The sequence below is a fragment of the Kribbella sp. NPDC003557 genome (genome assembly GCF_040610805.1).
In the GTDB taxonomy this organism is placed as follows: Bacteria; Actinomycetota; Actinomycetes; order Propionibacteriales; family Kribbellaceae; genus Kribbella.
In genome coordinates, this window is sequence record NZ_JBEXMY010000001.1 from 664,731 (window position 1) to 778,109 (window position 113,379).

Here is a 113,379-nt window from a genome sequence, read left to right on the forward strand (position 1 = left end):
CATGTGATCGGTCGCCGACCGGACCAGGATCGTCACCCAGTCCCGCACGTCCGGGTCGGCGCCGAGCTCCGCGATCAGCTCGCGGCGCCGGGCCTCGACCGGCTCGGCGTGCTTGCGCACGATCGCCCGCACCAGATCCGTCTTGGTCCCGAAGTGGTACCCGACCGCGGTGTTGTTGCCCTGCCCGGCCGCCTCGCTGATCTGTCGGTTCGACACCTCGTGCACCCCGCGCTCGGCGAACATCCGCTCCGCCGTCGCCAGGATCAGGTCCCGCGTCGCGTTCACCCGCGCCGCCCGGACCGTTTTCGCCATCATCATCATCACCAGACCACCTTGACCTCCCGCAGCCCGCCGACGAGCAGCCCCTCGACGAGCGGCAACTCGGCCGGCGGCACTGCCAGCGCCAACGTCGGCAGCCGGCGCAACAGCACGTCCAGTACGACCTGCAGCTCGGTCCGCGCCAGCGACTGCCCGATGCAGGAATGCGGCCCGGCCCCGAACGCCAGGTGGACGTTCGGGCTCCGGGTGAGATCCATCGCGGCGGCATCGTCGAAGATCCGCTCGTCCCGGTTCGCCGAGGCCATGCTGCAGACGGCGGTCGTCCCCGCGGGCAGGACGCCGTCGGACAGCGCGAGCTCCTCGGTGACGTACCGGAGCATGCCGAACCCGGCGTTCGCGTCGTACCGCAGGGCCTCCTCGACGGCGGTGCGGACCAGCCCCGGATCGGCGAGCAACTGCTCCCAGCGGGCGCGGTCGGCGAGCAGCATCGCCATCATCTTGCCGATCATGTTCGTGGTCGTCTCGTGCCCGGCGATCAGCAGTCCCATCCCGGTGGAGACGAGCGCGTCATCGCTCAGCCGCTCACCCGCCGAGTCGGTGCCGGTGATCAGGTCGCTGAGCAGATCGCTGCCCGGCTCCGCACGCTTGGCATCGATGTGCCCGGCCATGTACGCGGTGAACTCGGCCTGCGCCGCCTCCATGTCGGAGGCGCTGTAGCGGCTGAGGTTGAGGAACGTGTCCGACCAGTACGAGAACCGCTCCCGATCCGACGCCGGTACGCCGAGCAGCTCGCAGATCACCCACACCGGTAACGGGAATCCGAGACTCGCCTTCAGGTCGGCCGGCTTGCCGTCCGCGACCATCGCGTCCACGAGTTCCTCGGCCATCGCCTCGATCGAGGGACGCAGCGCCGCCATCCGCTTGGCCGTGAACCACTTGGTGATCATCCGCCGCCAGCGCTGGTGCCCGTCCCCGGACTGCGGTACGCCGGGGCGCCGCCGGTCGAACACGCCCGCGCCCTGCGCCGAGACCCGGGCCGCACCCTCCGCCGTCCGGGCGAACCGTGCGTCGGACAGCACCTGGCGGACGTCGTCGTACCGGGTCAGCAGCGCGGCCTGGTCGCCGCTGGGCAGCCGGACGTGCGCCACCGGGCACTCCTGCCGGAACTGCTGCCACTCCGGCGGCGGGTCGATCGCGTCGACGGGCGGGATCGGGTACTCGACGAGCTGGTCACTATCGGTCACAGATCATCACCTCCGCGTAGTTTGCCTTCCACCTTCTCCCAAGAGCTTGTTTAAGTCAACTGCCTGACTTAGCCTTTTGGTTGCAGAAACCAACTATCTATCTCAGCCGGGAGGCTGCTGATGTCCGCAACTCCATCCGTGCGTGCCGGTGCCGTCGTACCGGTGCTCGCCTCGGCCGGTATCACGGTCGCCCTGATGCAGACCCTGGTGATCCCGCTGGTCCCGGAGCTGCCGCGGCTGCTGCACGCCTCGGCCGCCGGGACCGCCTGGGCGATCACGGCCACGCTGCTCGCGGCCGCGGTCGCGACGCCGATCATGGGCCGCCTGGGCGACATGTACGGCAAGCGCCGGATGCTGCTGATCAGCATCGGCATGCTGGTCACCGGCTCGGTGGTCGCCGCGCTGAGCAGCTCACTGGTGCCGATGATCGCCGGTCGCGCACTGCAGGGCCTGGCCTCGGGCGTGATCCCGCTCGGCATCAGCATCATGCGCGACGAACTGCCGTCCGAGAAGGTCGGTACGGCGGTGGCTCAGATGAGCGCCTCACTCGGAGTCGGCGGCGCACTGGGCCTGCCCGCGGCGGCGTTGCTGGCCGAGAACTTCAACTGGCACACGCTGTTCTGGGTGTCGGCCACGCTCGGCGCGATCGTCTTCGTGCTGGTCGTGCGGTTCGTCCCGGAGTCCGCGGTGCGGTCCGGCGGGCGGTTCGACGTACCCGGCGGGGTCGGGCTGTCGGTCGGCCTGATCTCGTTGCTGCTGGCAATCTCCCAGGGCGCGAGCTGGGGCTGGGCCGGCGGCCGGACACTGGCGCTGTTCGCGCTCGCGGTGGTCGCGCTGCTCGCCTGGGGCTGGTGGGAGACGCGGACCGCGGAGCCGCTCGTCGACCTGCGCACCACCGCCCGCCCGCAGGTGCTGCTGACGAACCTGGCGTCGATGGTGTTCGGGTTCGCGATGTTCGCGATGTCGCTGGTGCTGCCGCAGCTGCTGCAGATGCCGAAGGCGACCGGTTTCGGCCTCGGCCAGTCGATGCTCGCGTCCGGTCTGGTGATGGGCCCGTCGGGTCTGATCATGCTGGTCGCCGCGCCGTTCTCGGCGAAGATCTCGAAGACCCGCGGCCCGAAGGTCACGCTGATGCTGGGCGCGCTCGTGGTCGCGGCCGGGTACGGCGTGGGCAGCGTGCTGATGAGTTCGGTCTGGGAGCTGGTGCTGGTCTCGCTGCTGATCGGCGCGGGCATCGGCGTGGCGTACGGTGCGATGCCCGCGCTGATCATGGGCGCCGTACCGGTCTCGGAGACCGCGGCCGCGAACAGCTTCAACACCCTGATGCGGTCGATCGGCACGTCGGTGTCCAGCGCGGTCGCCGGTGTGATCCTGGCGAACCTGACGATCAGCCTGGGCGGCTACACCCTGCCGTCGCAGAGTGGCTTCCGGGTCGTCCTGCTGATCGGCGCCGGCGCCGCCCTCACCGCCCTCGCCGTAGCCTCCTTCATCCCCACCCGCCGCACGACCGCCGAGGCCCCGGCTGTCGAGGCTGAGGCAGTCGCCGGCTAGCGCCTTGTGTGACCGCCGGCGGGTTGTAGCACGTCAGCCATGAAACAACCCGCCAGCGGACGGGTCTAGGCCAGGAAGGTGAGGGTGCGGTCCAGGAGGAGTTTGGCGGCGGTCTCGTTGTAGCCGGGGAGGGACGCGTCGGCGAAGAGGTGCTCCTTGCCGGGGTAGAGGAACAGTTCGACGGAGTTGGTGGCGGCGACCAGGGCGCGGGCGGCGTCGATGTCGCCGCCTTCCTCGGCGAAGAACGGGTCCTCGTCCATGGCGTGCACCTGCGCCCGCAGCCCCTCCGGCCACGACCCGAACTCCTCGGCCGGCAGGCACGAGTAGTAGAACAGGGCACCGGCAGCGCCCGGCCGGGTCTGAGCCAACTGCTGGGCGGGGACGACGCCGAGCGAGAAACCGGCGTACACGACGTTGGCCGGCAGGTCCTGCGCGGCCTCGACGCCGCGCTCCGCGATCTTTCCGAAACCGGTCGACCGCGCGTAGTCCATGCCTTCGTCGAGGGTCCCGTAGGTGTTGCCCTCGTAGAGATCCGGCGTGTGGACGGTGTGGCCCGCCTGCCGGAGCTCGTCGGCGAACGCCTTCACCCCGTCGGTCAGCCCCTGCGAGTGGTGGTACAGCACGACCTCGGCCATCATCAGCTCCAATGATCCAAATATCTCGAACAATCGGCGATGCTAGTCTATTCGAGCTATGTCGATCAACAAGCCGGTCCCCGACTACGAGCTCGCGGACACGCTCGAGCTGACCACCGCCGAGCAGGTGCGGGCGATCAGCGACCCGCTCCGGACGACGATCCTCGGACTGCTGCACGAGCGCGCGGCGACCGTGACGGAGCTGGCCACCGCGGTCGGGCGGCCGAAGAGCACGGTCGCGCACCACGTGAAGGTGCTGACCGACGCGGGCGTCCTGCGGGTGGTCCGGACCCGGCGGGTGCGGGCGATCGAGGAGCGCTTCTACGGGCGCGCGGCGCGGATGTTCTTCGTCGGGCTCGGCCGGCAGGGCAAGGACGGGCAGCTGCCGCACGACTTCAACGACTTCGAGGTCGCGGCCGAGGAGTCCAAGCCGGCCTACGACGCCGGTCAGATGCGCTCGTTCATCCGGCACGCCCGGATCCCCGAGGAGCGGGCCGCGGAGTTCTGGCAGCAGGTGGACGCATTGATCCACAGCTTCGACCAACTCCCCCGCGGCGGCGCCACGACGTACGGGTTCACGGTCGGCCTCTACCCGATCGTCGACTACCCGACGCTGCCGCCGGCCGAGGACGAGGCCTGAGTCCCGGCGGCCGCGTGCCGCTCCAGTACGTCGGTCAGCCGGGCCAGTACGTCGCGGACGACGGCGTACTCGTGCTCGCCGAACTCCTCCGCGAACAGGTCCTCGAGGTCGGCCAGATAGCTGAAGCCGTCACCCGCCACCTCCATCCCGTGCTCGGAGTAGGTGACGACCTTCGCCCGGCGGTCATTCGGATCGGGCAGCATCTCGAGTAGGTCGAGGGCGACCATGTCGCGGATCACCTCACCCATCGACTGCCGGGTGATCCCGGCCCGCGCGGCCATGTCCGCCGCCCGCCCGGGCCCGGTGTGCAACGTGGCGAACACCGAGTTGTGGGTCATCTTCACCTCGGTGTGCCCGCGGGCGTGCGCCTGCCGCACCAGATCGGTCTGGAGCGCGCGGTTGGCGCGCTCGACCAGCGCGATCAGCGGCTTGTGCGCGGGCCGCCGCACTTGAGGCCTTGACATGTCGTAAGGATACCTTCCAATATTTCGACAGGAATCCTTACGGTATCAGGGAGGGCCGATGGAGGCCAGGGAGCTTCACCCGGTGGTGGCGGGCCTGTTCGCGCGGGCGCGCCGGCGGTCGGTGCGGGTCGCGATCGAGCAGGAGTACGTGGTGGCCGCGGCGGACGGCGGCGTGGTGCCGATCGAGGAGGTACGACGGGCCGTGGCGGGTTCGCCCGCGACGCCGTACGTCGGTTTCGAACCCGGCGGGCAACTCGAGCTGAGCCTGCCGCCGTCGCGCGAACCGGTCCGCGACCTGCGTGTGCTGACCGCGGATCTCGAAACCAGGCTGGCCGGGATCACACTCCGGCCGATCCCCGTCGACCCGCGCCCGGACGTGCCGCTGCAACTGACGTCACCGCGGTACGTCGCGATGCAGCGGCACTTCGACCGCATCGGACCGGCCGGCCGGCGGATGATGCGCCGGACCGCGTCGACGCAGATCTGCCTGGACTGGTGGCCGGGACAGGCCGGGATCGAGCAGTGGCAGGTGCTCAACCTCGCCGGACCGTTTCTCGCCGCGCGCTTCAACCGCAGCGACCGGCTGGCCACCTGGCTGGAGGTCGACCCGGCGCGGACCGCCTTCGACGACAGGCTTCTGCACGGCGATCCGGTCGCGGCGTACACGGCTTTCGCGGCGGGCGCCACGGTCTTCGTCGACGGACCGGCCGGGCACCTGAGCACGTTGTTCCCACCGGTCCGGCCGCGCGGGACGTACCTCGAGGTGCGTTTCCTGGACGCGTTGCAGCCCGACGCCGTCGAGCGCGCGGTCGCGGCACTCGAGGAGCTCATGTACGACGACGTGCGCCGGCGTGACGTCCTGCGCCGGCTGCCGACGGGGCTGTGGCGCGCGGCGGCGGACGGCGTACTGGACGAGGAGTTGGCGGCATGACCGGCGTGCTGTTCGTGACCGACCCGCTCGCGGGCCTGCAGTGCGACATCGACGCCAGCATCGGGCTGATGAGCGCGACCCAGGACCTGGGGTTCGACGTCTGGTGCTGCGGGCCCGAGGAGCTCGCGGTCGTCGACGGCCGGGTGTGCGCCCGGGCGCGGCGGATCCGGCTGCGGCCGCGGCTGGCCGGTGGCGATCACCGGTGGATCGTGGACTCGGACTGGTTCGACGAGCTCGGCGCCGCGGTCGTGGACGTGGCGTCGTCCTTCGAGGTGATTCAGCTCCGCATCGATCCGCCGGTCGACGCGCGGTACCTGCACACGACGTACCTGCTGGACCTGGTCGAACGCGCCGGGACGCGGGTGATCAACCGGCCGGCGGGGATCCGGGCGATGCACGAGAAGCTCGTCGCGCTGCAGTTCCCCGAGTTGTGCCCGCCGACGTACGTCGGGGCGGATCCGCTCGCGCTGCGGTCGTTCGTCGGCAATGTCGGCACGGCCGTCGTGAAGCCTGTGGACGGGTTCGCGGGGATCGGCGTCTGGCTGGTGCGCGACGACCGGAGTGCGGTCGCGCTGCTGGAGTCCGCGACGCACGGCGGGCGGCGGCACGTGATCGCGCAGCAGTACCTGCCATCTGTTGCGGAGGGCAACAAGCGGCTGTTCCTGCTGGACGGCGAGATCGTCGGGGCGGTCCTGCGCCGACCGGCCGCCGGCGACTTCCGGATCGGCCCGCCGGTCGCGACGGCCGCCGTCGACGACCACGATCGCGCGATCGTGGCCGCCCTCGGGCCGGTACTGCGCGCGCACGGCCTGGTCATCGCCGGTCTCGACGTGATCGACGGCCGGCTCATCGAGGTCAACGTCACGTGTCCCGGCGGCATGCACAAGACCGATGCCCTGCTCGGGACCCGCCTCAGTCACACCATCGTCAGCAGTCTGTTCGAGGGAGCACTGGTATGAGCACCGTCACCGTTGTCTGCATGGCTTTGCTGGGCATCCTGTTGTTCCTGCTCGGCGCCAACGTCACCCGCAACCGTGCACTGCGTGGCGCCGGCAACCAGCAGCCGACCGATCCGGCCGACCCGTTGCTGATCGCGGTCCGCGCGCACGGCAACGCGGCCGAGTACATCCCGACGATGATCGTGCTGCTGCTGGTCTGCTCGGTGCTGTCCGACAGCCGGCTGATCGACGTCCTCGCGGTCGCGGCCGTCGTCGTCCGGTTCACGCACGCGGTCGGCATGTTGCGGTCCGCCTCGCTGGCCTCGCACGGCCCGCTCCGCGATATCGGTGCCCTGGGCACCTATCTGGTCGGGGTCGCGCTCGGAGTCACCGCGATCGTGACGATCTGACCGACGTCGGTGTCGCGCCGGTCAACTGCCGGAACACCCGCGCGAAGTGCTGGCTGGAGCTGAAACCCAGGCTCAGCGCGAGCGCGGTGATCGTGACGTCGCTGGATTCGAGCAACTGGCGGGCACGGTCGATGCGGCGTTCGTTGAGGTAGCGGTGCGGCGGCTGGCCGAGCTCGGCGGCGAACAGTTCGGCCAGGTACGCCGCGGCGAGCCCTGCACGATCCGCCAGCTCCTTGAGGGTCCAGCGCTCGTGGAACTCCTGGTCCAGCAGGCGTTTCACCGTCCGTACGGCCGGATGCATCGCGAGCTGCGGTGCGGCGATCGGCGCCAGCGAACGGGAGACCGCGAGGACCAGGTGGTCCACGGCGAGCGCGAGCCCGGTCTCGGCGTACTCGTAGCGGGTGGTGAGCTCCCGGACCAGCTGCGCGAACGCGTAGGCGACGTCGCCGGCTTCACGATGGACGACGGTCCGCGGCCTCGCGAGCGCCGGATGACGTGCTGCCACGACGTCGAGATCCACGGCCGCGAAGTAGAAATGGTGGTTCCCGGACCTGCCCGCGAGGTGATGGGTGACCCCGGGCGGTACGGCGAACAGGTGCCCTGGACGCAACGCGTAGCTCTCGCCGCCGGCGACCCAGTGTGTCGTGCCGTGCTGCTGCAGGTAGATCTCCCAGACCGGATGCTCGTGCGGCTCGATCAGGAACTGCTCCGGCACCCACTGCTCCCCTGCGTGCAGCAGGCCGCTGCCGGGTGCGAACCCGTCGGCGTGGAAGCCCGCGCGCAGCCCGCTGGGTCGGTGGAGGGACACCTGAAGATTGTGTCCAGTAGGCTGAACATCGGCAACGCCGAAGCAGTCGATCACTTCCTAGGTTGAACGTCATGAATGCTGATGACATCGCCTTCTACCGCGAGCACGGCTACTGGATCTCGCCGGTGATCGTGCCTTCCGACGTACTCGACGCGGCCGAGCGTGGCATGGAGCGGTTCTACGCCGGCGACCACGACCACGCGCTGCCCGACGTACCGGCCACGCGCGGCTGGCAGCCCGAGGACGGCGACGTCCTGCGGAAGAACGACTACTCGTCCTTGCGGGTGAACGAGCTGGCCGCGCTGGTCCATCACCCGGCGATCGCCGCGACGGCGGCCGCGTTGTCCGGCGCGGACGGGATCCGGTTGTGGCACGACCAGTTGCTGTTCAAGCCGCCGGGCGGATCGGCGGCGCGGGTCGGGTGGCACACGGACCGGCAGTACTGGCAGTCGTGCACGTCGGACGAGATGCTCACCGCCTGGGTCGGGTTCCACGACGTCGACGAGACGAACGGCGCCGTCGCGTTCATGCCGGGCAGCCACCGGTGGTCCGTGACCGGGCTGGACTTCTTCTCGCAGGACGCGGCGGGGCTCGAGGCGTCGATCGTCGCCCAGGGGTACGACCCGACGCCCGTCGTACCGCGGATGCGTCGCGGGCAGGTCAGCTTCCACCACTGCCGGACCGTGCACGGCAGCTCGGGCAACCTGAGCACGCAACCGCGCCGCTCGCTGGCCATCCACCTCCAGCCGGCCGACAACCGTTGGCGGGCGGGTGCGATCCACCCGAACGACACGCTCGTCCGGCACGATCCCGACCCGGACTACACGGATCCGGCCGTCCAGCCGAGGCTCTGGCCTCAGCATTGATAACCGGACCATGGTCCGTTAATGTCGTCGGTATGGAGACCACCGCAGGCCTGGCCCGCATCAACGAACTCGGCCGCCGGGATCACTTCCTGGCGGTCGCGATCACCCAACGGCGCTCCGGCGAGCCGGCCGCCTCGGTCGTGAACGCCGGCGTCCTCGACCATCCGCTCACCGGCGAACCCGTCGTCGCCTTCGTCGCGCGCGGGCGGACCGCGAAGCTCGCGCACCTGCGGCGGACGCCGAGCGCGACGCTGGTGTTCCGCGCCGGGTGGGAGTGGATCGGCGTCCGCGGAGCGGCCGAGCTGGCCGGTCCGGACGATCCGCTGGAGGGCATCGACGCGGAGCGGTTGCGGGTGTTGCTGCGCGACATCTACCACGCCGCGGGCGGCATCCATCCGGACCTGGACGCGTACGACCGGGAGATGGTGGCGGACCGGCGGACGGCGGTGCTGATCAGGCCCGAGCAGTTCACCAGCAACCCGACCGGTGCGGACCACGAGGAGGACGAGTGAACGTCGCCGCCGGGACGATCCAGGTGTGGTCGGATCTGCTCTGCCCGTTCGCGCACGTGGCGATCCACCGGCTCCGGACGACCCGGGCCGAGCTCGGGCTGGACGGTGTGGTCCGGCTGGATCACCACACGTTCGCGCTCGAACTGTTCAACGGTCCGCACTCCCGGCCGGGGACCGACAGCGAGGCCGTCGGGCTGGGGCAGCTCGCCCCGGAGGTCGGGTTCCGGTTGTGGACCCAGCCCGACTGGACGTACCCGTCGACGGTCCTGCTCGCCGCCGAGGCGGTCCATGCCGCCAAGGCCCAGGGCCTGCAGGCCTCCGAGGACCTCGACGCCGCCATCCGCCGGGCGTTCTGGTTCGACTCGCGGCCGATCGGCCACCGGCAGACGATCCTCGAGATCGCGGCCGGCCTCGAGTCCGTCGACACCACCGAGCTGACCACGGCCCTCGACAGCGGCCGGGCGCGGCCGGAGGTGATGGGCGACCACGCGATCGCCGTCACCGACGCCGTCCAGGGCAGCCCGCACCTCTTCCTCCCGGACGGCACCGGCATCCACAACCCCGGGATCGAGGTGCACTGGGAAGGCCCGTGGGCGTCGGGCTATCCGATTGCCAGGAGCATCGATCCCGCGTGGCCGGAGAAGCTGTTGCGGGCGGCCGCCGGGTAGTCAGGCCTGCGCGTTCGCGGCCGCCCAGCCGAGGTGTTCCCACATGTCGCAGGCCTCGTGCGCGAACCGGCCGGGCTCGTCGGCGGGCGAGCCCGGGGCGTGCGTGACGATGCGCTCGTCCACCGGGCCGCCGAGTGCGCGGAGCTGCTCCGCGAGCGCGTGCGCGTGGTACGTGCCCTGGCCGGGGATGATCGTGTCGGCGCCGGACCATACGAGCCGTACGGTGGTGCGCGCCAGTTCTGTTGCGTACGAGATCGGGCTTCGGCGCGCGTACTCGTCAGGCCGCTCGGACGGAGCGCCGCCGACCTCCTCCCGGATCGTGGCGTCAGCATCCAGCAGCGCCTCGCTCGCACGACAGTCGCGGATGTCGTCGTGCCACCGCGTCAGGTCGACGACCGGGTTCGCGGCCCACACCGTCCTGACCTCGTCAGCGTGCTGGGCGGCCAGCACGAGGGCCTCCTGCCCGCCCATGGACAGCCCACCGACAGCGACGGCGTCCGTGCCGTAGAACTCACACAGCTCCCGTACGACGGACCACGTGGCGTCGAGGTGGTCCTGCCAGGCCAAGGAGACTCCGGCGAGCACCCGCCCGTGGCTCCGCGGCGCGACGACGATCTGCCCCGTGGCCTCGGCCGGACCGAGCGCGCCGTCGAGCGGCCTGATCAGCAGCTCACCAGCGGGTTCACCGATGAGCACCGCCTCGGGCGTGAAGCCGAAGGGATGGAACAGCACGGTCACACCGAAGACAGGACGGTCCGGCACAGCCACCAGATACTCCCGCTCGACGCCGGAGCGATCGCGTCGAGCGAGGCGGTGCACACCGGCTCCCGCCACGAGCGAGCCGACTGCCTCCATCGTTTCCTCCCGGGCTTTCGGCATGCCTCGCCAGCTTGCCGTCGGCAGCGTAGACCAGCATCGGCCGACGCTTCCCGTCGTACCGGATCGTGAATTGCTGGTGTTCCGGCGTCTTGGTTCGCGCGGCCGAGCGTCTCAGGGCGTACGCGTTGCCCGCCCGCCAGGCGGGTGACCACGATCGGTAGTCAAACGGGGACCTGTCAACGATCTCGCGGCGACCGTCAACCGGTGAGCCGGGCGTAGAACGCGCGGGCATCCGGCGTACGGCCCGTGCCGAGGACTCGTAACGCCTCCGCCAGGTCCGGGTACTCGGACTCCAGCAGGCGGGCGGCGCCCTCGAGCTCGGCCGCCGAGGCGACGGCCCGGAGCACCTCCTGGATCGCGGTCACCGGGTCCCCCGTCGGCTGCGGCCGGGCCGGCTGCACCTCGAGGTTGAGGGTGGAGCGCTCGGCGGCCCGTACGTCGTCGAGGCGGCGCGACTGCTCGTCCGGCGGGAGCGTGTCCCACGCGGCGTCGCCGACCATGGCTTCGAGGGACAGCAGCCGGGAGAGCACCGCGGGGCTGCTGATCTTCGACCGGTGCCCGGACATGAGCTGCGACAGCATCGGCGCCGAGAGTCCCAGAACGCCGGCGAGCTGGGCCTGCGACAGACTCGTGCGCGCGAGCAGTCGTCCGAACCGGTCGCCGAGCGGCTCGCCGTACCACTCGATCTGCCGCTCGACGTTGCGGGTGTGGGCGTCGCTCACCGATCCTCCGAGGCTTTGCGGTTGCAAATCGCAAATGCAAACGATATGGTCATGACCGTTCCGATCTGCAAACACTGGAGTAGCTCATGATACGCCGTGCCGCCGCACTCCTGGTCGTGACCGGCCTTGCCATCGCATTTCCGTCTGCAAACGCCTCCGCTGCCGGGTCGGCGGACACGTTTTCGCCGGTGATGGTCGTCCTGGACTCGTCCGGGTCGATGAAGGCCAAGGACGCCGGCGGCTCGGGCACCCGGATGGACGCCGCCAAGCGCGCGGTCGCCAGCATGGTCGACGGGCTTCCGGCGGAGGCCCGGGTGGGGCTCACCATCTACGGCGCGGGCACCGGTTCGGCCGGATCGGAGAAGGCCGCGGGCTGCCGCGACGTCCAGGTGGTCCAGCCGGTCGGGACGGTGAACAAGCCGGCCCTGAAGGCCGCGGTGTCCCGCGCGCAGGCTCGCGGCTACACCCCGATCGGCCGATCGCTGCAGACCGCCGCGGCGCAGCTGCCGAAGGAAGGCCAGCGGTCGATCGTGCTGGTCTCCGACGGTGAGGACACCTGCGCGCCGCCGCAGCCCTGCGAGGTCGCCGAGGAGCTGCGCAAGCAGGGCATCGACCTGCACGTCCACACCATCGGCTTCCGGGTCGGTGCCGCAGCCCGCGCGCAGCTCGCCTGCATCGCCCAGACCACCGGCGGCACGTACCACGACGCCGACGACGCGGCCACGCTCACCGGCGTACTCGGCCGGGTCACCGAGCGGGCGCTGCGGCACTACGAGCCGGTCGGCAAGCCGATCACCGGCACCAACGACCCGACGACGGCGCCGCTCGCCGCGCCCGGGCAGTACGTCGACACGCTGGACTCTCAGGAGGAGCGTTTCTACGCCGTCGACCTGAAGGAGGGCGAGACGCTGTACTTCGCCGCCACCGCGATCTTCCCGCGCGGCAACGTCCGCGACGTCGAAGCCCTGGACATCCGCATCACCGGGCCGGGCGGCGCCGACTGCAACAAGCGCGAGCGGCAGCTCAACACCCGGGCGCAGACCGACGGCGGCAGCCTCAGCACGGTCCTGCGCTGGGACGAGCTGGCCGACGGCAACAACTCCCGCACCTGTGACGAGCCCGGTCGCTACGTCCTCCGGGTCACCCGCGACAACAAGGGCACCGACCGGGTGCCGGTCGAGCTGCTGGTCCGGGTCGAGCCGCCGACCGTCGGTGGCAAGGGTGAGCCGGCGGCCGCCACGCGGGTCGAGTTCGCCAACGAGCCCGCAGGCGCCGGTCAGGCGGTGCGAGGCGGCGGGTCCTTCAACGAAGCCACCACTCTGCCGGGGCCGGGCCGGTACGGCGAGACCGTGTACTACGGCGAGCAGCTGTTCTACCGGGTCAAGCTGGACTGGGGGCAGGGGTTGGCGTACCGGGTCACGTACGGCGGGGTTCCGGACGGGCAGACCGTCAACGTCGCGACGACCCTGTTCAACCCGGTGCGGGACGAGATCGACAGCGACACCACCGCGTACACGGGCAACACGATGACACTGCCCTCCAACGGGAAGCCGATCGCCACGACGCGGGTGATGTACCTGAACCGCGAGGGCGGCGCGGCCGACATCCGGAAGATGGCTGTCGACGGCTGGTACTACCTGGTGGTCAAGCTCGGCGCGTCCGACGCCGGGGCGAGCGGCGTACCGGTGAAGATCGACGTCGCCGTCGCCGGGACGAAGGTGAGCGGGCCGGAGTACGGCACGTCCAACACACCCGAGCCGACGGCCAGCGAGACACCGACGACCTCGCCGTCGTCGTCCTCGTCGCCGGAGAGCGGCTCGGGCACTGCGAGCGGCCCGATCGACGGACGCTCCGCCGAGAAGGACTCCTCGTCCGTCCTGCCGTGGGTGATCGGCGGCGCCGCCGGACTGCTCGCGGTGGCCGGCATCGCCATCGCCCTGATCCTGCGCAACCGCCGGCCGCAGGTTCCAGGCCCGCAGGGTCCGCGGTGGCCTAGCTGACCTTCGCCCAGCGGTACGACGACCCCTGCTGACGGCACTCCACCCGGATGCCGTCAGCAGCCGTTTCCACCGACCCCACAACCTGCCACCCGCACGGCTGCCCAACCCGAATCCCAGGATCCGCGGACCGCGTTGCCGGCGTCACCTCAACGGTCGTCGCAGTCTCGGACGCCTCACTCCCAGGCCCACCCGGACTGTTCTCCGACGGCACCGCATCTTTACCACCAAACGGATCGAACACGGCCAGCGCGGCACCCCCACCCCCGGCAACAGCCACCACGACAGCCACCACCGCGATCACGCCGGTACGCCGCCCACCGCGCCGGCGCACCCCGGCACCGTCCCCCGCACCGCCGTCCGCCGGACCACGGTCCGCCACCTCGCCGTCCACCGGACCACCGTCCGCCACCACCCCACCCGCCGGAGCACCGGTCTGCGCCTCGCCGACGGGCGTTGCGTCCTCGGCCAGGGGGTCGTGGAGGGTGGGGTGAGGGTTGTTGGTGAGTGGTGGTAGGTGATCGAAGACCTCGATGGTTTCACCATCGGCTGTCAGTGCCGGGAGTTCGAGGGGCTCCACAAGGAGTGGCGCGAGAGCCTCCAGGGCTTCCGCTGCGGACTGGGGGCGGTCGGCTGGGTCCAGTTGGGTGAGCTGGGTGACCAGATCCCAGATCGGGCCGGTTGCGTCGGACGGGAGCGCCGGGAGGGTGCCGTGTTCGGGTGGTTCGGAGCCGGTGAGGAGTTGCCAGGCGGTCACGCCGGCGGCGTACAGGTCCTGGCTCGGCGCGGGTGTCGCCCCGGCGAGTGCCTCGGGCGCCAGGTAGCCGGGGGTGCCGACGACCGTTCCGTGGACCGTCAGCCGGGGTTCGCCGAGCGCGATCGCGATGCCGAAGTCGGTCAGCCGCAGGACCGGCCGCGCGGTGCCGGTCGCCTCGAGCAGCAGGTTCGCGGGCTTGACGTCGCGATGCAGGACGCCCGCGCTGTGGATCGTGCCGAGCGCGCCGAGCAACTGCCCGAGCAGTTCCCCGGCGAACCGCACCGGCAGCGGCCCGAAGTCCGCCACCAGCGTGTCCACCGACCCGCCGCCGACCAGGTCCATCGCGAGCAGCGCCAGGTCGTCGTCGGCCGCCCACCCGTACGGCGACAGCACGTTCGGGTGGTCGAGCCGCCGTCCCTGCTCCCGGACGAAACGCAGCAACGCCCCGGCGTCACGCTGCCGCAGTACCTTCGCGGCACACGGCCGCTCCAGCCGCCGGTCCCAGGCCCGCCACACCGTCCCGGCCCCACCGACCCCGATCGGGTCGAGCAGCTCGAACCGTCCAGCGAACACATCCGCCACCCCGCAGACCTCCCAGCCGTCGCCGTTCGATGCACACCGTAGTAGGTGAACGGCTGAGCAGGCGCCTCAGGCGAAGTCGCGGGTGAAGTCCGCGGTGTTCCACTGCTGCGGCTTCATCACGTACAGGAGGTCGGTCTCCGGCCCACCGGCCTCGTCCCATTCCTTCGTGTACGTCGTGCCGAAGTCCTCGCCCAGGTACCGGATCGCCAACGGAAGCAGGTCCTTCGCGGTGTCGGGCGAGCGGATCTCGGTGACCGGCCCTTCGACGGTCACGTAGCGGTACGGCGTCGCCTCCGACTGGACGACGAGGACGAACCGCCGGGCGGCCTCGATCGCGACGCCCTTGCGGGATTTGGCGTTCATGATCACGGTCACGCCGGTCTCCGGCGAGAAGTCGTACCACACGGGCGCGCTGACCGGCGCGCGCTCCGGATCGTCCGACGTAACGGTGAGCACTCCGACACGGACGTCGGTGAGAAAGGCCTCCCGCTCGGCCCGGGTCATACGGTCTGGCATCCGAATACCTTCCTGTCTAGGTCGTTGACCTAATTGTAGGTCAACGACCTAGACAGCGGTAAGGTGCGGGGGTGACCACCTCGTTCAGCGACCGGGGCGCGGCGCGGCGGGACGCCGTACTGGCCGTGGCGCGGGAGTTACTGGTCGAGGAAGGGTTCGACGAGTTCGTCCTGCGCCGGGTCGCGGCCAAGGCCGAGATGAAGCTCGGAAACCTGCAGTACTACTTCGCGACCCGCGACGACCTGCTCGAGGCGGTGATCCGCGCCGAGTTCGAGCACGACCTGGCGGCCGTCCGACGGGCAACCACGATCGAGGGCCTGACCGGATCCGCCCGCGCCCTGGTCCGGAACTGGACCACCGGCGCGGGCGCCGTCTTCGGCACGATGTCACTGCTGGCGTACCACCACGCCCGCTTCCGCCGCCTCAACCACGAGATCTACGAGGCCTTCTACCGCGAGCTCGGCGTCCTCATCCGGCGCGTCACCCCGGGCCTGCCCGACCACGAGATCCGGATGCGCGCGCGGCTGATCACGTCCGTCCTGGACGGTGTCGCGATGCAGATCCACGCAGGCGCGACCAACCGCACCGAACTGACCAAGCGCGCGACGGTCCTCGTCACCACGATCGCGACCGAGCCCTCCTGACCTCCGTGCCTCGAGCGTCATCGGCACCGAAGACAGCTTGCCGACGGCCCGTACGACGGCCAGGATTGCTCGGTGGCTTCCTCCGAATCATCTGACCCGGCCGTCAAGGCGGAGCTCGACGAGTTGATGCGTAGGTTCCTCGGCGCCTTCACCAACACCGGCGGCAGCCGGCCCGATGTCGAGGCGGTCCGTGAGGTGTTCATCCCGCAGGGCATGATCATCGCGAACGTCGGCGCCGAGCCGGTGATCTACGACCTCACCTCGTTCGTCGAACCGCGGCAGAAGATGCTCACCGACGGGACGCTCACCGAGTTCTCGGAGTGGGAGGTCGCCGAGCGGACCGAGATCGCCGGGGCGATCGCGCACCGGTTCAGCGAGTACCGCAAGTCCGGTGTCCGCGACGGTGAGGCGTTCGAGGGCGTCGGCTACAAGACCACCCAGTTCGTTCGCACCGCCGACGGCTGGAAGATGAGTTCGATGGCCTGGTACGACGCCTGAACCGCCGGCTGGTCAGTGGCTGGTCAGTGGCTGGTCAGTGGTTGGTGTGGGCGTGGATCGCGAGCTGCACGCGGTTGGTCGTGCCGGTCTTGGTCATCAGGTTGGCCACATGGGTCTTGACGGTGGTCACGCCGAGGTGCAGACGGGTGGCGATCTCGGGATTCGAGAGTCCGGCGCCGACCAGCGCGAGGACGTCGCGTTCGCGGTCGGTCAGCCCGACGGGTGAAGCCGGCGGCGCCTGCGAGTTGCGGGTGCGGACCGCCTGATCGACGAGCCGGCGCAGGACATTCGGGCTGAAAGGGCTGTCTCCGGCCGCGGCTCGCCGGACGCCGTCCAGTAGCTCCTCCGGCGCGGTGTCCTTGACCAGGAACCCGCACGCGCCCGCGGCAAGCGCCGGGTACAGGTGGTCGTCGTCGTCGAACGTCGTCAGTACGACGATCCTCGCCGCGGGCCGCTGCGCCAGGATCCGCGCCGTGGCCGTCGTACCGTCGACGCCCGGCATCCGGAGGTCCATCAGTACGACGTCGGGCACCAGTCGCTCGGCCAGGCGGATCGCGGTCGCGCCTTCGGCCGCCTCGCCCACCACCTCGACATCCGCCGCGGACTCGCACAGCATCCGCAGACCCGCGCGCACGAGTTGCTGGTCGTCGACCAGGAGCACGCGGATCACGCCAGTTCTCCCATCGTCGGAACCAGCGCGGTCAGGCGCCAGCCGACGTCGGTCGGTCCCGCGTGCAAGCTGCCGCCGAGGACCTCGACCCGCTCGCGCAACCCGACAAGGCCGTGCCCGCCGGTGGACGACGTCGCAGCCCGGCCGCCGAAGTCCTGCAGGTCGAAGGTCAACTGCTCCGCATTCACTTGGATCGACAGGCACGCGCGCGCCGCCGTCCCCGCGTGGCCGGCCACGTTCGCGAGTCCTTCCTGCGCGAGCCGCAGGACCGCGAGCGCCGTCCGCGCATCCAGCCGGACAACGGCCGGATCGATCTCCGCGTCGACCGTCAGACCGAGCTGCTGACCGCGTTCCACCGCCGAACGCAGCGCGACCAGCAGACCTTCCGGATCCACGAACGCGGTGGACTGCGCCGAGCCGGGATCCCGCAGTACGGCGACCAGGCGCCGCAGGTCGGACAGCGCACCGGAGCCGGTCGCGTGGACGTCGTCGAGCACCTGCCGTACGCGGGGATCGCCGATCTCGAGGACGTCGCGCGCCACCCCGACCCGGAGCACGATCGAGGCGACGTGGTGCGCGACCAGGTCGTGCAGCTCCCGGGCGATCGCGGCCCGCTCCTCGGCCCGGACCCGGTCGGCTTCCTGGCCGGCACGCTCGGCCGCCTGCCGGTTCAGTTCCGCCAGCACCCGGACATGCATCCCGAACAGCAACGGCAGCACCACCGCCGCGCCGGCCCGGAAGACGACGGTCAGGACGACGTCCGCGACCTCGCCGTAGTCGGCGACCAGACTGCCTGTCAGCCCGATCGCCGCCGCGCACCACACCTGGCGCCCGGACCGCCGTACGCCCAGCTCGAGCATCGCCCAGCCGAGCGCCACCATCGGAACGATCGTGTCGGCGCCGAGCAGCGAACCGACCGCGAGCGCAGCCGCCAGACCGCTCACGGCCACGATCGGCGACCAGGCACCGACGTACGCGAACGCGATCACGCCGAGCGCGAGGTACAGGCTCAGCCCGTCGAGCGCGGCGCCTTGCGGAACCAGGGTCAGGTAACTGGCCGCGGCAAGGTTCATCACGGTCAGCCGGACCAAGGCGTAGCGATCGTCGAACAGCCGCCCCAGCCACAGCATGGCGCTCATCCTAGGTGGCCGGGGTGCGGCGCGACCATGACACAACGGCCAGCAGCACCGCCGTCGTCACCATCACCCCGAGCGCCGTCAGCGTGACTCCGTCCGGGTGGTGCAGCGGCTGACCTCGCAGGGCCTGCCATGTCACCAGCACGAGCAGACCGGCGTACGCGAAGGCGAAGACGAACACCAGCCGGGTACGCCGTACCACGTCGTCCACCAGGCGCGGCAGGAGCAGCGAGAACAGCAGAATCGCTTGCAGGCCGTGGATTCCGACGAAATGCCCGACGCGCAGATCGCCGCCCGTCGTGCTCCAGCCGGTCAACGGCATCCCCGGGCCGCCGTCCGGTACGCCGACCGAGTGCGCGCCCATCATCGTGGTGACGCCGCGCTCCTGCAGCGCGATCTGCTCGGCGGTCGGGATGACCATCGTGAAGGCCTGCATCATGCCGGCCAGGAGAAGCAGCAGCCCGAGCCGGACGGCCCAGGTACCGGCGCGATCAGGCATCCCGTCGCGCCAGAGCAGGACCGCGATGACCACGGTCCCCACCCACAGGACGGTGGCCAGCGCGCTGAGCCCCCGCCACAGAGCCTCGTCGAGGAAGGTCGCTTCGTTGAAGTGACTCGCGTGTCCCCGGGCGGCCTGACCGGCGATGACGACGTACTCGACGTACGCCGCGACCGCGATGGCAACCGCTGCGCGACCTGCGGCTCGCCGGCCTCGACGCAGCTGGGCGAGCATCCAGGCCAGCGTGAACCCGTACACCGCCAGCGACACCGCGAACTTCCCCGGCTTGAGCCAGACCGGCTGTCCACCAACGGTCCGATGGTCGAAGAGCAGACCGGCGACGCACACGACGAGCATCCCGGACATGACACCGGCGAGAACAGTAAGGGCACGGCTGCCCTGGAGGGCGGTACGCAGCAGCGAGGTCATTCCTCCACGCTCGCCGCCGCGCGCCATCCGCACTTCCTGCGACCAGCCCGACCACCTCCTCCGATCGGAGGAGGCGGCGATCGCTACCAGGTCAGCTGATGCCCTTCAGCAACTGGCGGGCCATGACGATGCGCTGGACCTGGTTGGTGCCTTCGTAGATCTGGGTGATCTTGGCGTCGCGCATCATGCGCTCGACCGGGTAGTCGTGGGTGTAGCCGTAGCCGCCGAGGAGCTGGACGGCGTCGGTGGTGACGGCCATCGCGACGTCCGAGGCGAAGCACTTGGCGGCGGCGCCGAAGTACGTGAGGTCGCTGTCACCGCGTTCGGAGCGGGCGGCCGCGGCGTAGGTGAGCTGCCGGGCCGCCTCGATCTTCATGCCCATGTCGGCGAGCATGAACTGCAGGCCCTGGAACTCGGCGATCGCCTTGCCGAACTGCTTGCGCTCCTGGACGTACCCGAGCGCGTAGTCGAGCGCGCCCTGGGCGATGCCGAGCGCCTGCGCGGCGATCGTCACGCGGGTGTGGTCCAGCGTCGCCATCGCGGTGCCGAAGCCGGTCCCCTCGGCGCCGATCAGACGCGACGCCGGGATCCGGACGTTGTCGAGGTACACCTCGCGCGTCGGCGAGCCCTTGATGCCGAGCTTCTTCTCCGGCGCGCCGAAGGACACGCCTTCGTCCGACTTCTCCACGACGAACGCCGAGATCCCGCGCGAGCGCGCGGACGGGTCGGTGACCGCGAACACGGTGTAGAAGTCGGACACCCCGGCGTTGGTGATCCACCGCTTCACGCCGTTCAGGACGTACCCGTCACCGTCGGCGACCGCGCGGGTCTTCATCGAGGCGGCGTCCGAACCGGCCTCGGGCTCGGACAGGCAGTACGAGAACATCGAGTCACCCGCCGCGACCGGCGGCAGGTAGCGCTGCTTCACCTCCTCCGAGGCGGACAGCAGCAGCGGCAGCGAGCCGAGCTTGTTGACGGCCGGGATCAGCGAGGTCGAGGCGCACGCCCGGGCGACCTCCTCGATCACGATCACCGTGGCGAGTGCGTCCGCGCCGGCCCCGCCGTACTGCTCCGGGATGTGCGGCGCGTGGAAGTCCGACGCCTTCAGCGCGTCGTACGACGCCTTCGGGAACTCGGCCAGCTCGTCCACGTCCCCGGCGTGCGGGGCGACCTTGGCGTCGCAGACGTCGCGCACGGCCTCGCGGATCGCCTGGTGCTCCTCGGACAGCGCGTACAGCTCGAATGAGTTACTCACGAGTCACACAGTACGACGAACAACCCGCGCAGACAGGACGTCGTACCCCGAAAGTGACCAAGTCCGCACGGGCCGGACATGAGCCGGTCACCGGCCGATAACCACGATGGGTAGAGTCCCCGACATGAGTGAAGCGACGCCCCGTCCGCTCCGGATCGCCGTGATCGGCACCGGCTACCTCGGCTGCAACACGTCCGCCGGGATGGCCGAGTTCGGTTTCGACGTGATCGGGGTCGAGATCGACGAGCACCGCCTGAAGCTGCTGAACGACGGCAAGGCGCCGCTCTACGAACCCGGGCTGGACCCGCTGCTGAAGAAGCACGTGGACTCCGGCCGGCTGCGGTTCACCAGCGACTACCGCGAGATCGCGGACTGGGCCGACGTCCACTTCATCTGCGCCGGCACCCCGCAGCTCGAGGGCAGCGAGGCGGCCGACCTGTCCCAGCTGCACTCGGTCGTCGACATGCTGGCCCCGCTGCTGACCAAGCCGACGCTGGTGGTCGGCCGCTCGACGGTCCCGGTCGGCACGTCGAAGGTCCTCGAGCAGCGCTTCCACGCCGAGTCCCCGGCCGGTACGGCGGTCGAGATCGCCTGGCAGCCGGAGTTCCTCCGCGAGGCGCACGGCGTCGACGACACCCTGCACCCGGACCGCCTGGTGTTCGGCGTCCAGTCCGCGGCGGCCGAGACCCGGCTGCGCGAGGTGTTCGGCACGCCGATCGCCGAGGGTTCGCCGGTGGTCGTGTGCAACCTGCCGACCGCGGAGCTGGTCAAGGGCGGCGCGAACGCGTTCCTGGCCACGAAGATCTCGTTCATCAACGCGCTCGCCGAGATGGCCGACGCGACCGGCGCCGACGTCACCCAACTGGCCGACGCGCTCGGGTACGACAAGCGGATCGGCCGCGGCATGCTGAACGCCGGCCCCGGGTACGGCGGCGGCTGCCTGCCGAAGGACCTGCGCGCGTTCATGCACCGCGCCGGCGAGCTCGGCGTCGAGGAGGTGATCACGTTCCTGCGCGAGGTGGACGACATCAACCAGCACCGCCGCGCGCGGATCGTCGACGTCACCCACGACGCGCTCGGCGGCGAATGGGTCGGCCGGAACGTCACCGTCCTGGGCGCCGCCTTCAAGGCCGGTACGGACGACGTCCGCGACTCGCCCGCGCTCGACGTGGCCGGCCGGATCCAGCTGCACGGCGCGAATGTCACGGTCTACGACCCGGAGGCGATGGAGAACGCCCGCAAGGTCCGCCCGACGCTGCGCTACGCCCCGACCGCGATCGAGGCCTGCCGCGACGCCCACGCCGTCCTGCACCTCACCGAGTGGCCCGAGTTCCGCGAACTCGACCCGGTCGCGCTGAGCCAGATCGTCACCACCCCGGTCGTGGTCGACGCCCGCCTGAACCTCAACGCCGAAGCCTGGCGCGCCGCCGGCTGGACGTACCGGGCCCCGGGCAGGCCGTAGCGGTCAGGACACCCGGGCGTTCCGGATCACCGGACGGCTGAGCGCGACCAAGCCGATCAACGTGATCGCGACGCCGATGGCCAGGCAGACACCGGTGATCTGGACCCCCTGGACGTCGGCGAGGGTGCCGAGGACCGGGTTCATCACGACCAGGGCCAGGCTCTGGCAGAGCACGACGACCGACTGCAACCGCGACTGGTACTCGCTCTCCACCGAGTTCATCAGCAGCGGCAGGATGTGCCCGGTGAAGGTGCCGACGCCGATGCCGCTGATCACGGCCGCGACGATGGCCAGCGGCAGTGCGTCGAACACGGACAGGCCGGCGAAGCCGAACGCGGCGAACAGCAGGCCGAGCATCGCGACGATCCCGGGACGCTGGAAGGCCCCGCGCACGAGGATGCGGATCGACACGATGCCGACGCCGATGCTCCGGGTCGCGATCAGGATGGCCGCCGTCTGCGCGTCCCAGTGGTGATCGCGGGCCAGCAACGGCAGCAGCAGCCCGTCCATCGGCATCAGCAGACCCGCGGCCAGGGTCATCGTGATCAGCAGCGCCCGCGTGAGCGGACGCCCGAACGCGGCCTGGACGCCGTCCACGATCGAGCGGAACATCCCGCTCCTGCGCGACCCGTGCGGGATGGTGGTGCCCCGCAACAGGTACAGCACCACGATCATGGCGCCGAAGGTGATCGCGTCGAAGGCGGCTGCGGCGGTGAGGCCGGCCCAGTTCACCAGGACGCCGCCGACCGCCGTGCCGGTGACCGCGAAGACGACTCCTGTGACCTGGAAGCTCGCCAGTGCGCGCGGGACCTGGGGGGCGGGCACGAGCAGGCGTGGCATCGCGCGGGACGACGGCAGGAAGAACGCGTCGATCACGCCGACCACCACGGCCAGGATCATCAGCAGCCACACCGGCTCGCCCACGGCGCGGGTCGCCGGGACCAGGGCCGCGGTGACCAGGAACATCGCGGTGCAGCTGACCAGCAGGACGCGGGGTGCGCCGTACCGGTCGCCGACGGCTCCGCCGACCAGCAGGAGGATCGCTCTCGGGGCGGCGGCGAGCAGCAGGATGAGGCCGGCGACGCTGCCGCCGTGGCGGGTGGCGGACCAGCCGATGGCGAACGACATGGTCAGATCGCCGAGGAGGGACACGGCAGCGCCGAACAACCAGATCCAGTAGCGGACCGGAATGCGCTGCGTGTCCGAGTCAGTGGGCGGAGTCACGATCGACGACCTTAGACGACAACCAATGGGATCTCACGACTACCCGCCCCCGCCCTGTGGAAACCAGCGCCAACCTCAGCCTTTACGCAACTCTGCCGCCCCGTCACGGACCGTACCGCCCTTCCCGCGGGCCATCTCCGCGAGCGACTCCTGGAACCCGATCATCCGGTCCCGCAGCCGCTCGTCGGAAGCCGCCAGGATCCGGACCGCCAGCAGCCCCGCATTCCGAGCGTTCCCGATCGAGACCGTCGCAACCGGGACACCGGCCGGCATCTGCACGATCGACAGCAGCGAGTCCATCCCGTCGAGGTATTTCAACGGCACCGGGACGCCGATCACCGGCAGCGGTGTCACCGACGCGAGCATCCCGGGCAGGTGCGCGGCCCCGCCGGCGCCGGCGATCAGGACCTTCAGGCCCCGCCCGTGCGCTGACCGTCCGTAGTCGATCATCTCGGTCGGCATCCGGTGCGCCGAGACCACATCTGCCTCAAAGGGCACGTCGAACTCGGCGCAGACCTCGGCCGCGGCCTTCATCGTCGGCCAGTCGGAGTCCGACCCCATCACGATTCCAACGGACATGTTCACCCTTACTCGTCGATGGTGCCGGTCAGGTACGCCGCCGCGTGCCGCGCGCGCTCACGGGTCTCCTCGAGGTCGTCGCCGTACGCCGTGACGTGGCCGACCTTGCGGCCGGGCTTCACCGACTTCCCGTAGAAGTGGACCTTCAGGCCCGGGTCGCGGGCCATGCAGTGCAGCAGGCCGCGGTGCATGTCCTCGACGTCGCCGCCGAGCACGTTCACCATCACGGTGTACGGCGCCCGCGCGGCCGGCGAGCCGAGCGGCAGGTCGAGGACCGCGCGCAGGTGGTTCTCGAACTGCGACGTGACCGCGCCGTCGATCGTCCAATGGCCGGTGTTGTGCGGGCGCATCGCGAGCTCGTTGACCAGCAGCCGCCCGTCCCGGGCCTCGAACATCTCGACCGCGAGGATGCCGACCACGCCGAGCTCGCCGGCGATCCGCAGCGCGGTCTGCTGCGCCCGGGCGGCGCGCTCCGGCGCCAGGCCGGGCGCGGGCGCGGTCACCTCGACGCAGATGCCGTCGCGCTGCACCGACTCGACGATCGGGTACGCGACCGCCTGGCCGTGCGGCGAGCGCGCCACGATCGCGGACAGCTCGCGGACGAAGTCCACCTTCTCCTCGGCCAGGATCGGGACGCCGCTGCCGAACGCGGTCGCGATCTGCGGGTCGTCCGGGCCGTCGACGAACCACACCCCCTTGCCGTCGTACCCGCCGCGGGTGGTCTTCAGGATCACCGGGAAGCCGCCGACCCGCTTGGCGAAGTCCTCGACGTCGGCGGGACCCGCGACCACCTGGTGGGCCGGCGACGGCGCGTCGAAGGTGTCGAGCCGGGCCCGCATCACGGCCTTGTCCTGGGCGTGCACGAGCGCGTCCGGGCCGGGCCGGACCGCGACCCCGTCCGCCTCGAGCGCGTGCAGCAGGTCGGTCGGGACGTGCTCGTGGTCGAACGTCACCACGTCCGCCCCGGCGGCGAACCGGCGGACCGTCTCCGGGTCGCGGTAGTCGCCGACGGGCGCGTCCGCGACCGCCTGGGCCGCCGACACCGTCGGGCCCTCCGCGAGCACACGGAGCTGGATGCCGAGCGCGACAGCCGTCTCCTGGGTCATCCGGGCCAGCTGCCCGCCGCCGACCATGCCGACCACCGGCGTACCGGCGGGGAGGTCCTTCCGATCGAACTTCACAGCGGTGAGCCTAATGTCCATACATCATCGGCCTGACGGCGGCCACCACGGCGCGCGGGCGATTTCGGGGTAGCCCCGGTCGCCGGGTACCGTGGGAAGCTGCCCTCCCCGTCGCGGTGTGATCACAGAAGGTTCCGAACCCCGTTGAAGCTCGTCACCAAGCTGTACCACCAGTTCCAGCACCTGGTGCACGAAGTGGCCAAGTTCGGTCTGGTCGGTGTCCTCGGGCTGGTCGTGGACCTGCCGATCTACAACTGGCTGGTGTTCAACAACCCGCTGGTCCTCGCGGACTCCGGCGAGGGCATGCTGCACCACAAGCCGCTGACCGCGAAGCTGATCTCGACCACGGTCGCCACGATCGTGACCTACTTCGGCAACCGGTACTGGACGTGGCGGCACCGTGAGCGCAGCGGCCTGCACCGGGAGTACGTGCTGTTCTTCGTGCTGAACGGGATCGGCCTGCTGATCGCAGCCGGCTGCCTGGCCTTCTCGCGCTACGTGCTCGACCTGCACACCTGGCTGTCGGACAACATCGCCGCGAACTTCATCGGCCTCGGCCTCGGCACGCTGTTCCGCTTCTGGTCGTACCGGAAGTTCGTCTTCAGGGAAGAGATCGCCCTCGACGAGGTCGAACACACCCCGGCGCCGGACTCCCCCGCCGAGCTCGACGGCGAGTCCACCGGCGACCTGCCGGCCGTCCGCTGACTCACTCCCCGTTCAACGGTCCGCCCGGGTCCTTCAGCCGGGCGTAGACGTTGTCCCCGAACGTCGCGGGAACCTTGCCGAGCGACTGGATCACCGTGCTGGTCCCGGCGAAGTGCCCGACGGCGTACAAGTAGGCCGAGTCGGTGTCCTTGTCGATGCCGAGCAGGATCGTGCCGTAGACGCCACACTTCATGGCGAGCAAGGCTTCGAATCCCTGCCAGGTGCGGGTGCGGACCGGTTTGACCACCGGCTTCATCGGTGAGCTGGTCGGAATGTGGATCGTGTAGAGCGCACCGCCGCGGGTGTTCGCGACGAAGGTGTCGTAGGTCGCCGACTTGCTGACCAGTGCCATCGACTTCACCGAACTGAAGCCGGGCGCGGACCCGGTCCTGCGCCAGACGCCCTTGCTGCTGACGCTCCACCGGAAGAGCACGCCGTCACTGCGCAGGCCGTACACGTTCCAGCGCGAGACGCCGCCCTCGGTCGGGCCTTGGTACTCGGCCTCCTCCACCGTCGTGAAGTTCCCCCAGCCACCACCGATCCGCCGCAAGACCGCCGGAGGGTTGTCGATGATCCCGTCGCCGTGCGCGTCGTACGCCGCCTGGTAGAGCGCGTCGCCGATGACGACGTAGCCGTACACGGCGTATTGAGAGCCGTCAGGGCCCTGGTCGGCGAGTACCGACATCGAGGCCATCACCTTCACCTGGCCCGGCGCGAACGCTGCACGCCCGAGCACCTGGCCGGTCGCCGTGGGCGGCCTGGTGGACAGGATGCCAAGGTTGTTGTGGTCACCTCGCGCGGTGACCGACGAAGCCGACAGGCCGCAGCTGTCCGTCGATGTGGCGGACGCCGTACCGGCCGGCGCCAGGGTTGCTGCGGCGAGCAGCGCCGCCGCGGTTGTTGCGAGTGGTTTGATCATTGGTCCACCCCCTTCTACCTACCTTGATGGTCCTAAATCGGCGGCGGTTGTCGATACGGCATGTGAAGATGCGGGGATGAGCGAGATCCAGGTGCGGGCGGCGCAGGCCGGCGAGTACGGCGCGGTGCAGGCAGTGTTCGGCGGGGCGATGATGTTCGACCCGAAACCGGACGAACTGTGGCAGCAGCTGTTCGAGCCGGATCGGGCTCTGGTGGCGACCGACGGCGGCCAGATCATCGGAACGACCAGGGCGTTGACGCGGGAGTTGTCCGTGCCCGGTGCGGTGCTGGACGCTGCCCACGTGACCGGCGTCGGCGTGCAGCCCACGCATCGCCGGCGCGGGGTGATGTCCCAGCTGATCGGGCGGCAGCTGCGCGAGGTGCCGGAGGCGATCGCCGTCCTGTGGGCGAGCGAGCCGGCGATCTACGGGCGATTCGGGTACGCCGCGGCCGCCTGGGGCGTGGAGTACACCGTCGACCTGCACCGTGTTGGTCCGTCCAACGACCGGATCCGTCCGGGCGAGCTCGGGGTGCTGAGCGTGGACGAGGCACTCAAGGAGCTGCCGGCGATCCTGCGCAGGCTGCAGACGCAACGATCCGGGGTGTCCGGGCGGTCCGACCTGCGCTGGCAGGCCCGCCTGCAGGACAAGCCGGACGACCGGGGCGGGCGCACCGAGCGCCGGATCCTGGTGCACCGCGACGAGACCGGAAGCATCGACGGATACGCGCTCTGGCGGGGCAAGATGGCCTGGGGACCGACCGGCCCGGCCTCCGAGGTCTCCGTCGAGGAATTGGTCGCGCCCGAGCTCCCGGCGTACAAGGCGCTCTGGCAGCACCTGCTGACGATGGACCTGAGCGCGAAGCTCACCTACGAGTACGCCGCCGTCGACGAGCCGCTCCAGCAACTCGTCACCTACCCGACAGCCCTGGAGCGCCGGCTCGGCGAATCGCTGTGGCTGCGGGTGACCGACGTGCAGCGGGCTTTGCAGCAGCGTCGGTACGCCACACCGCTCGACGTCGTGCTGGACGTGACGGACAACCTCATCGAGTCGAACACCGGACGGTTCCGGTTGACCGCCGACGGGTCGTCCGTCCGATGCGAGCGCACCGACGACCCGGCCGACCTCAGCCTGGCAGTCACCGAACTCGGCGCGACCTACCTCGGCGGCCGCTCCCTGTCCGAATTCGCCACCACCGGCCGCGTAGCCGAACACTCCCCCGGCATCCTCACCCACACAACAGCAGCCTTCGGCTGGCCGATCGCGCCGGTCAGCATCGAGGTCTTCTGATCTGTACATCACTCGGTAGCTGATCTCCCAGCAAACTCATGCGAGTGTTGCGTAAATTTCCCCCTCACTTGAGGTAAGGTTTCCTGCAACAGCTCCAGGATGGGAGGTTCACGATGGCGGTGTTCGCGGAGATCGAGGAAGTCGAGTCACAACTCGAATCGTTGGGACTCACTCGCAGCGGTCTCGAGAGAGTCGTCAGTGCGGCCGTCGGCGGATACACGTCAACGACGCGTTTCCACGCTTCATCGGCAGCTGGCACGTACCTCTACCACGAAGCGACCGCCGCACTGCGTCGAGTATTGGTTCCGAGCAACGAGGACTGGGACTACGACGAACAAGACCAGCAACCACGGGTCTTCTCGGAGGTCCGCGGACTCACGATCGTGGCACAGTCCGGCGATGAGTACACGGGACTCGAAGATCCTGACGAGGAGCCGAGAGCCCGCCACCCGAAAGGGGCGGCGACGGCGCGAAAGGTAACGGTCAACTCTGATCAATTGGCTCTATTCCCGATGAGCCTACTCGTGAGTGGCGCTGATGCAAACGCTCCCTCGGGCATGCTCACCTGGGTTTTATTGATCGCGATCGTGGATGGCGTTGCCCGCTCAGAATTGTCTCTCCCCAATCAGGTCGACAAGCAGGGCAAGGCGTGCGGCTGGGTGCACAGAATTCTCCTCCCGGATCACGAACTGGGCGGTGCTCAAGCGGAGACGACGATTGGCGAAGAGCCGACGCCGGACGTCGAGGTCGACGTCGAATGGAAGCAGTGACGGCAGCCTTCACCCCCGAGCGCCTCATTTCCGCGCGCAAGCGCGCCGGTATTTCGCAAGCTCGCCTGGCAAGTCATATCGGCATCTCGCCAAGGTCTATTGCGAACTACGAGGGCGGCGAGCACGCGCCGAGCGAGGAGGTGTTGCAACGCCTTGCCGACGCGCTTGACGTTCCAGTCTCGTTCTTCGGCGCGGCGCCACCGGACATCATTGAGCCGGACGCCGCAAGCTTCAGGGCCCTGAGCAAGATGAGTGCGTTGAAGCGCGACGCGGCCTTGGCCAGCGGAGGTTTGGCGACGGAACTCAACGACTGGCTTGAAGCACGGCTCCGCCTTCCCCGAGTCGCAGTCCCGAGGTATGCCCGTGGCGCTCGCGATCCAGAGTCGTGTGCTCAGAGGCTGCGCCTTGAGTGGGAGATGGGTTATGCCCGAGTCCCAAACATGGTGCATCTTCTTGAAGCCCACGGCGCGCGCGTTTATTCCCTCCCGGAGGACCTCACCGATACAGATGCATTCAGCTTCTGGTGGCGCGACGTTCCCTTTATCCTCTTGAATACGCGCAAGAGCGCGGAACGGGGTCGATTCGACGCCGCGCACGAACTCGGTCACTTGGTAATGCACGCCGATTACGATCTGCCGCGGGGTCGCGAACGCGAGTTCGAGGCGAATCGGTTCGCCGCAGCCTTTCTGATGCCCGAAGACGACGTACTAGCCGCTGGACTACGCCACGCTAATGCCGAGCAGGTCATCGCAGCCAAGTCTCGCTGGGACGTTGCAGCCACCGCGCTGGCCCACCGACTGCACGAACTCGGGATCACTTCAGACTGGACGTACCACAGCACCTTCCGCAGGCTCAGCCAACTCGGATATCGCAGCGGCGAGCCAGATCGGGAAGGACGACCGCGTGAGACATCTCAGGCACTCGAGAAGGCGTTTGCACTACTGAGAGAGCGTGGAATCCGTCCGGTGGATGTGGCTCGGGAACTCCATGTTCGGCCGGAGACACTTCACCAGTTGCTGTTTGGGCTTGTGCTGACCCCAATGTCGGGGCAGTCCACCGCTCGCGGGGGACCAAGGGCCGGATTGCGTGTTGTCAAATAGCCCGTTCGTTCAGTGGCTCGGGGCCCTCGTGATCAGCGGGCGCGATCGGATAAACACAGTCGCTCGCAGGCCGGTCAGTCCGGCCCACGACATGTTGTACTCACTCGGCGGGCGATAGCCCACACACGCCGGCGGCAGCCGGCAGAAAAAACGCACCGGCGGCAGCCGGGGGTGGGTGGGAGCGCGCGTAGCTGACGCGGACGAGGAGCAGAGCGACGAGGTAGCGGCTGCGTAGCACGCGGGGGGCCTAATCCTTAGCGCTCGTCGTCCGAGCTGAAGATCGTGCCGTCGTCGGTCCGCGGCTGCTGCTCCTGCGGCTGCGGACGGCGGCGCATGTGTTCCGGCGGCTGCTCGTCCTCGAGGATGCCGTCGCCGGGCCGGCCTTCGGGGCCGCCGAAGAGCAGGTCGGACATCTGCAGGTGGACGTGCTCGACATGCGGTACGTCGGGGAGCACGACCTGGCCGCGTTCGCCGGCGGACTCGATGTGCAGCGTGCCGCAGCCGAGGATGCGGTCGACCAGACCGTGCTCGTAGGACACGTCGTTGATCCGCATCAGCGGGATGTCCCGGCCGGTCCGGGTGAGGATGCCGTGCCGGGTGATCAGCCGCCGGTTGGTGATCGTGTACGTCGAGAAGAACCAGTTCAGGAACGGCTTCAGCGCGAACGTCGCGAGGATCACCACGCCGACCGCGAGGATCGCGATCCGGGCCGGCGTCTGCAACGAGCCGGTCGGCACGATCGCGGCCAGGAACCCGCCCAGGGCCGCCACGACCAGCAGCAGGAACACCGGGCCGATCAGCGCCTTCCAGTGCGTCCGGGTGCTGACGACGACGTACTCGTCCTCACCCAACAACTTCGCCGAGATCGCCATGCGCCCAGTCTCACAGGTCCCGGGTTCGGTTGTCCCGTCCCGACACGATCGGGGGCAGCCGGGCGGGCACGATCAGGCGACAAAGAGGTTTAACACTTCACAAAATGCATACAGTGAGCCAGGATGCGCGAGGGGTTATCAACTGGGGGACGAGAGGAAGCCGTGATGGCAGTCTTGTCGATACTCGACCGGGAACACACCGTCGCACCGCCGGGGTACAGCCGCTGGCTGATCCCGCCGGCCGCGCTCGCGGTGCACCTGTGCATCGGCCAGGCGTACGCGACCAGCGTGTACAAGACCTCGATGGTCAAGCACTTCGACAGCAGCCAGACCGCTGTCGGCGTGGTGTTCAGCATCGCGATCGTGATGCTCGGCCTGTCCGCCGCCGTCGGCGGCACCTGGGTGGAGCGCAACGGCCCGCGGAAGGCGATGTTCGTCGCCGCCTGCTTCTGGGCCTCCGGCTTCCTGGTCGGCGCCCTCGGTATCGGCACCGGCCAGCTCTGGCTCGTCTACCTCGGGTACGGCGTGATCGGCGGTATCGGGCTCGGGATCGGCTACATCTCGCCGGTCTCCACCCTGATCAAGTGGTTCCCGGACCGCCCGGGACTCGCGACCGGCCTGGCGATCATGGGCTTCGGCGGCGGCGCCCTGGTGGCCAGCCCGCTGTCCCGCCAGCTGCTCGGCCTCTACGACTCCGGCTACGACCCGAACGTCAGTACGTCGGTGGCCGGCGGCGGCGCGCTCGTCGGGCTGTTCCTGACGCTGGGCATCGGCTACTTCGTGATCATGATGTTCGGCGTCTTCAACATCCGGGTACCCGCCGACGGCTGGGCGCCGGACGGCTTCGACTCGGCGTCGGTGCGGCAGAAGTCGCTCGTCACGACCGGCAACGTCTCCGCGGCGAACGCGATCAGGACGCCGCAGTTCTGGTTCCTGTGGGTCGTGCTGTTCTGCAACGTCACCGCCGGGATCGGCATCCTCGAGCAGGCCAGCCCGATGATCCAGGACTTCTTCCGCGGCGACGGTGCCACCGGGGGCAAGTCGAGCGTCGCGGTCGCGGCCGCCGCAGGCTTCGTCGGCCTGCTCTCGATCTTCAACATGGCCGGCCGGTTCGGCTGGTCGTCGACGTCCGACCTGATCGGGCGCAAGCCGATCTATGCGATGTACCTCGGGGTCGGGATCATCGCGTACACGTTGCTGGCGAGCGTCGGCGACAGCAGCACGGTCGTGTTCGTGCTGCTGGCCGCGGTCATCATCTCGTTCTACGGCGGCGGGTTCGCGACGGTTCCGGCGTACCTGCGGGACCTGTTCGGCACCTACCAGGTCGGCGCGATCCACGGCCGGCTGCTGACCGCGTGGTCGGCGGCGGGCATCGCCGGACCGCTGATCATCAACGGGTTCCTGGACCGCGAGGGCAAACCGGGCACGCTGACCGCGGCGGCGTACCGGCCGGCGCTGTTCACGATGGTCGGCGTGCTGGCCGTCGGGTTCGTCGCGAACCTGCTGATCCGCTCCGTCTCCGAACGGTTCCACGAGAAGTCCGAGTCCACGGTGGAGGCGACGTCATGAACCAGACCCCACGCCTGGTGATCTCCTGGCTGCTGATCGCCGTACTCCTCGGCTACGGCATCATCCAGACCTTGATCACCGCAGCCAAGCTCTTTACGCACTGAAGCGAAAACGATCAAGTACGGCGCGGAGGCGGCGGGCACGATGGTCACATGACCGATGTGTTCGCCGCCTTCGTCTCGGTACTGGCCGACGCGCTGGACGAGCACGAGGCGACCGCGGCACAACTGGCGGCCCGCGTCGGGCTGTCGCGGTCGTACCTGGACCGACTGGTCGATGCCGCGGCGGGTGAACGGCCGGGGCAGTTGCGGCGGCGGATCCTGCTCGAGCGTGCGGCGTACCGGCTACTGGTCGGCGGCGGGACCATCCTGGACGTCGCGGTCGAGGCCGGGTACGGGTCGCACGAGGCGTTCACCCGGGCCTTCAGTCGCGCGTACGGCGTACCGCCCGCGCAGTGGCGCGGGCAGCCGGACCGGATCCGCCTGGACGCGCCCAGCGGCCTTCATTTCCACCCGCCCAACGGGTTGCGGGTGCCGGCCAGGGACGAGGTGAGTTCGATGGATCTGATCCGGACGATGGTTGACCACCACCTCTGGCTGCTGGGCCAGATGCTGCGGCAGGCGGGGGCACTGACCGACGAGCAACTCGACCGCCCGATCGAGATCTCGGTGGAAGGGATCGACGCGGATCCGACGCTGCGCTCGCTGCTGTCGCGGCTGGTCGGTCAGCTCGGTATGTGGCACGCGAACCTGACCGGCGCGCCGTACGACTTCGCCGTCGAGCAGGGCGAGAGCGTCCAGAGCATGCGACGGCGGCTGGACGAGGCCGGGCCGGCGTTCGCGGGCGAGGTCGGCGAGCTGTGTACGGCGAACCGGCTGGACGAGCTGATCGTGTGCCCGGGTGAGACCGTCGAGGTGTACTCGGCCGGCGCGATGATCGCGCACGTGCTGACCTTCGCGTCGTACCGGCGCACGCTGGTCGCCGGGGCGCTGCACGACGCCGGCTGCGACGACCTGGACAGCGGCGATCCGATCCGCTGGATGAGCCGATGAGCGCGCGACTGGTTTCGGTGAACGTCGTACACGAGCTGATCCGCGGCCCGACACGGTGGACGGCGATCGACAAGCGGCCGGTGGACGGGGCGGTCGAGGTCGGTGAGCTCGGGCTGGCCGGCGACCGGCAGTGCGACACGCGGTACCACGGCGGGCCGGACAAGGCGCTCTACGCCTACGCGTCCGAGGACGCCGAATGGTGGGCGGCCGAGCTGGGGCGGGAGATCCCGCCCGGGTTGTTCGGCGAGAACCTGACCACGCGGGGCCTCGACATCACCGGCGCTCTGATCGGTGAGCAGTGGACGATCGGCGGGATCCTGGTCGAGGTCCGGTCGCCGCGGACGCCGTGCGGGAACCTGTCGGGGCGGATGGAGATCAAGCGGTTCCACCACCAGTTCGCGAAGACGGGCCGGGTCGGCGCCTATCTGAAGGTCCTCCAGCCCGGACAGGTGCGCGCCGGCGACCCGATCGAGGTCGTGTACCGGCCCGACGGCGCTCCAAGCATCGGCGAGACCGCTCGGAGATAGCTCAGGCTGGGCGTACGTGTGTGACGTCTCCCGCTGCCAGCGGGCGTGGGCCGTCGGGGGTGTCGACGATGAGGCGGCCGTCGTCTGCCAGGTCGCGCGCTGTGCCTTCGAGGAAGGTGCCGTCCGGCAGCTCTACCCGAACCGCCTGGCCCAGCGTCGCCGACAGTGCACGGTACTCCGGGAGCACTACGGCAGGGTCGCCGTCCGCGTCGACCCAGGACTGATAACGGGAGGCGAGCTCACGCAGCACCGCCGCCATCACAGTCGCCCGGTCCGTGGTTGCTGCCTGCTCGAGGGCCAGTGACGTGGCTGCCTCGTGAGGCTTCTCCGCGTCCCGGAGGGTCACGTTGAGGCCGATGCCGACGACCGCGGCACCTTCGACGCGCTCCAGCAGGATGCCTGCCAGCTTGCGGTCCTCGACCAGGACGTCGTTCGGCCACTTCACCCGCGCCGGCACCTCAGCCACGTCCCGCACCGCGGTAGCAACAGCCAGCGGGACCAGCAGCCCCAGCCACGGCCAGCGGGCAGCGTCAACCGTGGTCGGACGCAGCAGGACTGACATCAAGAGCGCAGACCGCGGCGGAGTGGTCCACGTCCGCCCCAACCGCCCGCGACCGGACGACTGGTACTCCGCGGCAACCACCAGCCCCTCGGGCTGACCAGCCGCGGCCGCAGTGGCAACAACAGCGTTCGTCGACGGCGTCTCCGCGAGCACGTCGATCTGCGTCCACAGCGCACCGGGACGCACCAACCGCCCCCGCAGGAACTTCTCGTCCAGCGGGGGCCGATCCAGGTCGCTGAACATCAGCCGGTGTTCTGCAGGCCGGCGGCGACACCCGAAACGGTCAGCAACAGCAGCCGTCGGGTGCGGACGATCTGCTCCTCGTCCAGTGAGTCATCGGTGCGCAGTGTCCGCAGCGCCCGCAGCTGCAGGTAGCTGAGCGCATCGACGTACGGGTTGCGCAACTCGACCGCACGGCCCAGGACACGGCGGCCCTGCAGCAGACGCTCCTGGCCGAGCACCTTGAGCACCCACTCGGTCGTCAGCTCATGCTCGTCGAGCATCTGCTGCGTCAGCTCAGGCCGGTCGCCCAGCTCCAGGTAGCGGCCGAGAATCCGCCGGTCCGTCTTGGCCAGCGACATCTCCGCGTTCTCCAGCATCACCTGGAACAGCGGCCAGTTCTGGTTCGCGTCCCGCAGCAGGTCGACGTCCCCGACCGCGGCCAGCGCCGTACCGAGACCGAACCAGCCGGGCGCGTTCACACGGGCCTGCGACCAGGCGAACACCCACGGGATCGCCCGCAGGTCCTCCAGCGACGACACCGCGACACCACGGCGCGCGGGCCGCGACCCGAGCGGCAGCTGCCCCAGCTCCTCCAGCGGCGTCACGGTGCTGAACCACTCCGCGAACCCCTCCGCCTTCACCAGCCGGTGGTACGCCGTCCGCGCGGCCTCGTCGAGCGTCTTCTCCATCACCGCGAACCGCTCGGCGGCCACCGCGGCCCGCTCCTCGACCGCCGGGGTCGAGGCCAGCAACGTCGCCGCCGTCACCTGCTCGATGTGCCGCTGCGCGATCGCCGCGTTGCCGTACCGGGCCGGGATCGCCTCGCCCTGCTCGGTCAGCTTGAACCGCCCGGCCACCGAGCCGGGGGCCTGCGCGAGGACGGCGCGGTTCGCCGGGCCACCGCCACGCCCCAGCGCACCGCCCCGGCCGTGGAACAGCGTCAGCCGGATCGCGTTGCGCTGCGCCCACGCGGTGATCCGCGCCTGCGCGTCGTACAGCGCCAGGGTCGCCGAGACCGGGCCGACGTCCTTCGCGGAGTCGGAGTACCCGAGCATGACCTCGAAACGCCGGTCGTTCGCGGTCAGCCGGTGCCGGACCCGGGTGAGCTGGATCGCGTTGTCCAGCACCTCGACCGAGTTCTGCAGGTCCTCACCGGTCTCGAACAGCGGCACGACGTCCAGCTCGATCGGCCGCCCGTCGAGCGCCGCGTCGGCCAGCTCGTACACGGCCGCCAGATCGCCGGCGTTGCGCGTGAACGACACGACGTACCGACGGCAGGCCTCGGGGCCGAAGCGCTGCTGGATCTGCGCGATCACCCGGAGCGTCGCGAGCACTTCCTCGGTCTGGTCGGACAGCTCGCCGCCGCCGAGCACCTCCTCCAGCGCCTTCGCGTGCACCGAGGAGTGCTGGCGGATCTCCAGCTCGGCCAGGTGGAACCCGAACGAGTTCACCTGCCAGATGAGCTGCTGCAGCTCGCCGAACGCCTGACGCGGTGCGCCGGCGGTCACCAGCGAGTCCTGCAGGACCTTGAGCTCGTGCAGGAAGTCGGCGGCCCGCGGGTACCCGAAGTCCGCGTCGCGGGACCGGGTCGCGGCCAGCCGGCGGGCGGCCAGCAGCAGGAGCTGCCGGTGCGGCTCGGCCGGCGAGCGGGTCTCGATGTCGGTGATCAGCTCCGGGTTGACCGCCCGCGCGTCCTCCAGGATGCGGCGGACCGGCGCCGACGGCGGCGTGGTCGCGGCGTCCAGGGTGAGCGCGCGGCCGAGCGCCTCGGTCGCCTGCTCGAGCGCCCGGAGCACGTGGTCGGCCTGGATCTGCATCGCCTCGCGGGTGATCGCCGCGGTGACGTTCGGGTTGCCGTCGCGGTCGCCGCCGATCCACGAGCCGAGGTGGACGAACGGCGCCACCACGGGCGTCCGCGTCCCGGCCGCGTCACCGGCCAGCGCGTCGTCCAGCCGCCGGTACACGTTGCCGACGACCGTGAACAGCGTCTCCTCGAACACCGCCATCGCCGAGCGCACCTCGTCCAGCGGGGACGGGCGGCTGGTGCGCAGCTGCGACGTACGCCAGAGGACGTCGACCTGCTCGACCAAGCGGCGACGGTTCTCCGCCAGGTCGCTGTCACCGGCCCGCGGGTCGTGCCGCTCGTCCAGCAGCGACGTGATCCGCCGGATCGTCGCGAGCACGGCGCGGCGCCGGGCCTCGGTCGGGTGCGCGGTCAGCACCGGGCGGAACTCCAGGCCGCTCAGCAGGGCACGGGCCTGCTGCTCGCCGCTGTCGCGGGAGATCTGCTCGACGGCCTGGGCCAGCTCCGACACGACGGCCTCGCTGCCGGCCCGGTCACGCTCGCGCAGGACGCGGGCCCGGTGCAGCTCCTCGCTGAGGTTCGTCAGGTGGAAGTAGCAGGTGAACGCCCGGGCGACGTCCTCCGCCCGCTCGTGCGGCCAGGACGCGACCAGCTCCTCGGCCGCGGCGCCGTCGCCGGCGATGGTCAGCTCGCGCAGTTTCTCGACGTCGTCGAGCAGCGGCTGACCGGCGTACTCGACCAGGACCTTGCCGAGGATCTCGCCGAGCAGGCGGACGTCGGCCCTGAGTTCCTCAGGCACCTCGAACCGCGCGCGGGTACGGGTCTCACTACCGGTCTCGCTCACGTTCGCCCACCCTATCGGCGGACGCCCGTCCACGCTGCCGAGTCCGCCCACTGGAAGCCGATCGTGACCGGTTGTTCAGCTACTTCACAGTATGTGCGTCAGACATTGCCGAATCCGCCGCCGACGACCTGGGACACGGTCCGCGCCAGATCGGCCGGGCTGCGGGTGGTGCCGTCGGTGACGAGCATCCGCGCGCACGCCTCGGTCATCGAGGCGAGGAGCTCGGCGAGGACCGGCAGGTTCGCGTCCGGGTCGGTGACACCGGGCAGCGACTGCAGCAGCGTGAGCCGCAGGCTCTCGACCAGGAACGCCCGCGCGCCGCGGACCCGCTCCGAGACGACCGGCGCCGCGCCGTACTGCGCGCCGAACACGATCCGCCAGGACTGCGGATTCTTCTGCACCGCGGTCAGGAACGCCGTCAGCCCCTCCAGCACGTGCTCCTCGGGAGTGCCGACGCTCGGGTCGGCCGGGAGCGCGGAGACGATCGAGATCACCAGATGCTGCTCCTCGCGGGCCAGCAGGGCGAGCAGCAGCTCGTCGCGATTCGCGAACGAGTCGTAGACGACCGGCTTCGTCACACCGGCCGCATCCGCCACGGACTGCATCGTCGTCCCGGCGTACCCCTTGGCGTTGAAGACCTCGAGCGCAGCATCCAGAATCATCGGCCGCCGCCGCTCAGGACCGAGGTGCCGCGCACGCCGGCGTTTCTCAGCATCCTCGACCACTTGACAAACCTACCTCATCGTAGGAAATTCCTACGGTCTGGTAGGAACTGCCGCGGGGGTGGTCGGTGACCGAGCGAGGCAGTGCCGGCTGGCTCGAGTCCGCGGGCATCACCGCCCTGGACGCGAGCGAGCTCGCCCGGCTGGTCGACCGGACGTCGGAGCGGGAGCTTCGGCATCGACTCATCGGGGGAGTACGAGAGATCGCGTTGCGCGAGATCTTTCGCCGGATGCCGGAGTACCTCCGACCCGCCCGGGCCGCCGGGTTCGACGCTGTGATCAGCTGGCAGATCACCGGCGCGGGCGGGGCCGGTCGCCCGGACGCGGTCAGCGAGTACTGGACCCGCGTCCACGACGGCCGCTGCACCCTGATCTCTCCCGGCCCCACTCCCCCCGACATCTCGATCCGCACCGACCCCACCACTCTGTTGCGCATCGTCACCGGCAACGAGGACCCCGTCGTGGCCGTCCTCAAACAACGCCTAACAGTCCACGGAGACCTGGCCCAAGCAGCCCGCCTCCCCAAACTCTTCAGCGCCGGCCCAACCTGAACCACGCGTGTTGGCACGCAGCCGCCAGCCACCCGCGCGTTGGCAGCCAGCCCCGGCTGCACTTGTTGGTCGCCCGCCCGCAGCGTGTGTTTGGCAGGCCGCCCGCAGCGCACGTTGGCTGGCGGCCGCCATCTGCGCGTGTTGGTAGACATCCGCCAGCTCCGCGTGTTGGTAGGCAGCCGCCAGCTCCGCTTGTCGCAGGCGGCGGCCACCTGTGCGTCTTGCTAGACCGACGCCAGCACCGCGCGTTGGTCGGCAGTCCGCAACGCATGTTTGGTACGCCGCCTGCAACGCGGGTCTCGTACGCCGCCTGCAACGCGGGTCTCGTACACCGCCTGCAACGCGGGTCTCGTACGCCGCCTGCAACGCGGGTCTCGTACGCCGCCGCCTGCAACGCGGGTCTCGTACGCCGCCGCCTGCAACGCGGGTCTCGTACGCCGCCGCCTGCAACGCGGGTCTCGTACGCCGCCTGCAGCGCGGGTTGGCCGGCGGCCGCCCAGCTGCGCTTGATGGCAGGCGGCGCCCAGCTGCGCGACTTGGTAGACCGCTGCCAGCAAGCGCGTGTTGGTAGGCCATCCGCAGCAGGCGTTTGAGGGCGCCTGCAGCGCATGTTGGTAGGCGGCCGCCGGCTGCGGCTGTTGGGAGCGGCGGCCAGCTGTACGACCTGGTAGGCCGTCGCGACCAGCGAGCGTTGGTAGGCGGGCGCCTGGGAGCGACGTCTTGGGCGGACGGCTGCCAGCAGCGTGTGTTGGTAGGTGGCCGTCCGTGCGCTGGCCTGCCTACCTGGCTGGGGCGTCGGTGGTGCGTCCGGCTGACTGCTCGGTGGCGTGAGCACCAGCGCGGCGCGCGGAGGTTGCCTGCCCGGGGAGCACCCGGGTGGCACCGGCAGCAGGCGCTTGGTTGTCAAGCACAGCACGCAAGGAAGCCACGTCCTGCCCCGGAGCCGGCGATCCCCCACCCGCCCCAGAAGCCCCCCACTGCGCCCCCTGCCCAGACTGCTGCCACCACGCCTGCTGCGGCTGTTGCCCAGCCGGCTGCTGCGACACAGACGAAGGCTGCTGCTGACCCTGCGCAGGCGGCTGCGGGTACTGCACCTGCGGCTGTGGCTGCGGGTACTGCGCCTGCGGGTACCGCGGTTGCGGTTGGAACTGACCCGGCGCGTACTGCTGCGGCTGCTGGGGTGGCTGCTGCGAAGGCGGCTGAGGTTGAGCCGGCGGTTGGGCCTGTGGCTGCTGCCAACCGGGCCGCTGCTGGAACTGTCCAGGCTGTTGCTGCGGGTACTGGCTAGGTGCGTACTGCGACTGCGGCTGGGGCTGTGCGTGCGGTTGGGGTTGTGCAGGAGGCGGCAACTGCTGCCCAGGCTGCTGTTGCGGGTACTGACTGGGTGCGTACTGCGACGGCGGCTGCGGTTGTGCGTGCGGCTGCGGTTGTGCGTGCGGCTGCGGTTGTGCCGGCTGCTGTTGGCCGGGCTGCTGCCACCACTGGTGTGCCTGCGGGGGCTGCCCACCGACCTGCTGCTGCGGGTAGGACGATGGCTGCTGGTACTGGGCGGGCTGCTGAGGTTGCTGGTACTGGGCGGGCGTCTGCTGCGGTGGGTACGGCGACTGTTGCTGGTACTGGCCCGGTGTGTACTGCGGCGACTGGGGTCGGGCCGGCGACTGTGTCTGTGGTTGGCGTTGAGTGAACCGCTGCCACCACCGCTGCTTCTGGCCGGCCTGCGCACCTACCTGCTGCGGCTGCTGGCCAGGTGTGTACTGCGTCGGCCGCGCCTGACCGGGCGCCTGCTGGGGCGAGTACGGCGACTGCTGTCGGTACTGCCCGGGTACGTACTGCTGCCGCGGCTGCGGAGCCGGCGGCTGGGCGGGCTGCTGTCCCGGCCATGACTGGCCACCGGCCTGCTGCGGGTACGGCGACTGCTGCGGGTACTGACCGGGCGCGGACTGCGGCTGGACCTGCGGCTGCGGCTGGACCTGCGGCTGCGGCTGTACCTGCGGCTGGCCTTGGGGCTGTGGGTGGGCGGGCTGTTGCCACCACTGCTGGGGCTGTGCGGGTTGCCCGCCGACCTGCGGTTGGGGCTGGCCTGGTACCTGCTGTGGGGACTGCTGCTGCGGGGGTGGGGGTTGGAGCGGTCGCGGAGCCAGCGGCTGGAGTCTGGGGAATGTGGGTTGGCCGGGTGTGGCTTGCGGACCGGCCTGCTGCTGCGTCCGCCACGACTGGCCCAGCTGGGGCTGCGGCTGGGCCTGCGGTTGCGGCTGCGCCTGGGGCTGCGGTTGAGGCTGTGGTTGGACCTGAGGCTGCGGTTGGACCTGCGGCTGCGCCTGAGGCTGTGGTTGGACCTGCGGCTGGGCCTGTGGCTGCACCCGCGCCTGCGGCTGCGACTGAACCTGGGGCTGAGGCTGCGGTTGGACCTGTGGCTGCGGTTGGACCTGTGGCTGGGGCTGCGGCTGAACCTGCGGTTGCGGCTGAGCCTGGGGCTGCGGTTGCGGCTGGACCTGCGGTTGCGGTTGCGGCTGGACCTGGGGCTGCGCCTGCGGCTGGACCTGCGGCTGCGGCTGGACCTGGGGCTGCGCGTGCGGCTGGACCTGCGGCTGGACCTGGGGCTGCGGCTGCGGCTGCGGCTGCGGTTGGACCTGGGGCTGCGGTTGGACCTGGGGCTGGGGCTGTTGTTGGGGGTAGGGGCGGGGTAGCTGGATTGTGGGGTGTTCTCGGGTGGTGGTTTGTTGGAGTTGTTGGGTTTGTTGTAGGGACAGCTGGTTGCGGTACTGGGCTTCGGTGGTGCGGACCGTGGCCGTGGCGGAGTCGGCGATGGTTAGGCCTCGGCTGCGGGAGATCGAGCGGAGGTTCGGTGCGGTGCTGTCGCTGAGCGAGCGGAGTTCTCCGAACTCGCGGTCGATCTGCGCGGCCAGGCGTTGGCGGACCGCCTCTTGCTCGTTCGCGGGCACGACGTTGGGCAGGTCCGAGCTGTCGAACAGGACGTCCGCGGCGGCGCGTCCCTTCGACATCGGGGGCTGGGCGGCCATTCGGCGGAGGACCTCGTCGCCGGTGAGGTTGGCTTCTGTGCCGACCTGATCCGCGAACGCACGGGCCGCGGGTTCGTACGCCGGGTACGAGTGCGGCGCCCGGACTGCCTTGACCTGCGCGGCCAGGTCCGGCGGCAGCACGCGGTCGGCGACGGCGTCGATCTGTGCCTGGCTCCACGCCTCGGTGACGCCCTCCTCGAGCGGCCGGTACTCCAGCGGCCCCAGGTGAGCCTCCCAGCCGGCCTGGTCGAAGTCCGCCGGCCCGGCCAGGTGGTCGAACTCGTGGATGACGGTCTTCAGCGCGTTCCGCCGGATGCTCCACTGCTCCGGCGTCGCCGGCTGTCCCCGGGTGGCGTACATCTCCTGCAGCGGCTGGACGACCAGCGTCCGGTTCAGCCGGACGGTGCCGTTGGCGTAGGCCGCACCGCGCAGTCCCGGATCGTCGGTGAAGTGCAGCTCGCCGTTCCACACCGAGGCCTGCGACCCCGACTCGGCGGCGACCGCGTCCCGGACGCGTTCCCACAGTCCGTTGTCGAGGTCCGGGATCTCACTGTTCGCAGTGCGGACCACCCGCGCGGCCATCTACTGCTCCGCGGACCCCAGGTCGATCATGTCGATGATCGATGCCAGAGTCTCGTTCATCTCCAGGGCGGCGTCCCGCTCACCGGAGGTCGGCGCGGCGTACGCGATCCGCGTGATCTCCGCCATACCGGCCGCGGCGCGCGCACGTCGCTCGGCCGCCGTGCCTTCCGGGCCCGAGGCGCGCAGCAGCACATCGGACGCCTCCCGCACCGCGGCGCTCTCCGGGGTCCGGGCTTCGAGGACGAGGTCGTCGAGCGTCTTCAGGTAGCGGATCGCCTTCGCCCGGTCGTCGTCGCCGTCGACCGTTTCCGCCTGCTGCCGCAGTTGCTCGACCGCGCCGGCCAGTTCCTCGGGGTCCGTGATCTCGGTGCCCCAGGCCTGGACGATCCGGCGCCGCGCCGCGTCGAATTCCCCGTAGTCCACCCGCACATCATCGCATGTTCACCTGTCACGGACGGGCGCCTTGGACTCGGCCTGGGCGTTCGGACGCGCGGCGGCCGGCGCGTCCGGAGCAGCGATCGTGCCCGCGGGCGCGATCGCCGGGTCCATCGCGAACCGCGCCTCCGGTCCCTCCGCGCCACGGCCCGCGCCGCTGTCGTGCAGGTCCACGATCACGGCCAGGGGCTCGTTCATCTCGAGGACGGCGTCCCGCTCGCCGGCGGTCGGCGCCTCGGCGGCGATCCGGGTGATCTCGAGCATTCCGGCCGCGGCGCGAGCACGGCGCTCGTCCGCGGTCCCGTCCGGTCCGGTCGACCGCAGCAGGACGTCGGAAGCCCGCCGAACGTGCTCGCTCTCCGCGCCACGGGCCTCGGTGACCAGCTCGCCCAGACTCTCCAGGTAGCGCTCTGCCTTGGTTCGAGCATCCGGGTCGGCGATCGCTGTGGCCTGCTCGCGCAGATCGCTGACGGCTGCGGCCAGTTGTTCGGGGTCGGTGATGTCGCGGCCCCAGGCGCGGGTGATGCGGCGGCGTTCGGTGTCGAAGGCGTCGTACCCCACCTCCGCGCCGCGGCCCGCATCCGCGCCCGGCGATTCAGGCGCCTGCTGCTCGAACGTACGGACGGCCGCGAGTGTCCGGTCCCCGAGGGTCGCGCCGTACAGCGCGGCCTGCCGGTTCACATCCGCGCCGCCTGCTCTCCAGGTGGTCTCCAGGGCCGCCAGTTCGTCGAATCCCTCGGCCAGCATGCCGGCCGTCGCCGCGGCGGCGGCTTCCCGGTGTTCGGCGGGGATCGCCGACGTCGCCACCATCGTCTCGGCCGCGGCGGCCGTCACGGCGGACGGCGACGTCAGCTGGGCGTTCGTCAGGTCGGCCTGGATGCCGGCGTGGTGCTCGACCCTGGACACGAGCTCCCGGGCAACGATCGCCCGGACGTCTCCCGCCGGCCGCGGGTCGCTGCGTTCCCAGTAGTCGATCTTCTGCAGGAACGCGTGCAACTTGCCGAGCTCGTCGGTCGCCATCCCGCTCGCCGTGTCGATCGTGCCGGCGCCGCCGGTGACGTCCTCGCGCCGGTTCTCCAGCTGCTCGGTCAGCTCGCGCGCCCTGGCCTCCCGGACGTCCCGCACGACGAACCCTGCCTCGATGCTGCGAGCCAGGTGCCGCCGGATCCCGGGCCGTTGTTCCGCCGGAAGGCGTTCGTAGTCCGGCCGGGTCTCCAGCAGCATCTCGGCCGCCTCGTACGCCGTCCCACCGTGGCCGGCGGCAACCAACCGCTTCAGCACCCCGTCCTCCCCGAGCCCTGTCCGGGCCCCGATCGCGACTGCCATCGCCCGGGCGGCCGCGACATCCCCTTCGAGCTGCGGCGGCGCGAACCGCCCGAGGTCGTCCGGTCGCCCGTCGGGGAACAGACCCGCGACCAGTCGCGGTGTCGCGTTGGCGGCGTACGCCCTGGTCACGGCCCGTGCCAGCCGCTGTCGTGCCCCGGCGTCGACGGGCGGCGGCAGCGACGGGTCCGGCTCGAGCGCGTCCGCGCACAGTGCGACCAGTTCGGTCAGCCCGGCGCGGGCGTCCGCCCGCCGGTCGTACCACCGCCCGTCCTGGTGGTTCGAGACCACCCGGAGCGTCGTCGCCAGCCGTCCCGGCAGGTCCAGGTTGTCGGCGAGCGGCTGGATCATCTCCACATGGCCGTCGCTCAGCTCGATCGGCCGGCGCGAAGCGACACCGTCGACGGTGTCCCTCTCGACGAGCCGGGTCACCTGCTGGACGAGTCTCTCGACGGGGTCGGCCACGCCGGAAATCTATCGCCGGACCGGTTCAGGACGCGGCCTGCGAGCGAGGTCACAGGCGGTACGGCGTACTGGCGCGTAGGCTGCCCGTTCATGGGAGAGACCGTGAACATCCACACCACCGCGGGGAAGATCGCGGACCTCGAGCACCGGCTCGACGAGGCCGTGCACGCCGGGTCGGAGCGCGCGGTGGAGAAGCAGCATGCGCGCGGCAAGAAGACCGCCCGCGAGCGGATCGGGCTGCTGCTGGACGAGGGCTCCTTCTCCGAGCTGGACGAGTTCGCCCGGCACCGGTCGACGAGCTTCGGGCTGGACGCGAACCGGCCGTACGGCGACGGCGTGGTGACCGGGTTCGGCACCATCGACGGCCGGCAGGTGTGTGTGTTCGCGCAGGACTTCACCGTCTTCGGCGGCAGCCTCGGCGAGGTGTTCGGCGAGAAGATCGTCAAGGTGATGGACCTGGCGATGAAGATCGGCTGCCCGCTGATCGGTATCAACGACTCCGGCGGCGCCCGGATCCAGGAGGGCGTGGTCAGCCTCGGGCTGTACGGCGAGATCTTCCGCCGCAACGTCCGCGCGTCCGGGGTGATCCCGCAGATCTCGCTGATCATGGGCCCGTGCGCCGGCGGCGCGGTCTACTCCCCCGCGGTCACCGACTTCACCGTGATGGTCGACGAGTCGTCGTACATGTTCATCACCGGGCCGGACGTGATCAAGACCGTCACCGGCGAGGATGTCAGCCAGGAAGAGCTCGGCGGCGCCCGGACGCACAACACCAAGTCCGGCAACGCGCACTACCTCGGCTCCGACGAGGAGGACGCGATCGAGTGGGTGAAGGCGCTCGTCGGTCACCTGCCGCAGAACAACCTCGAGGACCCGCCGGTGTACGACGCCCCCGCGGACCTGGATTTCACCGAGACCGACCTGGCACTGGACACGCTGATCCCGGACTCGCCGAACCAGCCGTACGACATGCACACCGCGATCGAGGCGGTCGTCGACGACGGCGACTTCCTCGAGGTGCAGGCGCTGTTCGCGCCGAACATGATCGTCGGCTTCGGCCGCGTCGAGGGCCGCCCGGTCGGCGTGGTCGCGAACCAGCCGATGCAGTTCGCGGGCACCCTCGACATCGACGCGTCGGAGAAGGCGGCCCGGTTCGTCCGCACCTGCGACGCGTTCAACCTGCCGATCCTCACGTTCGTCGACGTCCCGGGCTTCCTGCCCGGCACCGACCAGGAGTGGAACGGCATCATCCGCCGCGGCGCCAAGCTGATCTACGCCTACGCCGAGGCGACCGTGCCGATGATCACCGTGATCACCCGGAAGGCCTACGGCGGCGCGTACGACGTGATGGGGTCGAAGCACCTCGGCGCGGACATGAACATCGCCTGGCCGACCGCGCAGATCGCGGTGATGGGCGCGCAGGGCGCGGTGAACATCCTGTACCGCCGCGAACTGGCCGGCGCCGAGGAGCCGGAGAGCCGTCGCCAGCAGCTGATCACCGAGTACGAGGACCACCTCGCGAACCCGTACATCGCCGCCGAACGCGGCTACATCGACGCGGTCGTCAAGCCCAGCGAGACCCGCGCCGAGATCGTCCGCGCCCTCCGCCTCCTCCGCACCAAGCGCGACACCCTGCCCCCGAAGAAGCATGGGAACATTCCACTTTGACGTCCTCCCCGAGCATCGAGGATTTCAGCTTCTACGCGGAGGCAGAGAGTTGAGGTTCACGCTTCGGCGAGACCCGTACTGGCGTCTCTCGGCGTGCGCTGACGGCCCGTCCGGCCGCGATGTTGATTGCCGCGTTCACGTCCGCGTTTGCGTGGTGTCCACAGGCCACGCACCGGAAGACCGCTTGGCTCTCGCGGTTCTCCGGCGAGCAATGCCCGCAGACGCTGCAGGTCCGCGATGTGTACGCGGGGTTGACTCGCTCAACCCGTCCCGGCGCCTTGTCCTGGAGACGACGTACCAGCTCGCCCCAGCCGTTGGCCAGAATGCTGCGATTCAGTCCGGCCTTGGCGCGGCGACGGTTCGGGAAGAAGCTGCCTGGTCGCTGCGCGTCGGGTTTGGGCTTCGAGCGTTTGGTCATCGACGCGATGCGCAGGTCTTCGACCCGGATCAGGTCGAACCGGCGGGGGAGGTCGGTGCTGGTCTTCTCCAACCAGTCCTTACGCCGGTTCGCGGACCGAGCATGCAGCTTTGCGATCGCGGCCTTGACTCGGCGACGTCGATTCGAGCCGCGACGGCAGCGGCTGAGGCGACGCTGCAGAAGCTTGATCCGCGCGCGTACGCGCTTCGACGGCACGGGACATACCAGGAGCTCGCCAGTACTCAGTGCCGCCGAGACGCTGACGCCGCGGTCCACGCCGACGACCTCGCCGCTGCCCGGTGCAGGGATCGGCGCCGGAATCACAGCGAACGCGATATGCCAGTGGCCCGAACGGTTGCGGGTGATCCGGTACGACTTCGCATCCGGTGCGGTACGGGACAGCCGGAAACGGACCCAGCCGACCTTCGGCACGAGCGCCTTGGCCCAGCTGCGGTTGAGCTTGACGATTCGGGAGGCCTGACTGCCGACGATGCGGAATGCTTCGTGCTGCCCAGCCTTGCGCCAGGTCGGTCGCCGATGGCTTCCGCCGTAGAAGTTCTTCACGGCCCGCGCGAAGTCCCGCAACGCCTGCTGCTGCACCGTCTGCGACCCGCTCCGCAGCCAGCCGAAAGCAGCGCGTGCTTCGGTCAACTGCCGGCATTGCTCGACGTAACCGGGTGTAGGGCGCCTGTCTCGCGTCCACATCGACCACTGCTCGAGCGCCAGGTTCCAAACGTGCCGCGCATGTCTGCACTGCTCCAGCAGCGCAACCTGCTGCGCGGGAGTCGGATACATCCGGAACCTGGACACAACCCATAATCAAACAGACTGCACCGACAACTCCTGATGCCCGAGGGCAGGTAGCCGATGAGCGAGAACACCGTACTGAAGATCGTCAAGGGCGACCCGACGCCTGAAGAGCTTGCGGCCCTGATCGCGGTCGTCGCCGCGCGCGCCGCCGTGCCTGCCGCCGAGCCTGAGTCCGGTCGCGCCAGCAACTGGGCGACGTACTGGCGCAACGCCCGCACCCCGTTCCACCCCGGCCCCGGTCAGTGGCGCGCCAGCGCTCATCCGTAAACACTGGCGGTATGGCGAGATACGCGGTCAATCCCGAGGCGGTCGACCACGCGCGGAAGCTGATCGACGCGCGGCAGTACGTGCTGGACAGCGACTGGGGTGAGGTGCAGCCGCGGGCCGAGGACCAGAACTCGTACCTGGACAAGCACAGCTGGCAGGAGTACGGCGCCTGGCACCTCGGGCTCACCGAAGGCGCCGGCGAGGAGACCAAGGCGCGCTACGGGTTCGTGCTCGGCGACTTCCGCCGCATCCACCGCACCGCCCTGATCGCCTCGGTCTACCGAGCCTCCGAATGGCGGCACAAGGCCGTCGAGCTGGCCGCGCACGACCTCCTGCAGTACCTCGACCAGAAGACCGGCCTCACCGCCTGACCGTTAGTCGTCGCCGCCGAGCTTGGACTCGTCGAACCAGAGGCCGGCGGGGACACGGGCCGTGAGTTCGTCGACGACGGCGGTGGCGCCGCGGAACATGTCCGGGTCGACGGGGATCGTGCAGCCGTTCGCGCCGAAGACCAGGGTCATGCCGTCGGGGCTGCGCAGCACGCCCGCGATCTCGTCCCAGCGGACCTGATGGATGCCGTCCTCGTCGCGCAGGACGAGCGCGTCGTCGGTGCGGACCCACAGCATCGAGCGAGCCTCCTTGACGAACGCCCGCGCGGTGAGCGGCGGCTTGAAGGTACGGCCGGCCGGCAGTTCGGCGATGACCGGGCACGGCGCCGCGAGCGTGAACCCTGCCTCCTGCCAGACCGCCAGCGCGTGCTCGTCGCCGTACCCGATCGCACCGGGCAGCGCGGCCTTGAGTACGGCGGCGATGTCCGACGCCTGCACCGCCGCCAGCCGCGCCGGATCGACCCGCGGCAATTCGGGCTCGCCGACGATCCGGCTCATCGCGTTGCTGACCGCGCGCCGCGCCTCGGGATCGTCGGCGACCAGGCTCTCCTCGGCGCGCGCGATCTGGTGCGCCAGCTCGGACGGCGTCGGCCCGTTCTCCGCGAGGTCGGTCAGGGCCGCGACGACCGCCCGGGACACCGCTTCCTCGCTGCCGTCACGCGCCTCGGCGTACACGACCCAGTCGGTCGATCCGTCCGGACCCGCCACCATGTCGAGGCCGATCTCGTAGCTGTGCCCGCCGACGAAGCGGCACTTCTCCTCGATCCGCTGGCGCAGCGTCATGATCGTGAGCGTCGAGAGCCGTACGTCGTCGTCCGCCGGCAAGGAGAGCACTACGCCGGCCGCTGGAATGCCGTGCCCGACCACGACCGGACCGTCGAAGGACCGCGCCGGCGGTAGCACTCGCACCGGCGCCGGGCCGCTCGGCAACGCCAGCTCGAGTCCGTCGGGGAGCGGGCCGGTCACCTGCAGCACCGCGTTCGCGGGGACGAACCATTCCTTCGCGAAGGACAGCACATGCTCCGGCGTGAGTCCGTCGTACCCGGCGCCTTCCAGCCAGGCGAGCCCGGGTCCGCGAGCACCGAACCGCACGTTGAACAGAAACGCGACCACCGGGTACGCGACGTTGCCCTCCTCCGCGGCCAGCACGCCCGCTTCGAGCGCGAGCCGGCCGACCGGCGGCGCGGCGAGCGCGCGGCAGACGCGGTCGAGGAACTCGCCGACCCGCGCCGGTGAGCCCGACGCGACGAACGTGGTGGTCAGCAGGTCGACCTCGGCGTTCATCTCGATCGGCAGGTCGCGGACGCTGTACATCACCAGGTGCTCGAGCGCGTGCGCGACCCCGATCGTGCGCAGCGTCTCGTCCCGGCTGCCGACGGCGAAGGTCAGGGTGACGTCGGTCTGCCGCTGTTCGCCGGGGTGCCGCACCACCCGGACACCGTTGATGTACTCGTCCACGGGTGGACCCTAGCGGTCAGGTCCGACGGAAGCGGACCAGCGGATACACCGGGGCGTTGCCGGTGGTGCGGGGTGGGCCGGGGAAGGTCGTGGCGCCGTCGAGGGCGAGGCCGTACCGGGCGGCGGTCGCGACCAGGTGGGAGAGCGCGTCCTGGGAGCGGGTCTCGTCGGGGACTCGACTGTCGGCGTAACGGCTGGCGTCGGACTTCTCGGTGGTGGTGACGAAGACGCCGTCGGTACGGAGTACCCGGGCGACCTCGGCGATCACCGGCTCGCTGTCGTTGAGCAGGTGCAGGAGCCAGACCGCGACGACCGCGTCGCACCGGCGGTCGGCCACCGGGAGGTGGGTCGCGTCCGCCGCCGCCACGTGCCCGGGGAGCCGGACCCGCGCGCGCCGCAGCATCGCGGTGGACAGGTCGACGCCGTGCACCAGGTTGCCGAGAGCAACCAGCTCCGCACCGACGATGCCCGTCCCGACCGCGAGCTCGAGGACGCGTCCGCCCTTCGGCAGCAGGGAGTCGACCGCGCGGGCGGCGGCCTCCGCGCGGACGACGCCGCCGCGCGTCTCGTCGTACGACGAGGCGACGGTCTCGTCGTAGGTGAACGGCTGCTGGGTCTTCCACAGCTCCGGCCAGGGCATCCCGACCTCGATCAGCATCCGGCGCAGCAGCGGCAGCGAGAGGCCAACGACGTTGTGGTAGTCGCCCTCGATCGCCGTCACGAACGGGCCGCCGAGGCCGTCGACGGTGAAGGCGCCGGCGACGACGAGCGGCTCGCCGGTCGCGACGTACGCGTCGATCTCCTCGTCGGTCAGGTCCGCGAACTGGACCTTCGTGGACGACAGCTCCCGCAGCTCCTGCTTCGCGGAGGTGTCGATCAGGCAGTGGCCGGTGTGCAGCACGCCGCTGCGCCCGCGCATCATCCGCCACCGCTCGCGGGCGATGTCCGGTGTCTCGGGCTTGCCGTACGGCTGCCCGTCGAACTCCAGGACCGAGTCGCAGCCGAGCACGGTCGCGTGGTCCGTCAGGTTCGCGACGACCGCGCGGGCCTTCAGCGTGGCGAGCACACGCGCGAGCTCGCCGGGGTTCTCCGCGGTGACGTTGTCCTCGTCGACACCGGAGACGATCACCTCCGGCTCGATGCCCGCGGCCCGCAACGTCTTCAGCCTGGCCGGCGACGCCGACGCCAGGACGAACCGGGGGCTCACAGCTTCGCCATCGCGCGTCGCAGCGGGTCCAGGCCGATCGATCCGAGGTTCAGCGCATCGGAGTGGAAGGCCCGCAGGTCGAACGCGGAACCCTTGCGCTGCCTGGCTTCCTCGCGCGCCTGCAGCCAGATCCGCTCACCGACCTTGTACGCCGGTGCCTGGCCCGGCCACCCGAGGTACCGGCTCAGCTCGGCCTGGAGGAACTCGGTCTCCATCCGGCAGTGCGCCCGCAGGAACTCGAACCCGAGGTCGGCGGTCCACCGCTCGCCCGGCCGCCAGCCGAACGGGTTGTCCCGCGGCACCTCCAGCTCCAGGTGCATCCCGATGTCGACGATCACCCGGGCCGCGCGGAAGCCCTGCGCGTCCAGCATGCCGAGGCGCGCGCCGGGGTCCTCGAGGTAGCCGAGCTCCTCCATCAGACGTTCGGCGTACAGCGCCCAGCCCTCACCGTGGCCGGAGACCCAGCAGGCCAGCCGCTGCCAGCGGTTCAGCAGGTCGGTGCGGAGCATCGTCTGCGCGCACTGGAGGTGATGCCCCGGCACGCCCTCGTGGTACACCGTCGTGACCTCGCGCCAGGTGGCGAACTTGTCGACGCCGTTCGGCACCGCCCACCACATCCGGCCCGGCCGCGTGGTCAGGTCCTCGCTCGGCTGCGTGTAGTAGATCGAGCCGTCCGAGGTCGGCGCGATCATGCACTCCAGCCTGCGGATCTCGTCCGGGATGTCGAAGTGCGTGCCGGCCAGCTCCGTGACAGCCGTGTCGGACAGCTGCTGCATCCAGTCCCGGAACGCCTCCTTGCCCTGGATGGTCCGGGCCGGGTCGTTGTCCAGCAGCGCCGCGGCCGCCTCGATGCTCCGGTCGCCGCCGTTCAGCCCGGCCGCGATCTCCTGCATGGCGTTCTCGATCCGGGCCAGCTCCTGCCAGCCCCAGGCGTACGTCTCCTCGAGGTCGACCTTCGCGCCCAGGAAGCTCCGCGACGCCAGCTCGTACACCTCACGGCCGCACGCGTCGCGCTCCGGCGCCCGCGGGGCCAGGTCGCTGGTCAGCCACGCGCCGAACTGGTCGAAGGCCTTGCGCGCCGCGGCGGCCGCGGCCTCGACGGCCGGCTTGACGGCGTCGTCCGGCGCCTGCGCGGCCAGTCCGCCGAAGAAGTCGTCGCCCTCGGCACCGGTCCAGCTGGCGATCCGCTCGGCCAGCCCGGTCACCTGGCGGACGGCCGAGACCCGGCCCTGATCCGCCTGCTCGAGCAGCGTGTCGCGGTACCCGTCGAGCGCCGTACCGATCTGGTTGAGCCGGATCGCGACGATCTCCCAGTCGTGCGACGTCGCGGTCGGCATCAGGTCGAACACCTGCCGCAACGCCACCGGCACCGAGGCGATCGAGTTCAGCTGGTGCTGCGGTACGCCGGCCTGGTAGCGCTCGAGCTCCAGGCCGAGCCGCTCCACGAAGGCGTCCTTCGCGACCTCCTCGCGCGGGCTGCCCGGCTCGATCGACGCGGCCCCGGCCAGCGAGCCGCGGGTCAGCTCGATCCGCGCCCCGAACCCGGCCGGGGTGAAGTCCGGCAGCTCGTGGTCGTGGTCGGTGACGCCCAGCTCGGTCGCCAGCAGCGGGTCGAGCACGATCTCCTGCTCGAGGTGCCGTTCGGCGAGCCGATCGATCGGGCTGTCCGGCGTACGGGAATCAGGCACGGCATCGGTCACCTGATCGACCCTACCTGTCGAGGGTCGCCGGAGCTGACCTGATGGTTGCCGATACTGTGACGGTCGCTGAATGCCAGCACGAGGGACGAGAGGAACGGCGTTGAGCCAGCCACCCTACGGGCCGCCCGGCCAGAACCCGCCGTACCAGCAGGGCCCGCCCCCGGGTCAGTACGGCCCGCCGCCGCAGGGTCCTCCGCCCGGCCAGTACGGCCCGCCGCCGCAAGGCCCGTACGGCGGTCCGCCCCAGGGTCCGCCTCCCGGTCAGTACGGCGGTCAGCCGCAGTACGGCGCGCCACCGCAACAGCAGCAGGGGCCTGGATTCGGCTGGGGTCCGAGCTTCGGTCCTGGCGGTCCCGGTGTTCCCCAGATGGGATGGCAGCCGCAGAAGCCGCGGAAGAAGTCGAAGGCGCCGCTGATCGCGATCCTGACGATCGTCGGGATCGCTGTCGTCGGCGGCGCGATCATCGGCCTGGTGCGGAAGGCAACCACCGACGTCACCACGCCGCCGGTGACGCCGTCGCGGTACACCCCGGAGCCGACCACGCCGACCGGGTCGCCGACCGAGGAGCCGACCGAGTCGCCCACTGAGGAGCCGACCACCACGGAGCCGACGACGACCGAGCCCACCACGACGGAGACGTCGAGCACGCCGAACAAGCCGTCGGACGCGGTCGTGGTCGGCAAGAACGCTCTCTACAAGGTCGGCCAGATGGCGACGGTCAACTGCAAGGAGCCGAAGGTCCGCCCGACCAACGCCACGAACGCCGCCAAGTACTGGGCCGCGATCAAGCCGTGCCTGGACAGGTCGTGGGCGCCGCTGGTGGCGAAGGCCGGGTACAAGTTCACGGCGCCGCGGATGACGTACTGGTCCGGGACCTCGATGTCGACGCCGTGCGGTGACGGGCCGGTCGCCGTACCGTTCTACTGCTCGGGCAACCACATGATGTACATGAAGGTGGACGTCTTCGTGAAGGCGTACACGCAGTACCCGGGCGATCCGATCGGTCAGGCGTACGCGCGGATGTGGTACAGCCGGTCGATCGCGCACGAGTACGGGCACAGCGTGCAGTTCATGACCGGGATCCTGCAGGCGTCCAGCAACCTGCGCTACGAGCAGCCGGACTACGAGGGCCGGACGCGGATGACGCGCCGGATGGAGCTGCAGGCGAACTGTTTCGCCGGCGTCTTCCTGGCCGCGAACAAGCGCAGCTACCCGATCAACGGAAACCTGCTGTACGTCTGGAAGAAGTACGTCGTCACCGCCGGCGACAAGCCCGAAGAAGGCGACCACGGCAGCGTAGCCAGCCAAGCACGCTTCATGGGCAAATCCTTCAACACAGCCAACCCAGCCACCTGCAACACCTTCTCAGCCTCCCCAGCCAACGTCAGCTGAGGAAGCAGAGATTGAGAAGCACAGAAATCCAAGAAAAGAAAAGCAAAGAAAGAACAGAAAGAAATTAGAGTTAGTTGGGTGCCTGGCTGGGTCAGCTTGCCGGCTCTCGTCGCGCTGCCATCCGTACGCAGTGGATGCGGCGACTCCCTGAGCTGAGCCAGCTGGCTCGGCAAGACACCACGCGGGTTCTCACGCCGCTGACCGACGATGAACAGTTGCTCATCGCGTTCGACGTTCGGCGGAGACCGCTGGGTGACGCCATGCGAAGGTTTCCTCAAGTCCTCGAAACCATGGTCTTAGGCCCCGGCTCTTCTCTTGGAACAACCGGAAGCCAGGCCGACGTTCACCCGCCTACGACCGGCCGCATCCCCGAAGTGCGGTCAACGTCAGTTGACGAGGTCTGGTGGGGCTACCTGGCGCCAGGAGTCGGCGAGGATGTCGTGGAGTTCTTCGGGGTCTTCGAGGGCTTCGAGGCGGGCTCGGACCCAGTTCGAGCCCGCCTCGTGTTTCGGTACCCAGAACTTGTGGGGCTCGGCGGCGATCAGTTCGTCGCGCTCCAGCCGCGGGCACCGGACCGCGAACGACGTGCGGTCGTCCGGCACCGTGACGAACATCCTCCCCGCCACGTCGAACGTCGGATGCCCCCAGCGCTCCTTCTCGACCGTCTCCGGGAAAGAAAGCGCGATCCGTCGTACGTCCTCAGCGTCCAGCACGCTCACACTCTAGAGCGTTCACGCCCCGGCAGCAGGAGCGCGACGAGGGTGCCGGCGGCGACGACTGCTGCTCCGGTCCAGACGGCCGGGACCAGGCCGGCGGCGTACTGAACTGGGGACTCATATGAGCCGGAGGACGCGAAGACCGACGCCAGGATGGCGACGCCCATCGCGACGCCTACCTCGCGGATCGTGTTGTTCGTGCCGGACGCGACCCCGCGGTCGGCGTCCGACGCGCTCGCCATCACGACGCTCGCGGACGGTGCGAAGGTCAGGCCCATACCGATACCGGCGAGGATGAACGGTACGACGAGGTCGCCGTACTGCGTGGTCGCCGTGGTGATCAGCGCGATCCACCCGAGCGCGACGGCCAGCAACGCCTGCCCGGCAACGATCAGCGTGCGCGGGCCGACCCGGTCGACGATCAACCCTGCGATCGGCGCGACGACGAGCGGAGCCGCGGTCCACGGCAACGTACGGACACCGGACTGGAACGGCGTGTATCCCTGCACCACCTGGAAGAACTGCGCCAGCAGGAACACCGCGCCGAACACCCCGACCGCGAACGTGAACGCCACCACATTCACCACGCTGAACGAGCGGACCGAGAACAACCGCAGCGGCAGCATCGGCGCCGGCGTACGCCGCTCCCAGCCGAGGAACGCGGCCAGCAGTACGCCGCCCGCGATCAACGAGCCCAGCACGCCCGCGGACGTCCAGCCGTCGTCGGCCCCGTGCACGACACCCCAGACCACGGACAGTACGCCGGAGCTCGCGAGCACCAACCCGAGCAGGTCGAGCCGCTGCGCCGTGCCACGCGATTCGCTCAGAACCCGTGCCGCGAGCACCACGGCGATCGCGCCGATCGGGACATTCAGCCAGAAGATCCACTGCCAGTTGATCCCGTCCACGACGGCTCCGCCGACCACCGGACCGACGGCGATCCCGAGGCCGGAGATGCCGCCCCAGATGCCGATCGCGGCGCTGCGCAGCTTCTCCGGTACGGCGCCCGCGAGCAACGTCAGCGACAGCGGCATCACGGCCGCCGCGCCGATGCCCTGGATCGCGCGGGCCCCGATCAGCATCCACGGCTCGGTGGCCAGCGCGCAGGCGGCCGAGGCGAGCGTGAACAGCGCGATCCCGGCCAGGAACACCCGCCGCCGGCCGAGCCGGTCGCCGATCGCGGCCGCGGTCAGCAGCAGCGCGGCGAACGCGAGCGTGTAGGCGTTCACGAACCACTGCAGGTCCGACAGCGACGCGCCCAGCTCGGACTTGATCACCGGCAGCGCGTTCGTCACCACCAAGTTGTCCAGCGTGACCATGAAGGTCGGGATCCCCACCGCGGCGAGCACCACACCGAGCCCACGGCGCCGCGGAACCGCCACCACTTCCCTCTCGTCGAGAGCGGTCGAGGTCATCTCGTACTCCTAGTTGTAATTGACTGATAACAAGCTTGATGACGAGAGTATGCATCCACTGATAACATGTCAAGGGAGTGGAAGGAGCACGGATGACGACTAGGGTCCGGCTGACCGCCAAGGAGCGCGGCGACGAGGTGCTGCGGGCCGCGGTGCAGGCGTTCGCAGCGTCCGGGTACGAGGGCACCAAGACCGACGAGATCGCCCGCCTGGCCGGGGTCTCCCAGCCGTACGTGATCCGGCTGTTCGGGACCAAGCAGCAGCTGTTCCTGGCCGCTCTCCGCAGCGTCTGCGGGCGGATCGAGGAGATCTTCCGCGAGGCCGCGGCCGACACACCGGAGCTGAGCGCGCTGGGCCGCAACTACGAGCAGTTGCTGTCGGAGCCCGAGCTCCTGCTGGTCCTGCTGCACGGCTTCTCGGCCAGCGGCGACCCGGCCATCGGCGACTGCGTCCGCGAGCGCTTCGGCAGCATCTACACCCTGGTCCGCGACCTCACCGGCGCGTCACCGCAGGAGGCGCGGGAGTTCCTGTCCGTGGGCATGCTGATCACCGTCATGTCGGCGATGCAGGTCCTCGGCCCCGACGCCATCTCGATGCCCTGGGCCGAGGAGATCACCAGCACGTTCGGCCAGGGCGCTCCCTAGGTCCTGCCTGGTAATCCAGCGCCGTCGCGAGGAGGTGCTCGGTGCGGCGCCTCGGCGTGCTGGAGCGAAGGCCTCGATGCGGATCCATCGTGGTCTTTGCGCCAGTGCGGCGAGGTGCCGTGCCGAGTGCCCCGCAGTAGGCGATGGATTACCAGACAGGGCCTAGTCGCGGCCCAGTTCCTGGCCGGCGGTGAACCAGATGGTGGCGGCGGTCAGGATGATGGCGGCGACCGTCACCAGGAGCGAGCCGGCCACGTCGGCGCCCCGGATCAGGGCTGCCGCTCCGGCCACGAGCGGCGCCAGCAGCACGGCGATTGCCCCAGGCAACCACCAGCGGCGCAGGGCGGCCCGGTGGACGCGGGCGTACGACGGCAGCTGCCCGGCGAACGCTGCCGCCAGATGGACGAGGACGAGCGCCACAGCCGTGACGACGAGGCCCCAGCTCGGCGCGGCGGGTCCGCGCATCAGCCAGCCGAGCATCACCACGAGCAGGAAGATCACCCCGGCCAGCGAGTCGGGCAGGACCACCGTGCCCACCAGCATCGCCGCGCCGGCGATCGGCACCAGATCCGCCTGGTCCCACGGCTGGACCGCGGGCACGACGAGCGCGACGACGCCCGCCACCGCGATCACCAGCCGGGCGATCAGCACGCCCCGCCCGGACGCCCGCAGTTGCGCGAGCCACAGCGTGATCCGTTCGTCCGCGGTCATGGGGCCTCCCGTCCTGGACTGAGGAGCGTAGGGAGCGAAGCGACCGGAGCGACGAGGGAAGGACGGGAGTTACAGCCCCATGACCCGCCGCGCCGGAGGCGTGGCATCAGTACGGTCATGAGCGGATCCTCGGTGCGGCGGACAGGCGGGACGCGTCGCGCAGCACCTCGTCCAGGGTGCCGGCGCCCTGCCAGCGGACGGTCGGTACGCCGAGGTCGCTGAGGCGGTCGAGGTCGCGGCGGCGTTCGAGCAGCCGCAGGCGCCAGGCGAGCGGCCAGGTACGGGCGTCGTGCGCGTCGAGGTCCATGATCGACGCGACGTCCGGCGGCAGCGTGTCGACGGCGATCACCGTGCAGCCGGAGTGGACGAGCGTGACGACGTACCCCAGGATCGTCGGCCGCAGCAACGGGCTCAGTACGAGCACCAGGCTGTCCGACCGGATCCGGTTGCGCCGCGCCAACTGCTGCTCGTCCTGCTGCCGGCCGCGCTGGTCCGCGTGCACGAGCGTGTCCAGGATCCGCCGCAGATGACCGCGGCCACTCCCCGACCGCACGCCGCGGAACAGGCTGCCGGTGTCGATCAGCCGCACCCGGTCGCCGTTGCGCAGGTAGTGCTCGGCGATCGCGGCGGCCGCCCGGACGGCGGTGTCGAGACTCGAGGACCGCCCGTCTATCCCTTCGCTGATCCCGATCTCGCCGCCGGTGTCGACCAGGATCACCACCTCGGTGTCGCGGTCCGACCAGGTCGACGTGACGTGCAGCTCCTGGGTCCGCGCCGACACCGCCCAGTTGATCCGCCGCAACCGGTCGCCGGTCCGGAACGGCCGGACGCCGGCCAGCTCCGTCCCCTCTCCCGGCCGCCGCGACCGGTGCAACCCGACCAGCCCGGCCGGCCGCGGTACGGCGTCCACCGCCGCGAATCCCTCGCGCAACGGCAGCGTCGTCACCGCCAGCGCCTCCGCCGACGTCACCTGGACCCGGTACGCCCCGACGGCCGACGTCGCGGCGACCGTTGGCCGCTCCAACGAGCGCAGGCCCCACCGCTTGGACCGGACGCCGACCTCGAGCCGCACTTCACCGTGCGAGACCGGCTCGGCGATCGCGGCCTGCGGCGGGTCGTACTGGAACCACGCGGCCCGCGGCAACGCCGCCACGATCAGGTCGATGTCCGGATCAACAGCTCCTGAACCAGATGCAGTAACCACCAGCCGGTACGTCGTCCCCTGCCCTTCGAACAACACATCCGCGTCCAGCTCGGTGTGCACCTCGGGACGTTCCCGAGGGCGGAAGAACCGTCCCCACGCGGCGAGAAACGCGAGCGGCAACCCGAACACGGCCGCATCCGGTCGCCGGAGCAGGACGGCGGCGCCGAGCAGCACCGCGGCGACGCAGATCGCCCGGATCTGCGCGTGCGTCGGCCGCCAACTCATGCGCGGGCGGCGGCCGGGTCCGACACGGTGGGCGGTGCCGCGACCGAGCCGAGGACCGCGCGGACGACCGTGGCGCCGGTGACCTCGTGCAGCCACAGCTCGGGCCGCACGGTGATCCGGTGCGCGAGCGCGGCCACCGCGACCGCCTTCACGTCCTCCGGTACGACGTAGTCGCGGCCCTGGATCACGGCGTACGCCCGCGCCGTCAGCAGCAACGCCAGCGAGCCACGCGGCGACGCGCCGACCAGCACCTGCGAGTCCCGGCGGGTGGCGGTGGCGAGGTCGACGCAGTACTGACCGACAGTGTCGTCGACCGTCACCGTCTCGACCGCACGTTGCGCCGCGAGCAGGCCCGCGGCATCCGTGACCGCTTCGACCGACTGGTCCTCGCGACGGCGGCTCATCCGCCGGCGCAGCACCTCCCACTCCTCCGCGGGGCTCGGGTACCCGAAGCCGATCCGCAGCATGAACCGGTCGAGCTGCGCCTCCGGCAACGGGTAGGTGCCCTCGTACTCCACCGGGTTCGCAGTCGCGAGCACGTGGAACGGGGTGGGCAGCGGGAACGTCTGTCCCTCGACCGTGACCTGGTGCTCCTGCATCGACTCCAGCAGCGCGGCCTGCGTCTTCGGCGGTGTCCGGTTGATCTCGTCGGCGAGCAGCAGGCCGGTGAAGATCGGGCCCGGGCGGAAGACGAACTCGGACTCCTTCTGGTCGTACACGAACGCGCCGGTCACGTCCGACGGCAGCAGGTCCGGCGTGAACTGCACGCGCCGGAACTCCAGCCCGAGCGCCTGCGCGAACGACCGCGCGGCCAGCGTCTTCGCCAGGCCCGGGTAGTCCTCGAGCAGCACGTGCCCGCCGGCCAGGATGCCCGCCAGCACCAACTCCAGCGCCTCGGCCTTCCCGACCACGGCCTGGCTGACCCGCTCCAGCACCTGCCGGCTCAGTGCGGACACCTCACCGAGCGTCAACTCCGCGTCAGTCACTGCTATCCCTCACAGGTTCTCGATGGTCTGGATCGCGTACTCGATCTCGTCGAGGGACGCGGTGCGCTTGTCGTCGTCGGTCATCAGCAGCCAGAGCCGGTCGCCGGTGATCGCCCGGGCGCGCTCCGGCTCGCGCCCGGGGTCCACGCCGTGCCGGTGCACCAGCCGATCGGTGGCCAGCTCGAACAGCAGCGGCTGGATCCGGCGCAGGAACGTCCTCGACCCTTCACCCGCGCGCCGCTCACGGCCCGACTCCTGCAGCCAGGTGGCGACGAATTGCGTACGGTTGTCGTTGTTCCGGGCGCGCAGCACGGCCAGCTTGTCGTCGTGCCGACCGGGCCAGCCCGTCTCCAGGATCTGCGGCACCACCAGCCTGATCGCCAGTGAGGCCACACCGACCGCGACCGCCGTCGCCACGAACCACAACGGCCGCGGCGCCATCCCGGCGGCGCTGAAGATCGCCACGAACAGCAGACTCGCCAGCACCGCCAGCCCGAGGTGCTGCACCAGGAGCTTGCTCGGCCACAGCCGCCGCTTCCGCTTGACCTCCGGCGGCGGTCCCTTCTCCTCCAAGGGAGTCCAGCTGTACGACGTCATCGGGCAGCCTCACCTGCGGTGAGCTCCTCGCGCAGTCGCAGCAGTGCCGCGCGGGCCTCCCACCGTGCGTCTTCGCTCGAGCCGTGCGTGGAGTACCGCGCCTCGCGATACAACTCGCCGAGCCGGACCAGCTGCTGCTCGGAGATCCCGCCGACGCCGAGCACTTGTACGGTGAACTCGGCCGGTGTCTCGGACGGATCCCGCGGTACGCCGGCCGACGCGGCCGCCTGCTCCAGCGCGACCCAGCACGCGATGACCGAGTCCGTCGCCGTCCCGCTGTCGATGCGCGCGAGCCCGGTGTCGACCGCCTCGGCCAGCCGCTCGGTCTTCATCCGCTCCCAGTCGGGCTCTTCCGCCTCCAGATGCGGCAGCCGGACCCGGCGCACGATCCGGACGATGACCACGATCACGAACGCCACCACGGCGGCGATCACCAGGTAGACCACGGCCTGCCACAGCGACAGCACCCAGCCGGGCGTCCTGCCCGGCGGAATCGTGAGCGCCGGCGTGGGCTGCGACTGCTGCGGCGGGGTCGCGTTGACTGACTGGGTCGGCAGCGGCCGCGGGCTCGAGCTCAGCGTGCTGTCGCTGACCGGGCGCACCGGTCCGCTCGCGGAGGCGAGCACGACGAAGCCGGCCACCACCACCCCCACGAGCAGTGCGGCGACCGCCGCGAGCGCACCCCGTCGCTGCGTCTGCATCTGGGCAGGCTACCCCGTCAGAAGCCTGTGTCGAGGAAGGGAAGCCGAGATGTGGAAAACGCTTCCGAGGTTGCGGCCAGGGCGCCGGCGGTGTGCTCGGCGACCAGACCCGCGCGTCCGAGCCGCTCCAGCGACGGGCGACCGAGGTACACCGCGCCCAGGTCGCGGACGTCCAGGGTCAGGTCGGCGTCGCGCGTGACCGACTCGCACGAAGCGCCGCCGGGTCCGCCGCTCAGATGCCAGCGACCGGCGTTCCACGGAAGGAAGTCGTCGACCACCTCGACGACGACGTCGATGTCGCGCGCGTACGTCCGGCCCGCGAGCGCGCGCCCGACGTCGACCGTCCGGACCCACAGACCGTCCCGGGTGATCGGCCCCGGCGCCCGCGGATCGAGCAGCAGGTCGAACAGCGGGTCGTCCGACGCGACTATCTCGCAGCGCGTCTCGCTGAGCAGATCCGGCTCGAGCAGGTACCGCCACAGCGCCGCGTGGGACGCGATGTCGACGGCATGCACCCGCTGGACCTCGACGTACCCCTTCTCGGCCCGCTTCGTGCGGTAGTACGCGAAACCGGTCAGCTCACCGTCCCGCTCGGCGACGACACAGCGGCGCTTGGACGCGTTGCCGGTGTTGAGCGTGACGGTGTTGCTGATCGCGTACTCCTGCCAGCGCTCGTCGTGCACGAACAGGCCGGGCCGCTCCAGGGCGAGCTTGTTCCGCAGGTCGGCGCAGCGGGCGAGATTCTGGCGGACGTCGACGTGCCGGATCCGGACGTCGTCGATGCCGGCCACCGGGCGCAGCCCACGCGATGCCTTGGGGACGACGATCTCCTGGTGATCGGATGCCAGCCCGTACCCGAACCGCGGGTAGATCACCGGCTCGCTCGCGGTCAGCGCCGCCAGCGGCTCGCGGCCGGCCTCGTGGACGTCGGTCAGCTGCCTGCGCATCAGGTCGCGCAGGATGCCGCGCCGCCGGTGCGTCGCCCGCACGCCGACCATCGTCACGCCCGCGACGGGCAACTGTCCGCCGGGCACCGTCATCAGGTGCGAGAACGTGCCGGTGTGCCCGACGAGCTGTCCGTCCTCGCTCGCGACGACGCTGCGCTCCCGCTCCCACACGCGCCGCTCCGACTCGTACTGCTCGTCGGTCCACGGCGCCGAGAACGCCATGTCCAGGAGCTCCAGGAGCTCGTCCCATTCGCCGGTGAACCGCCCGATCTCGATCGCCATGTCCCTTGACTATCAGACGATCGGGCGCTTCACCCGTCCTTTTCGCCGCCGGCCCGATCGTCGGGCCGAGGTCTGGACTGATGAAAACCGTTTTCATATACTGGGTGGATGACCGCCCGAGCGAAAACCCCGTTGTCCTTGTTGGTGGGGCTCTCCACGACGTTGCGGGAGCCTGTCCTGGAGGCGATGACCGACGCCACCACAGTCGTCGTGGCGATCGGTCAGGACGACCTGCCCGACCGGGGCGTGCTGTCCTGGCAGGTGCGGGACGCGTCGGGGCCGATCGACGCGGGCGAATTCACGGTCGGGGACGACTGCGGCGCGTGCCAGCTGATCGAGTCGCTCGTGCCGTTGCTGGAGGCGCTCACGGCCCGCGAGCACTGGGATCACATCGTGCTCGCGGCGCCACCGGCGATGGAAGCGCGGCCGCTCGTCAGCACGCTGGTGTCCGCCCTGCCGGAGATCGTCGTCGACACGGTCACCTGCGTCACCGACGCGGTCCTGCTGGTCGAGCAACTGTCCGGCGACGAACTGCTCGCCGAGCGCGGCCTGGCCCTCGGCCTGCCGGATCGGCGCAACGTCGCCGAGCTGACCGCGCGCCAGATCGAGTACGCCGATGTCTGCGTGCTGGCGAACGCGCATCGCAGTACGGCGACCGCCCGGCTGGAACACCTGCTGCTGCACCTGAATCCGCGCACGTCGGTCGTCGCGGCCGACGGCGCCGGCGTACCTCGCGGCCCGGTCGCGCGGACCGGGCGGTTCGACTTCGACGCGGCCGAGGCCTGGGCCGGCGAGCTCACGCCGTCGGACCGGGTGCAGCCGAGCGGCGACGGCGTCACGACGGTCCTGTGGCGGTCGACGCGACCGCTGCACCCGGCCCGGCTGAACGACGCGCTCGAGGACATCGTCGACGGAGTGGTCCGCAGCCGTGGCGTGGTCTGGCTGGCGAACCGGCCGACGCAGCGCGTGCGGTGGGAGTCGGCCGGCTACAGCGCGTCGCTCGGGACGCTCGGCGAATGGTCCGAGACCGAGCACCTGGCCGAATGCACCGTCGTCGCGACCGGCATGGGTCTGGACCCGGCCCGGCTGCAGGCGATCCTCGACGCCTGCCTCCTCACCGAGTCCGAGCTGGCCGACCTCGACTGGACGAAGCTCGACGACCCGTTCGCCGGCGTGCTCTAACCGAGCAACGGAAGGCGGGCGGCGTGCGGGCCGAGCATGTCGCGGTCGGCCTCGTCGAGCGGCACCCGGCCGGTGGCTTTCAGGATGTACGTCGTGGTGTCCCACTCGATCACGTCCCACGCCTCCGGGCCGAACAGCCCGTCCAGCGTCCGCGCGGTGATCTGCAGCGCCTCGGGATCGGGCTCCGGCGCGTCCGGCAGGCCGACGGTCAGGTCGAGGTGGTGGACGGTTGCCTCGAGCACCAGAGTGGCGACCAGGTCGACCGCCCGCAGGACGTGCCCCTGGGTCTCGATCCGCCGGCCCTTGGTCGCCAGGCCGGCCGCGGCCGCGCGGACCGCCGCCTCGGACACCTCACGCCAGTGCTGCACGAGCTGGGCGGGCTTGCGGTACGACGCCGCGACGCCCTGCACGAAGCTGGTGTCGCCGTCGGGCTGCGGCGGGAAGTCGTGCCAGTACGTCACGAAGTCGCGGTCCGGCTCGGCGACGGCCGGACTGGCGAACGCGATCAGCGCGCGCTCGGCGTCGTACAGGAGATGGACCAGCAGCGGACCGACGGGCATGCCGGCGCAGCGGGTCTCGCGCTCGAAGTCCGCGTCGCTGAGCCCCTGCACCGTCTCGGTGAGCCGCCCGTAGGCGCGACCCAGTGTCGCCGCCAGCCCCAGCGGCAACGCGCCGCGCTCGGGTGCCTTCATCCCGGCCTCCTCGGTGTTCTCTGAAGAACTTAACCCGAGAGGGCCGGGAGGTGTTCCTACGAGCGGGCCGTGTCCAGGTGGGCCGCGGCGATCGCCTCGAGGTGGCTGAGGTCGGAGGCGACGGTGGCGTAGGTGTAGCCCTGGTCCAGGCGCTTCTTCGCCGAGTCACCGTCGAACGTGTGGATCCCGGCCGCGATCCCGGCCTCCCGCGCGGTGCGTGCGATCAGCTCGACCGCCTCCTCGAACGGCCCCTCGACCTCGGGGTCACCGGGGAACCGGGCCCCGAGCGCGAGGCTCAGGTCCGACGGGCCGACGTACACGCCGTCCAGGCCGGGCGTCGCGCAGATCTCGGCGACGTTGCGCAGGCCGAGCGGCGTCTCGATCATCGCGAGGACGACGGTGGCGTCGTTGCTGTCCGCGGGCACCGGCCCGATCCGCAGCGCGGCCCGCATCGGACCGAACGAGCGGGCCCCCGTCGGCGGGTACTTCGCCGCACGGACCGCCCGTGCCACGTCGTCCGCACTGTCGACGAGCGGCACGATCACACCGGTCGCACCGGCGTCCAGCGCCCGCCCGATCGGCGTCGGGTCGTTCGCCTCGACCCGCACCATGCCGACGGTCGGCCGCGGCCCGATCGCGGACCCGGCGTCGATCGCGAGCAACCCGGTCATCAGCCCCTGGTACCCGATCAGGCCGTGCTGCCCGTCGAGCACGACGTAGTCGTACCCCAGCCGGGCGATCCGCTCGGCCGCCGGCGGCACGTCCAGCGTGACCCAGTAGCCGACCAGCTTCTCCCGCGACCTGATCCTGTGCGCGAAATCGTTTGCATTCACGGGTTGAGCCTATCTACACCGGCGGGACGCCGTGCCGGCGGTGGGAGAACGTCCGGTCCTTGGACTGGGCCGCGGCGAGGCGGGCGATCAGGTCGGCGCGGAGGTTCTCCGGCTCGATGATCGCGTCGATGACCAGGTCGGCGGCCAGCCGGAGGATGTCGATGTCGGTCTCGTACTCCTCGCGCAGCTTGGACACGTACTCGACCCGCTCGCCCTCGTCGGCGATCTCCTGGATCTTGTTGTAGTACACGGCGTTGATCGCCGCCTCCGGCCCCATCACCGCGATCTTCGCCGTCGGCAACGCCACGCACGCGTCCGGCGAGAACCCCGGGCCGCACATCGCGTAGAGCCCCGCGCCGTACGCCTTCCGGACGATCACCGACACCGTCGGCACGGTCGCCTCGGAGACCGCGGTGATCATCTTCGCGCCGTGCCGGATGATCCCGGCCCGCTCCACCTCGCTGCCGATCATGAAACCCGGGACGTCGCACAGGTACACCAGCGGCACGTTGAACGCGTCGCACAGCCAGATGAACCGGGCCGCCTTGTCGGCGGAGTCGACGAACAGGACGCCGCCCTTCACCGCGGGCTGGTTCGCGACGATCCCGACCACCTGACCGGCGAGCAGCCCGAACCCGGTGACGAGCTCCGCGGCGTAGGCCGGCTTGATCTCGAAGAACGTGTCCGCGTCCACGACCGCGTCGATCACGTCGTGGATGTCGAACCCGACGCTCTCCTCGGCCGGAACCAGGTCCCGGGTGAAGTCCCGGCCGGCGTCCGAGGCGTCGTACGACGGGGGCCGCGAGCGCCACGAGCCGGGAAGGTACGAGAAGTACTGCTTGGCGAGCTCGATCGCCTCGGTGTCGTCGCTCGCCAGCAGGTCGCCGCAGCCGGAGACGCTGGTGTGCATCCGGGCGCCGCCCATCTCCTCCAGCGTGACCTTCTCGCCGACGACCATCTCGGCCATCCGGGGCGAGCCGAGGTACATCGAGGCGTTGCCGTCGACCATGATCACGATGTCGCAGAACGCCGGGATGTACGCGCCGCCGGCCGCCGACGGGCCGAACAGGCAGCAGATCTGCGGGACCTTGCCGGACAGCGCGACCTGGTTGTGGAAGATCCGGCCGGCGCCGCGGCGGCCCGGGAACAGCTCGACCTGGTCGGTGATCCGGGCGCCGGCGGAGTCGATCAGCCAGAAGATCGGCAGCTCGTCGCGGAGCGCGACCTCGGTCACCCGGACGATCTTCTCGACCGTCCGCGCGCCCCAGGAGCCGGCCTTCACGGTCGGGTCGTTGGCGACGAGCAGCGCCGGGCGGCCGTCGATGAGCGCGCGGCCGGTGACGACGCCGTCGGCGGGCAGGCCCGGGTTCAGCGCGTTCGCCAGCTGCGCGTCCTCGACGAAGCTGCCCTCGTCGACGAGCAGCGCGATCCGGTCGCGGACGTAGAGCTTGTTCTGGGACTTCAGCTTGGCCGCGGCCTTCTCCGGCGGGGAGAGCGTGGCCTCGCGGGCGACCTTGACCTCGGTCCAGTGATCGTGGGTCATGCGGAAATCATCTCAGGCATCATTCCACCGGAAGCCCGAGACTCCGGGCGATGAGCATCCGCTGCACTTCCGACGTCCCCTCGCCGATCTCGAGGATCTTGGCGTCGCGGTAGAAGCGGGTGACCGGGTACTCCTCCATGAAGCCGTAGCCGCCGAACACCTGCGTCGCGATCCGGGTCGCGGTCACCGCGGACTCGGTCGCGTACAGCTTGGCCACCGACGCGGCCTGCTTGAACTCGGCCATCGACGCCCCGGCGTCCTTCAGCGCGGCCGCCCGGTAGACGAGCAGCTCGGCCGCGTCCGCCATCACCTTCAGGTCCGCGATCTGGAACGCGACACCCTGCTTCCGGCCGATCGGTACGCCGAAGGTCTGCCGCTCACCGGCGTACTGCACGGACATCTCCAAGCACGCCCGGATGCAGCCGAGCGCGACGGCCGCGATCGCGACCCGCCCGTCGTCGAGCGTCGCGAGGAACTGCCCGAACCCCTTGCCGCGCTCGCCGAGCAGGTTGGCCTCGGGGACGCGGCAGTTCACGAACGACAGCGGGTGCGTGTCGGACGCATGCCAACCGAGCTTGTCGTACGCCGCCTCCGCGGTGAAGCCCGGCGTACCGCTCGGGACGATGATCGTGGAGATCTCGGGCTTGCCGTCCGCGCGCTCACCGGTGCGGGCCGTGACCGTGACGACCGACGTGATCGAGGAGCCGGAGTTCGTGATGAACTGCTTCGAACCGTCGATCACCCACTCGCCGTTCTCGACCACGGCGCGGGTCTTGGTGGCGCCGGCGTCGGACCCGGACTCCGGCTCGGTGAGCCCGAAGCCGGCCAGCTTGGTGCCCGCGACCAGGTCTGGCAGCCAGGTCGCCTTCTGCTCGTCGGTGCCGAAGGTCAGGATCGGGTTGATCCCGAGCCCGACCGCCGCCTCCAGGGTGATCCCCATCGACTGGTCGACCCGGGAGATCTCCTCGATCGCCACGCACAGGCTGGTGAAGTCGCCGCCGGCGCCGCCGTACTCCTCCGGCGCGGTCAGCCCGAACAGCCCGAGCCGCCCCATCTTCTGCACGACCTCCACCGGGAAGTAGTGCTTGCGGTCCCACTCGGCGGCGTGCGGTGCGATCTCCGCCTCCGCGAAGTCGCGAACGCTACGGCGGAACTCCTGATGCTCCGCGGACAACTCGAACATGCGGCACTCCTTCGTGCTTGACGCTTACGTAAACGTAAAGCACGCTAGGCAGCATGCACAATAGCCAGGTGCCCGCTCAGACCTGGTCGATCGCCGAACTGGCCGCCGAGTACGACGTGACGCTCCGCACGATCCGGTTCTACGAGGACCGCGGCCTGCTCACACCCGAACGCCGCGGCACCGCCCGCGTCTACCACCCCCGCGACCGCGTCCGGCTGGCCCTCATCCTGCGCGGCAAACGGCTCGGCTTCTCCCTCGACGAGATCGCCAGGATCGTCGACATGTACGACGCCGAGCCCGGCGAGGAAGGCCAGCTGGTCTACCTCCTCGACCAGATCGCGCACCGCCGCACCGAACTCGAACAACGCCGCCGCGACATCGAGGAAACCCTCCAGGACCTCGCCGAGGTAGAAGCCCGCTGCCACGCCGATCTCGGAGCGCTGCGGGATCGGCGTTCGTAACCCTCAGAACTTGCTGCGCGAAGTCGGCACCGCCGAAAAGGCCGCACTGGACCGAAGGATCCTTGCGAGCTCGCCGGCCTCACCGTCGGACAGGAAACCGTCGCTCCGATCCGAACCGATGACGACACCGAGGTTCTCGAGTCTCACCAGGTGCTTGTCCAACCCGTCCGGCAAGACCTGCGCGCGCCCCTCGGAGAGGTAGGTGAGGTGTCCGGCCTTCGGGCCGGGCGAACCCGCCGGCTGCACATCGGCCAGAGCGCGGAGGAGCGATCTCGACGTCACGGCGGCCCAGTCCGGATCCCACGCCGCGACGACCTGGCGCAGTATCGGGCCCGCGAGCGCCTCGGCCCCACGCCACTTCAGCACGACCGCGTTGTGCACCCTCGCGGAATCGGAGTATCCCCCCACGGTCATCCCGAGCGAGATCCTGCTGAATCTCTCGCTGTCGGCGTCGTAGTGCTGACTGATCCCGAGATGCGGCGCGTCGGTGTTCGCGCGGAAGGCATCGGAGATCACCCGCCGGGCGTTCACCGGATCGGAAAGCAAGGCGCCGGCGAGATCGGCCGACGACCAAGGCAGCGTTTCCCCGGCCATGTCATCCAGTGCCGCGAGGAATGCCAGCAGTCTGTCGGCGATCCGATCCGGTGACTCCTGCCTCGGGCCCCAGAATCCCCGTGCGATCAACTCTGCATCCACAGGCCGCGAAGCTATCACCGACCCGCCCTAGCTGGTCTTGCGGCCGAAGACCCAGTAGATGAGTGGGGCGACGCCCAGCGAGTTGGAGATGCCGAGGACGATGCCCCACAGCGGCTTGGGGCCGCGGACCTGGGCGGCAGGGCGGCGGGCGAGGTCCGTCAACGCGACCGCCTTCAGCACACTGTCGACGATCCCCGCGACGACAAGGAATTTCCGTTGCCGGGGGCTCAGCTCAGCCCATCTCTTCCCGCTCACACCCCCACCATCGCACAGCATGCACCGTCCGTCGCGGGTACCCGCGCCGTGAGGACCTCCTCGTAGCGGCGGAGGGCGAGGGTGGCTAGGCGGGGGTCGGGGGCCAACGGAGCGGTGACGGCGCGGCCGCCGGACTGGCGGCGGACGAGGTTGTGGAAGAAGCCTGGGGCGAGGAGGTACGTCGCCACGGCCACGCGGCCGGGGGTTCGGGACAGGACGGACGGGAGGCGGTCGCCGGCGCCGGAGACGTAAGCGACTGTCACCGGGCGGTCCACTTGCTCTGACAGGAGCCTGGCGGTTGTCTCACAGTCGTCCAGCGCGCGGGGATCGGATGAGCCGGCGGCCGCGAGTACGACGTGGTCGACGCACGACAGGTCGCCGAGCCGGTCGGCGAGGATGTCGACGAGCAGCGGGTCCGGCCCGAGTGCGGCTGCCGCGTGGACCCGCCCGGGATAGCGCCGCGCCTCGGCCGCCACGTCGACGTACACGTGGTACCCGGAGCTCAGCAGCAGCGGTACGACGACCGCGTCGTCCGTGTCCGTCGTGACGCGGCGGACGAGCGACGGCAGCGCCGGCGTCAGCAGGTCGACGAAGCCCAGCGAAACGGGCAGGTCGGGACGCAGCCGGGCCATGTCGCGGACGAGGTCGTGCACCACCTGGATCCCGCGGGGGTCCGCCGTACCGTGGGCTACTGCGACGAGATCGGTCATGAGGCGACTCCGGCGGGTTCCACGGCCAGGCGGTAGCCGCGGCGGACCACCGTGCGGACCAGTTCGGGCCGGCCTACGGCGGTGCGCAGGCGGTTGACGGTGACCTCGACCGCGTGGACGTCCTCGGCCCCGGGGAGTACTGCGAGCAGCTCAGGACGCGACACTACGTCCCCACCGGCCGCGACCAGCGCAGCCAGCACAGCGCGCGGCCCGGGACCCAGCGGCAGTACGACGCCGTCGAGCACGGCCGCGCCGCCACGGATCACCAGCTGACCGAACGCCGTCTCGATCGACCGCGCGTTGTCGTCGGTGAGCCGGTCGGTGACGATCCGGATCAGCGCGCCCAACCGGTACCGGTCCGGCACCAGCGGGTCCAGTCCCAGCGCCCCGAAGGGCCCCGCGGTCACGGGACCGACGCAGGCGTTCAGCACCCGCCCGGTCCGCAGCGACGACACCACTTCGTCGTACTGCCCGGTCAGCGCCGCTGCGTCGAGCATCGCCTGCGCACCCGGCGCGGAGGTGTGGACAACGGCGTCCACGGTCCCCGCACAGACCTGCGAGAGCATCCGCTCCACGACCACCGGATCGGGCGCCGGCCCCCACCGGTACACCTCCAGCCCGCGCACCGACGCGCCGGCCGAGCGCAACGCGTCCTGCAACGCCGGATCCGACAAACCGTGCAGCTGGACGACGATCTTCCGCCCGCCGACGCCCTGCGCGCGCAGCCAGTCGACCACCTCGGCCGTCGTCTCCGACCGCGCCGACCAGTGCTCGACGAGCCCGGCCGCGCGGATCGCGCCGCGCGCCTTCGGGCCGCGGGCGAGGATCCGCGACTGCTCCAGCGTGCCGAGCAGGTCCGCGGCGAGACCCGCGGTGTCGGCCGCCTCGATCCAGCCGCGGAACCCGACCGCCGTGGTCACCACGACGTCGTCCGGCGGGTTCGCGATCACCCGCCGGGTCGCCTCCAGCAGCGCGTGGTCGTCGGCGACCGGCACGATCTGCAGCGTCGGCGCGTGCAGCACCTTCGCGCCGCGCCGCTCGAACGACGCGATCAGGTCCTCCGCGCGCCGGTGCGCGGTGATCGCGATCGTGCAGCCGCTGAGCGGCCCGGGCCTGGTGCTCACTGGGTACCCACCACGACCTGTCCCCCGACGATCTCCACCGGATACACGGGCAGCGACACCTCCGGGTCGTCCAGGCAGACGCCGCTGCGCAGATCGAAGACCTGCTTGAACATCGGCGACGCCACCGTCGGTACGTCGCCACGGCTGCCGACGATGCCCCGCGACATCACGTTCGCCCCGCTGAACGGGTCCTGGTTGCCGATGGCGAACACCTCGCCGTCGTGGGTGCGGAACAACGCGATCTGCGTGTCGCCGAGCAACGCGGCGACCCCGCGCTCGGGAAGCAGGGCGTCCACAGCACAGACCACCGTCGTACCAACGGCCGTGACACTCATCGGCGTACCTCCAATCGGGGGCCGGCCAGCAGCACCGGCTCCAGCTGTCCGCGCTCGGCCGTGGTGGCCGGACGCGGCTGGTTGCGCTCGACCACGTACCGCAGGTCGGCGTCGGGCTGGTCCGGCGCGTTCACGAACGACACGAACCGGGCCAGCTTCTCGGGATCGTTCAGCGTCGCCTGCCACTCGTCGACGTACGCGTCCACGTGCTTGGCCATGGCCGCGTCCAGGTCGGCCGCGATCCCGAGGCTGTCGTCGAGGACGACGTCGCGCACCTGATCCAGACCGATCTCGCGCATCCACACCGACGTACGCTGCAGGCGGTCACCGGTGCGGACGTAGTACATGAGGAACCGGTCGATCGCCTGGAACAGCTCCTCGTCGGACAGGTCGGAGGCGAGCAGTTCCGCGTGCCGCGGCGTCATCCCGCCGTTGCCGCCGACGTACAGGTTCCAGCCCTTCTCGGTCGCGATCACGCCGACGTCCTTGCCGCGCGCCTCCGCGCACTCGCGGGCACAGCCCGAGACGCCGAGCTTGAGCTTGTGCGGCGAGCGCAACCCGCGGTACCGCAGCTCCAGCGCGATCGCCATCCCGACCGAGTCCTGCACGCCGTACCGGCACCAGGTCGACCCGACACACGACTTCACGGTCCGCAGCGCCTTGCCGTAGGCGTGCCCGGACTCGAAGCCCGCGTCCACCAGCCGCTTCCAGATCGCCGGCAGCTGCTCGATCCGCGCCCCGAACAGGTCGACCCGCTGGCCGCCGGTGATCTTCGTGTACAGGCCGAAGTCGCGCGCCACCTCGCCGATCGTGATCAGCCCCTCGGGCGTGATCTCGCCGCCGGGGATCCGCGGCACGACCGAGTACGTGCCGTCCTTCTGCATGTTGGCCATCACGTGGTCGTTGGTGTCCTGCAGCGTCGCGCGCTCGCCTTCGAGCACGTGACCGGCCGGGTCGAGACTCGCCAGGATCGACCCGACCACGGGCTTGCAGATGTCGCAGCCGCGGCCGGTCCCGTGCCGCTCGACGATCTCGCTGAACGTCCGCAGTTCGGTGATCCGGACGACGTCGAACAACTCGGCCCGGGACAGCGCGAAGTGCTCGCACAGGGCCTTGCTGACCTCGACGCCGGCCTTGGTCAGCTCGGTGTTCAGCAGGTTCTTCACGATCGGCAGGCACGAGCCACAGCTGGTGCCCGCCTTGGTCTTGCCGCACACGGACTTGATGTCGGTGCAGCCCTCGTCGCGGACGGCGCAGCGGATCGTCCCCGCCGACACGTTGTTGCAGGAACAGACCGGCGCCTCGTCGGGCAGCTCGAGCTGCACCGGGCCGGCGCCTTCCGGCAGCAGGAACGCGGCCGGGTCCGCACCGAGCTCACGACCGACCATCGGCCGCAGTCCCGAGTACGCCGACGCGTCGCCGACCAGGATGCCGCCGAGCAGGGTCCGGGCGTCGTCGGACAGCACGAGTTTCTTGTAGACGCCGGCCACCGGGTCGGCGTACACGATGTCCAGCGCCCCCTCGGTGGCGCCGAACGCGTCGCCGAAGCTCGCGACGTCGACACCGAGCAGCTTCAGCTTCGTCGACGTGTCCGCGCCCGGGAAGGTCGCCTCGCCGCCGAGCAGCCGGTCGGCGACGATCTCCGCCATCGTGTAGCCGGGGGCGATCAGACCCCACACACGCCCTTCGATACAAGCGACCTCGCCGATCGCCCAGACGCCTTCCACCGAGGTACGGCAGGCCTCGTCGACCACGACGCCGCCGCGTTCGCCGATCTGCAGACCGGCTTCGCGGCCGAGTTCGTCGCGCGGCCGGACACCGGCCGCGAAGACGACCACGTCCGCGGGCAGATCAGGGCCGTCGGCAACGCCCATCGCGCGCGCCGCGCCCTGCGAGGTCAGCTTCACCCGCTGGCACTGCGTCCCGGTCAGGACGTCGACATCGAGCCCTTCGATCAACCGGGAGAGCGCAGCGCCACCGCCCTCGTCGACCTGCAGCGGCATCAGCCGCGGCGCGAACTCGACGACCTTCGTCCCGGCGCCGAGCGCCCGCAGCGCTCCGGCCGCCTCCAGGCCGAGCAGACCGCCACCGACGACGACACCGTTGACCTGCTTGCCTTCGCTCTTCAGACGCTCGACATACACCCGCAGCGCGGCGACGTCGTCGATGGTCCGGTAGACGAAGCAGCCCTGCGCGTCGTTGTTCTTCACCGGCGGGACGAAGGCCGCGGAGCCGGTCGCCAGCACCAGCTCGTCGTACCCGACCAGCTCGCCACGTGCTGTGGTGACGGTCTTGGCCGTGGTGTCGATCGACGTGATCTGCACGCCCTTGCGCAGGGTGACCGCCGGGTCGTCCCACAGGTCGGGGTCGCCGAGCGACAGGTCCTGCGGGTCGCGGCCGGAGAAGTAGCTGGTCAGCGCGACGCGGTCGTACGGCAGCCGCGGCTCCTCGCCGAACACCGTGATCCGGTAGCTGGTCTCGGTGTCGCGCTGCCGCAGCGCCTCGACCAGGCGGTGGGCGACCATCCCGCCACCGACCACCACCACGTGCTTGGCCTTGTTCAGCTCTGCCATCGTCGCCCTCCTGCTCGGGACTGGTTCGGTCTCGCCGCGCCGGAAGCGGTCGAGCAGTTCGCCGACGGCGCCGGTGCAACTGCCGCACCCGGTCGTCGCCCGCGTCGTGGCGGCGATGCCGGCGACACTGTCGGCACCTCCACGCCAGGCCGCCTCGATCGCGACCCTGGTGACGCCGTTGCATCTGCAGACGGTCGCCACCTTCTTCGTCTGTACGGCGGGCGGCGTGCCGAGCAGCCCGTCCGCGACCACCGGCGTACCGCGGTCCGCCAGCAGCACCAGCTCCGCGGCGACGTCCGGAGCACCGACCGCGACGGCCGAGCGCACCACGCCGTCACGCAGGACGGCCCGCACGTACCGCGCGTCGTCCTCGAGCCGCACCACTTCGCCGTCCTCGTCCTTGTCGCCGAGGACCAGGACGTCGAGCCCGCCCGCGGTGAGCCGGACGACGTCGAAGTCGGGGACGGCCGGACCCGGCTCGGACGCGGCTGGGTCCTGCAGCGTGTGCGCGAGGGCCTCCGCGTGGGACCACGCCGACGCCACGGTTCCGGTGACCCGGCCGTCGATCTCGGCACAGTCGCCGATCGCGTGCACCCGCGGGTCGTCCGGGCTCGTCAGCGTGCTGTCGACGACGATCCCGCCGCGGACCGTCAGGCCGTCGGCCAGCTCGGTCCGCGCCCGGACACCGCACGCCACGACGAGCAGTTCGCCGTACACCTCGGAGCCGTTCCGCAACCTCAGGCGGCGGAAACGGCCGTCCTTCAGGTCGGTGCCGGCCAGCTCCGCGTTGAGGAGCACCTCGACACCGAGTCGCCGGACCGCGCGCGTCACCCGCCGTCCCGCGGAGGCCCGGACCGTCTTGTCCAGAAGGGTTTCCCCGTCGTGGACGAGCGTGACCGCGACGCCGCGTTCACGCAGGGCGCAGGCGGTCTCGACCCCGAGTACGCCGCCGCCGAGCACGACCGCGCGCCGTACCTGCGCAGCCTCGGCGACGATCGCCCGGGCATCGGTCTCGGAGCGCAGCGTCCGGATCCCGGGCGCCGTGCCGACCTCTCGGGGGACGACCGGGACCGCGCCGGTCGCGAAGACCAGCCGGTCGTACGCGTACTCACGTCCGGCGGCGTCTGCCACCACCTGGCGGCCACGGTCCACCGCGACCGCGGTCGTCGCCGGCTCGTTGCCAACTGCAACTTCTGCACGACCTGCGACGTGTTCCGTCAGCCGGCCGCGGTTGTACGACGGCTCGTCGCCGAGCACCGTCACGTCGTCCGCCGGCAGCAGCCCGGCCAGCCGTCGGCCGGCCATTCCGCCGCCGATGATCACTACTCTCATGCCGGCACTCCCGTCGCTGGCAGGGCAGCGGCGGTGACTTCGACGGCACACGCCTTGAACTCGGGCATCCGCGACACCGGGTCGAGGACGTCGTTGGTCAGCTCGTTGACCGCCTCGGCGCCACCGAAGTGGAACGGCACGAAAACGGTGTCCGGCCGGACGTCGGCGGTCACCCGGGCCGGCAGCACCATCGACCCGCGGGCGGTCCGCAACCGCACCGGGCGCCCGTCGCCGATCCCCAGCTGCGCGGCGACCCGCGGGTGGATCTCGGCGTACACCTCCGGCTCGGCCTCGGCCAGCTCCGGAACCCGCCGCGTCTGCGCACCGCTCTGGTAGTGCTGCAACAACCGCCCCGTCACCAGATAGAGCGGTGCCCCGGCGTTCAGATCGTCCGCCACCGGCCGGTGATCGACCGGGACGACGTGCGCCCGGCCGTCCGGCGTCGGGAAACCGTCGGCGAACAGCCGCGGTGTCCCCGGATGCCCGTCGTGCGGCACCGGCCAGAACAACGCCTCGTCGGCGTCCAGCCGCGCCCAGGAAATCCCGGAATAGTCCGCTTTTCCGCCGGCACTCGCCCGCCGCAACTCCTCGAACACCTCGGCCGGATCGGTCGGGAAACCCGGTACGCCGAGCCGTTCGGCGATCCCCGCGAACACCGCGAGGTCGCTGCGCACCTCCCCCGGCGCGGCCACCGCGGCCCGCCGCCGCAGCACACGCCCCTCGAGTGAGGTCATCGTCCCGTCCTCCTCGGCCCACTGCGTGACCGGAAAGACCACGTCCGCCAACAGCGCCGTCTCGGACGGCACCACATCCGCGACCACCAACAGGTCCAGGGACGACAGCCGATCCCGCACCGAGGCGAGATTCGGCGCCGACACGAGCAAGTTGCTCCCGTGCACGAACAGCGCCTTCGGCCCGTCCGCCGTGCCGAGCGAGTCGATCAGCTCGACCGCGCTCTTCCCCGACCGCGGCAAATCGTCCGGGTCCACACCCCAGATCTGCGCGACGAACGAACGCGCCGCCGGGTCCTCGATGCTCCGATAACCCGGCAGCTGATCGGCCTTCTGCCCGTGCTCGCGGCCGCCCTGACCGTTCCCCTGCCCGGTGATGCACCCGTACCCGCTGCCCAGCCGGCCGGGCAACCCGAGAGCCAGCGCGAGGTTGATACACGCCGTCACGGTGTCGGTGCCCTTGCTGTGCTGCTCGGCGCCACGCCCCGTCAGGATGTACGCCCCGGAGCCGCCATGCACCGGAGCAGCCGCGGCCAGGACCCGCGCGGCCTGCCGGATCGTTGCGGCGGGCACACCAGTGACCCGCTCGGCCCGCTCCGGCCACCACGACGCCGTCGAACGAACCAGCGCGTCGGGGTCATCGACGCGTTCGCCCAGGAAAGCGGTGTCGGCGAGGCCTTCCTGCAGTACGACGTGGGTCAGGGCGAGGACCAGCGCGAGGTCCGTGCCCGGCGTCGCCTGCAGGTGAATGCCGGCGTTTTCCTCGGTCAGTCCGGCGGTGGCCGAGCGGCGCGGGTCGACGACCAGAAGTCCACCCGAGTCGCGTGCGCCCTGCAGATGTGCCACGGCCGGCGGCATGGTTTCCGCGATGTTGCTGCCGACCAGCAGGACGGCCCCGGCCCCGCCCAGATCGGCCAGCGGGAACGGCAGTCCGCGGTCGATGCCGAACGCCCGGTTCGTCGCCGCCGCGGCGGACGACATGCAGAACCGGCCGTTGTAGTCCACATTCGCGGTCTTCAGCGCCACCCGGGCGAACTTGCCCAGCGCGTACGCCTTCTCGTTCGTCAGTCCGCCGCCGCCGAACACGGCGATCGCGTCCCGTCCGTGGGCGGCCTGCAACGCCCGCACCCGCTCGGTGACGAAGTCCAGGGCTTCGTCCCAGCTCGTCTCCACCAGTTCACCCGCGGCGTTGCGGACCAGCGGCATGGTGAGCCGGTCCGGCACCGTGAGAACCTCGGGCGCCGTCCAGCCCTTACGACACAACCCACCTCGGTTCGTGGGGAAGTCGCGCGGCCGCACCTCCACGCCACCCGGCCGAGCGACCGGGTGCAGCGTGGTGGCGCACTGCAGAGCGCAGTACGGACAGTGAGTAGCGGTCACACGCGCTCCTGGGTGAGCGGGCCACCCTTGCGCAGGTAGCAGAGGTACGTCACCGCGAGGCAGACCACGTAGAAGCCGCAGAACACGTACAGCGCCGGGATCAGCGAGCCGAAGTGGCTGGTCGACATCGCGAACCCGCGCGGGACCAGGAAACCGCCGTACGCACCGACCGCCGAGGCGATCCCGATGCAGGCCGCCGCCTCCCGCCGGGCCCGGCCCGGGTCACCCGGGGTGGTGAGCCGGAAAACCGCCGGAATCATCCGGTACGTCGACCCGTTCGCGATGCCGCTGGCCACGAACAGGACCAGGAAACTGCCCAGGAACGCCGGGAAACTTTCGGCCTTCAGGGAGAACACCGCGGACAGGATCCCGAGGCCCATCACCACGAACGAGCAGACCGTCACCCAGGCGCCGCCGACCCGGTCGGCCAGCTTGCCGCCGAACGGCCGGGAGACCGACCCGACCAGCGCGCCGAGGAACGCGTAGTGCGCCGGCGTGATGTCCGGGAACGTGGTCTTGATCAGCAGCGGGAACGCGGCGCCGAAGCCGATGAACGAGCCGAACGTGCCGATGTAGAGGAACGAGATCACCCACGTGTGCGGCCGCTTCGCCGCGGCGATCGAGGTCCGGAACGAGGAGTTCGCGACCGACAGGTTGGCCATCGCCTTCCAGGCCCAGAACGCGGCCAGGACGATCAGCGGCAGCCACATCAGGCCGGACCGGTTCAGCGACAGGCCCGCGCCGGCGACGATCACGACCGGAACCAGCAGCTGCACCACGGCGACGCCGAGGTTGCCGCCGGCCGCGTTCACGCCGAGCGCGAAGCCCTTCTCCTTCTCCGGGTAGAAGAACGAGATGTTGGTCATGCTGCTGGCGAAGTTGCCGCCGCCGACACCCGCGGTCGCCGCGACCAGGCCCATCAGCCAGAACGGCGTGTCCGGCTGGGTCATGAAGTACGCCAGCCCGATGGTCGGGACCAGCAGCAGGAGTGCGGAGAACACGGTCCAGTTCCGCCCGCCGAACCGCGGTACGGCGAACGTGTACGGCAGCCGCAGCGTCGCACCGACCAGGCTCGGCAGCGCGACCAGCCAGAACAGCTGGTCGGTGCTGTAGGTGAAGCCGGCCTTCGGCATCGACACCACGACGATGCTCCACAGCTGCCACACCGAGAAACCGAGGAACTCGGCGAAGATCGAGGGCCACAGGTTCCGCCGGGCCAGGGCACGGCCCTTCCCGGCCCAGAACGCGGTGTCCTCGGGATCCCAGACGTCGATCCAGCGCCCGCGCCGCGGCGCCTCGACCGTACCCACCGCACCGCTGCCGTCTGTCTGGCCGCGGCTGGCGACGGTCGCTTGTCGTGCCTCGAGCGTCATCGCAAGTCTCCGATCATCCGACCTCACTGATTAGGCCTGGACGTTATGACCGGGGTGTTTCCGAGTAGTCATCTTGTTGTTACGCCGCCGAAACGGCTCCCGCACACCCGCCGCCGGGTGGTGAGAGATCCGGACGTGCCGCTGGGTACTGTTCGGATTCAGGGCGGGATCCGGACACCGAGGGGACGGCACCGTGCACGACGACGACCAGAACGCCGCCGAAGCAGGTGGGAAGCACCGCGCCGACGGGACGCCGCACACCGGCGACGACGTGGTCGAGGCCCGGCACGCCGACGACCAGCCCGGCGGGGACACCGTGACCCGCGTCACGGTCGAGGAGGACACCGGCAAGCAGCGCTCGTCGCGCCGCTGGACCTGGCGCGTGGCGATCGTTGCCGTACTGGTCGGCTGGCTGGTGCTCGCCTCGCTGGGCGGTCCCGCGGTGGGGAAGCTGAGCGAGGTCCAGCAGAACGACAACGCCAACTTCCTCCCGAAACAGGCCGAGTCGACGTTGGTCGCCGACGAGGCGGCCAAGTTCGTCGACTCCAAGGCGCTGCCGTACTTCGTCCTGATCGAGCGCGACTCCGGCATCACCGCCGACGACCTCGCGAAGGTCAAGGAGTTCCAGGAGAAGCTGCCGAGCCTCGACCTCGGCGCCGGCAAGAAGCTCGGCGACTACCTCGCCGCCCCGGTCGGGCCGGCGATCCCGTCGGAGGACCGCAAGGCGCTGCTGCTCACCGTGCAGACCGACGGCGACCGCGCCGACGAGGTCGTCAAAGAGGGCGAGACCGTCCTGTTCGCCGTCGCGGACAGCATGCGGACCGCCATCAAACAGGACCTCACGCCGACGGGTCTCACGGTCTACGTGACCGGTCCCGGTGGTGTGTTCGCGGACTTCGTGGTCGCGTTCAGCGGGATCGACGGGATCCTGCTCGGCGTCGCGCTGGCGGTCGTGTTCGTGATCCTGCTGATCGTGTACCGCAGCCCGATCCTCCCGATCGCCGTGCTGCTCACCGCGGTCTTCGGCCTCGCGCTCGCCGCGCTGGTGGTGTACCCGCTGGCCAAGAACGGCGTCCTGCAGCTGAACGGGCAGAGTCAGGGCATCCTGTTCATCCTGGTCGTCGGCGCCGCGACCGACTACTCGCTGCTGCTCGTCTCCCGGTACAAGGAGGAGCTGCACGACTACACGAGCAAGTACCAGGCGATGCGGGTCGCCTGGCGCGCCTCGATCGAGCCGATCGCGGCCAGCGCTGCGACCGTCATCCTCGGCCTGCTCTGCCTGTTGCTGTCGAAGCTGGGCAGCACCAAGGGCCTCGGGCCGGTCGGCGCGTTCGGCATCGCGGGTGCGTTCATCGCGTCGATGACGTTCCTGCCCGCGATCCTGCTCGCCTTCGGCCGGCGGATCTTCTGGCCGTCGATCCCCCGCGTCGACCACGTGCACTCCAGTGACCAGGTCGGCGGCCGCCGACTCTGGGGCCGGGTGTCCGGGCTGGTCGGCCGGCGCGCGCGGCAGGTCTGGGTGGTCACGGCGCTGGCGTTGCTCGCCTGCGCCGCCTTCCTGCCGACGTTCAAGGCCAGTGGCACGTCGCAGGAAGACCTCTTCCTGAACAAGGTCGAGTCGGTCACCGGTCAGGAGGAGCTCGGCAAGCACTTCGACGCCGGCGCCGGTACGCCGGTGGAGATCCTCACCCCGGTCGCACAGGCCGACCAGGTGGTCCAGACCGCGACGAAGGTCGACGGTGTCGGCACGGCGTCCGCCTCGGCCGCTCCCGGCGTACCGCCGAAGGTCGTCGACGGCAAGGTCCTGGTCCAGGCCACACTGAAGGTCCCCGCCGACTCGCCCGAGGCGACCAAGGTGGTGAAGCACCTGCGGACCGAGCTGGACAAGGTCAGCCCGGACATCCTGGTCGGCGGCAACACCGCGATCAACCTCGACGTGCTGGACGCCGCGCAACGCGACCTGCGGGTGATCATCCCGACCATCCTTGCGGTGATCTTCGTCGTCCTGATGCTGCTGCTGCGGTCGCTGACCGCCGCGGTCCTGCTGGTGATCGCGAACGTGCTGTCGTTCGGCGCCACCGTCGGGGTCAGCGCGCTGATGTTCAACCACGTCTTCAAGTTCCCCGGGGCCGACCCCGGCATCCCGCTCTACGCGTTCGTGTTCTTGGTTGCCCTGGGCATCGACTATTCGATCTTCCTGATGACCAGGGTCCGCGAGGAGTCGCAGGAGCACGGCACCAGACCCGGCATCCTGGTCGGCCTCGCCGTCACCGGCGGCGTCATCACGTCCGCCGGCGTGGTCCTGGCCGCCACCTTCTCCGCCCTCGCGGTGCTGCCGATCCTGTTCCTGGTCCAGATCGCCTTCATGGTCGCCTTCGGTGTCCTCCTCGACACCACCGTCGTCCGCTCCCTGCTGGTCCCGTCGATCGCTCACGACGTCGGCAAGAAGATCTGGTGGCCGAGCAAACTCGCGTCCTAGGCTGCGTGGCATGGAGACGTTCGAGGGACGGATCGTGGTGAACGACGGTGGGGGTGCCTGGGTGGAGGTGCCGGGTGACGTGGTTGCTGCGCTCGGTGGCGGTGGGCGGATTCCTGTGCGGGCCACGTTCGACGGTGTGGCCTACCGTGGGTCGATCGCCTCGATGGGGGGCTGTATGGCGCTGGGGGTGCTGAAGAGTATCCGCGGCGAGCTGGGCAAGGGGGACGGTGACGCGGTGACCGTAACCCTGGAGCGGGACACCGGTGAGCGGACGGTCGACGTGCCGGAGGATCTCGCGGCGGCGCTGGCGGATGCGGGTCTGCGGGAGGCGTTCGACGAGCTGAGCTACAGCCACCGGCGCGAGCACGTGAACGCGATCAACGACGCCAAGAAGCCGGAGACCCGCACGCGACGCATCGCGAAGGCGCTGGAGATGCTCAAGGCTTCCTGAGCGACGCCAGCTCGGTGCGGTTCGAGACGCCCAGCTTCGCGTAGACATGGGCGAGGTGGGTCTTGACCGTACCGCGACTGATGAACAGCCGCTCGCCGATCTCCGGGTTGCTGAGGCCTTCGACCGCGAGCGCGACCACCTGCTCCTCGGTCGGCGTCAGGCTGGCCCAGCCCGACGAGGGCCGTCCGCGGGCTCCGCGCGTACGGCGGGCGTAGGCGACGGCGTCGTCCAACGCCAGCGGCGGTTCGTCCGACGCCGGCAGGTCGGGACGATCGGCCGGTACCGCCAGACCGGTCTCGGTCCGGGCCGCGGACGCCGCGCCGGCGAGACGAGCCGCGTCCGCGGCGCGGTTCGTGTGGATCGCCAGCAGGGCAAGGGATTCCAGGCTGTCGACGACGTACGTGCGCAGCCCGTGCTCGACGCGGATCGTCAGGGCCTGATGGAGCAGGTCTGCCGCCTGGTCCGGCTGCGCGGTGATCGCGATCCGGCCGAGCTGATCAAGCGCGTCGGCCAGGATCCGGGGCAGGTCGTAGCGCCGCGCCAACTCCGCGGCGCGTTCGAGCAGGGCAGTCGCGTCACGCCCGCGAGCACGCTCCGCGGCGGCGACGGTCGGCAGCAGCATCGCGGGCGCGAACGTCCCGGCGAGCGGGCTGTCCGGCGCGGTGTCAGCGGCCAGCCACTCGACCGCAGCGTCGTACTCGCCCGTCCAGTAGGAGATCAGGCTCATCACCTGACCGAGATTCGGTACGGCGACGCCCGCGGTCTCGGCGAGCTCGAGCAGCGGGCGCATCAACGCGCGTGCCTCGTCGGGGCGGCCTGTTCTGACCAGCAGCGACGCCAGATGCGCGCGGGCCGTGCCGACGCGGTGGAAGTCGGCGAGCGGCTCGGCCGCGGCGAGGGCACGCTCGGCGATCTCGACCGCCCGCAACGGCTCACCCGTCGAGTACAGACTTTCGGACCAGATGGTCAGCACGGTGGAGGCGATCCCGCGTTCGCCGCTGGTGATCAGCCCGTCGGCGGCGCGGTCGAGCAACGGCCGGAGCTCGTCGTGACGGTCCCACAGCGCGAGCAGGACGCACTGCAGGGCGACGTTCGCGTTCCGGGCCGCTTCGTCGCCGATCCCGTCTGCCAAACGGACTCCCTCGGCAGTGAGGTCCCAGGCCTTCCGGAAGTCGGTGAAGAACTCCGTCACCGCGACCAGCGCGAGGAACAGCGAACGCAGCCGGTCGTCCCGCAGCTCTGTCGCGAGCTCCAACCCGCGGCCCGCGGCGTCGTACCCGAACGGGTCCACGGTGTCGGCGACCGTCGCGTACGCGTAGAGCAAACGGGCCTGGAGCAACGTCCGGTCGTCCGGCGCACGGTCGATCGCGCGGCGCAGGTAGCCGATGCCCTCGGTGCCGGTCGCCTGGAGGTTCCACAGCCAGCGCAGGGCTGCGGCCAGCCGGCGGGCGCGTTCGGGATCGTCTGCGGACAGGCCGTGTTCCAAGGCGGCGCGGAAGTTCTCGCGGTCCGGTTCGATCAGGACGCGCCAGGCGTCACGATCCTTGTCCAGCAGAGGTTCCGCGGCCTCGGCGACCTGGAGGTAGTGGTCGAGGTGCCGGTCGCGTACGTCGTCCGCGGCCGTCAGGCGGGTTCCGGCGTACTCGCGGATGGTCTCCAGCAGCCGGTACCGGCCACCCTCGGCGACGATGAGCGATTTGTCGACAAGGCGTGCCAGGGTTTCCAGTCCGGCGCCCGTCACGGCCGAGGCGGCATCCAAGCCGAAACCGCCCGCGAAGACGGCCAGACGGCTGAAGACCTGGCGTTCGTCCTCGTCGAGCAGGTCGTAGCTCCAGTCGATCGATGCGGCGAGCGTGCGCTGGCGGGCAGCAACGCCACGGACGTTCTTCGTCAACAGACCGAACCGATCCCCCAGTCCTGCTTCGATCTGCATCGGTGTCAGCGTCCGCGTCCAGGCGGCGGCAAGCTCCAGGGCCAGCGGGATCCCGTCGAGGCGCGCACAGATCGCCCGGACCGCGCGATCCGCGGCGGGGTCCAGCGGGGTCGAGCGTTCCAGAAAAAGCACCCGGGCTTCGTCCGGCGACAGCGGCGGGACTCGCCAGATCGCCTCGCCGGGGACGTCGAGGGGCTCCCGGCTGGTGGCGAGGATCGACAGCTCGGGGCAACCGGTCTGCAAGGCGACGGCGAACTCGGCGACGGCCTCGACGATCTGCTCGCAGTTGTCGAGGCAGATCAGCGCCCGCTTGGTGCGCAACTGCCCGATCAGCAGGCGATCGGACTCGACCAGCAGACCGCACGCGGCGGCGACCGCCTCAGGGATCTGGGCACCGTCCGTGGCCGCGGACAGGTCCACCCACCAGACGCCGTCCGGCCAGCGTTCGGCCAACTCCGCGGCGGTTTGCGCTGCCAGGCGGGTCTTGCCGCTCCCGCCGGGGCCGGTCAGCGTGACCAGACGACTGCCGGAGAGTTGCGTGCGCAGCGCGGCGACCTGGGTCGTCCGGCCGACGAAGCTCGTGAACATGACCGGAAGGTTGTTCGGCACCCGGTCGAGAGAGCGCAGCGGCTCGGACGTCGCGGTGAGCTCGAAGATCCGTTCGGGCGACCCGAGATCACGCAGGCGATGCAGGCCGAGATCGACGATCCCGGCCGGGTCCGGCAGGCTCGCGAACGTCGTTGCTGTGAGCAAGGTCTGGCCCGGGTTCGCCAATGCCAGCACGTGTTCGGCGTGCCGGACCGCGGGCGTGCTGGTCGGTGCGGTGTGCAGGGCGATCCGGACAAGCTCACCGGCGGGCACCCGGGCGGCCGCGTCACGCAGCGTTCCGGCCGCGGCGATCGCGTCGGCCACGTCGTCGTACGCCAGGACGGGCCACGCGGCGTCCCGGCGTACCAGCTGCTCCCCCGGCAGTTCCGCGGCCAGGCCGGCCAGCCGTGCGTACGCGGGCGCGCCGGCGGCGCCGGCGTACGACGCGACGAGAACTGTCACCCCACCCATACGCGTCAGTCTGCCATTTGCCTGTGTCGGGTCGCCGTTGTCGACAGTATTCGCTACTCTCGCGAAGCAGGGGGTCGAGGAGTGAGGAGCCTCAATGGCAGACACCACGTCCACTGACCACGGCAGATTCGCCCTGCCCACCAAGAACCTGCCCGCACCGCAGGTTCGCGACCTTCCCGAGCCGCCCACCAGGACCTGGAAGATCATCGGTCCCGGCATGGTCGGCGCCGGGGTCGGACTCGCCTCGGGTGAGTTCATCCTCTGGCCCTACATCTCCAGCCAGGTCGGCCTGGTGTTCCTCTGGGGCGCCGTGGTCGGCGTGGTGGTCCAGTGGTTCCTGAACATGGAGATCGAGCGGTACACGCTGGCCACTGGTGAGACAGCGTTGACCGGCTTCAACCGGTACGGGAAGCACTGGGGCCTGTTCTTCGCGATCATGACGTACTTCGCGAACCTCTGGCCCGGCTGGGCGACGAGCTCGGCGAGCATGCTGACGTACCTGTTCGGCGGCGGCGACCCGCGCTGGATCGCGATCGTGATGCTGGTGGTGATCGGGGCGATCCTGACCCTGGCGCCGGTCGTCTACGTGATGCTGGAGCGGCTGATCGCGGTGAAGATCGCGGCCGTCGCGCTGCTCGTCGTGCTGGCGCTGGCGTTCGCGATCCGCGGCAAGACGTACGGCGCGCTCGGCGACGCGGTCACGCAGCCGCAGTTCCCGGCCGAGCAGCTCGGGTTCGCGCTGGTGATGGGCGCGATCGCGTACGCCGGTGCGGGCGGCGGCCAGAATCTCGTGCAGAGCAACTGGATCCGCGACAAGGGCTTCGGGATGGGCGTGCACGTGCCGCGGCTGACGTCCCCGGTGACCGGCGGGACCGAGGCCGACCCGACCGCCAACGGGTACACGTTCCCGCCGAACGACGAGAACCTGGCCCGCTGGAAGCGCTGGTGGAAGTTCGCGAATCTCGAGCAGGCCCTGACCTTCGTGGCGATCACCGTGGTGACGATCGTGTTCACCTCGATGCTCGCGCACGCCACGCTGTTCGGCAACGACGCCGTCAAGAACAACATCAGCTTCCTGAAGATCGAGGGCACCACGCTGCAGACGCTGGTCGGCGACTGGTTCGGCTACCTGTTCTGGGCGATCGGCGCGTTCTCGCTGTTCGCCGCCGCGGCCGGCATCGTCGACTACACGTCGCGGCTGGCGGCGGACATGGTCAAGGCCCGGTACCTCCGCGAGTCGAAGCTCACCGAGTCCAAGCTGTACTTCTGGCTGGTCTGGGGACTTGTTGCCTTCGGCATCATCGTCCTGCTGGCCGGCCTCACCCAGCCGCTGGTCCTGCTGGTGATCTCCGCCTGCACCGCCGGCACCATGATGTTCGTCTACTCCGGCCTGCTGTGGTGGATGAACTCCAGAGCCCTCCCGCACGCCATCCGCATCCCCGGCTGGCGCGCGGCAGTCCTCTGGTTCTCGTTCCTCGCCTTCGGCTTCCTGGCCGTCTTCACCATCATCGACCAGGCGAAGAAGCTCTGACCGGCCGTCAGCCGAGGAAGTCGACGACGGCTTCCTCGGCGGCGGTCCGCCGGACCACCTCGACGCCCTCGCGGACCTTGCGATAGACGTCGACCGCTGCCCGCAGCGCGCGCAGGCAGTCCTCGGGATCCGCGTCCGCGAGCGTGGCCCGCAACTCCGGCACGAGTTCGGGCGCCAGCGTCTCGAACCGCCGGACGCCGGCCGGTCGCGCCGTCCGGCCGAGCGTGGCCAGCGGCGCGATCGCCGCGGACCGGAGCGCGTCGAGGGCCCCGATCGCCTCGAACAGCTCCCCGCGCGCGATCTTGACGGCCGTGTAGTGCACCCAGCACCAGAACCGGTCCTCGATCCACTGCGGATCCGGTTGCGGCCAGGCCGGCGCGCTCTCCTGCCGGATCCGGTCGACGGTCGCGTCCCGCTGCCACAGGACGACGCCGTCCTCGACCCGTGTCCGCAGGCCGTCCGGCGTGACGAACTTGAGGTCGACGTGGACGAGCGGCGGCCCGTAGAGCGCGATCAGCAGCCGCGGTTCGCCGACGTGCTCGCCGGTGAAACTCGTCAGCAACGGACCCACCCGGCCCGCGAACTCCTTCGCCTCGGCGAGACACGCGGGCTGGCCTTCCGCCGTACACACCAGCACCAGATCGAGATCGGAGTGCTCGTCACCGGTGCCCGTGGCGACCGAGCCGCCGGCCAGCACCGCCAGCACCCGCGGGTCCCGCTCCGCCTCGGCCACCACGTTGTCCGCCACCGCCCGGAGATGTTCCGGAATCATGCTCACCAGTCCTCCTTGGATCAGGTCAGCAGGCCATCATCACGCAGCCACGGGCCGGTCAGCGACCGAATTACCGGGCCGGGCCGTAGGCCTCCGGGGCTCCGTTGGCGGTGGTGAAGAGGGAATAGACGGAGGTGGTCGCGGTGAGGAACAGGCGGTTGCGCTTCGGGCCGCCCCAGGTCAGGTTGCTGACGGTCTCGGGGACCAGGAGCTTGCCGAGCAGCGTGCCGTCGGAGTGGTAGACGTGGACACCGTCCGCGGCCGAGGCCCAGATCCGGCCCTGGGTGTCGAGGCGGATGCCGTCGAAGATGCCGTTGCCGCACTCGGCGAACAACTCGCCGCCGCTCAGCTTGTCGCCGTCGACGGTGAAGACGCGGATCGTCGCCTCCTCCGAGTCGGTGATGTAGAGCAACGACTCGTCCAGCGAGAACGCGAGCCCGTTCGGCCGGTTGAAGTCGTCGGCGACGCGGGTCAGCGCACCGTCCGGCGAGATCCGGTACACGTGGCAGCCGCCGGTCTCGATCGCGCCCTTGTACCCCTCGTAGTCGCTGTCGATCCCGTACGCCGGGTCGGTGAACCAGACCGATCCGTCGCGCTTCACCACCACGTCGTTCGGGCTGTTCAGCCGCTTCCCGTCGTACTCGTGGGCGAGCACGGTGATGCCGCCGTGGTGCTCGGTCCTGGTCACGCGCCGGTTGCCGTGCTCGCAGCTCACCAGCCGGCCCTCGGTGTCGCGGGTGTGGCCGTTGGTGTTGCCGGCCGGGTGCCGGAACACCGACACCTGGTACGACGTCTCGTCCCAGCGCAGGATGCGGTCGTTCGGGATGTCGCTCCAGAGCAGGTACCGGCCCGCGGCGGAGTACACCGGGCCCTCGACCCAGCGGCCGCCGGTCCACAGCCGTTCGAGCCGGCTGTCACCGCGGATCCCGGCGAACCGGTCGTCCAGCTTCTCCCAGACGGCCGGTGCGGTCCCTGCCAACGGCTCGAGAATTCCCGTCATCACGACTCCTCGCGAACTCGGCTGCAAACGCTCGCCGACGAGCCTAAGCGGTCGCGGCGCGGTTCGCTCCCGGCTGTCCACAGGCGGTCGTCAGCCACGACCACACCGACGTGGTCGCGGTGATGAACAGGCGGTTGCCCTTCGGGCCGCCGAAGGTCAGGTTGGAGACGATGTCCGGCAGCAGCAGCTTGCCGATCAAGGTGCCGTCCGGGGCGAAGCAGTGCACTCCTTCGTGGGTCGCTGCCCAGACCCGGCCGGCGCTGTCCAGCCGGATCCCGTCGAACATCCCGGCCTCGCACGGCGCGAACACCTCGCCGCCGGTCAGCTTGCCGCCGTCGACGCCGAACCGCCGGATGTGCTTCGCGGGCGTGTCCACGACGTACAGCTGGGACTCGTCGTTCGAGAACGCCAGCCCGTTCGGCCGGACGAAGTCGTCGGCGACGACGCTCAGCGCGCCGTCCGGGTCGATCCGGTAGACGTGGCACCCGTCGATCTCCTGCTCGGCGGCGTGCCCCTCGTAGCTCGAGGTGATCCCGTACGGCGGGTCGGTGAACCAGATCGAGCCGTCGCTGCGCTCGACCACGTCGTTCGGGCTGTTCAGCCGCCGGCTCGACCCACCGCTGTCCAGGTGGGACGCGAGGACGGTGAGACTGCCGTCGTGTTCGGTCCGGACGACGCGGCGGTCGCCCTGCGAGCAGCTGATCAGCCGCCCGGTGCGGTCGATGGTGTTGCCGTTGACGTACCCGGACGGTTGCCGGAACACGCTGACCTGGCCGGACAGCTCGTCCCAGCGGAGCATCCGGTCGTTCGGGATGTCGCTGAACACCAGGCAGCGCCAGGCCGGTGAGTACGCCGGGCCTTCGAGCCAGCGGCCGCCGTCGTACAGGCATTCGAGGTACTCGTCGCCCGCGACGGTCCGGAACCGCTCGTCGAGGACGACCAGCTCGGCCCGGAGCCGCGGCGGCGCGGCGTTGATCGTGACAGTCATATTCTGAATGTAGTCTTGCCAGTGACCATCTGAACAGAACGAGGTTTGGTTTGTGACCCATATGACCATAGATGATGTGGATCGCGGCCTGCTCGCCGCGCTGCAGGAGGACGCCGGGCAGTCGTACGCCGCGCTCGGGCAGGCCGTCGGGCTGTCGGCCGGGTCCGCCCACGAACGGGTCCGGAAACTCAAGGCGGCCGGCGTGATCCGGCGGACGACGGTCGACGTCGACCCGGCCGCGCTCGGCGCGGGCGTGCTCGCGTTCGTGCTGCTCGAGGCGGATGCCTGGATGGGCGACTCCCGCGAGGCGCTGCTGGCCGTCCCGGCGGTCGAGGAGGCGCACATCATCGCGGGGCCCGCGTCGGTGCTGGTGAAGGTGCGGACGAGGAGCACCGAGGACCTGCAGGCCACGCTGCGCGCGCTCCACGGGGTAGAAGGCGTGACCAGCACACAGACAGTCGTCGTACTGGAGTCGTTCTTCGAGCGGCAACCCGCCGTGGTGTGAGGAACGCCCTGTCTCCTTCGGCGGCCGGTTGACCCTAGACTCGGGCCACCGAAGGGAGTCAGCTGTGACCGACAGCAAGCAGATCACCAAGGTGCTGGTCGCCAACCGGGGCGAGATCGCCGTCCGGGTCGTCCGGGCCGCCGCCGACGCGGGGCTCGGCAGTGTCGCCCTGTACGCCGACCAGGACCGCGACGCGCTGTTCGTCCGGCTCGCCGACGAGGCGTACGCGCTGGACGGGTCGACACCGGCCGACTCCTACCTGAACATCGGCAAGATCCTCGACGTGGCCGCCCGCTCCGGCGCCGACGCCGTGCACCCGGGCTACGGGTTCCTGGCCGAGAACGCGGAGTTCGCGCAGGCCGTGATCGACGCCGGCCTGATCTGGATCGGTCCGCCGCCGTCGGCGATCGACTCGCTCGGCGACAAGGTCAAGGCGCGGCACATCGCGGAGAAGGTCGGCGCGCCGCAGGTGCCCGGGACGCCGGACCCGGTGGCGGGCGCCGACGAGGTCGTCGCGTTCGCGGAGCAGTACGGTCTGCCGATCGCGATCAAGGCGGCGTACGGCGGTGGCGGCCGCGGCATGAAGGTCGCGCGGACGCTGGACGAGGTCCCCGAGCTGTTCGAATCGGCGACCCGCGAGGCGGTCAGCGCGTTCGGGCGCGGCGAGTGCTTCGTCGAGCGCTACCTGGACAAGCCGCGGCACGTCGAGACCCAGTGCCTGGCCGATGCCCACGGCAACGTTGTCGTGGTGTCGACGCGGGACTGCTCGCTGCAGCGCCGCTACCAGAAGCTCGTCGAGGAGGCCCCGGCGCCGTTCCTGTCCGACGAGCAGCTGGAGATCCTGTATTCGTCGTCGAAGAAGATCCTCCGCGAGGCCGGTTACGTCGGCGCCGGGACGTGCGAGTTCCTGGTCGGGCAGGACGGGATGATCTCGTTCCTCGAGGTGAACACCCGGCTGCAGGTCGAGCACCCGGTGTCCGAGGAGGTCACCGGCCTGGACCTGGTCCGGGAGATGTTCCGGATCGCGCAGGGCGAGGAGCTCGGGTACGACGACCCGGTCGTGTCCGGCCACTCGATCGAGTTCCGGATCAACGCCGAGGACGGCGGGCGCGGGTTCCTGCCGGCTCCCGGGACGCTGACCCGGTGGCACGCGCCGTCCGGTCCGGGCGTGCGTCTCGACGGCGGGTACGACCAGGGCGAGACCGTGCCCGGCGCGTTCGACTCGCTGGTCGCGAAGCTGATCGTCACCGGCCGGGACCGCACGCAGGCGCTGGAGCGGTCGCGGCGGGCGCTGCGTGAGTTCGTCGTCGAGGGCATGCCGACCGTGATCCCGTTCCACGCGTCGGTCGTGTCCGACCCGGCGTTCGTCGGCACCGACGGGTTCAAGGTCCACACCCGGTGGATCGAGACCGAGTACGACAACCAGCTCACGCCGTACGAGGGCCCGACCGCCGAGCCGCCGGCCGACGCCGAGCGCGAGAAGGTGACCGTCGAGGTCGGCGGCAAGCGGCTCGAGGTCGTTCTCCCCGCCGGACTCGGCGCGCTCGGTGCGACCACGGCCGCCGCCGGGTCGAAGAAGAAGCCGGCGCGACGGGCGGGCGGTACGAAGAACTCGGCCGCGTCCGGCGACTCGCTGACGTCGCCGATGCAGGGCACGATCGTCAAGATCGCCGTCGAGGAAGGCGCCACGGTCGCCGAGGGCGACCTGATCGTCGTCCTCGAGGCGATGAAGATGGAGCAGCCCCTCAACGCCCACAAGTCCGGCACCGTCACCGGCCTGTCCGCCGAGGTCGGCGCCACCGTCACCGCCGGCGCGGCCATCTGCGAGATCAAGGACTGACCCGTGCCCGCGACGCCCGGACCCGTGCCGGTGATCGACGCCGTCGTCTTCGACTGCGAGGATCCGGACGGGCTCGGGCAGTTCTGGCAGGCACTGCTCGGCGGCGAGCTGCGCCCTGACCAGCACGGCGTCACCGAACTGCACGGCGGCCGGGTGCGCCTGGACTTCGCCCAGGTCCCCGAAGGCAAACAGGTCCGCAAGAACCGCCTCCACATGGACCTCTACGTCCCACCCGACCGCAAGGACGAGGCCGTAGCCCGGGCCCTGCACCTGGGCGCCACCCTCGCCGACGACATCTACGACGGCGACCTCTGGCAGGTCATGCGAGACCCCGAAGGCAACGAATTCTGCTTCGTCTGGGGCGCCGGCAGCCCCTGAAGCCGCTGCTGGACCTGGCCGGTCGGCTCTTCTCCCGGGTTCGGGCGCAGGATTGACAGACAGTTCTCAGGTTTTCGCTGTAGGTTCCCTCCAGGCGTTTCGGTGAGGAGGGTTACTGCATGTCCAAGAAGACCCATCAGCAGCAGCTGGCGGCGCGGAAGGCACAGCGGCAGGCCGAGCGGGAGGCCGAGCGGCGGCGGCAGCGGCGGAACCTGGGGATCAGCGTGACCGGGATCGTGCTGGTGGTCGCGGTCCTCGTCGGGGTCTTCGTGGTGTTCGGGTGGGGTGGCGACGACGAGCCGGCCGCGACGCCGTCGGTCGCGCCGGAGAACAAGCCGGCCAGTATCCCGACCGCGATGGCGGCGGCGCCGAAGCGTGCGACGCCGCTCCCGGCCGAGGTGAGCTGCACGTACAAGAAGACCGGTGAGGCCGCCGCCAAGACGGTCAATCCGCCGGCCGACGGGAAGACCAAGTCGTCCGGGACGTCGAAGGTCAGCCTGAACACGTCGATCGGCGACCTGCAGCTCACGCTGGACAGCGCGCTGGCGCCGTGCACCGTGAAGAACTTCCTCAGCCTGGTCGGGCAGAAGTACTTCGACAACACCAAGTGCCACCGGCTGACGGTCGGCGAGGGTCTGCAGGTGCTGCAGTGCGGCGACCCGACCGGGACCGGATCGGGCGGACCCGGGTACAGCTTCGCGGACGAGGTGTATCCGACGCTGAAGTACGGCCGCGGCATCCTCGCGATGGCGAACTCCGGGGCGAACACGAACGGGAGCCAGTTCTTCATCGTGTACGGCGATGCGTCGGGGTTGACGCCGCAGTACACGGCGTTCGGGACGATCGACGAGGCGAGCCTGAAGCTGATCGACAAGGTCGCTGAGGCCGGGGTCATCCCGCAGAACGGGCCGCAGGACGGGACGCCGGTCACCCCGGTCGACATCAAGTCGGCAACCGCGGCTGCCTGAGGTACAGAACACGGCGGGCCCTCCTGGATCCAGGAGGGCCCGCCGTTCGTTTCGGATGGTCAGGCGAGAAGGTGGTACTGCGAGCGGGGCCACGCGAGGAGGGCGTGGATCTGGGTGATGCCGGACTGCTGGAGGAGTTCTACCGAACCCTCGTGGAACTTGTAGAGGTTCGTGGCGGGGTCCCGGGTGGTGTTCCAGTTGTAGTCGGCGTAGGACTGCATCGCCTGGCGGTAGCGCGGGTCGGGGGCGACCGAGTCCAGGATCAGCAGGTTCTTGAACCAGATCGAGTTGAACGCGGCGCCGTTCTTCGCGAGGATCTCCGGCGTGTTGTAGAACGCCAGCGACGCGTTCGCGACCGACTTCGCGTCGCGCAGGTAGCGGGCGTCACCCGTTGCCTTGAACAACAGCACGCCGGCGCCGAGCATCACGCCCTGGTTGTAGCTCCACTGCGTCTTCTCGATGTTGCCGGCCAGGTCGATGTGGTCCCAGTACAGCCCGTTCGGCGCGAGCATGCAGGTCTGCGCCCACTGGTACATCCGCTGCGCCCAGGTCAGGTACGACTTGTCCCGCGTCAGCAGGTACAGGTGCGCCCCGAGCTCGGCGCCCGGACCGTTCGACACCGTGTTGCGATCCTGGCTCCACGGCGCCTGGGTCCAGTAGACGCCGCCGGCGCACGGGTGCGTCGGGTCGGTGTCCCACCCGTGGACGACGAGCGCGAAGATGTCCTTGGCGCGAGCGAGTGCAGCGCGGTCACCAGTCCGCTTGAACCGCTGGATCAGGTTCAGCCCGATCCACTCGTTGTCGTCGTAGAACTTGTCCCCGCCCTGACCGTTCGGCGGCCGGACGTAGGAGTCGTACCCGGTCGGCGTCGTCCCGGCGTTCCAGTAGAACTCGTACGCCGCCAGCCGCCGGTCGGCCTCCGCGGAACCCGCGCGGCCCGCGCCCGGCACGCCCGCCAGGTTCTCGGCCGCGATCGCGGCCTGCGAGTACGGCCAGACGTACGAGTACGGGTTCGATCCGGTCCTCGGGTAGTCCTCGAGCAACAGCCCCTTGCCGGCGTCGAAGTACGTGTTGATCGCGTCGTACGACGCGCGCGCCCGGGCGGCGGCGGCCGGGTCGGTTCCGGCCGCCTCACCGGCGCTGGCCGTGGCCACGGTCAGTGAGCCGAGGACGGCGACCGCGAGCACTCCGGCGGCCAGCCTGGTTGATATACCAATTTTCCTGCGCATCGAACTGCTCCTCCTGGCGGTGATTGACAGCGATGTCACGTTCTAACCGGCGCACGGACACCCCGTCAATGCCTCAGCCACCACGGCTTCCGGAAGGTTAGTTGGTATATCAAGAAGTGCGAGCCGGGAAGCTGATCCAGGCGGACCGCAGATGCAGCCGGATCCGGACCTGGTCGGCCGTCAGAATCCGTTTTCCGCGCGATCCGGCGGCCTCGACCGTGAGCGCCCGCCCGCCGCCCGGGCCGACGCCGGTGCGCTTCAGGACGCGGACGTACCGGATCGCCCCGACGTCGAACACTGCCTGCAGCTCGGCCGCCGTCCGGGTCACGGTCCAGGTCACGTTCGGATTCCCGTTCTTCGGGTACGCGTCCCAGCCGTCCGCCTTCGTCACCTGGTACGGCACGTCGCCCGCCGCCGTCGCGCCGCCGTTCGACGAGGAGAACTCCGCGATGATCGGCTTGCCCTTGTACAGCCGGACCTGCCCGGCGGTCGCCGCGATCGCCGTGTTGGTCGACGTCTCCTCCGAGTCGTACCCGCCGTACACCTGGCAGGACGTCGTGTCGCACAAGTCATACGCTTTCCGGGCCGCCCGGGCGCGGTGGAAGACCGAATAGGTGCGCGCGGCAACAGACTGTGCCTGGAGCGCGGCCGGCCGCCAGCTCGACACCGACTCCCGGGGAACGACGCCGCGCAGGTAGTGCTCGAGCGGCAGCACGTTGACCGTGTCCAGGTGCGTGCCGGACACGTCGATCGCCCGCAGTGCACCGCGATACCGGCGGACGGCGCCGCTGGGCAGCACCAGCCCGATCACGGCCGCGCCCTCGAACTGCGCCATCCCGGAGAACGTCTTGTAGAGCGTCCATCTCCGGGTCTTCGCGTCGTACGAGCTGAGCTTCGTGCCGTGCTCGCCGTTCGGGTCGATCGACCACTGGTTGCGCGTCGAGGCTCTGGGCAACGGATAGACCTTGCCGGTGGCCAGCGACCGGACGGCCAGGCCGCTGACCGCGCCGACCCGGACGCCGTCGGTGGTGTCGGCGCCGATCCGGACCCGGATGCTGCCGGTCGCCTTCCCGGTGGTCGTTCCGGGGTAGTAGAAGTCGAGGATCTGCCGCGCGGACCTGCCGGCCAGCGCGGCGCCCTGTGCGCCGTACTGCGACAGCCCGCGACCATGCCCGAAGCCGCGACCCATGATGGTCGTGTCCGGCGCCGCCTCCGGCACGACCTCGCGCGCCTGCGCGGTCGTGCTGATCACTGTGGACGAAAGAACGACGGCCGCGATCGCGCGTTTCCTCACGATTCCCTCCCGTAGACAAGACGAACCTGCCGGTCACGCCGGTCCCAGACGAGCCACCCGCGCTGGAACTTCTGCCGTGCGCCGCCCGGGACCTGGTACGCCTCGGTGATCGGCAGTCCGAGCCGCGCACTGCCGGCCCCGAGCCGCCGGAACCGGGTCCGGAACGCGCCCGCCGTGGAATGCGGGCCGGTGGCAACCGAATCGAAGACGTCGCGGGTCGCGAAGTAGGTCGCCCGGCCGGTCCGCGTCGGATGCTCGCCCCAGAACGGCTGTCCGATGTTCCGGAACCCGAGTTTCCGCGCGAACGCATAGATCGGGGTGCTGAAACTCCCGCCCATCAAGGTGTTCACGCGCTGCTTCAGCCGGCCGAGCTGCTGGTACAGCTGGGTTCCCGGACACGCGGTCGCCTTCGTGTCGCGGTGTCCGGAAACCGTGTGCAGGCGGTTTCCGTCGAGCACGACGGTGGCCAGCGGCGAGCGGTAGTTGGCGTCCAGTTTCCAGGCGATCACGCGTGCCGTGGACTCCAGCATCGCCGCCGGCGGCGCGGTCTGCTCGAAGTTGCCGATCACCGCGACGCCGAACGAGTTCGCGTTGTACGACGCCGTGTGCGCGCCGAGCACCGGCAGCTGGGCACCGCCGTACCGGCCCTCGAAGACCCGGCCGAAGCGGTCGACGAGGAAGTTGTACCCGAGGTCGCACCAGCCGCGGCTCTTCACGTGGTAGGCGTACATCGCCCGGACCATCGCCGGAACCTGCGTGCGGGTGTAGTCGTTGCGGTCGGCCGTGTGGTGGACGAACGCCGCCAGCACCGTCGTCGTGTACTTCGGCCGCACACACGAGGCTCCGTTGTACGCACGCAGCCGCTCGTCGGCACCCCAGCGCTTCCGGCTGACCATCAACGGCATCGGGTACGGCGCCTTGCCGGCCGCCGCCTCGACTCCCCCGGCGTCGTCCTCGGAATCGGAGCTCAGCACCCCGGGCTGGATCAGCACCACCTTGGCGCCGGGCACGGTGCCCGCGCCGGTGACGGCGCTCGCCTGCACGCCGGTCGCGGTGCCGACCCACAACGGTTCGGTGCCGCCGCGCTCAATTCCTTCGGGTGCCGATGGATCCGGCCCGTGGTCGTCCTCGACGTGCAACGTCTGCCAGTCGGTCCACTTGCCGTCCTGTTCGACCCGGACCTTCGCCGTGACGTCCCGGGTGCCGGCGGGCCAGGTGATCCCGACCATTCCGTAGGGCTCGGTCTCCGCCCGGACGGACGGACCGTCCAGCGGAATCTCCCAGTAGGACCGGGACGGCGGATTCCCGTGCGGCGGCGGGATCAGCGCGGCCGCGGTCAGCACCAGCGGCAGCAGTCGCGCGGTCGTGCGCATGGCGGAGTTGCCCATCTGTGGCCTTCCGGCGGGGGTAGGACAGTCGCTGGGCGGCGCGACTTCGATTATGCGCCGCCGGTGACCGCTTTCCGGGGATTCGATCACCCTGCGTGGCGTCTTGAGGGGTTGGATAGGCTCTCCCCAAAGAGCCCCCGAGAAGAGGCCCGACATGGAATTCATCCTGCTCATCGCTGTCGTGGTGATCGCGGTCCTGGCGTATCGCTCGTACCGCCGGACCCAGCTGCAGTCCAAGAAGCAGCACGAGATCACCGCTGCTGAACTCGAGGCGGTCAAGCGGACCGCGGACGAGGACATCACCCGCTTCGGCGAAGAGCTGCAGGACCTCGACCTGGAGATGGTCGGCAAGGACCTCGGCGACGGCGCGCGGCAGGACTACCAGCGCGCGCTGGACTCCTACGAGTCCGCCAAGCAGGCGATCGGCCAGGTCACCCAGGCCGACCAGATCAAGCACGTGGTCGAGATCCTCGAGGACGGCCGGTACGCCGCGGCCTGCGTGAAGGCCCGCGTGGCCGGCGAGCCGCTGCCGCAGCGCCGCCCGGCCTGCTTCTTCAACCCGCAGCACGGGCCGTCGGTGGTCGACGTGATGTGGTCGCCGCCGGGCGGCGCCCCGCGCGAGGTGCCGGCCTGTGCGGCCGACGCCGAGCGGGTCCGCGCCGGCGCCGAGCCGGACGTCCGCAAGGTCATGGTCGGCCCGCAGCGGGTTCCGTACTGGGAGGCCGGCCCGGCCTACTCGCCGTACGCGCAGGGGCTGTTCGGCGGTGTCGGCGGCGTGCTGACCGGCATGTTCATCGGCACGGCGCTCGGCGGCATGTTCGCCGGCGGCGGGTACGGCGACTACGCGGCCGGTTACGAGGACGGGATGTCCGACGGCGGCGGCGACATGGGCGGAGACGGCGGTGACGGCGGCGGCGACTTCAACCCGTTCGACGGCGGCGGTGACGGCGGCGGCTTCGATTTCGGCGGCGGGGACTTCGGCGGCGACTTCTAGAACACCCAGGACGAGGCCCCGGTGACCAGCTGGTCACCGGGGCCTCGTTCTGCTCTCACTCGCCGAACAGCGGGGCGTTCCCCTCGGCGGTGTTCAGGAAGTAGACCGGGTCCTTGAAGTCGCCGGGCACCTTGCCCAGCCCCTTGATCACGGTCGAGGCGCCGTTGGCGTGACCAACGGCGTACAGGTACGCCGAACCGCTGTCCTTGTCGACCGCCGCGAGCAGTGTGCTCTGCGCGCCGCACTTCTCCGCGACCAGGTACTCGAAGCCCTGCCACGTCGACGTGCGGACCTTCTTCACGACCGGCTGCCCGCTGACCGGGATGTGGATCGTGTACAGCGCGCCGCCGTTCGTGGTGGCCAGGAAGGTGTCGTACGTCGCCGTCTCGCTGATCAGCGCCATCGTCTTCACCGACGAGTACCCCGGCCAGCGCATCACCTTCGCCACGTTGCCGGAATAGACATACCGGTAGAGCACTCCGTCGCCGCGCAGCCGATACTCGGCGCTGCGGTCGGTCTTGCCCCAGTACCACGAGGACTCGATCGCCTTGTAGCCGATGTACCCGACGCCGCGGGACTTCAGCGAGGTGAACGGCTTGCCGGCGGCGTCCACGCCGTACGAGCCGGCGTACAGCGTTCCGCTCACGATCACGTCGCCGTACACCGTGTAGTCCGCGCCGACGCCGAGCGAGTTGGTCCAGGTGGACGCGAGCTTCGCAAGGCCCGGCGAGAACATGTGCGGACCGGTCGACCGCCTGACGGTGGCGGGCGACGTCGCGGTGACTGAAGCGTTGGCCATGTCACCGGCGGCCGTGATCGAGCCGAGGTTGATCGAGCAGGCCGCGGTCGCGGCGGTCGTCGCAGTGGTCGCCGCGGTCGCCGTACCGGCCGGTGCCGCGGCCAGCCCGCCGAGCAGAAGGGCTGAGGCCGTGACAGCAGAAGCCCGGTTGAATTTCATCGACATGCCTTTCGTGGGTTGTCACTCGCCGAACAGCGGTGCGTTTCCTTCGTAGGTGCTGAGGTAGTAGACGGGGTCGGTGAAGGTCCCGGGCACCTTGCCCAGGCCCTTGATGACGGTCGAGGTGCCGTTCGCGTGGCTGACGGCGTAGAGGTACGCCGCGCCCGTGTCCTTGTCGATCGCGGTCAGCAGCGTGCTCTGGCTGCCGCACTTGTCGGCGACCAGGTGCTCGAAGCCCTGCCAGGTCGAGGTGCGCACCTGCTTCACGACCGGCTTCATCGGCGTCGCCGCCGGGATGCGGATGGTGTAGAGCGCGCCGCCGCGGGTGTTCGCGAGGAACGTGTCGTACGTCGCGGTCTCGCTGATCAGGGTCATCGTCTTCACGGCGGAGAAGCCCGGGTACGAGCTGACCTTGCGGAAACCGTCGGTCCAGCGGAACAGCACGCCGTCGTTGCGCAGACCGTAGACCGCGCCGCGGAAGGTCTTGCCCCAGTAGAACGACTCCTCGACCGCGGTGAAGTTGCCCCACCCGCCGCCGATCTTGTTCAGCGTGTTGATCGTCGAGCCGTCGGTGTCCTGGCCGTACGCCGCGTAGTACAGCGACGAGTTCAGGACGACGTACCCGGCGTCGCGGTAGCCGACCGGGTTCAGGACCGTGTAGGTCCAGGTCGAGCTGATCTTGGCGATGCCGGGGGTGAACAGGTGCTTGCCCGTCGTGCGCTTGGCGGTCGGCGGGGTGGTGGCGGTGACGGTCGTGTCGGCGAGGTCGCCGCCGCTGGTGATGGAGCCGACGGGCATCTGGCAGGCGGCGGTGGTCCCGGTCGGACCCGTGACTGTCGCACGCGCGGGCGCCATCGCCAGCCCGCCGACCAGAAGGGTGGTGGCTGCCGCGACCGCGGAAGCTCGGTTCAGTTTCATCGGAAGTCCTCTCCGGGGACGTTATTCGCCGTTGCGCGGCGCCGCGTCGTCGCGACGCCACAGCGAGACGACCGGGTCCTTGAAGGTGGCCGGGATCTTCCCGAGGCCCTGGATCACGGTCGAGGTGCCGTTCGCGTGGCCGACGGCGTACAGGTAGCCGGTGCCGGTGTCCTTGTCGATTGCCGTGAGCAACGTGCTCTGGGTGCCGCAGCGCTCGGCGACGAGGGTCTCGAAGCCCTGCCAGGTGCCGCCGCGGACCTTCTTGACGGTCGGCTGCAGCCGGGTGTCGGCCGGGATCCGGATGGTGTACAGCGCGCCGCCGCGGGTGGTGGCGAGGAACGTGTCGTACGTCCTGGTCTCGCTGATCAGCGTCATCGCCTTCACCGCGCCGAAGCCGGTGTACTGGCGGACGTTCTTCCAGCTCGTCCAGCGGAACAGCACGCCGTCGTTCCGCAGCCCGTACCGCGCGATCCGGGTCGCCGGCGAGCCGTACGTCGCCTGCTCGAACATCGTGAACCTGTCCCAGCCGCCGCCGACCAGGTTGTTGTACGCGTACAGCTCGCCGGTCATCTCGTCGTACCCCCACGAGACCTGGTAGAGCCGCGACCCGAGCACGACGTACGCATCATTGGAGCCCGCATCCCACCGCCAGGTCGAACTCACCTTCGCCGCCCCCGGCGAGAACAGCTGCGGCCCCACGACGGTCTTGGCGGCCGGCGGAGTCCCCGCGGTGATCGTCGTGTTGGGTGCGTCCCCACCACCGGTCACCGACTCGACCTGCATCGAACACGCACCAGCCGACACCGCACCAACCGTCGCACCAGGCGCGACGCTAGCCAGCGACCCCACCAGCACACCGACCACGGAAAGTCGTCTCAGGTAACTGATCACACCCCACACGATGCAGCCAACAACACCGAAGTTGCGTCCCGCTTCCCCACAATTCGCACCACGGCGGCATACGTGGACGACTGCCTCATCGAACCGAAGGGGCACCGCACGCCGGACCGGCTCCTCCGAAGCGGCGACGTGAACGCAAACCGCGCAGCCGCGGTGTGGCTCGCCACGCTTGCGGACACCAGGGGCGCGTTCCGGGAGGAGGCGCTGCGGAAGCGCGCCGAACAGGATCCCCGGCGCCGGTTGGTGTCACGCCGAAGAAATGATCCAACCTTGCCGTGTTGACGGACGGTCCGGCGCTCAGGCGAATCACGGCGGGAAGACGGCCACGTTCTCCAAGAGCGTAACCACGGCACGCAGCCCGTGTCGCCTGATGCATTTGTCCGCGCCACAGTCCCGTGGCGCACGTCCTGCGCCTTGGCAGGAACTCTGGACAAGCCTGTAACCCAACCTCGCCAGTCGGTCACCGCCAGACCAACTTGACCAGAGACCAAGTCAAGTTAAAATTCTTTGTTCTTTGTTCTTTGTTCTTTGTTCTTTGTTCTTTGTTCTTTGTTCTTTGTTCTTTGTTCTTTGTTCTTTGTTCTTTGTTCTTTGTTCTTTAGACCCAGTTCCCCGGTTTCTCAGTTCCTGCGTGGTCAGTTTCTGAGGTGGAGGCGGCGGGCGGCTTCGGCGATCGAGCCGGAGATGGAGGGGTAGACGGTGAAGGACTGGGCTACCTGGTCGACGGTGAGGCGGGCTCCTACGGCCAGGGAGATGGGGTGGATGAGTTCGCTGGCGCGCGGGGCCACCACGACGCCGCCTACGACGATGCCGGTGTTGGGGAGGCAGAAGAGTTTCACGAAGCCGTCGCGGACGCCCTGCATCTTGGCGCGGGCGTTGTCGGCCAGCGGGACCTTGACGACCAGAGCGGTGCTGCCGCCGGCGTCGACGACCGCCTGGGACAGGCCGACGGTGGCGATCTCGGGCGCGGTGAAGACGTTCGCCGATACCGTTGACTGGTCCAACGGCGTGACGGCGTCGCCGAGCGCGTGCGCCATCGCGATCCGGCCCTGCATGGCGGCCACCGACGCGAGCATCAGGACGCCGGTGCAGTCGCCGGCCGCGTAGACGCCGCGGGCGGTGGTCCGCGACACCCGGTCGACCTGGACGAACCCGCCGTCGGTCAGCGACACGCCCGACTCGACCAGGTTCATGTCGTCGGTGTTCGGCAGCGACCCGACCGCGAGCAGCGCGTGCGACCCCTCGACCGTCCGGCCGTCGGTCAGCGTCACCACGACCCCGTCGCCCTGCCGCTTGACCGACTCGGCCCGCGACTTGCTCAGCACGGTCAGCCCGCGCCGCTTGAAGACGTCCTCCAGGACCGCTGCCGCGTCAGCATCCTCGCCCGGCAGCACCCGGTCCCGCGACGACACCAGGACGACGTCGCTGCCGAGCGCGTCGTACGCGCTGGCGAACTCGGCACCGGTCACCCCCGACCCGACGACGATCAGCCGCTCGGGCAGTTCGGACAGCTCGTAGACCTGCTCCCAGTTCAGGATCCGCTCGCCGTCCGGCTCGGAGCCCTTCAGCACGCGAGGCCTTGCACCAGTGGCGATCAGCACCACGTCGGCGTCCAGCCGCTCGTCGCCGACGACCACCGTCTCCGGCCCGTCCAGCCGCCCGCGACCCTGGATCACCCGCACCTTGTCCCGGTCCAGCCGCCGGCTGATCCCCGAGGACTGGGCGGCGGCCAGCGCCTTGACCCGTTGGTTGACGACGGAGAGATCGACACGCACGGAGTTCGCCGGATCGTCGTCGCCGTCGTCCAGCCGGACCCCGAGCTCGCCGGCCTCCTCCACCTCGGTCATCACCTCCGCGGTGGCGATCAGGGTTTTGCTCGGTACGCAGTCGGTGAGCACGGCGGAACCGCCGATCCCGTCGGAATCGACGACCGTCACCTCCCCGCCCAGCTGGGCGGCCGCACTGGCCGCTTCGTACCCGCCTGGACCGCCTCCGATGATCACAACTCGCGCCACGGGAGGCCATTCTTCCGTATCCTCTGATTCCGTGACCCTGTACGCCGCGTTTGCGTCGAATCTGGACCCGAACCTGATGGCCGAGCGGTGCCCGTACTCGCCCCTGCGCGGGACCGGCTGGATCACCGGCTGGCGCCTCACCTTCGGCGGCGAGGAGCTCGGCTGGGAGGGGGCGATGGCGACCGTGGTCGAGGACCCGGCCGACGCCACCAACCAGGTCTTCGTGGCGCTGTACGACATCCACCCCAAGGACGTCGAGCGGCTCGACGAGTGGGAGTGGATCGACCAGGGCGTCTACCGCAAGATCCAGGTCCGGGTGCAGACCCTCGACGGCGAGCAGCTGGCCTGGATGTACGTGCTGAACGCCTACGAGGGCGGCCTGCCCTCGGCCCGCTACCTGGGCATCCTGGCCGAGGCCGCCGAGGCCGCCGGTGCCCCCGACGACTACGTGGCCGACCTCCGCGCGCGCCCCTGCCAGTCCGCCGGGCATTAGCTATCGTGCGGTGGTGACCGATGATCTGAAGGCCGCCGCCGAAGCCTGGCTGAGCGAGGACCCCGACCCCGACACGCGCGCCGAGCTGCGGCAGCTCCTGGACGCCGGTGACACCGCGGAGCTGGCCGACCGGTTCGCCGGCACCCTGGAGTTCGGTACGGCGGGCCTGCGCGGCGCCGTCGGCGCGGGACCGAACCGGATGAACCGGGTCGTGGTGATCCGCGCCGCCGCCGGACTCGCGGCGTACCTGAAGGCGAAGGGGCTGACCGACGGCCCGGTCCTGATCGGGTACGACGCCCGCCACAAGTCCGACGTGTTCGCCCAGGACACCGCGGCCGTGATCCGGGGCGCCGGCCTGGACGCCGTACTGCTCGACCGGCCGGCTCCGACGCCGGTCGTCGCGTTCGGGATCAGGCACCTGCACGCGGTCGCCGGCGTGGTCGTGACCGCGTCCCACAACCCGCCGCAGGACAACGGCTACAAGGTCTACCTGGGTGACGGGTCGCAGATCGTGCCGCCGGCCGACGCCGAGATCGCGGCCGCCATCGCCGCGGTCGGCCCGTTGGCCGGCGTGCCGCGGGGCGACGACTGGCAGACGGCCGGGGACGACCTGCTGAACGCGTACCTGGACCGGATCGCGGAGCTGGTGCCGGCCGATGCGCCCCGGGACCTGAACGTCGCCTACACGCCGCTGCACGGCGTCGGGCGCGCCCTGGTCGAGGCGGCCGTCGCCCGCGCCGGGTTCGCCGTACCGCAGGTGGTCGCGTCGCAGGCCGACCCGGACCCGGACTTCCCCACCGTCTCGTTCCCGAACCCGGAGGAGCCGGGCGCGATCGACGCGGCCCTGGACCTGGCCCGCGCGATGAACGCGGACATCGCGGTCGCGAACGACCCGGACGCGGACCGCTGCGCGGTGGCGGTCCCGGACGCGCTCGGCTGGCGGATGCTGCGCGGCGACGAGCTCGGCGCACTGCTCGGCGAGTTCCTGCTGGCACCGAGCCAGAACCACAGCCCGGACGGCGTGGCGGCCTGCTCGATCGTGTCGTCGTCGCTGCTCGGCAAGATCGCCGCGTCGTACGGCGTCCGGTACGTCGAGACGCTGACCGGGTTCAAGTGGATCGGGCGGGTGCCGGACCTGGTGTTCGGCTACGAGGAGGCGCTCGGGTACTGCGTGGACCCGGCGGCGGTGAAGGACAAGGACGGCGTGTCGACGCTGGTCCGGGTGCTGCAGCTGGCGGCGCAGGCGAAGGCGGCGGGACGCACGCTGGTCGACCTGCTGGACGATCTCGCGGTGAAGCACGGGCTGCACGCGACGGACCAGCTGTCGGTGCGGGTCGAGGACCTGTCGCTGATCGCGCGGGCGATGGACCGGCTGCGCGCGACACCGCCGACGACGCTCGGGTACTACACCGTCGAGCGGATCGACGACCTGAGCCAGGGGTCGGAGTCGCTGCCCCCGACGGACGGGCTGCGGTACACGCTGTCCGACGGCGCACGCGTGGTCGTGCGCCCGTCGGGTACGGAGCCGAAGCTGAAGTGCTACCTCGAGGTGGTCGTCCCGGTCGTGTCGGACGTCACCACGGCACGCACCCAGGCGGCGACCGCGTTGGCAGCCGTCAAATCGGATCTGGCTGCCGCTGCGGGCATCTAGCCGCGGAACACCTGGCGGGTGGTTCCGGAGCTCAGCGGGCAGCCGCGGCTGCTTCGGCCTGCTCGGCGTGCAAGGAGCTCTGCAGCGAGGAGTGCAGGATGCGGAGCGTGCTGGTGGACTGCATCAGCGCGTCCCGCTCGTCCGGGTTCCGGCCGGCCAGGGCGGTGATGTCGTTGATGGCGGCGTCGATCCGGGCGATCCGGTCGGCGACCGAGCCCTCCTGGCTGCTGGCCCGGCGGATCGCCTCGGACGTGACCGTCCAGACGTCCTCCTTGTCGTTGGTACGCCGGGACATGTCCACCATCTGGCTCAGCGCGGCGAGGTCGTGGTCGACCTGGGTGCGCTCCACCGGGGCGGTGATGCCCGCGGTCGCCTGGCGCAGCCGGGTGACGTGCCCGGACAGCTCCGACCAGGTGCTCCGACCGCTCTTGATCTTGTCCAGCACCTTCGCGTACTCGGTGTTGAACTCGTCGTAGTTCACTGTGACTCCTGCCGTTCGAGACTCGACTCGGAAACTCTAGGGCGTCCGGACCCGAAACAAGTAACCACACGATCGCAGATCGTGCAGGTGTCGCCAAAAAGAAACAGCCGCCCGGTACGCCAACGCGTACCGGGCGGCCGAGTTACGTACTACATCAAGCGACGTACGCCGACGACGCGTTGAAGGTGTTGCAGTTGCCCGCGACCGTGTAGCTGTGCCGCGCGTTGAAGCCGGCGGTCACCCAGAACGCGTGGTTCTTCAGCGAACCGTGGTCCCGCGGCATGTTCGGCTGGTCGCCGCTGTGCGAGACGATCCAGTTGTACTGGGTCATGAAGCCGCCGCTGAACGGGTAGTTGCGCTTGTTCGCGCCGTCCACGGCACCGCCCAGGCAGGACGCCTGCAGCTCACGACGGCGGCTCTCCTCGAGCTGCGCGGCGTAGGTGCTGAAGGCGCGCTGACGCTGCCAGGACGCGCCCAGGATGCCGGTCAGCCACTGGACGTGGTGGCCGTACTCGTGGGACAGCGTGAAGGTGGCGTACGCCTGCGCGAACGTCGGGCTCTGGTTCCAGTAGTTGATGATCTGGTAGGCCGGGATGTAGATCCACGCCTGGCCGTTGTAGCCGCAGAAGAACGCGGTGTCGGTGACCACACCGCACATCGAGTTCACCGTGCGGTTGTTGTGCACGACCAGCTTCGGGGCGACCTTGTACGCCGCGCCGGCCTGCTTCAGCGGCAGCGCCCAGGACCCGTAGAGGCACTTGAACAGGTTGTTCTCGTACGCCACGACGCCGTTGAAGGTGCGCAGCGAGACGTTCAGCTGCTTGCAGCCCGACGACGGGATCGCGCCGGTCTTGTACAGGCGGTTGTAGCGCACGATGTTCAGCGTCGACGACTTCGTCGTGAGGCCCTCGCCGGCCGGCGGGTTGCCGATCGCGTACGCGACGCCGTCGACCGGCGCCGGCTTGGCGGCGACCGCCGTGGCGGCGGTCTTCGCCGTCTCGGTGGCGCCAGAGGCCTGCGTAGCCTGGGCGTTCGGCATCACCGCGGCCGCGAAGCCGGCCAGGGCGCCGACCGTGGCCACGCCACGCAGGGTGTAACGGGAGAGGTTGACCATGAGCTCCACTCTCGATGTGTGTCTGGGGACCTGTCGGACCAATCCTGGAGTGCACAGGGGTTCACTCGGGGCTGGACACGGGATCGGACGCGGCGATTCACGCCACAGTTCCGTCTACCGGCCGACTTTCTCGCCGAGAAATCGCAGCTGGTCAGGCAGCATGCGCCGCCAGTAGCCGGGAGTGTGGACGCCGGCCTGCTGCCCGCCGGCCGCCTGCAGTTGTTCGCGGAGCTCCCGGGCGGCGTCGGCGAACGGGTCGTCCCGCCCGCAGTCGATGCGGACGGCAACGTCGCGGAATCCGCTCGGCCGGTCGAACACCTGGCTGCGCTCGAAGTCCGCGGCGTCGTCGAACGCTCCCGGCTGGACGTCGGCGTACCGGCGCCACAGCGCGGGGCTGAGCGCGCCGACCGCGACCGCCCGCGCGGACGGCCCGACCCGCCGCTGCCAGTAGTGCAGGGCGACCCAGAGCAGGGCGCCGTACCCGCCCATCGACCAGCCGAGGACGCCGAACCTGCTGGTCCGCAGGCCGCGCCTGGCCAGCAGGGGAAGGAATTCCTGGTCGAGCATGAACCCCGGATCGTTGCCGTCGGCGCGCCGGTGCCAGTAGCTGTCCCGGCCGCCGTCGACGGTCGCCAGCGCGAACGGCGGCGTCCCCGCCTGGACCGCGGCGGTCAGGTAGCGGTCGATGCCGAGGTCGTTGACCGCGGAGGTGTGATCGCCGCCGCGGCCGTGCAGGACGAGGACGACGGGCAGCTCGGCCGACGCGTCGTACCCGTGCGGGTAGACGATGCTGTAGCCGACCTTCGTCCGGCGGCCGAACGAGTCGAAGCTCCCGGACACCACCAGGCCCGCGGGCACGTCGGGGACGACGCCGTCCGGACCGGTCAGGCCGAGCAGGTCGTGCACCCGCGCCCGGCCCGGGACGACCCCGGTTTCCAGGGCGGCCACCGCGGCGACACCCACCGCACCTGCCGCGACCCCGGTCCGGAGGAACACGCGACGGGTGAGCACGTTCAGCGGACCACGGCCGCCACGACGGCGATCACGGCCAGCACGCCGAAGATCGCCAGCTCGGGCACCGCCCAGCTGTTCACCACCTCGCCGTCGGACGTCGCGGCGTACCGCTCCTGGTGGGTCTCGATCCGGTTGACGACGAACTCGGCCTTGGAGATCGAGCTCTCCGCGCCGGACTTGCGGCCGGCGACCCGCTGCTTGCGGAGGTCGCGCATGACCAGCTGGACGCCGGGAGCGCGGAACCGGCCGCCGTCGACGTGCACCCGGAGGATGTCGGTCACGTCGACGCCGGTCACCTTCGACCACGGGATCCGGTGGTCGCGCAGGTGGTTACGCAGCAGTACGTTCTCGGGGCTGAGGGTGACCGAGGGGCGGATCAGGCCGACGTACGCCAGCACCATGAACATCCCGACGATGCACGACACCATCAGCCCGGTCACGGTCCGCCACTCCAGCAGCACGTCGACCAGGCCGAGCGCCCCGATCACCAGCACGATGGACCCGGTGATCCGGTTCGACGCGGACAGGTACTGCTCGCTCTCGGGCGATTTCGACTTCACCCGCACAAAGTAACCGGCCCGCAGTACCGGCACTAGAATCGGCACTAGACTCCCAGGGGTGACCACACTCGACAGCGGCGTCGACACACTGGCCGACGTGACCTCGTCCGAGGACCGGCTGCGCCGGTTCCTGCTCGGGCTGCCGGGCGTCGACCAGGTCGGCGCGGAGGCCCGCGCCGCCACCCTGAGCACCCGGTCGATCAAGACCACCGCGAAGCAGTACGCGCTGGACCTGGCGATCCGGATGATCGACCTGACCACGCTCGAAGGCCAGGACACCCCCGGCAAGGTGCGGGCCCTGTGCGCCAAGGCGAAACGGCCCGACCCGTCCGACCCGTCCACCCCGCAGGTGGCGGCGGTCTGTGTGTACCCGGACCTCGTCGCCACCGCGAAGCGTGAGCTGGACGGCTCCGGCATCAACGTCGCGAGTGTCGCGACCGCCTTCCCCAGCGGGCGATCCAGCCTCGCGATCAAGGTCCAGGACACCAAGGACGCGGTCGCGGCCGGCGCCGACGAGGTCGACATGGTGATCGACCGCGGCGCCTTCCTGTCGGGCCGCTACGCCATGGTGTTCGACGAGATCACCGCGATCCGCGAGGCGGCCGGCGACGCGCACCTGAAGGTGATCCTGGAGACCGGCGAGCTGGTCACCTACGACAACGTCCGGCGGGCCTCCTGGCTGGCGATGCTGGCCGGCGCGGACTTCATCAAGACCTCCACCGGCAAGGTGTCCCCCGCGGCCACGCTGCCGGTCACGCTGGTGATGCTGGAGGCGGTCCGCGACTACCACGAGGCCACCGGCCTGCACATCGGCGTCAAACCGGCCGGCGGGATCCGGACCGCGAAGGACGCCGTCAAGTACCTGGTCACGGTCAACGAGACGGCCGGACCGGACTGGCTGGACCCGGAACTGTTCCGTTTCGGCGCCTCCAGCCTGCTGAACGACCTGCTGATGCAACGCACCAAGCTGGCCACCGGGCACTACCCGGGCCCCGACTACTTCACGCTGGACTGAGGCATGAGCAGATTCGAGTACGCACCCGCCCCCGAGTCGCGGGCGATCGTGGACATCAAGTCGTCGTACGGGCTGTTCGTCAACGGCCAGTTCGTCGAGGCGACGGACGGCAAGCCGTTCAAGACCGTGTCACCGGCCTCCGAGGAGGTGCTCGCGGAGGTCAGCGAGGCCGGCCCCGCGGACGTCGACAAGGCCGTCCGCGCGGCCCGCAAGGCCTTCGACAAGGTCTGGGGCCCGATGAGCGGCAAGGACCGGGCGAAGTACCTGTTCCGGATCGCCCGGCTGATCCAGGAGCGCGCGCGGGAGCTCGCGGTGCTGGAGTCGCTGGACAACGGCAAGCCGATCCGCGAGTCCCGCGACGTCGACATCCCGTTGGTGGCCGCGCACTTCTTCTACTACGCGGGCTGGGCCGACAAGCTCGAGTACGCCGGGGTCGGCGACGACCCGCGGCCGTGGGGCGTCGCGGGCCAGGTGATCCCGTGGAACTTCCCGATGCTGATGCTGGCCTGGAAGATCGCGCCCGCGCTGGCGGCCGGCAACACCGTCGTGCTGAAGCCGGCCGAGACCACGCCGCTGACCGCGCTGGCGTTCGCGGAGATCTGCCAGCAGGCCGACCTGCCGCCGGGTGTGGTGAACATCGTCACCGGCGCCGGCCGCACCGGCCAGGCCCTGGTGGAGCACCTGGACGTCGACAAGGTCGCGTTCACCGGGTCCACCGAGGTCGGCCGGGCGATCGCGAAGTCGGTGGCCGGCACCCACAAGGCTGTGACTCTGGAGCTCGGCGGCAAGGCGGCGAACATCGTCTTCGAGGACGCACCGATCGACCAGACCATCGAGGGCATCGTCAACGGCATCTTCTTCAACCAGGGCCACGTCTGCTGCGCGGGTTCGCGGCTGCTGGTCCAGGAGAGTGTGTACGACGAGGTCCTCGCGCGGCTGAAGCGCCGGATGGGCACGCTGCGGGTCGGCGACCCGCTGGACAAGAACACCGACATCGGCGCGATCAACTCGGCGGCGCAGCTGGCGAAGATCCGCGAGCTGTCGCAGATCGGCGAGGACGAGGGCGCCGAGCGCTGGTCGCCGGAGTGCGAGCTGCCGGCCAACGGCTACTGGTTCCCGCCGACGGTGTTCACCGGCGTCTCGCAGGCGCACCGGATCGCCCGGGAAGAGATCTTCGGCCCGGTGCTGTCGGTGCTCACCTTCCGCACGCCGGCCGAGGCCGTCGAGAAGGCCAACAACACACCCTTCGGGCTGTCCGCCGGGATCTGGACCGAGAAGGGGTCCCGGATCCTCTGGATGGCGAACCAGCTGCGCGCCGGCGTGGTCTGGGCGAACACGTTCAACCGCTTCGACCCGGCGTCGCCGTTCGGCGGCTACAAGGAGTCGGGCTACGGCCGCGAGGGCGGTCGCCACGGCTTGGAGGCCTACCTTGCCCACTAAGGCTGTATCGAATTCTTCAGGCCAGAGGCTCGAGGTGCGCAAGACCTACAAGCTGTACGTCGGCGGCGCCTTCCCGCGGAGCGAATCCGGCCGGTCGTACGTGGTGAACGATGCCAAGGGCAAGTTCCTGGCGAACGCGTCGCAGGCCTCCCGCAAGGACGCCCGGGACGCGGTCGTCGCGGCCCGTAAGGCGTTCGGCGGCTGGCACGCGCGGACGGCGTACAACCGCGGTCAGGTGCTGTACCGGATCGCTGAGGTGATGGAGGGCCGGCACCAGCAGTTCAGCTCGGAGGTCTCGCAGTCCGAAGGGCTGTCGATCTCCAAGGCCCGCGCGGTCGTGGACGCGTCGATCGACCGCTGGGTCTGGTATGCCGGCTGGGCCGACAAGCTCGCCCAGGTGGTCGGCTCCAGCAACCCGGTGGCCGGACCGTACTTCGACTTCTCGTTGCCCGAGGCAACCGGCGTGGTCGCGGTGCTGGCGCCGCAGGACTCCAGCCTGCTCGGCCTGACCAGCGTGATCGCGCCCGCGATCGTCTCCGGGAACACGGTGGTCGCGGTCTCGTCGTTCGAGCGTCCGCTGCCGGCGGTGACGCTGGGCGAGGTGATGGCGACCTCCGACGTACCGGGTGGCGTGGTCAACATCCTCACCGGGTCGGCGTCCGAGATCGGGCCGTGGCTGGCGTCGCACATGGACGTCAACGCGATCGACCTGTGCGGCGTGGGGTCCGAGGACGAGGCCCGCGAGCTGGAGATCGCCGCAGCCGGCAACCTCAAGCGGGTCCGCCGCCCCGCCGAGGAGGACTGGACCGCGAACCAGGGCCTGTCCCGCCTCACGCAGTACCTCGAACTGAAGACCGTCTGGCACCCGATCGGAGTCTGAGTGCTGAAGCCTGGTGATCGGGTCGCGATCGTTTCGCCGTCCCGGGGACTGCCGGAGATCTTTCCGGGGCCGTACGAGCTGGGCCTGCGCCGGCTGCGCGACGACTTCGGGCTGGAACCGGTCGAGTACCCGACCACCCGGAAGCTGGGGACCTCACCCGCGGAGCGCGCCGCGGACCTGCATGCGGCCTGGTCGGATCCGTCGATCCGCGCGGTGTTCGCGTCGATCGGCGGATCCGACCAGATCACCGTGCTGAAGCATCTGGACCCGGCGGTCTTCCAGGCCGATCCCAAGCCGTTCTTCGGGTACAGCGACAACACCAACCTGCTGAACTTCCTGTATTCGCTGGGCCTGCCGGGCTACTACGGCGGCAGCGTGATGGTCCAGTTCGGCCGCGGCGGCGCGATGCACCCGGACACCGAGCGCTCGCTGCGCGCAGCGATCTTCGACGGCGGCGAGTTCGAGCTGACACCCGCCGCGGGCTGGACCGACGTCGACCACGACTGGAGCGTCCCGGCGAACCTGGAGACCGAGCCGCCGCTGTTCCCCGGCACCGGCTGGACCTGGAGCGGCACGCGCGCGGTCACCGGGAAGCTCTGGGGCGGCTGCATCGAGATCCTCGACTGGCAACTCGCCGCGAACCGCTGGATGCTGCCGACCGAGTCCTACGGCGGTGTGCTGTTCTGTGAGACCAGCGAGGAGATGCCGTCGTCGGAGCATGTCTACTGGATGCTCCGCAACCTCGGCGAGCGCGGCCTGCTGGAGCGCTTCGACGCGGTGCTCTGGGGACGCCCGAAGTCCCGCTCGCTGGACCGGACACTGACGCCCGAGCAGTCGGTCGCCTACGTCACCGACCAGTACATCGCGGTCGACCGCGCGCTCGCCGATTACAACCCGGACGCGGTCGTCGTGAAGGGCCTCGACATCGGCCACACCGACCCGATGCTGGTCGTCCCGTACGGCGGCCCCGTCCGCGTCGACCCGGCCGCGCAACGGATCACGGTCACCTACTGACCTCTGTCAACAACTAACGAATCGTTGTACATTCTTAGGTGAAAACCTTCTTCTTCCGTACCGCCCCCGGGAGGCCAGAATGGTTCACCGCCGCCTGCCCCTGCTCCTGGCCACGCTGCTGACCGCGGTCGCCGGTCTCGCCGCGCCGCCGACGGCGTACGCCGGCCAGGCACCCGTCACGATCACGATCGGCTCGTCGCAGGTCGACCTGACCTTCAACGACCCGGTCGACCACAACGGCCAGGACATCACCCAGCTGAACAAGATGATCGCGCTGTTCAACGGAGCACCGGCCGGCTCCGAGGTGCGGATCGCGCTGTACAGCATCACCGCGAACATCGTGTACGACGCGATCAAGGCGGCCGTCGACCGCGGCGTCCACGTCTACGTGGTGCACAACGGTGAGGACAAGAACTCCACCGATGACTCGCCGGCCGCGCTGGCGTCGTTGCTCGGCGCGAACCACCACTGGTGCGACCACGGCAGCAGCTCGCTCGCGTACGGCGGCGGCTGCCTGTCGAACTCGGGCACCGGGCTGATGCACGCCAAGTACATGCTGTTCTCGCAGACCAAGGACGCCGCCGGCACCGCCCGGTCCTGGGTGACCTGGTTCGGGTCGCCGAACATGACGTACGCCTCGGGCGCGAACCTGTTCAACAACTCGTTCACGATCTACGGCGACAAGACGCTCTACGACAACTTCTACGCCGAGCAGTGGCTGCCGCAGTGGCAGGAGAACACCTATGCGGACAACGACTTCTACGTCGCGTCGGCTCCCCGCGGGTACTTCGGTTCGTCCGCCTCGCACGTCCAGGTGTACTCCTCGCCGGAGCAGAACACCGACCTGGTGGTGAACCGGCTCAGCTACATCGACGCGGACGCCGACTGCCGGATCCGGGTGATGGAGGCGTCGATCAACGACACCCGCTCGGCCGTCGTCGACAAGCTGGTGTCGTTGCACAGCGGCGGTTGCAAGGTGTGGGTGGACGTCGGCGACATCCAGAGCGGGTCGCTGAGCAAGCTGAAGTCGGCGGGCATCCCGGTGCACAAGTCGCCCGTGCACGACAAGACGATCCTCGTGTCGGCGCGGTACGCCGGCTCCGGCGCCGTACGGACGCTGGTCTTCACCGGCTCGCACAACCTGACCGCGTCGGCGCTGCGGTACAACGACGAGCTGCTCGTGAAGGTCGAGGACAGCCAGCCGATGTACGACGCGTTCTACGCCCACTTCAACGACGCCTACAACACGGGCTCGGCGCTCTGACTAGCGCACCGCGGTGCGGGTCAGGGCCGGGTTCGGATCCGGATAGCAGGCGACCGGCGCGGTCGTGGTGATGAACTTCCACTTGATCTTGGCCTGCAGGGTGAGGCCGGGGTCGTCGTAGCTGGTGCCCTTGAGCCTGGTTTCGATCGTGGTGCCGGCGCGGCCGGACTTCAGGCGCACGCTCAGGGCGGGCAGCTGGTAAGAGGCACCGCCGGGGATCGGGCCGGCCACCTTGACGACCGCGGTGTTGCCCTCCAACTGCACAGTGGGCGTGGAGTTCAGGCCTGAACCGCCGGTCAGCCGGGCGCTGACGTAGGAGGAGTTCGCCGGGACCGGGATGCGCAGTGTGAGGTCGCGGACCTCCTTCAGCTTGAAGCCCTTCACCTCGCTCGGGAGCGTTCCGG

Annotated in this window: 108 protein-coding genes (2 of these 108 running past the window's edge); 45 read left to right on the top strand and 63 right to left on the bottom strand. The window is 70.2% G+C overall.

Annotation, left to right across the window (positions count from 1 at the left end; all coding sequences use genetic code 11):
- Both ABZW60_RS03235 and ABZW60_RS03240 read right to left on the bottom strand, forming a co-directional pair.
- On the bottom strand, window positions 1–321 hold the beginning of the coding sequence (locus tag ABZW60_RS03235; protein ID WP_355474481.1) for a helix-turn-helix domain-containing protein. 330 nt of this gene lie to the left of the window's left edge; 321 of the gene's 651 nt are visible here — the first part of the coding sequence; its start codon is at window positions 319–321; its stop codon lies off the left edge, out of view.
- On the bottom strand, window positions 321–1,523 hold the full coding sequence (locus tag ABZW60_RS03240; RefSeq protein ID WP_355473503.1) for a cytochrome P450: 1,203 nt from the start codon (window positions 1,521–1,523) through the stop codon (window positions 321–323). Before ABZW60_RS03240 ends, ABZW60_RS03235 begins: the two co-directional genes overlap by 1 nt.
- 120 nt (window positions 1,524–1,643) lie before the next feature.
- On the opposite strand from ABZW60_RS03240, the gene ABZW60_RS03245 reads away from it, so the two are divergent.
- On the top strand, window positions 1,644–3,074 hold the full coding sequence (locus ABZW60_RS03245) for an MFS transporter (protein WP_355473505.1): 1,431 nt from the start codon (window positions 1,644–1,646) through the stop codon (window positions 3,072–3,074).
- Window positions 3,075–3,139: 65 nt separating this feature from the next.
- Here the strand turns inward: ABZW60_RS03245 and ABZW60_RS03250 are convergent, their stop codons facing one another.
- Window positions 3,140–3,742, bottom strand: coding sequence for a dienelactone hydrolase family protein (locus ABZW60_RS03250; protein WP_355473507.1), 603 nt, complete (start codon window positions 3,740–3,742; stop codon window positions 3,140–3,142).
- A gap of 25 nt (window positions 3,743–3,767) precedes the next feature.
- On the opposite strand from ABZW60_RS03250, the gene ABZW60_RS03255 reads away from it, so the two are divergent.
- The gene (locus ABZW60_RS03255) at window positions 3,768–4,349 is read left to right on the top strand and encodes a winged helix-turn-helix domain-containing protein (RefSeq protein WP_355473509.1); all 582 of its coding nucleotides are present in this window, start codon (window positions 3,768–3,770) and stop codon (window positions 4,347–4,349) included.
- Here ABZW60_RS03255 and ABZW60_RS03260 read toward each other — a convergent pair.
- Window positions 4,313–4,813 carry a MarR family winged helix-turn-helix transcriptional regulator gene (locus tag ABZW60_RS03260; protein ID WP_355473511.1) on the bottom strand — a complete coding sequence of 167 codons (501 nt, stop codon included), beginning with the start codon at window positions 4,811–4,813 and terminating at the stop codon, window positions 4,313–4,315. The two genes, ABZW60_RS03255 and ABZW60_RS03260, sit on opposite strands and share 37 nt — an antisense overlap.
- Before the next feature lie 58 nt (window positions 4,814–4,871).
- Between ABZW60_RS03260 and ABZW60_RS03265 the strand changes: the two genes are divergently transcribed.
- From ABZW60_RS03265 to ABZW60_RS03275, 3 genes are read left to right on the top strand one after another with little or no spacing between them, the layout of a single operon-like run.
- Entirely contained in the window at window positions 4,872–5,744 is an 873-nt protein-coding gene (locus ABZW60_RS03265; protein WP_355473513.1) for a glutamate-cysteine ligase family protein, read from the top strand.
- Window positions 5,741–6,703: a hypothetical protein gene (locus ABZW60_RS03270; RefSeq protein ID WP_355473514.1), complete on the top strand. Its 963-nt coding sequence runs from the start codon at window positions 5,741–5,743 to the stop codon at window positions 6,701–6,703. Before ABZW60_RS03265 ends, ABZW60_RS03270 begins: the two co-directional genes overlap by 4 nt.
- On the top strand, window positions 6,700–7,092 hold the full coding sequence (locus tag ABZW60_RS03275; protein ID WP_355473516.1) for an MAPEG family protein: 393 nt from the start codon (window positions 6,700–6,702) through the stop codon (window positions 7,090–7,092). The genes ABZW60_RS03270 and ABZW60_RS03275 overlap by 4 nt, the downstream gene beginning before the upstream one ends.
- Here ABZW60_RS03275 and ABZW60_RS03280 read toward each other — a convergent pair.
- A complete protein-coding gene (locus ABZW60_RS03280) occupies window positions 7,070–7,900 on the bottom strand; it encodes an AraC family transcriptional regulator (protein ID WP_355473518.1) in 831 nt (276 codons plus the stop codon). The genes ABZW60_RS03275 and ABZW60_RS03280 overlap by 23 nt on opposite strands.
- Window positions 7,901–7,971: 71 nt before the next feature.
- Here ABZW60_RS03280 and ABZW60_RS03285 point away from each other — a divergent pair, with 71 nt between their 5' ends.
- The 3 genes from ABZW60_RS03285 to ABZW60_RS03295 are packed head-to-tail and all read left to right on the top strand — an operon-like array spanning window position 7,972 to window position 9,946.
- Window positions 7,972–8,766, top strand: coding sequence for a phytanoyl-CoA dioxygenase family protein (locus tag ABZW60_RS03285; protein WP_355473519.1), 795 nt, complete (start codon window positions 7,972–7,974; stop codon window positions 8,764–8,766).
- A gap of 32 nt (window positions 8,767–8,798) precedes the next feature.
- Window positions 8,799–9,278 carry a pyridoxamine 5'-phosphate oxidase gene (locus ABZW60_RS03290; protein ID WP_355473520.1) on the top strand — a complete coding sequence of 160 codons (480 nt, stop codon included), beginning with the start codon at window positions 8,799–8,801 and terminating at the stop codon, window positions 9,276–9,278.
- A complete protein-coding gene (locus ABZW60_RS03295; RefSeq protein ID WP_355473521.1) occupies window positions 9,275–9,946 on the top strand; it encodes a DsbA family protein in 672 nt (223 codons plus the stop codon). The genes ABZW60_RS03290 and ABZW60_RS03295 overlap by 4 nt, the downstream gene beginning before the upstream one ends.
- Here the strand turns inward: ABZW60_RS03295 and ABZW60_RS03300 are convergent, their stop codons facing one another.
- A complete protein-coding gene (locus ABZW60_RS03300; RefSeq protein WP_355473523.1) occupies window positions 9,947–10,825 on the bottom strand; it encodes a prolyl oligopeptidase family serine peptidase in 879 nt (292 codons plus the stop codon).
- 197 nt (window positions 10,826–11,022) lie between these two features.
- The gene (locus tag ABZW60_RS03305) at window positions 11,023–11,547 is read right to left on the bottom strand and encodes an XRE family transcriptional regulator (RefSeq protein WP_355473525.1); all 525 of its coding nucleotides are present in this window, start codon (window positions 11,545–11,547) and stop codon (window positions 11,023–11,025) included.
- Window positions 11,548–11,738: 191 nt separating this feature from the next.
- On the opposite strand from ABZW60_RS03305, the gene ABZW60_RS03310 reads away from it, so the two are divergent.
- The gene (locus ABZW60_RS03310; protein ID WP_355474483.1) at window positions 11,739–13,547 is read left to right on the top strand and encodes a VWA domain-containing protein; all 1,809 of its coding nucleotides are present in this window, start codon (window positions 11,739–11,741) and stop codon (window positions 13,545–13,547) included.
- On the opposite strand, the gene ABZW60_RS03315 is transcribed toward ABZW60_RS03310, so the two are convergent.
- Together ABZW60_RS03315 and ABZW60_RS03320 are read right to left on the bottom strand one after the other, a co-directional pair.
- A complete protein-coding gene (locus ABZW60_RS03315) occupies window positions 13,540–14,883 on the bottom strand; it encodes a serine/threonine-protein kinase (RefSeq protein WP_355473527.1) in 1,344 nt (447 codons plus the stop codon). The two genes, ABZW60_RS03310 and ABZW60_RS03315, sit on opposite strands and share 8 nt — an antisense overlap.
- A gap of 66 nt (window positions 14,884–14,949) precedes the next feature.
- On the bottom strand, window positions 14,950–15,399 hold the full coding sequence (locus tag ABZW60_RS03320; protein WP_355473529.1) for a pyridoxamine 5'-phosphate oxidase family protein: 450 nt from the start codon (window positions 15,397–15,399) through the stop codon (window positions 14,950–14,952).
- Between the two features lie 71 nt (window positions 15,400–15,470).
- Between ABZW60_RS03320 and ABZW60_RS03325 the strand changes: the two genes are divergently transcribed.
- Both ABZW60_RS03325 and ABZW60_RS03330 read left to right on the top strand, forming a co-directional pair.
- A complete protein-coding gene (locus ABZW60_RS03325; protein ID WP_355473531.1) occupies window positions 15,471–16,043 on the top strand; it encodes a TetR family transcriptional regulator in 573 nt (190 codons plus the stop codon).
- A gap of 72 nt (window positions 16,044–16,115) precedes the next feature.
- Window positions 16,116–16,541 carry a hypothetical protein gene (locus ABZW60_RS03330; RefSeq protein WP_355473533.1) on the top strand — a complete coding sequence of 142 codons (426 nt, stop codon included), beginning with the start codon at window positions 16,116–16,118 and terminating at the stop codon, window positions 16,539–16,541.
- A 34-nt stretch (window positions 16,542–16,575) separates the two neighbouring features.
- On the opposite strand, the gene ABZW60_RS03335 is transcribed toward ABZW60_RS03330, so the two are convergent.
- From ABZW60_RS03335 to ABZW60_RS03350, 4 genes are all read right to left on the bottom strand, one after another.
- On the bottom strand, window positions 16,576–17,211 hold the full coding sequence (locus tag ABZW60_RS03335; RefSeq protein ID WP_355473535.1) for a response regulator transcription factor: 636 nt from the start codon (window positions 17,209–17,211) through the stop codon (window positions 16,576–16,578).
- On the bottom strand, window positions 17,208–18,341 hold the full coding sequence (locus tag ABZW60_RS03340) for a histidine kinase (RefSeq protein WP_355473537.1): 1,134 nt from the start codon (window positions 18,339–18,341) through the stop codon (window positions 17,208–17,210). Before ABZW60_RS03340 ends, ABZW60_RS03335 begins: the two co-directional genes overlap by 4 nt.
- A 10-nt stretch (window positions 18,342–18,351) precedes the next feature.
- Complete coding sequence (locus tag ABZW60_RS03345; RefSeq protein WP_355473539.1) at window positions 18,352–19,275, bottom strand: hypothetical protein; 924 nt, start codon at window positions 19,273–19,275, stop codon at window positions 18,352–18,354.
- Between the two features lie 91 nt (window positions 19,276–19,366).
- Entirely contained in the window at window positions 19,367–20,530 is a 1,164-nt protein-coding gene (locus ABZW60_RS03350; RefSeq protein ID WP_355473541.1) for an acyl-CoA dehydrogenase family protein, read from the bottom strand.
- A gap of 124 nt (window positions 20,531–20,654) precedes the next feature.
- Between ABZW60_RS03350 and ABZW60_RS03355 the strand changes: the two genes are divergently transcribed.
- A complete protein-coding gene (locus ABZW60_RS03355; RefSeq protein ID WP_355473543.1) occupies window positions 20,655–21,992 on the top strand; it encodes a UDP-glucose/GDP-mannose dehydrogenase family protein in 1,338 nt (445 codons plus the stop codon).
- Between the two features lie 3 nt (window positions 21,993–21,995).
- Here ABZW60_RS03355 and ABZW60_RS03360 read toward each other — a convergent pair whose 3' ends face one another.
- From ABZW60_RS03360 to ABZW60_RS03370, 3 genes are all read right to left on the bottom strand, one after another.
- Window positions 21,996–23,216 carry an MFS transporter gene (locus ABZW60_RS03360; RefSeq protein WP_355473545.1) on the bottom strand — a complete coding sequence of 407 codons (1,221 nt, stop codon included), beginning with the start codon at window positions 23,214–23,216 and terminating at the stop codon, window positions 21,996–21,998.
- Between the two features lie 75 nt (window positions 23,217–23,291).
- Entirely contained in the window at window positions 23,292–23,795 is a 504-nt protein-coding gene (gene purE / locus ABZW60_RS03365; protein ID WP_355473547.1) for a 5-(carboxyamino)imidazole ribonucleotide mutase, read from the bottom strand.
- An 8-nt stretch (window positions 23,796–23,803) separates the two neighbouring features.
- The gene (locus ABZW60_RS03370; RefSeq protein ID WP_355473549.1) at window positions 23,804–24,976 is read right to left on the bottom strand and encodes a 5-(carboxyamino)imidazole ribonucleotide synthase; all 1,173 of its coding nucleotides are present in this window, start codon (window positions 24,974–24,976) and stop codon (window positions 23,804–23,806) included.
- 144 nt (window positions 24,977–25,120) lie between these two features.
- Between ABZW60_RS03370 and ABZW60_RS03375 the strand changes: the two genes are divergently transcribed.
- Window positions 25,121–25,681: a GtrA family protein gene (locus ABZW60_RS03375; RefSeq protein WP_355473551.1), complete on the top strand. Its 561-nt coding sequence runs from the start codon at window positions 25,121–25,123 to the stop codon at window positions 25,679–25,681.
- A gap of 1 nt (window position 25,682) precedes the next feature.
- Here ABZW60_RS03375 and ABZW60_RS03380 read toward each other — a convergent pair whose 3' ends face one another.
- A complete protein-coding gene (locus ABZW60_RS03380; RefSeq protein WP_355473553.1) occupies window positions 25,683–26,600 on the bottom strand; it encodes a hypothetical protein in 918 nt (305 codons plus the stop codon).
- A gap of 76 nt (window positions 26,601–26,676) precedes the next feature.
- Between ABZW60_RS03380 and ABZW60_RS03385 the strand changes: the two genes are divergently transcribed.
- The 3 genes from ABZW60_RS03385 (at window position 26,677) to ABZW60_RS03395 (ending at window position 29,758) form a co-directional block, all read left to right on the top strand.
- A complete protein-coding gene (locus ABZW60_RS03385; RefSeq protein WP_355473555.1) occupies window positions 26,677–27,888 on the top strand; it encodes a GNAT family N-acetyltransferase in 1,212 nt (403 codons plus the stop codon).
- 113 nt (window positions 27,889–28,001) lie between these two features.
- Entirely contained in the window at window positions 28,002–28,658 is a 657-nt protein-coding gene (locus ABZW60_RS03390) for a hypothetical protein (protein ID WP_355473556.1), read from the top strand.
- Window positions 28,646–29,758: an ImmA/IrrE family metallo-endopeptidase gene (locus ABZW60_RS03395; RefSeq protein ID WP_355473558.1), complete on the top strand. Its 1,113-nt coding sequence runs from the start codon at window positions 28,646–28,648 to the stop codon at window positions 29,756–29,758. The genes ABZW60_RS03390 and ABZW60_RS03395 overlap by 13 nt, the downstream gene beginning before the upstream one ends.
- Window positions 29,759–30,012: 254 nt before the next feature.
- Here ABZW60_RS03395 and ABZW60_RS03400 read toward each other — a convergent pair whose 3' ends face one another.
- Window positions 30,013–30,630: a PH domain-containing protein gene (locus ABZW60_RS03400; RefSeq protein WP_355473560.1), complete on the bottom strand. Its 618-nt coding sequence runs from the start codon at window positions 30,628–30,630 to the stop codon at window positions 30,013–30,015.
- A 165-nt stretch (window positions 30,631–30,795) separates the two neighbouring features.
- On the opposite strand from ABZW60_RS03400, the gene ABZW60_RS03405 reads away from it, so the two are divergent.
- The 3 genes from ABZW60_RS03405 (at window position 30,796) to ABZW60_RS03415 (ending at window position 33,778) form a co-directional block, all read left to right on the top strand.
- Window positions 30,796–32,199 (top strand): OFA family MFS transporter, encoded by a 1,404-nt coding sequence (locus tag ABZW60_RS03405; protein WP_355473562.1) that lies wholly within the window; start codon window positions 30,796–30,798, stop codon window positions 32,197–32,199.
- Between the two features lie 152 nt (window positions 32,200–32,351).
- The gene (locus tag ABZW60_RS03410; protein ID WP_355473564.1) at window positions 32,352–33,251 is read left to right on the top strand and encodes an AraC family transcriptional regulator; all 900 of its coding nucleotides are present in this window, start codon (window positions 32,352–32,354) and stop codon (window positions 33,249–33,251) included.
- Entirely contained in the window at window positions 33,248–33,778 is a 531-nt protein-coding gene (locus tag ABZW60_RS03415) for an MOSC domain-containing protein (RefSeq protein WP_355473566.1), read from the top strand. Before ABZW60_RS03410 ends, ABZW60_RS03415 begins: the two co-directional genes overlap by 4 nt.
- A gap of 1 nt (window position 33,779) precedes the next feature.
- Here ABZW60_RS03415 and ABZW60_RS03420 read toward each other — a convergent pair whose 3' ends face one another.
- The 3 genes from ABZW60_RS03420 to ABZW60_RS03430 form a co-directional block, all read right to left on the bottom strand.
- Complete coding sequence (locus ABZW60_RS03420; RefSeq protein ID WP_355473568.1) at window positions 33,780–34,583, bottom strand: biotin--[acetyl-CoA-carboxylase] ligase; 804 nt, start codon at window positions 34,581–34,583, stop codon at window positions 33,780–33,782.
- Complete coding sequence (locus ABZW60_RS03425) at window positions 34,583–37,210, bottom strand: phosphoenolpyruvate carboxylase (protein WP_355473570.1); 2,628 nt, start codon at window positions 37,208–37,210, stop codon at window positions 34,583–34,585. Before ABZW60_RS03425 ends, ABZW60_RS03420 begins: the two co-directional genes overlap by 1 nt.
- A gap of 98 nt (window positions 37,211–37,308) precedes the next feature.
- Window positions 37,309–37,935 carry a TetR/AcrR family transcriptional regulator gene (locus tag ABZW60_RS03430; protein WP_355473572.1) on the bottom strand — a complete coding sequence of 209 codons (627 nt, stop codon included), beginning with the start codon at window positions 37,933–37,935 and terminating at the stop codon, window positions 37,309–37,311.
- A 65-nt stretch (window positions 37,936–38,000) separates the two neighbouring features.
- Here ABZW60_RS03430 and ABZW60_RS03435 point away from each other — a divergent pair, with 65 nt between their 5' ends.
- From ABZW60_RS03435 to ABZW60_RS03450, 4 genes are all read left to right on the top strand, one after another.
- Entirely contained in the window at window positions 38,001–38,483 is a 483-nt protein-coding gene (locus ABZW60_RS03435; RefSeq protein ID WP_355473574.1) for an SCP2 sterol-binding domain-containing protein, read from the top strand.
- 1,022 nt (window positions 38,484–39,505) lie between these two features.
- Window positions 39,506–40,366: a hypothetical protein gene (locus ABZW60_RS03440; protein WP_355473576.1), complete on the top strand. Its 861-nt coding sequence runs from the start codon at window positions 39,506–39,508 to the stop codon at window positions 40,364–40,366.
- Between the two features lie 141 nt (window positions 40,367–40,507).
- Window positions 40,508–41,170 carry a hypothetical protein gene (locus ABZW60_RS03445; RefSeq protein ID WP_355473578.1) on the top strand — a complete coding sequence of 221 codons (663 nt, stop codon included), beginning with the start codon at window positions 40,508–40,510 and terminating at the stop codon, window positions 41,168–41,170.
- A 619-nt stretch (window positions 41,171–41,789) separates the two neighbouring features.
- A complete protein-coding gene (locus ABZW60_RS03450) occupies window positions 41,790–41,921 on the top strand; it encodes a hypothetical protein (RefSeq protein ID WP_355473580.1) in 132 nt (43 codons plus the stop codon).
- Window positions 41,922–42,085: 164 nt separating this feature from the next.
- Here ABZW60_RS03450 and ABZW60_RS03455 read toward each other — a convergent pair whose 3' ends face one another.
- Entirely contained in the window at window positions 42,086–42,508 is a 423-nt protein-coding gene (locus tag ABZW60_RS03455) for a hypothetical protein (protein ID WP_355473582.1), read from the bottom strand.
- Window positions 42,509–42,526: 18 nt separating this feature from the next.
- The gene (locus ABZW60_RS03460; protein WP_355473583.1) at window positions 42,527–44,308 is read right to left on the bottom strand and encodes a hypothetical protein; all 1,782 of its coding nucleotides are present in this window, start codon (window positions 44,306–44,308) and stop codon (window positions 42,527–42,529) included.
- Between the two features lie 90 nt (window positions 44,309–44,398).
- Here ABZW60_RS03460 and ABZW60_RS03465 point away from each other — a divergent pair, with 90 nt between their 5' ends.
- Entirely contained in the window at window positions 44,399–45,976 is a 1,578-nt protein-coding gene (locus tag ABZW60_RS03465; RefSeq protein ID WP_355473585.1) for an acyl-CoA carboxylase subunit beta, read from the top strand.
- Window positions 45,977–46,007: 31 nt separating this feature from the next.
- On the opposite strand, the gene ABZW60_RS03470 is transcribed toward ABZW60_RS03465, so the two are convergent.
- Window positions 46,008–47,189 carry a transposase gene (locus ABZW60_RS03470; RefSeq protein WP_355473587.1) on the bottom strand — a complete coding sequence of 394 codons (1,182 nt, stop codon included), beginning with the start codon at window positions 47,187–47,189 and terminating at the stop codon, window positions 46,008–46,010.
- A gap of 72 nt (window positions 47,190–47,261) precedes the next feature.
- On the opposite strand from ABZW60_RS03470, the gene ABZW60_RS03475 reads away from it, so the two are divergent.
- Together ABZW60_RS03475 and ABZW60_RS03480 are read left to right on the top strand one after the other, a co-directional pair.
- Window positions 47,262–47,471, top strand: a complete 210-nt coding sequence (locus ABZW60_RS03475) for an acyl-CoA carboxylase subunit epsilon (protein WP_355473589.1) — start codon at window positions 47,262–47,264, stop codon at window positions 47,469–47,471.
- Between the two features lie 11 nt (window positions 47,472–47,482).
- Window positions 47,483–47,842, top strand: a complete 360-nt coding sequence (locus ABZW60_RS03480) for a hypothetical protein (protein ID WP_355473591.1) — start codon at window positions 47,483–47,485, stop codon at window positions 47,840–47,842.
- A 3-nt stretch (window positions 47,843–47,845) separates the two neighbouring features.
- Here the strand turns inward: ABZW60_RS03480 and ABZW60_RS03485 are convergent, their stop codons facing one another.
- Genes ABZW60_RS03485 through ABZW60_RS03495 form a run of 3 tightly spaced genes read right to left on the bottom strand, consistent with a single transcriptional unit; the run spans window position 47,846 to window position 52,225 of the window.
- Window positions 47,846–49,318, bottom strand: coding sequence for a hypothetical protein (locus ABZW60_RS03485; RefSeq protein ID WP_355473593.1), 1,473 nt, complete (start codon window positions 49,316–49,318; stop codon window positions 47,846–47,848).
- Between the two features lie 16 nt (window positions 49,319–49,334).
- Complete coding sequence (locus ABZW60_RS03490; RefSeq protein ID WP_355473595.1) at window positions 49,335–50,525, bottom strand: Maf family nucleotide pyrophosphatase; 1,191 nt, start codon at window positions 50,523–50,525, stop codon at window positions 49,335–49,337.
- Window positions 50,522–52,225, bottom strand: coding sequence for a DUF885 domain-containing protein (locus tag ABZW60_RS03495; RefSeq protein ID WP_355473597.1), 1,704 nt, complete (start codon window positions 52,223–52,225; stop codon window positions 50,522–50,524). Before ABZW60_RS03495 ends, ABZW60_RS03490 begins: the two co-directional genes overlap by 4 nt.
- 100 nt (window positions 52,226–52,325) lie before the next feature.
- Here ABZW60_RS03495 and ABZW60_RS03500 point away from each other — a divergent pair, with 100 nt between their 5' ends.
- Complete coding sequence (locus tag ABZW60_RS03500; RefSeq protein WP_355473599.1) at window positions 52,326–53,618, top strand: neutral zinc metallopeptidase; 1,293 nt, start codon at window positions 52,326–52,328, stop codon at window positions 53,616–53,618.
- A gap of 386 nt (window positions 53,619–54,004) precedes the next feature.
- Here the strand turns inward: ABZW60_RS03500 and ABZW60_RS03505 are convergent, their stop codons facing one another.
- Both ABZW60_RS03505 and ABZW60_RS03510 read right to left on the bottom strand, forming a co-directional pair.
- Entirely contained in the window at window positions 54,005–54,331 is a 327-nt protein-coding gene (locus ABZW60_RS03505; protein ID WP_355473601.1) for an MmcQ/YjbR family DNA-binding protein, read from the bottom strand.
- A 2-nt stretch (window positions 54,332–54,333) separates the two neighbouring features.
- Window positions 54,334–55,749, bottom strand: coding sequence for a DHA2 family efflux MFS transporter permease subunit (locus tag ABZW60_RS03510; RefSeq protein ID WP_355473603.1), 1,416 nt, complete (start codon window positions 55,747–55,749; stop codon window positions 54,334–54,336).
- 92 nt (window positions 55,750–55,841) lie between these two features.
- Between ABZW60_RS03510 and ABZW60_RS03515 the strand changes: the two genes are divergently transcribed.
- On the top strand, window positions 55,842–56,393 hold the full coding sequence (locus ABZW60_RS03515; RefSeq protein ID WP_355473605.1) for a TetR/AcrR family transcriptional regulator: 552 nt from the start codon (window positions 55,842–55,844) through the stop codon (window positions 56,391–56,393).
- Between the two features lie 162 nt (window positions 56,394–56,555).
- On the opposite strand, the gene ABZW60_RS03520 is transcribed toward ABZW60_RS03515, so the two are convergent.
- The 6 genes from ABZW60_RS03520 to ABZW60_RS03545 form a co-directional block, all read right to left on the bottom strand.
- Complete coding sequence (locus ABZW60_RS03520; protein WP_355473607.1) at window positions 56,556–57,104, bottom strand: hypothetical protein; 549 nt, start codon at window positions 57,102–57,104, stop codon at window positions 56,556–56,558.
- Window positions 57,105–57,219: 115 nt separating this feature from the next.
- Entirely contained in the window at window positions 57,220–58,533 is a 1,314-nt protein-coding gene (locus ABZW60_RS03525) for a DUF58 domain-containing protein (protein WP_355473609.1), read from the bottom strand.
- Window positions 58,530–59,519 carry a MoxR family ATPase gene (locus ABZW60_RS03530; RefSeq protein ID WP_355473611.1) on the bottom strand — a complete coding sequence of 330 codons (990 nt, stop codon included), beginning with the start codon at window positions 59,517–59,519 and terminating at the stop codon, window positions 58,530–58,532. Before ABZW60_RS03530 ends, ABZW60_RS03525 begins: the two co-directional genes overlap by 4 nt.
- 9 nt (window positions 59,520–59,528) lie before the next feature.
- Complete coding sequence (locus ABZW60_RS03535; RefSeq protein ID WP_355473613.1) at window positions 59,529–60,116, bottom strand: hypothetical protein; 588 nt, start codon at window positions 60,114–60,116, stop codon at window positions 59,529–59,531.
- A complete protein-coding gene (locus ABZW60_RS03540; protein ID WP_355473615.1) occupies window positions 60,113–60,817 on the bottom strand; it encodes a DUF4129 domain-containing protein in 705 nt (234 codons plus the stop codon). Before ABZW60_RS03540 ends, ABZW60_RS03535 begins: the two co-directional genes overlap by 4 nt.
- A 17-nt stretch (window positions 60,818–60,834) precedes the next feature.
- On the bottom strand, window positions 60,835–62,046 hold the full coding sequence (locus tag ABZW60_RS03545; protein WP_355473617.1) for a GNAT family N-acetyltransferase: 1,212 nt from the start codon (window positions 62,044–62,046) through the stop codon (window positions 60,835–60,837).
- A 108-nt stretch (window positions 62,047–62,154) separates the two neighbouring features.
- On the opposite strand from ABZW60_RS03545, the gene ABZW60_RS03550 reads away from it, so the two are divergent.
- On the top strand, window positions 62,155–63,228 hold the full coding sequence (locus tag ABZW60_RS03550) for a GTP-binding protein (RefSeq protein WP_355473619.1): 1,074 nt from the start codon (window positions 62,155–62,157) through the stop codon (window positions 63,226–63,228).
- On the opposite strand, the gene ABZW60_RS03555 is transcribed toward ABZW60_RS03550, so the two are convergent.
- The 4 genes from ABZW60_RS03555 to ABZW60_RS03570 are packed head-to-tail and all read right to left on the bottom strand — an operon-like array spanning window position 63,225 to window position 67,479.
- On the bottom strand, window positions 63,225–63,920 hold the full coding sequence (locus ABZW60_RS03555) for a maleylpyruvate isomerase N-terminal domain-containing protein (RefSeq protein ID WP_355473621.1): 696 nt from the start codon (window positions 63,918–63,920) through the stop codon (window positions 63,225–63,227). The two genes, ABZW60_RS03550 and ABZW60_RS03555, sit on opposite strands and share 4 nt — an antisense overlap.
- 56 nt (window positions 63,921–63,976) lie before the next feature.
- A complete protein-coding gene (locus ABZW60_RS03560) occupies window positions 63,977–64,753 on the bottom strand; it encodes an aldolase/citrate lyase family protein (protein WP_355473623.1) in 777 nt (258 codons plus the stop codon).
- 13 nt (window positions 64,754–64,766) lie between these two features.
- Window positions 64,767–66,296 carry an acyl-CoA carboxylase subunit beta gene (locus ABZW60_RS03565; protein ID WP_355473625.1) on the bottom strand — a complete coding sequence of 510 codons (1,530 nt, stop codon included), beginning with the start codon at window positions 66,294–66,296 and terminating at the stop codon, window positions 64,767–64,769.
- Window positions 66,297–66,315: 19 nt separating this feature from the next.
- Window positions 66,316–67,479 carry an acyl-CoA dehydrogenase family protein gene (locus ABZW60_RS03570; protein WP_355473626.1) on the bottom strand — a complete coding sequence of 388 codons (1,164 nt, stop codon included), beginning with the start codon at window positions 67,477–67,479 and terminating at the stop codon, window positions 66,316–66,318.
- A 68-nt stretch (window positions 67,480–67,547) separates the two neighbouring features.
- Between ABZW60_RS03570 and ABZW60_RS03575 the strand changes: the two genes are divergently transcribed.
- Window positions 67,548–67,940: a MerR family DNA-binding transcriptional regulator gene (locus ABZW60_RS03575; RefSeq protein ID WP_355473628.1), complete on the top strand. Its 393-nt coding sequence runs from the start codon at window positions 67,548–67,550 to the stop codon at window positions 67,938–67,940.
- A 3-nt stretch (window positions 67,941–67,943) separates the two neighbouring features.
- Here the strand turns inward: ABZW60_RS03575 and ABZW60_RS03580 are convergent, their stop codons facing one another.
- Genes ABZW60_RS03580 through ABZW60_RS03615 form a run of 8 tightly spaced genes read right to left on the bottom strand, consistent with a single transcriptional unit; the run spans window position 67,944 to window position 78,449 of the window.
- Entirely contained in the window at window positions 67,944–68,636 is a 693-nt protein-coding gene (locus tag ABZW60_RS03580; RefSeq protein WP_355473630.1) for an Imm52 family immunity protein, read from the bottom strand.
- A 27-nt stretch (window positions 68,637–68,663) separates the two neighbouring features.
- Entirely contained in the window at window positions 68,664–68,891 is a 228-nt protein-coding gene (locus ABZW60_RS03585) for a hypothetical protein (protein WP_355473632.1), read from the bottom strand.
- Complete coding sequence (locus ABZW60_RS03590; protein ID WP_355473634.1) at window positions 68,888–69,601, bottom strand: sirohydrochlorin chelatase; 714 nt, start codon at window positions 69,599–69,601, stop codon at window positions 68,888–68,890. Before ABZW60_RS03590 ends, ABZW60_RS03585 begins: the two co-directional genes overlap by 4 nt.
- A complete protein-coding gene (locus ABZW60_RS03595; RefSeq protein ID WP_355473636.1) occupies window positions 69,598–70,725 on the bottom strand; it encodes a uroporphyrinogen-III synthase in 1,128 nt (375 codons plus the stop codon). The genes ABZW60_RS03590 and ABZW60_RS03595 overlap by 4 nt, the downstream gene beginning before the upstream one ends.
- The gene (gene nirD, locus ABZW60_RS03600; RefSeq protein ID WP_355473638.1) at window positions 70,722–71,060 is read right to left on the bottom strand and encodes a nitrite reductase small subunit NirD; all 339 of its coding nucleotides are present in this window, start codon (window positions 71,058–71,060) and stop codon (window positions 70,722–70,724) included. The genes ABZW60_RS03595 and nirD overlap by 4 nt, the downstream gene beginning before the upstream one ends.
- Window positions 71,057–74,965, bottom strand: a complete 3,909-nt coding sequence (gene nirB, locus ABZW60_RS03605) for a nitrite reductase large subunit NirB (RefSeq protein WP_355473640.1) — start codon at window positions 74,963–74,965, stop codon at window positions 71,057–71,059. Before nirB ends, nirD begins: the two co-directional genes overlap by 4 nt.
- Entirely contained in the window at window positions 74,962–77,076 is a 2,115-nt protein-coding gene (locus ABZW60_RS03610; protein ID WP_355473642.1) for a molybdopterin oxidoreductase family protein, read from the bottom strand. Before ABZW60_RS03610 ends, nirB begins: the two co-directional genes overlap by 4 nt.
- Window positions 77,073–78,449 (bottom strand): MFS transporter, encoded by a 1,377-nt coding sequence (locus ABZW60_RS03615; RefSeq protein WP_355473644.1) that lies wholly within the window; start codon window positions 78,447–78,449, stop codon window positions 77,073–77,075. Before ABZW60_RS03615 ends, ABZW60_RS03610 begins: the two co-directional genes overlap by 4 nt.
- A gap of 193 nt (window positions 78,450–78,642) precedes the next feature.
- Here ABZW60_RS03615 and ABZW60_RS03620 point away from each other — a divergent pair, with 193 nt between their 5' ends.
- A complete protein-coding gene (locus ABZW60_RS03620) occupies window positions 78,643–80,928 on the top strand; it encodes an MMPL family transporter (protein ID WP_355473645.1) in 2,286 nt (761 codons plus the stop codon).
- A 10-nt stretch (window positions 80,929–80,938) separates the two neighbouring features.
- Window positions 80,939–81,379 carry a YdeI/OmpD-associated family protein gene (locus tag ABZW60_RS03625; RefSeq protein WP_355473647.1) on the top strand — a complete coding sequence of 147 codons (441 nt, stop codon included), beginning with the start codon at window positions 80,939–80,941 and terminating at the stop codon, window positions 81,377–81,379.
- Here the strand turns inward: ABZW60_RS03625 and ABZW60_RS03630 are convergent.
- Window positions 81,366–84,371 (bottom strand): LuxR C-terminal-related transcriptional regulator, encoded by a 3,006-nt coding sequence (locus tag ABZW60_RS03630; protein WP_355473649.1) that lies wholly within the window; start codon window positions 84,369–84,371, stop codon window positions 81,366–81,368. The two genes, ABZW60_RS03625 and ABZW60_RS03630, sit on opposite strands and share 14 nt — an antisense overlap.
- A gap of 94 nt (window positions 84,372–84,465) precedes the next feature.
- On the opposite strand from ABZW60_RS03630, the gene ABZW60_RS03635 reads away from it, so the two are divergent.
- Entirely contained in the window at window positions 84,466–85,902 is a 1,437-nt protein-coding gene (locus ABZW60_RS03635; protein ID WP_355473650.1) for an Nramp family divalent metal transporter, read from the top strand.
- Window positions 85,903–85,909: 7 nt separating this feature from the next.
- Here ABZW60_RS03635 and ABZW60_RS03640 read toward each other — a convergent pair whose 3' ends face one another.
- From ABZW60_RS03640 to ABZW60_RS03650, 3 genes are all read right to left on the bottom strand, one after another.
- Window positions 85,910–86,680 carry a hypothetical protein gene (locus ABZW60_RS03640; protein WP_355473652.1) on the bottom strand — a complete coding sequence of 257 codons (771 nt, stop codon included), beginning with the start codon at window positions 86,678–86,680 and terminating at the stop codon, window positions 85,910–85,912.
- A 64-nt stretch (window positions 86,681–86,744) separates the two neighbouring features.
- A complete protein-coding gene (locus ABZW60_RS03645) occupies window positions 86,745–87,674 on the bottom strand; it encodes an SMP-30/gluconolactonase/LRE family protein (protein ID WP_355473654.1) in 930 nt (309 codons plus the stop codon).
- 43 nt (window positions 87,675–87,717) lie between these two features.
- The gene (locus ABZW60_RS03650; protein WP_355473656.1) at window positions 87,718–88,662 is read right to left on the bottom strand and encodes an SMP-30/gluconolactonase/LRE family protein; all 945 of its coding nucleotides are present in this window, start codon (window positions 88,660–88,662) and stop codon (window positions 87,718–87,720) included.
- Window positions 88,663–88,723: 61 nt separating this feature from the next.
- Between ABZW60_RS03650 and ABZW60_RS03655 the strand changes: the two genes are divergently transcribed.
- The 4 genes from ABZW60_RS03655 (at window position 88,724) to ABZW60_RS03670 (ending at window position 92,353) form a co-directional block, all read left to right on the top strand.
- Window positions 88,724–89,167 carry an Lrp/AsnC family transcriptional regulator gene (locus tag ABZW60_RS03655; protein ID WP_355473658.1) on the top strand — a complete coding sequence of 148 codons (444 nt, stop codon included), beginning with the start codon at window positions 88,724–88,726 and terminating at the stop codon, window positions 89,165–89,167.
- 64 nt (window positions 89,168–89,231) lie between these two features.
- Window positions 89,232–91,007: a biotin carboxylase N-terminal domain-containing protein gene (locus ABZW60_RS03660; protein ID WP_355473660.1), complete on the top strand. Its 1,776-nt coding sequence runs from the start codon at window positions 89,232–89,234 to the stop codon at window positions 91,005–91,007.
- Window positions 91,008–91,010: 3 nt separating this feature from the next.
- Window positions 91,011–91,385: a VOC family protein gene (locus ABZW60_RS03665; protein ID WP_355473662.1), complete on the top strand. Its 375-nt coding sequence runs from the start codon at window positions 91,011–91,013 to the stop codon at window positions 91,383–91,385.
- 119 nt (window positions 91,386–91,504) lie between these two features.
- On the top strand, window positions 91,505–92,353 hold the full coding sequence (locus ABZW60_RS03670; protein WP_355473663.1) for a peptidylprolyl isomerase: 849 nt from the start codon (window positions 91,505–91,507) through the stop codon (window positions 92,351–92,353).
- A gap of 59 nt (window positions 92,354–92,412) precedes the next feature.
- Here ABZW60_RS03670 and ABZW60_RS03675 read toward each other — a convergent pair whose 3' ends face one another.
- The 3 genes from ABZW60_RS03675 to ABZW60_RS03685 form a co-directional block, all read right to left on the bottom strand.
- Window positions 92,413–93,582: a glycoside hydrolase family 76 protein gene (locus ABZW60_RS03675; RefSeq protein WP_355473665.1), complete on the bottom strand. Its 1,170-nt coding sequence runs from the start codon at window positions 93,580–93,582 to the stop codon at window positions 92,413–92,415.
- Window positions 93,583–93,691: 109 nt separating this feature from the next.
- On the bottom strand, window positions 93,692–94,876 hold the full coding sequence (locus tag ABZW60_RS03680) for a SpoIID/LytB domain-containing protein (protein WP_355473667.1): 1,185 nt from the start codon (window positions 94,874–94,876) through the stop codon (window positions 93,692–93,694).
- Window positions 94,873–96,264: a peptidoglycan recognition protein gene (locus ABZW60_RS03685; RefSeq protein WP_355473669.1), complete on the bottom strand. Its 1,392-nt coding sequence runs from the start codon at window positions 96,262–96,264 to the stop codon at window positions 94,873–94,875. The genes ABZW60_RS03680 and ABZW60_RS03685 overlap by 4 nt, the downstream gene beginning before the upstream one ends.
- A 154-nt stretch (window positions 96,265–96,418) precedes the next feature.
- Between ABZW60_RS03685 and ABZW60_RS03690 the strand changes: the two genes are divergently transcribed.
- Window positions 96,419–97,258, top strand: coding sequence for a hypothetical protein (locus tag ABZW60_RS03690; RefSeq protein ID WP_355473671.1), 840 nt, complete (start codon window positions 96,419–96,421; stop codon window positions 97,256–97,258).
- Window positions 97,259–97,313: 55 nt separating this feature from the next.
- On the opposite strand, the gene ABZW60_RS03695 is transcribed toward ABZW60_RS03690, so the two are convergent.
- The 4 genes from ABZW60_RS03695 to ABZW60_RS03710 form a co-directional block, all read right to left on the bottom strand.
- Window positions 97,314–98,216 (bottom strand): hypothetical protein, encoded by a 903-nt coding sequence (locus ABZW60_RS03695; protein ID WP_355473673.1) that lies wholly within the window; start codon window positions 98,214–98,216, stop codon window positions 97,314–97,316.
- A 21-nt stretch (window positions 98,217–98,237) separates the two neighbouring features.
- The gene (locus ABZW60_RS03700) at window positions 98,238–99,134 is read right to left on the bottom strand and encodes a hypothetical protein (RefSeq protein ID WP_355473674.1); all 897 of its coding nucleotides are present in this window, start codon (window positions 99,132–99,134) and stop codon (window positions 98,238–98,240) included.
- A gap of 21 nt (window positions 99,135–99,155) precedes the next feature.
- Window positions 99,156–99,917, bottom strand: a complete 762-nt coding sequence (locus ABZW60_RS03705) for a hypothetical protein (protein ID WP_355473676.1) — start codon at window positions 99,915–99,917, stop codon at window positions 99,156–99,158.
- Window positions 99,918–100,669: 752 nt separating this feature from the next.
- Entirely contained in the window at window positions 100,670–102,049 is a 1,380-nt protein-coding gene (locus ABZW60_RS03710; RefSeq protein WP_355473678.1) for an NAD(P)H-quinone dehydrogenase, read from the bottom strand.
- Between the two features lie 31 nt (window positions 102,050–102,080).
- Here ABZW60_RS03710 and ABZW60_RS03715 point away from each other — a divergent pair, with 31 nt between their 5' ends.
- Together ABZW60_RS03715 and ABZW60_RS03720 are read left to right on the top strand one after the other, a co-directional pair.
- Window positions 102,081–102,542 (top strand): gamma-glutamylcyclotransferase, encoded by a 462-nt coding sequence (locus ABZW60_RS03715; protein ID WP_355473680.1) that lies wholly within the window; start codon window positions 102,081–102,083, stop codon window positions 102,540–102,542.
- Window positions 102,543–102,555: 13 nt separating this feature from the next.
- On the top strand, window positions 102,556–104,193 hold the full coding sequence (locus ABZW60_RS03720; RefSeq protein WP_355473681.1) for a phospho-sugar mutase: 1,638 nt from the start codon (window positions 102,556–102,558) through the stop codon (window positions 104,191–104,193).
- Between the two features lie 31 nt (window positions 104,194–104,224).
- Here the strand turns inward: ABZW60_RS03720 and ABZW60_RS03725 are convergent, their stop codons facing one another.
- The 4 genes from ABZW60_RS03725 to ABZW60_RS03740 all read right to left on the bottom strand — a co-directional run bounded on the left by ABZW60_RS03725 (window position 104,225) and on the right by ABZW60_RS03740 (window position 107,362).
- Window positions 104,225–104,674: a hypothetical protein gene (locus ABZW60_RS03725; RefSeq protein WP_355473683.1), complete on the bottom strand. Its 450-nt coding sequence runs from the start codon at window positions 104,672–104,674 to the stop codon at window positions 104,225–104,227.
- 154 nt (window positions 104,675–104,828) lie between these two features.
- Window positions 104,829–105,788, bottom strand: coding sequence for a neutral zinc metallopeptidase (locus ABZW60_RS03730; RefSeq protein WP_355473684.1), 960 nt, complete (start codon window positions 105,786–105,788; stop codon window positions 104,829–104,831).
- Window positions 105,789–105,902: 114 nt separating this feature from the next.
- A complete protein-coding gene (locus ABZW60_RS03735; RefSeq protein WP_355473686.1) occupies window positions 105,903–106,799 on the bottom strand; it encodes an alpha/beta hydrolase-fold protein in 897 nt (298 codons plus the stop codon).
- A 2-nt stretch (window positions 106,800–106,801) separates the two neighbouring features.
- On the bottom strand, window positions 106,802–107,362 hold the full coding sequence (locus tag ABZW60_RS03740; RefSeq protein ID WP_355473688.1) for a PH domain-containing protein: 561 nt from the start codon (window positions 107,360–107,362) through the stop codon (window positions 106,802–106,804).
- A gap of 58 nt (window positions 107,363–107,420) precedes the next feature.
- On the opposite strand from ABZW60_RS03740, the gene deoC reads away from it, so the two are divergent.
- From deoC to ABZW60_RS03765, 5 genes are all read left to right on the top strand, one after another.
- Complete coding sequence (gene deoC, locus ABZW60_RS03745) at window positions 107,421–108,377, top strand: deoxyribose-phosphate aldolase (protein ID WP_355473689.1); 957 nt, start codon at window positions 107,421–107,423, stop codon at window positions 108,375–108,377.
- Window positions 108,378–108,380: 3 nt separating this feature from the next.
- A complete protein-coding gene (locus ABZW60_RS03750) occupies window positions 108,381–109,817 on the top strand; it encodes an aldehyde dehydrogenase family protein (protein ID WP_355473691.1) in 1,437 nt (478 codons plus the stop codon).
- Window positions 109,818–109,851: 34 nt separating this feature from the next.
- Complete coding sequence (locus tag ABZW60_RS03755; protein ID WP_355473693.1) at window positions 109,852–110,697, top strand: aldehyde dehydrogenase family protein; 846 nt, start codon at window positions 109,852–109,854, stop codon at window positions 110,695–110,697.
- Entirely contained in the window at window positions 110,698–111,711 is a 1,014-nt protein-coding gene (locus ABZW60_RS03760; protein WP_355473695.1) for a S66 peptidase family protein, read from the top strand.
- Window positions 111,712–111,790: 79 nt separating this feature from the next.
- Window positions 111,791–112,975, top strand: coding sequence for a phospholipase D-like domain-containing protein (locus ABZW60_RS03765; protein WP_355473697.1), 1,185 nt, complete (start codon window positions 111,791–111,793; stop codon window positions 112,973–112,975).
- Here the strand turns inward: ABZW60_RS03765 and ABZW60_RS03770 are convergent, their stop codons facing one another.
- On the bottom strand, window positions 112,976–113,379 hold the 3' portion of the coding sequence (locus ABZW60_RS03770) for a hypothetical protein (RefSeq protein ID WP_355473699.1). 193 nt of this gene lie beyond the right edge of the window; only the last 404 of its 597 coding nucleotides appear in the window; its start codon lies off the right edge, out of view — the gene reads right to left on this strand; it ends in the stop codon at window positions 112,976–112,978.

Excerpts from the sequence above, each read along its gene's own strand:
- ABZW60_RS03245 (WP_355473505.1), top strand. The coding sequence starts at position 1,644 with ATGTCCGCAACTCCATCCGTGCGTGCCGGTGCCGTCGTACCGGTGCTC.
- ABZW60_RS03255 (WP_355473509.1), top strand. The coding sequence starts at position 3,768 with ATGTCGATCAACAAGCCGGTCCCCGACTACGAGCTCGCGGACACGCTC.
- ABZW60_RS03260 (WP_355473511.1), bottom strand. The coding sequence starts at position 4,813 with ATGTCAAGGCCTCAAGTGCGGCGGCCCGCGCACAAGCCGCTGATCGCG.
- ABZW60_RS03265 (WP_355473513.1), top strand. The coding sequence starts at position 4,872 with ATGGAGGCCAGGGAGCTTCACCCGGTGGTGGCGGGCCTGTTCGCGCGG.
- ABZW60_RS03270 (WP_355473514.1), top strand. The coding sequence starts at position 5,741 with ATGACCGGCGTGCTGTTCGTGACCGACCCGCTCGCGGGCCTGCAGTGC.
- ABZW60_RS03275 (WP_355473516.1), top strand. The coding sequence starts at position 6,700 with ATGAGCACCGTCACCGTTGTCTGCATGGCTTTGCTGGGCATCCTGTTG.
- ABZW60_RS03285 (WP_355473519.1), top strand. The coding sequence starts at position 7,972 with ATGAATGCTGATGACATCGCCTTCTACCGCGAGCACGGCTACTGGATC.
- ABZW60_RS03290 (WP_355473520.1), top strand. The coding sequence starts at position 8,799 with ATGGAGACCACCGCAGGCCTGGCCCGCATCAACGAACTCGGCCGCCGG.
- ABZW60_RS03300 (WP_355473523.1), bottom strand. The coding sequence starts at position 10,825 with ATGCCGAAAGCCCGGGAGGAAACGATGGAGGCAGTCGGCTCGCTCGTG.
- ABZW60_RS03310 (WP_355474483.1), top strand. The coding sequence starts at position 11,739 with ATGGTCGTCCTGGACTCGTCCGGGTCGATGAAGGCCAAGGACGCCGGC.
- ABZW60_RS03320 (WP_355473529.1), bottom strand. The coding sequence starts at position 15,399 with ATGCCAGACCGTATGACCCGGGCCGAGCGGGAGGCCTTTCTCACCGAC.
- ABZW60_RS03340 (WP_355473537.1), bottom strand. The coding sequence starts at position 18,341 with ATGCTGTGGCTGGGGCGGCTGTTCGACGATCGCTACGCCTTGGTCCGG.
- ABZW60_RS03345 (WP_355473539.1), bottom strand. The coding sequence starts at position 19,275 with ATGACCTCGCTGCTGCGTACCGCCCTCCAGGGCAGCCGTGCCCTTACT.
- ABZW60_RS03355 (WP_355473543.1), top strand. The coding sequence starts at position 20,655 with ATGAGTGAAGCGACGCCCCGTCCGCTCCGGATCGCCGTGATCGGCACC.
- purE (WP_355473547.1), bottom strand. The coding sequence starts at position 23,795 with ATGTCCGTTGGAATCGTGATGGGGTCGGACTCCGACTGGCCGACGATG.
- ABZW60_RS03380 (WP_355473553.1), bottom strand. The coding sequence starts at position 26,600 with ATGATCAAACCACTCGCAACAACCGCGGCGGCGCTGCTCGCCGCAGCA.
- ABZW60_RS03385 (WP_355473555.1), top strand. The coding sequence starts at position 26,677 with ATGAGCGAGATCCAGGTGCGGGCGGCGCAGGCCGGCGAGTACGGCGCG.
- ABZW60_RS03390 (WP_355473556.1), top strand. The coding sequence starts at position 28,002 with ATGGCGGTGTTCGCGGAGATCGAGGAAGTCGAGTCACAACTCGAATCG.
- ABZW60_RS03395 (WP_355473558.1), top strand. The coding sequence starts at position 28,646 with ATGGAAGCAGTGACGGCAGCCTTCACCCCCGAGCGCCTCATTTCCGCG.
- ABZW60_RS03400 (WP_355473560.1), bottom strand. The coding sequence starts at position 30,630 with ATGGCGATCTCGGCGAAGTTGTTGGGTGAGGACGAGTACGTCGTCGTC.
- ABZW60_RS03405 (WP_355473562.1), top strand. The coding sequence starts at position 30,796 with ATGGCAGTCTTGTCGATACTCGACCGGGAACACACCGTCGCACCGCCG.
- ABZW60_RS03410 (WP_355473564.1), top strand. The coding sequence starts at position 32,352 with ATGACCGATGTGTTCGCCGCCTTCGTCTCGGTACTGGCCGACGCGCTG.
- ABZW60_RS03415 (WP_355473566.1), top strand. The coding sequence starts at position 33,248 with ATGAGCGCGCGACTGGTTTCGGTGAACGTCGTACACGAGCTGATCCGC.
- ABZW60_RS03420 (WP_355473568.1), bottom strand. The coding sequence starts at position 34,583 with ATGTTCAGCGACCTGGATCGGCCCCCGCTGGACGAGAAGTTCCTGCGG.
- ABZW60_RS03450 (WP_355473580.1), top strand. The coding sequence starts at position 41,790 with ATGACGGTCTTCAGCGCGTTCCGCCGGATGCTCCACTGCTCCGGCGTC.
- ABZW60_RS03465 (WP_355473585.1), top strand. The coding sequence starts at position 44,399 with ATGGGAGAGACCGTGAACATCCACACCACCGCGGGGAAGATCGCGGAC.
- ABZW60_RS03470 (WP_355473587.1), bottom strand. The coding sequence starts at position 47,189 with ATGTATCCGACTCCCGCGCAGCAGGTTGCGCTGCTGGAGCAGTGCAGA.
- ABZW60_RS03475 (WP_355473589.1), top strand. The coding sequence starts at position 47,262 with ATGAGCGAGAACACCGTACTGAAGATCGTCAAGGGCGACCCGACGCCT.
- ABZW60_RS03480 (WP_355473591.1), top strand. The coding sequence starts at position 47,483 with ATGGCGAGATACGCGGTCAATCCCGAGGCGGTCGACCACGCGCGGAAG.
- ABZW60_RS03510 (WP_355473603.1), bottom strand. The coding sequence starts at position 55,749 with ATGACCTCGACCGCTCTCGACGAGAGGGAAGTGGTGGCGGTTCCGCGG.
- ABZW60_RS03515 (WP_355473605.1), top strand. The coding sequence starts at position 55,842 with ATGACGACTAGGGTCCGGCTGACCGCCAAGGAGCGCGGCGACGAGGTG.
- ABZW60_RS03520 (WP_355473607.1), bottom strand. The coding sequence starts at position 57,104 with ATGACCGCGGACGAACGGATCACGCTGTGGCTCGCGCAACTGCGGGCG.
- ABZW60_RS03525 (WP_355473609.1), bottom strand. The coding sequence starts at position 58,533 with ATGAGTTGGCGGCCGACGCACGCGCAGATCCGGGCGATCTGCGTCGCC.
- ABZW60_RS03535 (WP_355473613.1), bottom strand. The coding sequence starts at position 60,116 with ATGACGTCGTACAGCTGGACTCCCTTGGAGGAGAAGGGACCGCCGCCG.
- ABZW60_RS03540 (WP_355473615.1), bottom strand. The coding sequence starts at position 60,817 with ATGCAGACGCAGCGACGGGGTGCGCTCGCGGCGGTCGCCGCACTGCTC.
- ABZW60_RS03545 (WP_355473617.1), bottom strand. The coding sequence starts at position 62,046 with ATGGCGATCGAGATCGGGCGGTTCACCGGCGAATGGGACGAGCTCCTG.
- ABZW60_RS03550 (WP_355473619.1), top strand. The coding sequence starts at position 62,155 with ATGACCGCCCGAGCGAAAACCCCGTTGTCCTTGTTGGTGGGGCTCTCC.
- ABZW60_RS03555 (WP_355473621.1), bottom strand. The coding sequence starts at position 63,920 with ATGAAGGCACCCGAGCGCGGCGCGTTGCCGCTGGGGCTGGCGGCGACA.
- ABZW60_RS03565 (WP_355473625.1), bottom strand. The coding sequence starts at position 66,296 with ATGACCCACGATCACTGGACCGAGGTCAAGGTCGCCCGCGAGGCCACG.
- ABZW60_RS03570 (WP_355473626.1), bottom strand. The coding sequence starts at position 67,479 with ATGTTCGAGTTGTCCGCGGAGCATCAGGAGTTCCGCCGTAGCGTTCGC.
- ABZW60_RS03590 (WP_355473634.1), bottom strand. The coding sequence starts at position 69,601 with ATGACCGATCTCGTCGCAGTAGCCCACGGTACGGCGGACCCCCGCGGG.
- nirD (WP_355473638.1), bottom strand. The coding sequence starts at position 71,060 with ATGAGTGTCACGGCCGTTGGTACGACGGTGGTCTGTGCTGTGGACGCC.
- nirB (WP_355473640.1), bottom strand. The coding sequence starts at position 74,965 with ATGAGAGTAGTGATCATCGGCGGCGGAATGGCCGGCCGACGGCTGGCC.
- ABZW60_RS03615 (WP_355473644.1), bottom strand. The coding sequence starts at position 78,449 with ATGACGCTCGAGGCACGACAAGCGACCGTCGCCAGCCGCGGCCAGACA.
- ABZW60_RS03625 (WP_355473647.1), top strand. The coding sequence starts at position 80,939 with ATGGAGACGTTCGAGGGACGGATCGTGGTGAACGACGGTGGGGGTGCC.
- ABZW60_RS03630 (WP_355473649.1), bottom strand. The coding sequence starts at position 84,371 with ATGGGTGGGGTGACAGTTCTCGTCGCGTCGTACGCCGGCGCCGCCGGC.
- ABZW60_RS03635 (WP_355473650.1), top strand. The coding sequence starts at position 84,466 with ATGGCAGACACCACGTCCACTGACCACGGCAGATTCGCCCTGCCCACC.
- ABZW60_RS03645 (WP_355473654.1), bottom strand. The coding sequence starts at position 87,674 with ATGACGGGAATTCTCGAGCCGTTGGCAGGGACCGCACCGGCCGTCTGG.
- ABZW60_RS03650 (WP_355473656.1), bottom strand. The coding sequence starts at position 88,662 with ATGACTGTCACGATCAACGCCGCGCCGCCGCGGCTCCGGGCCGAGCTG.
- ABZW60_RS03655 (WP_355473658.1), top strand. The coding sequence starts at position 88,724 with ATGACCATAGATGATGTGGATCGCGGCCTGCTCGCCGCGCTGCAGGAG.
- ABZW60_RS03670 (WP_355473663.1), top strand. The coding sequence starts at position 91,505 with ATGTCCAAGAAGACCCATCAGCAGCAGCTGGCGGCGCGGAAGGCACAG.
- ABZW60_RS03675 (WP_355473665.1), bottom strand. The coding sequence starts at position 93,582 with ATGCGCAGGAAAATTGGTATATCAACCAGGCTGGCCGCCGGAGTGCTC.
- ABZW60_RS03685 (WP_355473669.1), bottom strand. The coding sequence starts at position 96,264 with ATGGGCAACTCCGCCATGCGCACGACCGCGCGACTGCTGCCGCTGGTG.
- ABZW60_RS03690 (WP_355473671.1), top strand. The coding sequence starts at position 96,419 with ATGGAATTCATCCTGCTCATCGCTGTCGTGGTGATCGCGGTCCTGGCG.
- ABZW60_RS03695 (WP_355473673.1), bottom strand. The coding sequence starts at position 98,216 with ATGAAATTCAACCGGGCTTCTGCTGTCACGGCCTCAGCCCTTCTGCTC.
- ABZW60_RS03700 (WP_355473674.1), bottom strand. The coding sequence starts at position 99,134 with ATGAAACTGAACCGAGCTTCCGCGGTCGCGGCAGCCACCACCCTTCTG.
- ABZW60_RS03705 (WP_355473676.1), bottom strand. The coding sequence starts at position 99,917 with ATGCAGGTCGAGTCGGTGACCGGTGGTGGGGACGCACCCAACACGACG.
- ABZW60_RS03730 (WP_355473684.1), bottom strand. The coding sequence starts at position 105,788 with ATGGTCAACCTCTCCCGTTACACCCTGCGTGGCGTGGCCACGGTCGGC.
- ABZW60_RS03750 (WP_355473691.1), top strand. The coding sequence starts at position 108,381 with ATGAGCAGATTCGAGTACGCACCCGCCCCCGAGTCGCGGGCGATCGTG.
- ABZW60_RS03765 (WP_355473697.1), top strand. The coding sequence starts at position 111,791 with ATGGTTCACCGCCGCCTGCCCCTGCTCCTGGCCACGCTGCTGACCGCG.